Origin of the sequence: Thermosynechococcus sp. JY1331 (genome assembly GCF_031583475.1) — a bacterium.
In the GTDB taxonomy this organism is placed as follows: Bacteria; Cyanobacteriota; Cyanobacteriia; order Thermosynechococcales; family Thermosynechococcaceae; genus Thermosynechococcus.
Map to the genome: position 1 here is coordinate 1,036,429 of NZ_CP134180.1, position 115,343 is coordinate 1,151,771.

Annotated in this window: 103 protein-coding genes, 4 tRNA genes and 1 pseudogene (2 of these 108 only partly in view); 48 read left to right on the top strand and 60 right to left on the bottom strand. The window is 53.7% G+C overall.

The features are described from left to right. Nucleotides 1–1,278, top strand: the 3' portion of a protein-coding gene (locus RHJ31_RS04930) for an NCS2 family permease (protein ID WP_302677574.1). It extends 27 nt beyond the left edge of the window; the window shows 1,278 of its 1,305 coding nt (coding positions 28–1,305); its start codon lies off the left edge, out of view; it ends in the stop codon at nucleotides 1,276–1,278. Nucleotides 1,279–1,327: 49 nt separating this feature from the next. Further along, nucleotides 1,328–1,840: an adenine phosphoribosyltransferase gene (locus tag RHJ31_RS04935; RefSeq protein WP_149819388.1), complete on the top strand. Its 513-nt coding sequence runs from the start codon at nucleotides 1,328–1,330 to the stop codon at nucleotides 1,838–1,840. 18 nt (nucleotides 1,841–1,858) lie between these two features. Here the strand turns inward: RHJ31_RS04935 and RHJ31_RS04940 are convergent, their stop codons facing one another. Then, nucleotides 1,859–3,556, bottom strand: coding sequence for a phospholipase D-like domain-containing protein (locus RHJ31_RS04940; RefSeq protein WP_302677575.1), 1,698 nt, complete (start codon nucleotides 3,554–3,556; stop codon nucleotides 1,859–1,861). Between the two features lie 122 nt (nucleotides 3,557–3,678). Between RHJ31_RS04940 and RHJ31_RS04945 the strand changes: the two genes are divergently transcribed. The 7 genes from RHJ31_RS04945 to RHJ31_RS04975 all read left to right on the top strand — a co-directional run bounded on the left by RHJ31_RS04945 (nucleotide 3,679) and on the right by RHJ31_RS04975 (nucleotide 11,149). Further along, on the top strand, nucleotides 3,679–4,908 hold the full coding sequence (locus RHJ31_RS04945) for an acetate/propionate family kinase (protein ID WP_149819384.1): 1,230 nt from the start codon (nucleotides 3,679–3,681) through the stop codon (nucleotides 4,906–4,908). Between the two features lie 169 nt (nucleotides 4,909–5,077). Continuing rightward, a complete protein-coding gene (locus RHJ31_RS04950) occupies nucleotides 5,078–5,509 on the top strand; it encodes a hypothetical protein (protein ID WP_286649438.1) in 432 nt (143 codons plus the stop codon). 29 nt (nucleotides 5,510–5,538) lie between these two features. Continuing rightward, complete coding sequence (locus RHJ31_RS04955) at nucleotides 5,539–6,120, top strand: L,D-transpeptidase (protein ID WP_302677576.1); 582 nt, start codon at nucleotides 5,539–5,541, stop codon at nucleotides 6,118–6,120. 263 nt (nucleotides 6,121–6,383) lie between these two features. Further along, nucleotides 6,384–7,463, top strand: a complete 1,080-nt coding sequence (gene pilM, locus RHJ31_RS04960) for a type IV pilus assembly protein PilM (RefSeq protein WP_315862964.1) — start codon at nucleotides 6,384–6,386, stop codon at nucleotides 7,461–7,463. Between the two features lie 11 nt (nucleotides 7,464–7,474). Next, entirely contained in the window at nucleotides 7,475–8,176 is a 702-nt protein-coding gene (locus RHJ31_RS04965) for a PilN domain-containing protein (RefSeq protein ID WP_302677577.1), read from the top strand. Beyond that, complete coding sequence (locus tag RHJ31_RS04970) at nucleotides 8,173–8,892, top strand: pilus assembly protein PilO (protein ID WP_302677578.1); 720 nt, start codon at nucleotides 8,173–8,175, stop codon at nucleotides 8,890–8,892. Before RHJ31_RS04965 ends, RHJ31_RS04970 begins: the two co-directional genes overlap by 4 nt. A 94-nt stretch (nucleotides 8,893–8,986) precedes the next feature. Beyond that, nucleotides 8,987–11,149, top strand: coding sequence for an AMIN domain-containing protein (locus RHJ31_RS04975; RefSeq protein ID WP_302677579.1), 2,163 nt, complete (start codon nucleotides 8,987–8,989; stop codon nucleotides 11,147–11,149). A 65-nt stretch (nucleotides 11,150–11,214) separates the two neighbouring features. Here RHJ31_RS04975 and RHJ31_RS04980 read toward each other — a convergent pair whose 3' ends face one another. The 4 genes from RHJ31_RS04980 to RHJ31_RS04995 form a co-directional block, all read right to left on the bottom strand. Next, the gene (locus tag RHJ31_RS04980; protein WP_149819371.1) at nucleotides 11,215–12,597 is read right to left on the bottom strand and encodes a ferredoxin:protochlorophyllide reductase (ATP-dependent) subunit N; all 1,383 of its coding nucleotides are present in this window, start codon (nucleotides 12,595–12,597) and stop codon (nucleotides 11,215–11,217) included. 33 nt (nucleotides 12,598–12,630) lie between these two features. After that, on the bottom strand, nucleotides 12,631–13,011 hold the full coding sequence (locus RHJ31_RS04985) for a DUF5331 domain-containing protein (RefSeq protein ID WP_149819369.1): 381 nt from the start codon (nucleotides 13,009–13,011) through the stop codon (nucleotides 12,631–12,633). Nucleotides 13,012–13,055: 44 nt separating this feature from the next. Then, nucleotides 13,056–13,901, bottom strand: a complete 846-nt coding sequence (gene bchL / locus RHJ31_RS04990) for a ferredoxin:protochlorophyllide reductase (ATP-dependent) iron-sulfur ATP-binding protein (RefSeq protein ID WP_149819367.1) — start codon at nucleotides 13,899–13,901, stop codon at nucleotides 13,056–13,058. A 66-nt stretch (nucleotides 13,902–13,967) separates the two neighbouring features. After that, on the bottom strand, nucleotides 13,968–14,225 hold the full coding sequence (locus RHJ31_RS04995) for a hypothetical protein (protein WP_149819365.1): 258 nt from the start codon (nucleotides 14,223–14,225) through the stop codon (nucleotides 13,968–13,970). A 294-nt stretch (nucleotides 14,226–14,519) separates the two neighbouring features. On the opposite strand from RHJ31_RS04995, the gene RHJ31_RS05000 reads away from it, so the two are divergent. Continuing rightward, complete coding sequence (locus RHJ31_RS05000) at nucleotides 14,520–15,152, top strand: CPP1-like family protein (protein WP_149819363.1); 633 nt, start codon at nucleotides 14,520–14,522, stop codon at nucleotides 15,150–15,152. Here the strand turns inward: RHJ31_RS05000 and dnaN are convergent. The 5 genes from dnaN to obgE form a co-directional block, all read right to left on the bottom strand. Then, nucleotides 15,149–16,258 (bottom strand): DNA polymerase III subunit beta, encoded by a 1,110-nt coding sequence (gene dnaN, locus RHJ31_RS05005; protein WP_302677581.1) that lies wholly within the window; start codon nucleotides 16,256–16,258, stop codon nucleotides 15,149–15,151. The genes RHJ31_RS05000 and dnaN overlap by 4 nt on opposite strands. Nucleotides 16,259–16,354: 96 nt before the next feature. Next, complete coding sequence (gene murJ, locus RHJ31_RS05010) at nucleotides 16,355–17,923, bottom strand: murein biosynthesis integral membrane protein MurJ (RefSeq protein WP_302677582.1); 1,569 nt, start codon at nucleotides 17,921–17,923, stop codon at nucleotides 16,355–16,357. Between the two features lie 66 nt (nucleotides 17,924–17,989). After that, nucleotides 17,990–19,261 carry a sensor histidine kinase gene (locus RHJ31_RS05015; protein ID WP_399375698.1) on the bottom strand — a complete coding sequence of 424 codons (1,272 nt, stop codon included), beginning with the start codon at nucleotides 19,259–19,261 and terminating at the stop codon, nucleotides 17,990–17,992. Nucleotides 19,262–19,263: 2 nt separating this feature from the next. Continuing rightward, nucleotides 19,264–21,792, bottom strand: coding sequence for a CHAT domain-containing protein (locus tag RHJ31_RS05020; protein ID WP_302677584.1), 2,529 nt, complete (start codon nucleotides 21,790–21,792; stop codon nucleotides 19,264–19,266). Nucleotides 21,793–21,830: 38 nt separating this feature from the next. Then, on the bottom strand, nucleotides 21,831–22,841 hold the full coding sequence (obgE, locus tag RHJ31_RS05025) for a GTPase ObgE (RefSeq protein ID WP_302677585.1): 1,011 nt from the start codon (nucleotides 22,839–22,841) through the stop codon (nucleotides 21,831–21,833). Nucleotides 22,842–23,032: 191 nt separating this feature from the next. Here obgE and RHJ31_RS05030 point away from each other — a divergent pair, with 191 nt between their 5' ends. Genes RHJ31_RS05030 through RHJ31_RS05040 form a run of 3 tightly spaced genes read left to right on the top strand, consistent with a single transcriptional unit; the run spans nucleotide 23,033 to nucleotide 25,940 of the window. Next, nucleotides 23,033–24,400 carry an LCP family protein gene (locus tag RHJ31_RS05030; RefSeq protein ID WP_302677586.1) on the top strand — a complete coding sequence of 456 codons (1,368 nt, stop codon included), beginning with the start codon at nucleotides 23,033–23,035 and terminating at the stop codon, nucleotides 24,398–24,400. Between the two features lie 47 nt (nucleotides 24,401–24,447). After that, complete coding sequence (locus RHJ31_RS05035; protein ID WP_399375699.1) at nucleotides 24,448–25,293, top strand: ROK family protein; 846 nt, start codon at nucleotides 24,448–24,450, stop codon at nucleotides 25,291–25,293. A gap of 44 nt (nucleotides 25,294–25,337) precedes the next feature. Beyond that, nucleotides 25,338–25,940, top strand: a complete 603-nt coding sequence (locus RHJ31_RS05040) for a Uma2 family endonuclease (RefSeq protein WP_302677589.1) — start codon at nucleotides 25,338–25,340, stop codon at nucleotides 25,938–25,940. Here the strand turns inward: RHJ31_RS05040 and RHJ31_RS05045 are convergent. Together RHJ31_RS05045 and RHJ31_RS05050 are read right to left on the bottom strand one after the other, a co-directional pair. Beyond that, nucleotides 25,937–27,100, bottom strand: coding sequence for a pyridoxal phosphate-dependent aminotransferase (locus RHJ31_RS05045; protein ID WP_302677590.1), 1,164 nt, complete (start codon nucleotides 27,098–27,100; stop codon nucleotides 25,937–25,939). The two genes, RHJ31_RS05040 and RHJ31_RS05045, sit on opposite strands and share 4 nt — an antisense overlap. A gap of 96 nt (nucleotides 27,101–27,196) precedes the next feature. After that, a tRNA-Glu gene (locus RHJ31_RS05050) sits at nucleotides 27,197–27,269 on the bottom strand. Between the two features lie 100 nt (nucleotides 27,270–27,369). Here RHJ31_RS05050 and RHJ31_RS05055 point away from each other — a divergent pair. After that, nucleotides 27,370–28,218, top strand: coding sequence for a glycosyltransferase family A protein (locus tag RHJ31_RS05055; protein WP_302677592.1), 849 nt, complete (start codon nucleotides 27,370–27,372; stop codon nucleotides 28,216–28,218). On the opposite strand, the gene RHJ31_RS05060 is transcribed toward RHJ31_RS05055, so the two are convergent. Continuing rightward, nucleotides 28,215–30,209 carry an elongation factor G gene (locus RHJ31_RS05060; protein WP_302677593.1) on the bottom strand — a complete coding sequence of 665 codons (1,995 nt, stop codon included), beginning with the start codon at nucleotides 30,207–30,209 and terminating at the stop codon, nucleotides 28,215–28,217. The genes RHJ31_RS05055 and RHJ31_RS05060 overlap by 4 nt on opposite strands. A gap of 181 nt (nucleotides 30,210–30,390) precedes the next feature. On the opposite strand from RHJ31_RS05060, the gene RHJ31_RS05065 reads away from it, so the two are divergent. After that, complete coding sequence (locus tag RHJ31_RS05065) at nucleotides 30,391–31,443, top strand: tetratricopeptide repeat protein (RefSeq protein WP_302677594.1); 1,053 nt, start codon at nucleotides 30,391–30,393, stop codon at nucleotides 31,441–31,443. 3 nt (nucleotides 31,444–31,446) lie between these two features. Here RHJ31_RS05065 and hmpF read toward each other — a convergent pair whose 3' ends face one another. The 7 genes from hmpF to RHJ31_RS05100 form a co-directional block, all read right to left on the bottom strand. Further along, nucleotides 31,447–33,132 (bottom strand): pilus motility taxis protein HmpF, encoded by a 1,686-nt coding sequence (gene hmpF, locus RHJ31_RS05070; RefSeq protein ID WP_302677596.1) that lies wholly within the window; start codon nucleotides 33,130–33,132, stop codon nucleotides 31,447–31,449. Between the two features lie 287 nt (nucleotides 33,133–33,419). After that, nucleotides 33,420–34,616: a homocysteine biosynthesis protein gene (locus tag RHJ31_RS05075; protein WP_302677597.1), complete on the bottom strand. Its 1,197-nt coding sequence runs from the start codon at nucleotides 34,614–34,616 to the stop codon at nucleotides 33,420–33,422. Between the two features lie 5 nt (nucleotides 34,617–34,621). Continuing rightward, complete coding sequence (locus tag RHJ31_RS05080; RefSeq protein WP_302677598.1) at nucleotides 34,622–35,422, bottom strand: hypothetical protein; 801 nt, start codon at nucleotides 35,420–35,422, stop codon at nucleotides 34,622–34,624. Nucleotides 35,423–35,440: 18 nt separating this feature from the next. Then, nucleotides 35,441–36,184 (bottom strand): response regulator transcription factor RpaB, encoded by a 744-nt coding sequence (rpaB, locus tag RHJ31_RS05085; protein WP_149821735.1) that lies wholly within the window; start codon nucleotides 36,182–36,184, stop codon nucleotides 35,441–35,443. Nucleotides 36,185–36,434: 250 nt separating this feature from the next. Next, a complete protein-coding gene (locus RHJ31_RS05090) occupies nucleotides 36,435–39,854 on the bottom strand; it encodes a phycobilisome rod-core linker polypeptide (RefSeq protein WP_302677599.1) in 3,420 nt (1,139 codons plus the stop codon). A gap of 221 nt (nucleotides 39,855–40,075) precedes the next feature. Further along, on the bottom strand, nucleotides 40,076–41,065 hold the full coding sequence (gene thiL / locus RHJ31_RS05095; protein WP_315862965.1) for a thiamine-phosphate kinase: 990 nt from the start codon (nucleotides 41,063–41,065) through the stop codon (nucleotides 40,076–40,078). Further along, nucleotides 41,065–41,574, bottom strand: coding sequence for a TIGR02652 family protein (locus RHJ31_RS05100; protein ID WP_149819327.1), 510 nt, complete (start codon nucleotides 41,572–41,574; stop codon nucleotides 41,065–41,067). Before RHJ31_RS05100 ends, thiL begins: the two co-directional genes overlap by 1 nt. Before the next feature lie 176 nt (nucleotides 41,575–41,750). On the opposite strand from RHJ31_RS05100, the gene thiO reads away from it, so the two are divergent. Further along, on the top strand, nucleotides 41,751–42,857 hold the full coding sequence (gene thiO / locus RHJ31_RS05105; protein ID WP_302677600.1) for a glycine oxidase ThiO: 1,107 nt from the start codon (nucleotides 41,751–41,753) through the stop codon (nucleotides 42,855–42,857). On the opposite strand, the gene rpe is transcribed toward thiO, so the two are convergent. After that, nucleotides 42,854–43,549: a ribulose-phosphate 3-epimerase gene (gene rpe / locus RHJ31_RS05110; protein ID WP_302677601.1), complete on the bottom strand. Its 696-nt coding sequence runs from the start codon at nucleotides 43,547–43,549 to the stop codon at nucleotides 42,854–42,856. The two genes, thiO and rpe, sit on opposite strands and share 4 nt — an antisense overlap. 198 nt (nucleotides 43,550–43,747) lie before the next feature. Here rpe and RHJ31_RS05115 point away from each other — a divergent pair, with 198 nt between their 5' ends. Continuing rightward, the gene (locus RHJ31_RS05115) at nucleotides 43,748–44,437 is read left to right on the top strand and encodes a hypothetical protein (RefSeq protein ID WP_302677602.1); all 690 of its coding nucleotides are present in this window, start codon (nucleotides 43,748–43,750) and stop codon (nucleotides 44,435–44,437) included. Nucleotides 44,438–44,439: 2 nt separating this feature from the next. Here the strand turns inward: RHJ31_RS05115 and RHJ31_RS05120 are convergent, their stop codons facing one another. From RHJ31_RS05120 to RHJ31_RS05140, 5 genes are all read right to left on the bottom strand, one after another. Beyond that, on the bottom strand, nucleotides 44,440–45,072 hold the full coding sequence (locus RHJ31_RS05120; RefSeq protein WP_302677603.1) for a tRNA-(ms[2]io[6]A)-hydroxylase: 633 nt from the start codon (nucleotides 45,070–45,072) through the stop codon (nucleotides 44,440–44,442). Beyond that, nucleotides 45,029–45,520, bottom strand: a complete 492-nt coding sequence (locus tag RHJ31_RS05125; protein WP_302677604.1) for a universal stress protein — start codon at nucleotides 45,518–45,520, stop codon at nucleotides 45,029–45,031. The genes RHJ31_RS05120 and RHJ31_RS05125 overlap by 44 nt, the downstream gene beginning before the upstream one ends. A gap of 196 nt (nucleotides 45,521–45,716) precedes the next feature. Beyond that, on the bottom strand, nucleotides 45,717–46,394 hold the full coding sequence (gene ubiE, locus RHJ31_RS05130) for a bifunctional demethylmenaquinone methyltransferase/2-methoxy-6-polyprenyl-1,4-benzoquinol methylase UbiE (RefSeq protein WP_302677605.1): 678 nt from the start codon (nucleotides 46,392–46,394) through the stop codon (nucleotides 45,717–45,719). 9 nt (nucleotides 46,395–46,403) lie between these two features. Next, on the bottom strand, nucleotides 46,404–48,686 hold the full coding sequence (locus RHJ31_RS05135; protein WP_302677606.1) for a cache domain-containing protein: 2,283 nt from the start codon (nucleotides 48,684–48,686) through the stop codon (nucleotides 46,404–46,406). An 88-nt stretch (nucleotides 48,687–48,774) separates the two neighbouring features. Further along, nucleotides 48,775–53,472 (bottom strand): translocation/assembly module TamB domain-containing protein, encoded by a 4,698-nt coding sequence (locus RHJ31_RS05140; RefSeq protein ID WP_302677607.1) that lies wholly within the window; start codon nucleotides 53,470–53,472, stop codon nucleotides 48,775–48,777. 163 nt (nucleotides 53,473–53,635) lie between these two features. Between RHJ31_RS05140 and RHJ31_RS05145 the strand changes: the two genes are divergently transcribed. Beyond that, nucleotides 53,636–54,355 carry an SDR family oxidoreductase gene (locus RHJ31_RS05145; RefSeq protein WP_302677608.1) on the top strand — a complete coding sequence of 240 codons (720 nt, stop codon included), beginning with the start codon at nucleotides 53,636–53,638 and terminating at the stop codon, nucleotides 54,353–54,355. On the opposite strand, the gene clpX is transcribed toward RHJ31_RS05145, so the two are convergent. From clpX to tig, 3 genes are all read right to left on the bottom strand, one after another. After that, the gene (clpX, locus tag RHJ31_RS05150) at nucleotides 54,352–55,674 is read right to left on the bottom strand and encodes an ATP-dependent protease ATP-binding subunit ClpX (RefSeq protein ID WP_302677609.1); all 1,323 of its coding nucleotides are present in this window, start codon (nucleotides 55,672–55,674) and stop codon (nucleotides 54,352–54,354) included. The two genes, RHJ31_RS05145 and clpX, sit on opposite strands and share 4 nt — an antisense overlap. Before the next feature lie 32 nt (nucleotides 55,675–55,706). Then, entirely contained in the window at nucleotides 55,707–56,396 is a 690-nt protein-coding gene (gene clpP, locus RHJ31_RS05155; protein ID WP_149819305.1) for an ATP-dependent Clp endopeptidase proteolytic subunit ClpP, read from the bottom strand. A gap of 84 nt (nucleotides 56,397–56,480) precedes the next feature. Then, nucleotides 56,481–57,935, bottom strand: coding sequence for a trigger factor (gene tig / locus RHJ31_RS05160; RefSeq protein WP_302677793.1), 1,455 nt, complete (start codon nucleotides 57,933–57,935; stop codon nucleotides 56,481–56,483). A 264-nt stretch (nucleotides 57,936–58,199) separates the two neighbouring features. Between tig and RHJ31_RS05165 the strand changes: the two genes are divergently transcribed. Both RHJ31_RS05165 and gltX read left to right on the top strand, forming a co-directional pair. Further along, on the top strand, nucleotides 58,200–60,299 hold the full coding sequence (locus RHJ31_RS05165; RefSeq protein WP_206200144.1) for a TIGR00300 family protein: 2,100 nt from the start codon (nucleotides 58,200–58,202) through the stop codon (nucleotides 60,297–60,299). Nucleotides 60,300–60,357: 58 nt separating this feature from the next. Beyond that, nucleotides 60,358–61,815, top strand: coding sequence for a glutamate--tRNA ligase (gene gltX / locus RHJ31_RS05170; protein WP_206200143.1), 1,458 nt, complete (start codon nucleotides 60,358–60,360; stop codon nucleotides 61,813–61,815). Here gltX and RHJ31_RS05175 read toward each other — a convergent pair. The 6 genes and pseudogenes from RHJ31_RS05175 to ileS all read right to left on the bottom strand — a co-directional run bounded on the left by RHJ31_RS05175 (nucleotide 61,805) and on the right by ileS (nucleotide 66,875). Next, nucleotides 61,805–62,176, bottom strand: coding sequence for a pentapeptide repeat-containing protein (locus tag RHJ31_RS05175; protein ID WP_225901570.1), 372 nt, complete (start codon nucleotides 62,174–62,176; stop codon nucleotides 61,805–61,807). The genes gltX and RHJ31_RS05175 overlap by 11 nt on opposite strands. Continuing rightward, entirely contained in the window at nucleotides 62,176–62,409 is a 234-nt protein-coding gene (locus RHJ31_RS13225; protein WP_206201691.1) for an IS630 transposase-related protein, read from the bottom strand. The genes RHJ31_RS05175 and RHJ31_RS13225 overlap by 1 nt, the downstream gene beginning before the upstream one ends. A 31-nt stretch (nucleotides 62,410–62,440) precedes the next feature. After that, nucleotides 62,441–62,590: pseudogene (locus RHJ31_RS13230) on the bottom strand (hypothetical protein); the annotation flags it as partial. Between the two features lie 106 nt (nucleotides 62,591–62,696). After that, the gene (locus tag RHJ31_RS05180; RefSeq protein WP_302677610.1) at nucleotides 62,697–63,200 is read right to left on the bottom strand and encodes a hypothetical protein; all 504 of its coding nucleotides are present in this window, start codon (nucleotides 63,198–63,200) and stop codon (nucleotides 62,697–62,699) included. Continuing rightward, nucleotides 63,197–63,997, bottom strand: coding sequence for a site-specific DNA-methyltransferase (locus RHJ31_RS05185; RefSeq protein WP_206200141.1), 801 nt, complete (start codon nucleotides 63,995–63,997; stop codon nucleotides 63,197–63,199). Before RHJ31_RS05185 ends, RHJ31_RS05180 begins: the two co-directional genes overlap by 4 nt. Nucleotides 63,998–64,013: 16 nt before the next feature. Next, entirely contained in the window at nucleotides 64,014–66,875 is a 2,862-nt protein-coding gene (ileS, locus tag RHJ31_RS05190) for an isoleucine--tRNA ligase (protein WP_302677612.1), read from the bottom strand. 90 nt (nucleotides 66,876–66,965) lie between these two features. Here ileS and ruvX point away from each other — a divergent pair, with 90 nt between their 5' ends. Then, the gene (gene ruvX, locus RHJ31_RS05195) at nucleotides 66,966–67,421 is read left to right on the top strand and encodes a Holliday junction resolvase RuvX (RefSeq protein ID WP_149819291.1); all 456 of its coding nucleotides are present in this window, start codon (nucleotides 66,966–66,968) and stop codon (nucleotides 67,419–67,421) included. Nucleotides 67,422–67,462: 41 nt separating this feature from the next. On the opposite strand, the gene RHJ31_RS05200 is transcribed toward ruvX, so the two are convergent. Further along, a complete protein-coding gene (locus tag RHJ31_RS05200) occupies nucleotides 67,463–68,209 on the bottom strand; it encodes a hypothetical protein (protein WP_206200139.1) in 747 nt (248 codons plus the stop codon). A 140-nt stretch (nucleotides 68,210–68,349) separates the two neighbouring features. Between RHJ31_RS05200 and RHJ31_RS05205 the strand changes: the two genes are divergently transcribed. Beyond that, nucleotides 68,350–69,516 carry an aminotransferase class V-fold PLP-dependent enzyme gene (locus RHJ31_RS05205; protein ID WP_302677613.1) on the top strand — a complete coding sequence of 389 codons (1,167 nt, stop codon included), beginning with the start codon at nucleotides 68,350–68,352 and terminating at the stop codon, nucleotides 69,514–69,516. 36 nt (nucleotides 69,517–69,552) lie between these two features. Here the strand turns inward: RHJ31_RS05205 and RHJ31_RS05210 are convergent, their stop codons facing one another. From RHJ31_RS05210 to RHJ31_RS05235, 6 genes are all read right to left on the bottom strand, one after another. Continuing rightward, entirely contained in the window at nucleotides 69,553–70,173 is a 621-nt protein-coding gene (locus RHJ31_RS05210) for a hypothetical protein (RefSeq protein WP_302677614.1), read from the bottom strand. 148 nt (nucleotides 70,174–70,321) lie between these two features. Beyond that, nucleotides 70,322–70,963, bottom strand: a complete 642-nt coding sequence (gene purN, locus RHJ31_RS05215; protein ID WP_310821574.1) for a phosphoribosylglycinamide formyltransferase — start codon at nucleotides 70,961–70,963, stop codon at nucleotides 70,322–70,324. Then, a complete protein-coding gene (locus RHJ31_RS05220) occupies nucleotides 70,953–72,188 on the bottom strand; it encodes a S41 family peptidase (RefSeq protein WP_225901568.1) in 1,236 nt (411 codons plus the stop codon). The genes purN and RHJ31_RS05220 overlap by 11 nt, the downstream gene beginning before the upstream one ends. A gap of 94 nt (nucleotides 72,189–72,282) precedes the next feature. Beyond that, nucleotides 72,283–74,067, bottom strand: a complete 1,785-nt coding sequence (locus tag RHJ31_RS05225) for an iron uptake porin (protein ID WP_302677616.1) — start codon at nucleotides 74,065–74,067, stop codon at nucleotides 72,283–72,285. Nucleotides 74,068–74,342: 275 nt separating this feature from the next. Next, entirely contained in the window at nucleotides 74,343–76,025 is a 1,683-nt protein-coding gene (locus RHJ31_RS05230) for a DUF3685 domain-containing protein (protein ID WP_206200134.1), read from the bottom strand. A gap of 91 nt (nucleotides 76,026–76,116) precedes the next feature. Continuing rightward, entirely contained in the window at nucleotides 76,117–76,704 is a 588-nt protein-coding gene (locus tag RHJ31_RS05235) for a Uma2 family endonuclease (protein ID WP_206200133.1), read from the bottom strand. Between the two features lie 243 nt (nucleotides 76,705–76,947). Here RHJ31_RS05235 and RHJ31_RS13235 point away from each other — a divergent pair, with 243 nt between their 5' ends. The 8 genes from RHJ31_RS13235 (at nucleotide 76,948) to RHJ31_RS05270 (ending at nucleotide 82,018) form a co-directional block, all read left to right on the top strand. Then, nucleotides 76,948–77,019 carry a PQQ-binding-like beta-propeller repeat protein gene (locus RHJ31_RS13235; protein ID WP_206201689.1) on the top strand — a complete coding sequence of 24 codons (72 nt, stop codon included), beginning with the start codon at nucleotides 76,948–76,950 and terminating at the stop codon, nucleotides 77,017–77,019. Between the two features lie 34 nt (nucleotides 77,020–77,053). After that, nucleotides 77,054–78,055 carry a hypothetical protein gene (locus RHJ31_RS05240; protein WP_206200132.1) on the top strand — a complete coding sequence of 334 codons (1,002 nt, stop codon included), beginning with the start codon at nucleotides 77,054–77,056 and terminating at the stop codon, nucleotides 78,053–78,055. 93 nt (nucleotides 78,056–78,148) lie between these two features. Next, nucleotides 78,149–79,300 carry an NAD-dependent epimerase/dehydratase family protein gene (locus tag RHJ31_RS05245; RefSeq protein WP_181494710.1) on the top strand — a complete coding sequence of 384 codons (1,152 nt, stop codon included), beginning with the start codon at nucleotides 78,149–78,151 and terminating at the stop codon, nucleotides 79,298–79,300. 13 nt (nucleotides 79,301–79,313) lie between these two features. Next, nucleotides 79,314–80,150 (top strand): sulfurtransferase, encoded by an 837-nt coding sequence (locus RHJ31_RS05250; RefSeq protein WP_302677617.1) that lies wholly within the window; start codon nucleotides 79,314–79,316, stop codon nucleotides 80,148–80,150. Between the two features lie 30 nt (nucleotides 80,151–80,180). Then, complete coding sequence (locus RHJ31_RS05255) at nucleotides 80,181–80,777, top strand: DUF3611 family protein (protein WP_206200130.1); 597 nt, start codon at nucleotides 80,181–80,183, stop codon at nucleotides 80,775–80,777. A gap of 24 nt (nucleotides 80,778–80,801) precedes the next feature. Continuing rightward, nucleotides 80,802–81,506, top strand: coding sequence for an orotidine-5'-phosphate decarboxylase (gene pyrF / locus RHJ31_RS05260; protein ID WP_225901567.1), 705 nt, complete (start codon nucleotides 80,802–80,804; stop codon nucleotides 81,504–81,506). A gap of 53 nt (nucleotides 81,507–81,559) precedes the next feature. After that, nucleotides 81,560–81,631, top strand: a tRNA-Val gene (locus RHJ31_RS05265). Between the two features lie 54 nt (nucleotides 81,632–81,685). Beyond that, the gene (locus RHJ31_RS05270; protein ID WP_206200129.1) at nucleotides 81,686–82,018 is read left to right on the top strand and encodes a hypothetical protein; all 333 of its coding nucleotides are present in this window, start codon (nucleotides 81,686–81,688) and stop codon (nucleotides 82,016–82,018) included. Here RHJ31_RS05270 and glmU read toward each other — a convergent pair. Next, the gene (gene glmU, locus RHJ31_RS05275) at nucleotides 82,015–83,364 is read right to left on the bottom strand and encodes a bifunctional UDP-N-acetylglucosamine diphosphorylase/glucosamine-1-phosphate N-acetyltransferase GlmU (protein WP_302677618.1); all 1,350 of its coding nucleotides are present in this window, start codon (nucleotides 83,362–83,364) and stop codon (nucleotides 82,015–82,017) included. The genes RHJ31_RS05270 and glmU overlap by 4 nt on opposite strands. Nucleotides 83,365–83,554: 190 nt before the next feature. Here glmU and RHJ31_RS05280 point away from each other — a divergent pair, with 190 nt between their 5' ends. The 3 genes from RHJ31_RS05280 to RHJ31_RS05290 are packed head-to-tail and all read left to right on the top strand — an operon-like array spanning nucleotide 83,555 to nucleotide 86,181. After that, nucleotides 83,555–84,283 carry an HpsJ family protein gene (locus RHJ31_RS05280; RefSeq protein ID WP_206200127.1) on the top strand — a complete coding sequence of 243 codons (729 nt, stop codon included), beginning with the start codon at nucleotides 83,555–83,557 and terminating at the stop codon, nucleotides 84,281–84,283. 37 nt (nucleotides 84,284–84,320) lie between these two features. Then, nucleotides 84,321–85,490 carry a SpoIID/LytB domain-containing protein gene (locus tag RHJ31_RS05285; protein ID WP_302677619.1) on the top strand — a complete coding sequence of 390 codons (1,170 nt, stop codon included), beginning with the start codon at nucleotides 84,321–84,323 and terminating at the stop codon, nucleotides 85,488–85,490. Between the two features lie 52 nt (nucleotides 85,491–85,542). After that, complete coding sequence (locus RHJ31_RS05290; RefSeq protein WP_206200125.1) at nucleotides 85,543–86,181, top strand: histidine phosphatase family protein; 639 nt, start codon at nucleotides 85,543–85,545, stop codon at nucleotides 86,179–86,181. A gap of 1 nt (nucleotide 86,182) precedes the next feature. Here the strand turns inward: RHJ31_RS05290 and frr are convergent, their stop codons facing one another. From frr to RHJ31_RS05305, 3 genes are all read right to left on the bottom strand, one after another. Further along, the gene (gene frr / locus RHJ31_RS05295) at nucleotides 86,183–86,731 is read right to left on the bottom strand and encodes a ribosome recycling factor (protein WP_149819259.1); all 549 of its coding nucleotides are present in this window, start codon (nucleotides 86,729–86,731) and stop codon (nucleotides 86,183–86,185) included. Then, the gene (gene pyrH, locus RHJ31_RS05300) at nucleotides 86,718–87,446 is read right to left on the bottom strand and encodes a UMP kinase (RefSeq protein ID WP_206200124.1); all 729 of its coding nucleotides are present in this window, start codon (nucleotides 87,444–87,446) and stop codon (nucleotides 86,718–86,720) included. The genes frr and pyrH overlap by 14 nt, the downstream gene beginning before the upstream one ends. A gap of 52 nt (nucleotides 87,447–87,498) precedes the next feature. Further along, nucleotides 87,499–87,572, bottom strand: a tRNA-Arg gene (locus tag RHJ31_RS05305). 65 nt (nucleotides 87,573–87,637) lie between these two features. On the opposite strand from RHJ31_RS05305, the gene nblR reads away from it, so the two are divergent. The 3 genes from nblR to chrA all read left to right on the top strand — a co-directional run bounded on the left by nblR (nucleotide 87,638) and on the right by chrA (nucleotide 90,488). Continuing rightward, the gene (nblR, locus tag RHJ31_RS05310) at nucleotides 87,638–88,327 is read left to right on the top strand and encodes a response regulator transcription factor NblR (protein WP_302677620.1); all 690 of its coding nucleotides are present in this window, start codon (nucleotides 87,638–87,640) and stop codon (nucleotides 88,325–88,327) included. Beyond that, nucleotides 88,308–88,820 carry a DUF192 domain-containing protein gene (locus tag RHJ31_RS05315; RefSeq protein ID WP_206200123.1) on the top strand — a complete coding sequence of 171 codons (513 nt, stop codon included), beginning with the start codon at nucleotides 88,308–88,310 and terminating at the stop codon, nucleotides 88,818–88,820. Before nblR ends, RHJ31_RS05315 begins: the two co-directional genes overlap by 20 nt. A gap of 435 nt (nucleotides 88,821–89,255) precedes the next feature. Further along, nucleotides 89,256–90,488 carry a chromate efflux transporter gene (gene chrA / locus RHJ31_RS05320; RefSeq protein ID WP_206200122.1) on the top strand — a complete coding sequence of 411 codons (1,233 nt, stop codon included), beginning with the start codon at nucleotides 89,256–89,258 and terminating at the stop codon, nucleotides 90,486–90,488. On the opposite strand, the gene RHJ31_RS05325 is transcribed toward chrA, so the two are convergent. The 8 genes from RHJ31_RS05325 to menB form a co-directional block, all read right to left on the bottom strand. Then, entirely contained in the window at nucleotides 90,485–91,300 is an 816-nt protein-coding gene (locus RHJ31_RS05325) for a ParB N-terminal domain-containing protein (RefSeq protein ID WP_302677621.1), read from the bottom strand. The genes chrA and RHJ31_RS05325 overlap by 4 nt on opposite strands. 16 nt (nucleotides 91,301–91,316) lie before the next feature. Further along, complete coding sequence (locus tag RHJ31_RS05330; RefSeq protein WP_206200120.1) at nucleotides 91,317–92,189, bottom strand: ParA family protein; 873 nt, start codon at nucleotides 92,187–92,189, stop codon at nucleotides 91,317–91,319. Continuing rightward, nucleotides 92,186–94,885 (bottom strand): ATP-dependent chaperone ClpB, encoded by a 2,700-nt coding sequence (gene clpB, locus RHJ31_RS05335; protein WP_302677622.1) that lies wholly within the window; start codon nucleotides 94,883–94,885, stop codon nucleotides 92,186–92,188. The genes RHJ31_RS05330 and clpB overlap by 4 nt, the downstream gene beginning before the upstream one ends. A 95-nt stretch (nucleotides 94,886–94,980) precedes the next feature. Further along, nucleotides 94,981–95,742, bottom strand: a complete 762-nt coding sequence (locus RHJ31_RS05340) for a hypothetical protein (protein WP_302677623.1) — start codon at nucleotides 95,740–95,742, stop codon at nucleotides 94,981–94,983. 9 nt (nucleotides 95,743–95,751) lie between these two features. Then, the gene (locus tag RHJ31_RS05345; protein ID WP_302677624.1) at nucleotides 95,752–96,276 is read right to left on the bottom strand and encodes an SRPBCC family protein; all 525 of its coding nucleotides are present in this window, start codon (nucleotides 96,274–96,276) and stop codon (nucleotides 95,752–95,754) included. A 4-nt stretch (nucleotides 96,277–96,280) separates the two neighbouring features. Continuing rightward, entirely contained in the window at nucleotides 96,281–97,600 is a 1,320-nt protein-coding gene (locus RHJ31_RS05350; RefSeq protein WP_302677625.1) for a TrkA family potassium uptake protein, read from the bottom strand. A gap of 164 nt (nucleotides 97,601–97,764) precedes the next feature. Further along, complete coding sequence (locus RHJ31_RS05355) at nucleotides 97,765–98,013, bottom strand: Ycf34 family protein (protein WP_149819240.1); 249 nt, start codon at nucleotides 98,011–98,013, stop codon at nucleotides 97,765–97,767. A 42-nt stretch (nucleotides 98,014–98,055) separates the two neighbouring features. Continuing rightward, a complete protein-coding gene (gene menB, locus RHJ31_RS05360; protein WP_302677626.1) occupies nucleotides 98,056–98,892 on the bottom strand; it encodes a 1,4-dihydroxy-2-naphthoyl-CoA synthase in 837 nt (278 codons plus the stop codon). 155 nt (nucleotides 98,893–99,047) lie between these two features. Here menB and RHJ31_RS05365 point away from each other — a divergent pair, with 155 nt between their 5' ends. From RHJ31_RS05365 to rpmB, 7 genes are all read left to right on the top strand, one after another. After that, nucleotides 99,048–99,293: a hypothetical protein gene (locus RHJ31_RS05365; RefSeq protein ID WP_302677627.1), complete on the top strand. Its 246-nt coding sequence runs from the start codon at nucleotides 99,048–99,050 to the stop codon at nucleotides 99,291–99,293. Then, on the top strand, nucleotides 99,272–100,195 hold the full coding sequence (locus tag RHJ31_RS05370; protein ID WP_206200114.1) for a hypothetical protein: 924 nt from the start codon (nucleotides 99,272–99,274) through the stop codon (nucleotides 100,193–100,195). The genes RHJ31_RS05365 and RHJ31_RS05370 overlap by 22 nt, the downstream gene beginning before the upstream one ends. A gap of 362 nt (nucleotides 100,196–100,557) precedes the next feature. Further along, nucleotides 100,558–102,879 (top strand): DNA helicase PcrA, encoded by a 2,322-nt coding sequence (gene pcrA / locus RHJ31_RS05375; protein ID WP_302677628.1) that lies wholly within the window; start codon nucleotides 100,558–100,560, stop codon nucleotides 102,877–102,879. Between the two features lie 116 nt (nucleotides 102,880–102,995). Continuing rightward, nucleotides 102,996–103,442, top strand: coding sequence for a hypothetical protein (locus tag RHJ31_RS05380; RefSeq protein WP_302677629.1), 447 nt, complete (start codon nucleotides 102,996–102,998; stop codon nucleotides 103,440–103,442). A gap of 62 nt (nucleotides 103,443–103,504) precedes the next feature. Further along, nucleotides 103,505–103,588, top strand: a tRNA-Leu gene (locus RHJ31_RS05385). A gap of 59 nt (nucleotides 103,589–103,647) precedes the next feature. Beyond that, a complete protein-coding gene (locus tag RHJ31_RS05390; RefSeq protein ID WP_149819234.1) occupies nucleotides 103,648–104,286 on the top strand; it encodes an LON peptidase substrate-binding domain-containing protein in 639 nt (212 codons plus the stop codon). 80 nt (nucleotides 104,287–104,366) lie between these two features. Then, nucleotides 104,367–104,603, top strand: a complete 237-nt coding sequence (gene rpmB, locus RHJ31_RS05395) for a 50S ribosomal protein L28 (RefSeq protein WP_149819231.1) — start codon at nucleotides 104,367–104,369, stop codon at nucleotides 104,601–104,603. Between the two features lie 14 nt (nucleotides 104,604–104,617). Here the strand turns inward: rpmB and RHJ31_RS05400 are convergent, their stop codons facing one another. Together RHJ31_RS05400 and psb27 are read right to left on the bottom strand one after the other, a co-directional pair. Continuing rightward, on the bottom strand, nucleotides 104,618–105,328 hold the full coding sequence (locus RHJ31_RS05400) for a M15 family metallopeptidase (RefSeq protein WP_302677631.1): 711 nt from the start codon (nucleotides 105,326–105,328) through the stop codon (nucleotides 104,618–104,620). Nucleotides 105,329–105,333: 5 nt separating this feature from the next. Continuing rightward, nucleotides 105,334–105,738: a photosystem II protein Psb27 gene (gene psb27 / locus RHJ31_RS05405; protein WP_206200110.1), complete on the bottom strand. Its 405-nt coding sequence runs from the start codon at nucleotides 105,736–105,738 to the stop codon at nucleotides 105,334–105,336. A 171-nt stretch (nucleotides 105,739–105,909) separates the two neighbouring features. Between psb27 and RHJ31_RS05410 the strand changes: the two genes are divergently transcribed. After that, a complete protein-coding gene (locus tag RHJ31_RS05410) occupies nucleotides 105,910–106,452 on the top strand; it encodes an NADAR family protein (RefSeq protein WP_302677632.1) in 543 nt (180 codons plus the stop codon). Here RHJ31_RS05410 and mutL read toward each other — a convergent pair. From mutL to RHJ31_RS05425, 3 genes are read right to left on the bottom strand one after another with little or no spacing between them, the layout of a single operon-like run. Then, on the bottom strand, nucleotides 106,394–108,019 hold the full coding sequence (gene mutL, locus RHJ31_RS05415; RefSeq protein WP_302677633.1) for a DNA mismatch repair endonuclease MutL: 1,626 nt from the start codon (nucleotides 108,017–108,019) through the stop codon (nucleotides 106,394–106,396). The two genes, RHJ31_RS05410 and mutL, sit on opposite strands and share 59 nt — an antisense overlap. Next, nucleotides 108,016–109,233 carry a bifunctional phosphopantothenoylcysteine decarboxylase/phosphopantothenate--cysteine ligase CoaBC gene (coaBC, locus tag RHJ31_RS05420; protein ID WP_302677635.1) on the bottom strand — a complete coding sequence of 406 codons (1,218 nt, stop codon included), beginning with the start codon at nucleotides 109,231–109,233 and terminating at the stop codon, nucleotides 108,016–108,018. The genes mutL and coaBC overlap by 4 nt, the downstream gene beginning before the upstream one ends. Then, nucleotides 109,220–109,435, bottom strand: a complete 216-nt coding sequence (locus RHJ31_RS05425; RefSeq protein ID WP_302677636.1) for a DUF2555 domain-containing protein — start codon at nucleotides 109,433–109,435, stop codon at nucleotides 109,220–109,222. Before RHJ31_RS05425 ends, coaBC begins: the two co-directional genes overlap by 14 nt. Before the next feature lie 390 nt (nucleotides 109,436–109,825). Here RHJ31_RS05425 and RHJ31_RS05430 point away from each other — a divergent pair, with 390 nt between their 5' ends. After that, complete coding sequence (locus tag RHJ31_RS05430; protein WP_302677637.1) at nucleotides 109,826–112,975, top strand: bifunctional diguanylate cyclase/phosphodiesterase; 3,150 nt, start codon at nucleotides 109,826–109,828, stop codon at nucleotides 112,973–112,975. Nucleotides 112,976–113,056: 81 nt separating this feature from the next. Further along, a complete protein-coding gene (locus RHJ31_RS05435; RefSeq protein ID WP_302677638.1) occupies nucleotides 113,057–113,431 on the top strand; it encodes a hypothetical protein in 375 nt (124 codons plus the stop codon). Here the strand turns inward: RHJ31_RS05435 and RHJ31_RS05440 are convergent. After that, nucleotides 113,428–113,904: a Dps family protein gene (locus tag RHJ31_RS05440; protein ID WP_206200104.1), complete on the bottom strand. Its 477-nt coding sequence runs from the start codon at nucleotides 113,902–113,904 to the stop codon at nucleotides 113,428–113,430. The two genes, RHJ31_RS05435 and RHJ31_RS05440, sit on opposite strands and share 4 nt — an antisense overlap. 195 nt (nucleotides 113,905–114,099) lie before the next feature. Here RHJ31_RS05440 and RHJ31_RS05445 point away from each other — a divergent pair, with 195 nt between their 5' ends. Continuing rightward, a complete protein-coding gene (locus RHJ31_RS05445) occupies nucleotides 114,100–115,059 on the top strand; it encodes an FHA domain-containing protein (RefSeq protein ID WP_302677639.1) in 960 nt (319 codons plus the stop codon). Nucleotides 115,060–115,127: 68 nt separating this feature from the next. Beyond that, nucleotides 115,128–115,343 carry the start of an endonuclease MutS2 gene (locus RHJ31_RS05450; protein WP_302677640.1) on the top strand. It continues 2,175 nt past the right edge of the window, so only the first 216 of its 2,391 coding nucleotides appear in the window; its start codon is at nucleotides 115,128–115,130; the stop codon falls past the right edge of the window.

A 115,343-nucleotide genomic window follows, 5' to 3' on the forward strand; every position in this document is an offset into this window, starting at 1 on the left:
ACCGAGGCACTGGCGGCACTGACAACATTTCTAACGATGGCCTACATCTTGCCCGTCAATGCACAAATTCTTTCCAATGCCATTTTTCGCGAGCAACCACAGGATTTGCAGGGGGAGTTGGTGATTGCAACCGCCGTGTCTGCGGCAGTGGGTAGCATGCTGATGGGGACTTGGGCAAATTACCCGATTGCGTTGGCCCCCGGCATGGGCATCAATGCCTTTTTTGCTTTTGCGGTGGTGGGGCAAATGGGGCTGCCTTGGCCATTGGCGTTGAGTGCTGTCCTCCTAGAGGGCATTGTTTTTGTGCTGCTCACCTTGACGGGGGTGCGATCGCTGATTGTAAATATGATTCCCATGTCCTTGAAGGTGGCGATCGCTGCCGGGGTGGGGCTATTTATCGCCTACATTGGCCTTAGCAATGCGGGAATTATCATTGCTGATGCCGCCACGAAAACAAAACTCACCACCTTTGACACATGGCCACCCATCCTCGCTGCCCTTGGGATTCTTTTGACGGCGTTTCTCTGTGCTAAGGGGGTGCGGGGCGCGATTTTTTGGGGAGTGATGATGACTGCCTTGGCTGCATGGCTAGTGGGAGCTACCCCTTGGCCGACAGGTTTGATCCAATGGCCGCAATGGCCGTCCCATCTCTTTGGTCAAGCCTTAGTGGGTTTTGGACAATTACAACCGCAGCAGTTGGGGTCTTTTCTCTTGGTCACCTTGGTACTGCTTTTTACCGATATGTTTGACACCGTGGGCACGCTCTCTGCGGTGGGGGTACAGGCGGGGTTTCTCAATCAGCAGGGACATTTCCCCCGCGCTTTGGGAGCCTTTATGGCGGATGCAGTGGGGACAATTGTTGGCGCCCTCTTTGGCACTTCCACCGTGACCACCTATATTGAATCGGCAGCAGGCATTGCCGTGGGGGGACGGACGGGGCTAACGGCGCTGATGGTGGGGGGCTTGTTTTTGCTCTCACTGCTGTTTTTGCCGATTACGACCGCCATTCCCAGTTTTGCGACGGCACCGGCCTTGGTGCTGGTCGGTGTCTTTATGGCGCGATCGCTCCCAGACATTCCTTGGTCTGATCTCACGGAAGCGATTCCTGCTTTTTTAGTGGTGTTGGTGATGCCCTTGAGCTACTCCATCAGTGAGGGGCTAGCGGTGGGATTTATTAGCTATCCAATCGTGAAATGGGCGGCAGGCAAAGGGAGAGAAGTGCATCCTGCTCTCTGGGGATTGGCGGTTATCTTTATTGCCCACTACTTTTGGCGTTAGACAGGATCTAAGATAGGATGCTTCTGAACTGATTGGAACCTAACTACCTATGGATCTCAAATCCCTGATTCGCGATGTCCCAGACTTCCCTAAGCCGGGCATTTTGTTTCGGGATTTAACAACGCTGCTGCAAAATCAGGCGGGGCTGCGCTACGTCATTGACCAATTGGTGGAAAAACACGCCAACGATGGCATTGACTATGTGGCTGGCATCGAGTCACGGGGATTTATTTTTGGCGCTCCCTTGGCCTATCGCTTGGGAGCCGGCTTTATCCCTTTGCGCAAACCGGGTAAACTCTGCGCGCCGGTCTATGCTGTGGAGTATGAGCTAGAGTATGGGCGCGATCGCCTCGAGATGCACCAAGATGCCATTGAACCAGGGCGGCGGGTGTTAATTGTCGATGACTTGATTGCCACAGGGGGCACAGCAGCAGCGGCGGCGGGTCTGATCCAAAAAGCACAAGCTGAACTCCATGGCTTTGCCTTTATTGTTGAGCTGACGGACTTGGGAGGACGGCACAAACTTCCCAATGTGCCAATTACCACCCTTGTAACCTATTAGGTGTGGCTTGCGAGGACATTACCACGTCACGCGATCGCGCAAGCGTTCGAGGAGCTTCGGCCCGACACCGGGGACGGCATCTAGATCGGCCAAGGATTGAAAGGGCTTTTGCTCGCGGGCACGGATAATTTCAGCCGCTAGTTTTGGGCCGACGCCCGGTAGGGTTTGCAGTTCCTCTGCGGTGGCCGTGTTCAAGTTCACCCGTGTAGTCGGTGTGCTGGCACGATTTCCTGAAGAGGGGGCAGGTCGGGTGGCAATCTTACCGCCACAGGCGGTCAACTGCTGCTGAATGCGATCGCGAATATGCTGCGGCAGACCCAAACGACTATTGCTATAGAGCCGCTCAAACTCCCGTTCGTAGTGAGCTGCAACCGTAGGATGCTCGATGACCAGCAAGAATTCATCATTGCCGCGGTTGGCCGCCTCGGACCAGTTGTGGGAACCAACAATGACGGTGCGATCGTCGACCACGCCATACTTGTGGTGCAGCTTATCGCCCTCTGGTAGGAGGGGGGTGCCCACCGTTTGAATGGGGTTTTGCCACGGGCGGTTGCCGGCTTCGTAGTAACAGTTGCCTTGACGGGCTTGGGCAGTATTGGCCATCGCCACCCCCATCATATCGAGGGCTTCGCTAAAGTCACGGTAGATAAATCCTGAGTCAATGAGGGCGCGAATGCTAACCCCTTGGTTATGGCGTTCCTCTAAAACGTAGGATAGTTCTTGATCTGAAAAGACAAAAAGCGCCATGTCAATTTTTTGGCGTGCCCAACGTAGTGTTTGGCCAATCAAGCCATTGGTGGAGACAGACCAAGGTTGCGATCGCGGGGTTGGCGAAAAGCGCACCGTAACCATGGCATCGCCCACCGCTACTGGTTGAGGGGGACGCACTGGCTTTTTGACCCCAAAGCGACTGTTGGGCTGACCACCGGGACCATCCCCCCACATGATGTTGAATTCCTCAGTAAATAGGCGTGCCACGGCGGGACTATCAATCACCAAGAGGGAGTTGGCATTGCCACGGGTATCGGGTCGTCCCAAGTCGCCGTGGACATCACTGAGGGTAAAGTTCGCCGTAGTCGCAATCACTTGGCGATTGTCAATCACAATAAACTTGTGGTGCATGAGCATACTGCCTTTGGAGCCATCGGCAGTGTCATCAATCCAAGGAATCTTCGCTTCGTTGAGAATCGTCTGCACATCGCGATCGCTGAGTTCGGCAGCACTGAGTTGGCCATCGCCGTTGGTATCCACCAGCGCTTTCCAGTCGTTATAGCGCTCCCGCATTCTTGGATCCATGGCACTCACCTGCCCAGCACTGTATGTTGCCCAAGGCGCAGTGTAGGTATTTTCCATCACCACTCGTACCCGCACCCCCGCCTGCTGCCGTGCTACTAGGGCCTTGGCCAGATTGGGTAAGCGAAACTCCTGCACCGCCACATCAATCGTCTTTTGTGCCTTGGCAATCTGCTCAATCATGATTGCCTCAAGGTCTTCCCCTTCACGGGTATAGGGGCGATAGGGTTCTTGATAACTGTGGGCTTGGGAGTGATTCATGTGTACCGCGATTTGTGGATGTTGAGGCAGCGGGTCTAGGGCAGGGCGGAGAATCGGGTGCGATCGCAATTGAGTGAGCACCACAGCCGCAATCAACAGCCCCAATAGAAACAACAGCAGATACACACCGTGTCGCCGCCATTTAAGCTTTTGCCAAAACACGCTGACTTCCCCAATGCCTGTCCCAATTCTAGGGCTATCTTTTTCGCCTCAAGGTGTTCTGCGCTGCATCGGTTGCCACGGGCGCTTGGCTAGGATAGAGGCGATGCTTTTGCGGGCCTGCCATGATCACGGTGCTGGTGTTAAATGCTGGCTCTAGTAGCCTCAAAGCCTGTTTGTATCAGTTAGCACCTGAAATGGCGGCAACGGCTGCCACACCCCCCGCTCCCCTTTGGCAAGGCCTGCTCGATTGGGGACAAGACCCAACGGTGGCGCGGCTCAAGGTCACAACTGCCGACCAGCGCTACGAAGCCAGCCTAACCCACCCAGAGGGGGGAATTGCAGGCCTACGGGACTGGCTCAAAACGCTCCTAGACACCCTCACCAATGGCTCGACAACGCTCCTAGAAAGCCTTGCAGAGATTACGATCATTGGTCATCGCGTGGTTCATGGGGGTAGCCGTTACCAAGCAGCGGTGCGCGTGGATGCGCAGGTGAAAGCAGCAATTACCGAATTTAGTGAATATGCGCCGCTCCATAATCCAGCCAACTTGCTGGGAATGGAATTAATGGCCGACATTTGTCCCCAAACACCCCAAGTGGCCGTGTTTGATACCGCGTTCCATGCCCAACTGCCAGCAGTGGCGCGCACCTACCCTATTCCCTATGAATTGACCACCGCTGGTATTCAACGCTACGGCTTCCATGGCATTAGCCATCAATACGTGAGTGAACGGGCGGCCACCTTATTACAGCGTCCCTTAGCAGCGCTACGCCTAATTACCTGCCACCTTGGCAATGGCTGTTCCCTCACTGCGGTTAAGGGGGGAGTCTCGGTGGAGACCACGATGGGCTTTACACCCACGGCGGGAGTGATGATGGGGACGCGCTGTGGCGACATTGATCCGGGAATTTTGCTCTATCTGTTGCGGCGGGGCAAGACAGTTGAAGACCTCGATCGCTTGGTGAATCGGCAATCGGGCCTGTTGGGAATCTCTGGGGTGAGTAACGATTTGCGCCAGATCTTGGCAGCGATTGATCAGGGGAATGCCCAAGCGCAGTTGGCCTATGACTGTTTTATCTACTCCCTGCAACGGGGCATTGCCAGTCTCTTGCCCAGTCTTGGTGGTCTCGATGCGTTGGTATTCACAGCAGGAATTGGTGAAAATGCCGCCGGTGTGCGCCGCGATGTCTGCCGAGGACTGGGTTGGTTGGGAATTGAGTTAGATAGCGCAGCTAACGAAGAGAGCAAAGGCGATCGCGACATTGCGCTGCCGACTGCTCCCGTACGGGTTCTCGTGGTTCAGACCCAAGAGGATTGGGCGATCGCCCGCGCCTGCATACAGCTTCTGTAAACTGAATTTGCTGAAGAAAACATAAGAAAACATCAAGATTTATGCCCTAGCCTTGACGCCCCAAGGGCAGCGTACGTAGAATGCGGGTAATTATTCACTCCTCAGTATTCAGTTTTCAGTATTCAATCTTTAAATCGTCCAGAGACAAAAAAACATCAGGAGTTGAACTGTGTTGAATCTGCGTCGTACCGCTCTTGTTGCCTTGGCCGCAATGGCAACCTGTACCACTGTTTTACTTTCTCCTGCTGAAGCCAAACAGGTGAAGGCTGTGCGGGGCGTTGTCACCAACATTGATGGGGATAATGTCACCCTGCGGCAACCTTGGGGTGAAGAGATTGTGGTGGTGTTTGATCGCAAGCACCGTCAGCGCCCCTTCCGCAAGGAAATTGTTGAAGGTCTGGATGTGGCAGTGATTTTGGATCCAAAGGCCAGTGTGCCCACCGCCAAAATCATCTGTGCCGCCATCGTGCCTGCCCCTGAGTATGTCGCGGTAACCCCCATTCAAGTGCCTCAAGTGGGTGGCTCAGCACCGGCTCCGCGTCCGGCTGCCATTCCCCCCGCAGCACCACCGCCGGCACCGCCAACACAAATTCTGTTCTAAACATCCTGAGAGAGATCGGAGTTGTTCTCATGCTGGGCTGGGTCAGAGGAAAAACCTTAAGTTTAGCACTGGGGGCGATCGCCACCCTGCCTATGGCTGCTGTGGGTGCTGAAGAATTGAAGGTGAGCCGTGCCTCTGAGTCAGAGCCGTACTTACCGACCACCTTAGCGCCCTTGGCACTTCCCCCCCTTGGTGAAGCAACTCCGTTTCTACCCGCTTTAGAACGCAAAATTGTCCTGCGCTTGCGGCAGCGCCGCGTCTTTCTCTATGAAGGTGATCAAGTATTAGCCAGCTATCCCGTGGCTGTGGGCAAGCCGGGCTGGGAAACGCCCCAAGGTAATTTCAGAGTGCTGCACAAAGTCGTCAATCCCCAATGGCGTAATCCCTTTACGGGGGTTTTGGTTCCGCCGGGGGGTCGCAACCCTTTGGGCGATCGCCTGATTGTCTTTGCCCCCATGGGAAATAACAACTATGCTGGCTTCCACGGCACAACGAATGAATCTTTGATTGGCCAAGCCGTTTCCCATGGCTGTGTGCGGATGCGCAACGATGATATTCGCGCCCTCTTTGAAAAAATTGAGGTGGGCACACGGGTGATTGTTCAGCCCTAGTTGATCTTAATTAAGAAAAACTGATACCATCATTGAGCGATCGCTGGTGACTTTCCCCAAGAGCGATCGCTCAAGTTTTGCATAAAGCCACTTTGCAAACCATACCAATGCATTGGAAAGAGCCGATGCACATTGGTTATGATCGCCTTAGCAACACAGGTGTTTCCATAACCCTGTCAGGTTAGGGTCTGGCCTCGTTCTGAAATTCACTCTTCACGCCATCTCGCTAATGCAAACTTGACCGTTCACTGGTGGGTGATATTGTGCTGGGAAATCTATTTGCAAAACCAAAGCAGGGCTTGGGGATTGAACTCACCGCAGAGCGGGTCAATATCGTACAGCTTCAGCGGCAAAAGCAGGGTCTGAAAATGACCGCTATGGCCTCAGTGCCCTTGAGTGAAGGCGCCATTGAAGAAGGCCGCATCATTGACACCACCGCCGTCGCCGATGCCATCCGTCAAGGGATTGAGGATAAGCGCATCAAACAAAAAGAGGTGATCAGTGCTATTCCCATGAATGAAGCCGTGATTCGCCTGATTCGCCTGCCTGCGGAATTACCCGACTACGAATTGCGGGAAGTGGTTCTCATGCAGGAAGCCCCACTGTACCTTCCCTTTCCCCGTGAAGAGGCCGATGTTGACTATCAAAAACTGGGAACCTCCCTTGATGAAGATGGCATTGAGCGGGTAGAAATTTTGCTCGTGGGCACGCCCCGCGAAGTGACCGATGCCTACATCAATGCCTTTACCCAAGCCGGTTTACAACTCACCGCCCTTGAAGTGACCAATTTTGCCCTCATGCGTACCCTGCGGGATTCACTACAGCAGTTTGTGGGCGAAGCAGCAGCGATTATTGATATAGGCGACGAGGGCACAGAAATTAGCATCGTCAAAGATGGCATTCCCCAGTTCAACCGCAAAGTGCCCATTGGCAAAGAACGGATGCAAGAAGCCATTAGCCGCGCCATGAACTTGCCGCCTTCGATGGGCGTTGACCTGATTGAGAATCTGACCGTTCCCCTAGAGCCGATGGATGTGACCGGAGCACTCAACCCCAGTGGTGCCGCTATTTTGCGAGTGCTCTCCGATCTAGCAGACGAAATCCGCCGCTCTATTGACTTTTACCTCAACCAAGGGGAAAGTCTAGAGGTCTCGCAGTTGCTGCTTGCCGGTCCCGGTGCCAGTATTGGTCAAGTGGATGAGTTTTTTAGTCAGCGGCTCAACTATGCCACCACTTTGGTTGACCCCATTAGTTTGCTGGGACTGCAAACCCTAGAAGAGATTCCCCTCGAAAAACGCCCTGCCCTCGGCACGGTGATTGGTCTTGGTCTGCGTGGCGCTTAGGAGCATCCCCGATGTACTCAATTGAGATTAACCTCCTTAAAGAACGTCCCGAAGTGGGGGGCATGGCTGCTACCACAGCCGCAGCGGCAGGAATGAGTAATGTGCCGATTATTCTTGGCTCTGTAGCGGCGCTCTTTTTTGTAGGGCTTGCACTCCTCGGCTCGGTGGGTGCCAACCTCTGGCTGCAACAACTGACGAGTAAGCAAAAAAGCATTCAGAATCGCCTTGCAGCGATTTCTCCAAACCTGCAACGCATGGATGAAATTAAAAAAGAGCAGGAGCACGTTACCGCGGAAACCAAAGCCCTAGCCTCGGTGTTTAATCAGGTCAAACCTTGGTCGGCGGTGATGCGCAATATGGCAACTCAAACGCCAGCAGGGGTACAAATTCGGCGGATTACCCAAGGCGGACAAACAGGCCAAGAGCTAACGATTGAAGGCACAGCCGTATCCTTTGATGCAGTCAGTGACTTTCTTTTGCTCTTGCAAAATCGCTCTCCCTTCTTTGATGGCAAGGCCACTCAGTTGGTGAAGGCGGAACGGGCAAATCAACAGGGTGAGGAAGAGACAACCGCAAGGGTTTCCTTCAATATCAAGACGGCGATCGCCAGCGTGCCGGCATCGGAACTCCTTGAAGAACTCGCGGCCAATGGCGTTGAAGGACTGGTGGCGCGCATTCAATTTCTCAAAGAAAAAGGAGTGGTACAGGAATGACCCTAACTGGCGATTTTGGCGGCCCCCCGATTGAGGAACCCGCACCCAATTATCCGACGGTCTTTGGCATTACCCTGACACCCGTCGTCAGTGGTGTCCTTATTGCCTTGGTAGGTTTGGGAGCAGCGGTTTACTTGGGGAGTCTTCTCATTGCCCCCAAACTGGAGGAAGCGGCCAAGTTACAGGAGGAAATTGCCCAACAGGAAAATGACCTCTCCCAGCGGGAAGTGATCCTGAAGCAACTCAATGATGTAGTCGCGGGGTTAGAGCGCGCCAAGCAGCAAAATCGTGACGTGCGATCGCTCTTTGCCACTCAGGAAGCCCTAGACACCCTCCTCCTTGACCTTAACCGCCTGATCTTGACCAGCGGTGCCCAACTGACCACATTTGAACCCGATAGTGCAGCTTCAGGAATTGTCCAAGATGGCTCCCTTGGCCCCGAATTAAATGCCAAACTAAAACAACAGGTAACCAACGTTACGATTCGAGGGCCATTTCCCAGTATTTTGCAGATCATGCAAAAAATTGACCAGCAGCAGAACTTTCTCGTGATTAACAACCTAACGATGGAACTCGTTGCTGATAAGCCCGGCGAAGTGATTACCACGTTTAAGCTTATGGCCTATGTGCCCCTAACCCCTGAGGAAATTGCCGCTTTGGCCCCCCCACCCCAAGGAGGTGAGCAGCAAGGACAACCGCAGCAACAACAGCAATAGCGCATGGAAAGCCAAAAAGCAGCGTAGAGTGTCTTGGGATTGAGTTGCATTCTCTTTTCATACGTTTGGTGGCATTTGTGAGGAGTCAAGCATCGTGAGTCAGCTTTTACATCGTCTCGGCTTAGGGGTGGCCACAACCGCCCTTGTTGCTGCCAGTCAAACCCCCACTTGGGCCACAGCAACGGAAATTACGGGAGTTCGTCTAGTAACAGCGCCCAACGGCATTCAACTCCTCTTCAACGTGCAGGGGAATCTACGGCCAGCAGTTTTCACCGTCAATCGCGGCAATGCCTCCATTGCTGATATTCCCAATAGCCAACTGCGCCTACCCCAAGGGGGAGCCTTCCGCCAAGACAACCCCGCCCCCGGTATCTCCTCCGTCGAGGTGGTACAACTGGACGCCAAAACCATCCGCGTCACCGTGAATGGCATTAGTGCTGCTCCCATTGGTGAAGTCATCCGCGAAGGACGCGATGGCCTGCAAATTAACTTCATTACGGCTCAAAGCCCCGCGGGCCCTCAGGTTGCCCCCAGTGGTCAACCCATGGCCATGCCCCCCGGCCCTAGTGCGGTGCCGCCTTTTCTGCCGCGCCCAGTGCCACCCCCTGTTGGCGATATGCTGATTAGCCCAGTCAATGCTGACCCCGACGCGATTCAACTGGGCACCAATGAACGGATTCCCCGCCTACTGCTGCGGGAGGCTCCAGTGCGGGAGGTTCTTTCCCTACTGGCTCGTGCCGCCAATATGAACGTTGTCTTTCCGGAAGGCAATGGCGAAGCAGGCGGCGTCACCATCTCCCTCGATATCGAGAATGAATCCGTTCAAGACGTATTCAACTATGTGCTGCGGGTTACCAATCTCAAAGCCAATCGCCAAGGCCGCACTATCTTTATCGGTCAATCTTTACCCCCTGATGCCCAAAACCGCATTGTCCGCACTATTCGCCTCAATCAAATGCGCGTTTTTGGTGCTGGCTCAACCACACGGGAAATCAGCTCTCTGGCTCAAACGGGGGGCACCATTGGCTCTGGCGGTACCACAAGTGGACAAGCTCAGACAACGGCTCAAACTGCTCTCAACCGTACAACCAGTACCCGTGAGGGTGACCTGCAACTAGGGGCAGTGCAGCTTTTGGAAATGTATGGTGCAAACTTGCCAGATACTGGCCCATCTCAGGCGCCAACCGGCTGTGAGCAGCTGCAACTACCAGCAGCAGCTGGCGGTGTGGTTGATCAAATTTGTCGAAGCTCACTCCTGCGGGGACTAGAGGTGGTGGGTGACCCCCGCACCAACACAGTCACCCTCATCGGCTCCCCCCGCAAGGTAGAAATTGCCACCCAACTGATTCAGCAATTTGACATCCGTAAGCGGCAGGTAATGGTCAATGTCAAGTTTATTGATGTGAACCTGTTGCGAGGGCGGAGAGCAAATGCAGACTTAATTACTAACTTTGGCAGCAGCCTTTGGGGAGCTATCTTCAACGCTGATGGACTCACTGTTATCCGTGGCACCACACCTAACGTGGGTGGTTTGACCCCTGCCCCCCTCACTGGCGCACCAGTCAGTACACCCGTGGGGAATCTACTGAGCGACTTTTTTGCGCAGCTTCAACTTTCTATTGAAACTGGCAATGCCACAATTCTGACCAACCCCACCCTTGTCATTCAGGAGGGGAGTGCTGCGCAAGTCAATTTGACCCAAGAAATTTTCTCTGGCATTGAATCCACTGCTGATCAACAAGCCACTGGCGGCGGCGGGGCGATCGCGACTCAACAGATTCGCCCAATCCTGCGGCCTGTGGGGGTGATTTTTAATGTCACCGTAGAGCAAATTGACGATAATGGTTTTATAACGCTGCAATTGTCTCCAGAGGTGAGTGCTCCCAGCGGTACCTATGCTGTGGTTTTCCCAGGAGCGCCGGCGGGTTCCACGGGGACACTGATCTCACAGCGGCGGATGGAGTCGGGGCGGATTCGCTTGCGGGATGGCCAAACCTTGATGCTGGCGGGCATTATCCAAGATCAAGATCGCTCGTTGGTGAGTAAGATTCCAATCCTAGGAGACATTCCCTTGTTGGGGCGGTTGTTCCGCCGCGAGAGCAACCAGCGTCAACGCAATGAACTGGTGGTGATGGTGACGCCGAAGATTGTTGATGATACCCAAAATGCCGGCTTTGGCTATCAGTACACGCCAACACCCGGGAGTATGCCGCCAAATATTCAAAATCAGATTCTCCAACCTCCACGGCAACGCTAACACTTCTAAGTAGGGATTACCCCCTCCGAGTCTGTTCAGAGGGGGTTCATTTTTTTAGTTGGCCTTTAGTTGGCAACCAGTTTTTGCCAACCTAACCCTGCAAGGGCTTGATTGCGCCGCAGCGGACGGGTAACGAGTTCTAGAATGTCACGGGCATTGCCAAAGCCGTGAATTTGGGCAAAGGTGAATTCCACAGACCACTTGGTGCTGATGCCACGGGCTTCGAGGGGATTGGCATGAGCCATACCCGTAATCACAAGGTCGGGCTGGAGCGCCTTAATCCGCTGAAGTTGATTGTAGTTATCGGGTTTTTCAACAATGGTGGGGAGGGGATGCCCCATCTCGCCACAAGTCTTCGTCAAGAGTTCTAGCTCAGCTGCTTGGTAACGTTTATCCATGTAGGGGATGCCAATTTCTAGTACCCGCATACCACAGCGAATCAAAAACCGCGCTAGGGAGATCTCTAGGAGATTATCCCCCATGAAAAAGACCGATTTGCCTCGCACCAATTCAAGGTAGTCGCTCAGTTTTTCCCAAGTTTCGGCTTCGCGCTCCGCTAGGCCTTGGGGCTGAATCCCAAAAGTGGTACAAATCTGTTCGATCCACGCGCGGCTACCATCAGGGCCAATGGGAAAGGGAGCCGTAATGAGTTGACATTTGCGGCGGCGAATCAAGGTAGTGGCGGTACGACTGAGGAAGGGATTCACACCAGCAACGTAGTAGCCCTCATCAATCACTGGCAATTCGGTATAGCGTTTGGCAGGCAGCCATCCTGACACCTTGATGCCCTGTTTTTTTAATTCCAAGGTGAGTTGGGTCACCACGGGATCGGGCAGGGAGCCAAAGAGAATAAGGGGTGGGTGGTCGTGGTACTGGTGGGATTCAGCTTGGAGATCCTCTTTTTTCTTGCCAAAGTTGAGAAGGCGCTGGATGGGGTTGCGTTCCTCTGGATCGCTCACCGCTGTGGGCGTGGGACAACGGGCGGCCATGGCTGCTAGCACCGTATCTTCCCCTTGGGTAAAGGCATAGTCCAGACCATTGGCACGAGCCACAACAATGGGAATGCCAATTTCGGCTTCTAGTTTGGGCGCCAGTCCCTCCAAGTCCATTTTGATAATTTCCGTGGTGCAGGTGCCAATCCAGACAATGACACTGGGGTTGCGATCGCGCTTGATTTGGAGGCAGAGGCGCTTTAGCTCTTCATAATCATTGAGTTGCGCCGAAATATCTCCCTCTTCGAGCTCCGCCATGGCATAGCGGGGTTCGGCAAAAATCATCACCCCCATCGCATTCTGCAAAAAGTAGCCACAGGTCTTGGTGCCAATGACCAAAAAGAAACTGTCTTCAATTTTTTGGTACAGCCAAGCCACACAGCTGATGGGACAAAAGGTGTGGTAATTGCCCGTTTCACACTCAAAGTTGAGGGCATTGGGAGCAGTCGCAGTCATAGGGAGAGCCTCCAAATTTAGAAACGATTGGAACTAGGTTTGATGACTTTGAGCAGCCTCCTCACCGTGTTCTTCAGCCCGATTACTGACAAAGGGCTTAGGGGGTAGTAAGCGAGGTTCTGGGGGCAGTTGAGGAGGGTTATCGCCGTTGGCCCGTTCTTCGTCGGGGTTGAAGTTCAAGCCCAAGGCAGAAATAATGCGATCGGGATCGTTGCTGAGTTCGACAATGACGGGTAGAGCATCCAGTAAGCGCGGTTCCAAAGCCGTCAGCACCCCCAAAATAAAACTTGAGGAGGGGCGCCGTTGACCGCGATAGGTACTCCAAATCGCCAAGCGGACAATCCAATGGTGGTTTTCTTGGTAGTAGGCCAGCCACTTACTGCGTGCGCTTTGCCGTAATTGCTCAGGGTTCATACTCACTCCAGCGAAGGGGTTCCGTGGAGTATTCTAGGAGAGTTTTAGACCGCTGCAAGTGACCGTTCTGACCCCTGTGGGTTTAAGTAGAAGTCGGAGAGCAGGGCAAAAAGGTCGCGATCGGGGGCATCCTTGGGCACCACCCCCTCAGGCCGCGCCAAAATTTGATCGGCAATGTTCAAGTAGTAGTCACAGACATAGTTGAGACTGGGATCGCTTTCGGCCATCTCAAAGAGGGTTTTGCCCTTGACCCGTGACACGCGAATATCCTCAATCAGCGGCAGCACTTCAAGGATGGGCATGGGCACGGCTTCCACATATTTTTCAATGAGATCCCGCTTACTGGTGCGATTGCCAATGAGACCCGCAAGGCGCAGGGGGTGCGTGCGCGCTTTTTCACGGACGGAGGCGGCAATGCGATTCGCCGCAAAGAGGGCATCAAAACCATTATCGGTGACAATCAGGCAATAATCGGCATAGTTAAGGGGGGCCGCAAAGCCACCACAGACCACATCCCCCAGAACGTCAAAGAGAATGACATCGTATTCATCAAAGGCATTCAGTTCCTTGAGGAGCTTGACCGTTTCACCGACCACATAGCCGCCACAGCCTGCCCCAGCCGGGGGGCCACCCGCTTCGACACAATCCACACCGCCATAGCCTTTGTAGATCACATCCTCTGGCCAGACATCCTCGTAGTGGTAGTCCTTGGCTTGGAGCGTGTCAATGATGGTGGGAATCAGAAAGCCTGTCAGGGTAAATGTGCTGTCGTGTTTGGGGTCACAGCCAATTTGCAGGACTTTCTTGCCCCGCCGCGCCAGCGCCACTGAGATGTTGCAACTGGTGGTGGATTTGCCAATTCCGCCTTTACCGTACACTGCGAGTTTCACGTTGACTTTGCCTCCTAAGTAATGGAGCGACACGATGACCTAACTGCTATTCTCGGCCAGCGATCGCTAGAAGTCGCAGCGGTCAAGAAAATTATTTTTGTGTAATAAAAATTCAGCTGATTTGAGGATGGGCAAACGCTTTTTCGAGTTTGGGAAGTCTCTCAGGAAACTAGCGGTTCTTTGAGAAGTTATCTTTAATTTTTTTGCTGTTAGTTTTTTAGTTAAATTAAACAAAAATACAAAAATTCCCGCCGCCAAGTCATCCCCTGACCAATTGCCCTCAAGGCTAAAATTTACCTGCCCAGCGATCGCGCCAAAAAACATCTGAAAAAAGAAACGTTTCTCCTAGGGGGCGATCGCCCGCATCGTTGTAAAGAATTATTAAAAATCTCGAAAGTAAATGATTTGTTACAATTTAGACGGTTGCATCCCTTTGAGCGCTACTTTCTCTCGTTTTCCCTAGGAAGTAGTTAGAATTTGAGGGAAGGCGATTGTGCTACAGCGTTTTTCTCTGCCATCTCTCTGGACGAGCAAAATTAGCTCCTTGGAAAGGTGCAGCATCGTTAAGCTGTAGGGTAGCCTTCAGTCCGCTGTTGATACTGCCCGTAAGAATGGCCAATGAACAAAGATCAATTTGCCATGAGTGACAACCCCTACGAAAAGCTGCAAGTGCCGGAAGACGCTTCTTTCGAGCAGATTAAAGAAGCACGGGATGCGCTATTAGCGGCTCATCCGGGGGATGAACGGCAGCGTACCGAAATTGAAGCAGCCTACGATGCCATTTTGATGGATCGGCTGCGGCAACGCCAAGAGGGCAAAATCAAAGTGCCTGAGCGCATTCGCTATGCTGAGCAACTCAATGAACCGGCGCCAGCTAAGCCCAATCGCATTGCGAATCATCCCGCCCTTCAGTGGTGGCAGCAACAGTTGGACACCCCCAACCTGCGGGGCATCGCGATTACCTCAACGGTCTATGCCGTTCTGATGGCGATCGGGCTGTCTCAGGCCAATCCCGATACCTTGGCATTGGTGCTGTCACTGGGGGTTGGCTTTAACCTCGTGTGGCTGCAACGCAAAGAACAACGCCTTGGCCGTGCCTTTTTGATCACCCTCCTTGCCTTGATATTGGGCGCAGTGATCGCCGTGGGCATTTACCAGCTTGGTCTGCCGGGGGTCTTCCTCAATGTGGATCAACTGGTGGGCATTGGCGTTTTCGTCACCTTTTGGCTCACCAGCAATTTCCTGCGCTAACTGCGAATTTGAATCGGCATCACCAAGTATTTCATCTGGGCTTCCCCAAGGGGGAGGAGGATCGCAGGCTGGGTTTCGCCGTTGAGTTGCAGTTGCACCTCTGAACTATTCATCACCTTCAGTCCTTCGAGAAGATATTTGACATTGAAGGCCACCTCTATCGACTCCCCAGAAATCTGAGCCGGCACATTCTCTTCACCACTTCCCAATTGCGGCGCCTCAGCCGAGAGTTTGAGTTCTTGGGCTTCAGCATCAATGTTGATTTTGACGACGTTATTCTTTTGAGCCGCAAGAATTGCCACCCGTTCTAGGGCATCTGCTAGGGTCGATCGCTCCACCGTGACTTGGCGCGCAAAGGTTTTGGGAATGAGTTGGCGGTAATTGGGATACTGCCCCTCCAACAGACGGCTGGTAATGCGAGCATCGTTGCCAATATCAAACACCACTTGAGTCGGGTCACAGCGCAGTGCTACATCCCCGTCTTGTTTCGCCATCAGCCGCTCTAGATCCTTGAGGGATTTTGCGGGAATTGTAATCGGCGAGAGGGCTTCCGGCACAGGCTGTTCAGTCAGCGTAACGGCGAGGCGGTGGCCATCGGTCGCTGCAAACTCAAGGCGATCGACCTCAAAGGTCACATGCAACCCGGTGAGAATTTGCTTGGTTTCATCAGTGCTCGCCGCAAACAAACTCCCCTGAAGTCCCCGCCGCAATGCCTCTGCGGTCAAAGTTACAGGTGTCACATCCTCTAACGTGGGCAGAGCAGGAAATTCCTCGGCACTCATCCCCTGAATCTCAAAGAAACCGCTGCCATAGTCGAGGATCACCCGCGTATCTTCCGCCGTAATCTCAATATCACGATTGGGCATCCGCGACACCATCTCACTAAAGAGCTTGGCAGAAACAGTAATTGCCCCCGGCACCTTGACCTCTGCATCCAGCCAGATTTGCATCCCCAAACTGAGATCAAAGACGGAGAGTCCGAGGCGGTCACCTTCAGCTTGCAGGAGAATATTCGCCAAAATCGGGTGCGACGGATTGCTCGGCGCAACGCGACTCAGGGGGGCAAGCTTACTACTGAGAACTGATTGTGAACAAACAACTTTCATGGTGTACTCCACGGCAGAGGCAGATGGGATGAGAGGCAACGGAGAGGGGAAAAAACGCGGCTCGTTATTGGCCGATCTACTAGCATACTATGCAATCTATGACTGGTATCGCTTGGGCAAAAACCGCCGTACTTTGCTCAGGAAAAACTCTAGCTCCGGTAGATTTAGGGGCGAGATAGCCGCTGCAAAAACAATCAGGCTGACACTGCCGGCGATCGCCAACTGCAACAGTTGCACCCCCAAGCCTTCCCGCCCCCAGAACAATTCCAGTCCTTTGAGGGCACCCCAACCTGCCCCACCACTGAGAACACTGGCTAGGGCAATTCCCACCAACGGCACAATTAGCTCCCCCCAAGGTAGCCCCCCCAAACGACGGTGCAAAATCCAAGTCAGGGCAATAAACGATACGGTATTCACCCCAACCGTGGCCATTGCCAACCCAACAGCGCCAAAGGCTTGGGTAAAGAAAAAGCAAAACAGGGCATTAAATCCCAATCCCCAGAGGGTGATGTAGAGGGGTGTGCGGCCATCCTCTAGGGCATAAAAGACCCGCACAATGACATCGCGGGCAAGGTAGAAAAACATACCAATGGCATAAACCAATAGTAGCGCCGCCACAAGTTGGGAGGCCTGAAAATCAAAGGCACGCCGCTCATAGACCACCCGCACTGCCGGCAATGCCAAAGCTGCCATCATGCCACCGAGGGGCATCATACTCAAGGCAGTGAGTACCAAACTCTGGCGAATGCGTTCCTTGAGATCCGGCCAATGTTCTGGTTGTGCCAACTTTGAAAAAATGGGCATATAGGGCACAAGGATCACATTGGAGAGAATCCCTAAGGGCGTTAGAAAGAGCAGTTGGGAGTAACTCAAGGCCGACGCAGCCCCCGCAGGCAACTGGGAGGCAAAGAAGAGACTGATATAGACGCTGATCAAGAGCATTCCCGAGGATAGGGTAGCAGGCCCCATGAGTTGAATTAACTCCCGCACCTCAGGACGATTGAGATCAAAACGTAATCGCAATGTACCCATGCCGGCTTGCCATTGGGCAGGAATTTGTACAAGCCATTGCAGTACCCCTCCCGCTAGGGTTCCCCAAGCGAGCACTGCTGGGCCAAATTGATCGGCAAAGAACCAAATGCCAATAATCACTGCCAAACTAGACAGCAAGGGACTAATCGAGGGCAACCAGTACTGATCGGCAGCATTGAGGGTACCAAAGCCAATGCCAATCAAACCCGAGAGCACGGCCAAGGGTGCCATAATCCGAAACTGCTCTGCGGCTAAGGCTTGAATCTCTGGACTGGCACCGGGGGCAATGAGTTGAATTAAGGGGTCAGCCAGCACCATCAAAATGGCGGTCAGCACCAGTAATAGGGCACCCACAACGGTGGTAATGGTTTCCACGAGGGGCGCGGCTTTTTCGGGCGGTTGCTTGAGAACCACACTGATGATCGAACTGTGGAACGGGCCATTGATCCCCCCCAAGAGCACAAAGAGAAACCCCGGAATCACATAGGCATAACTGTAGGCATCCACTGCGGCGCCAACACCAAATTCGGCGGCGATCGCCTGCTGGCGAACCAGTCCCGCGACTTTACTCAACAGCGTTGCAACGGCAACAATGGTGGCAACATGGGCAAGCGAACGTGATTTCTTTTCCACAGTGGTGGCAATCCTAATAAAACTGGCTGATTTGGGGATAACTCTGGCGATGATCGTACCAGCGATCTAGATCTCTTTTATTTCCGCTGGCAGCAGAATCGTAAAGCAGGTGCCTTGACCGACTTCGCTAGTTACCTGAATCTGACCGCGGTGGGCTTTGACAATGGATTGGGCGATCGCCAGCCCTAAACCCGTCCCTTCGGACTTTGTGCCCTGAAGGCGATAAAAGCGATCAAACAGGCGGGGCAGTTCACTGGCGGGAATCCCCGGTCCATTATCGGCAATCACGACACGGTAGAATTTGCCCTGCTGATCCAACCTCACTTGAATCTGACCACCGGCAGGGGTATATTGCACGGCATTACTGAGGATATTCGTTAACAAGCGACTCAGGTGATCGGGGTTGCCCCACAGGCGATAGGCCTCTGTCTCTGAGGTCTGGGGATCCGCAAGCTCCAACGCCAGTTGGAGGTGTTTTTGCTCAATCAAGGGCGTTTGCTCCTCAATCACCCCCAAAAGCAGGGCATCAAGGTGACAGGGCTGGGCCTGCAGGGGAATCATGCCGCTATCTTGACGAGTTAGAAAGAGCAAATCATCCACTAAGCGACTGAGGCGGCGACTAAGGCGTTCAATGACTAGGAGTTGTTGGCGTTGGGTTTCCAGATCCGCAGTGGCTAAGGCAACCTGGACATTGGTTTGAATGAGGGCTACGGGGTTGCGCAATTCATGGGAAGCATCAGCGGTAAATTGCTTCAAATAAGCATAGGACTGCTGCAGGGGGGCGATCGCCAGCCGTGACAAAAACCAGCCACTAATACTCACCAGTGTCAGCGTGATGGTCATACCGACCAAGAGATCCCAGAGTAGGGCTTGACTCGGTTGGGTCACCTCGAACCAAGGATGGCTGACCCGCAAATAGCCCAGTAGGCGATCGCCCACCACTAAGGCCACCGTCATCTGCCGTAGCCAGCGATCCTCCCCCACCTGCACCGTTTCTGCTGTCCGATTCAGATGCAAGGGCAGATCAAGGGGTTCTGAAAACGTGCTCCAAACCAACTGCTGATCCGGAGTAAACCCCTCTAGGTCAATGTGATCCTCCTCCAGTGCCGCAAGGGGGCTACTGCCTAAACTGGTTTGCCAATCAATGGCTTCCGCCGTGCCCGTGTCAATAATCAGGGAACGACTCACCACCTCAACAACGTGGCTGAGGGTGTCATCAATGCGCTCGATCAGGGTTCCCCGCACATAGACAAAGAACCCCGTGGCAAAGATGAGGAGCAGGAGTGCCGTTACCCCCACATACCACAGGGCAAGACGGTATTGAATGGCACGAACCATCGTCATCGGGGCAATGCTAAGGGAGACCAATCACCACTGGAAACAAACGCCGCCCAATAGTAGGGGGATTCATCCTTGAGTCGCTGAAGCTGGACTTGCCGCAGGGCTTCTGTGCGCCCCATGCCTCGGCGCAGATTTTGGTAAAAGGCCACCATTATATCGCGGGTTACTTGATCATCCACTTTCCATAGGGTACTCACCTGCGATCGCGCCCCCGCCAATGTAAACGCTCGTCGCAATCCATAGACCCCCTCCCCATTCACCACATCTCCTCGCCCCGTATCACAGGCGGATAACACCACTAATTCTGTGCCGCTGAGGTTCATGCCGGTCACTTCCAAAGCAGTAAGGACACCATCATCCACATCTGAACCGCTCTGGCGCTGGTTAAACCCTGCCAAGGCCAAACCCGAACGCAAAAGGGGGTTTTCCAGAATATCCCTGTTTCCTGATGGGGCTAGAAAGAAGCCATGGGTAGCCAAGTGGAGAATTTTTGGGGACTTCGCCGCCTTAAGCGCTGCTTCGGTGGCCGCCCCTTGAACCAATAGCCGTGCTTGGGGTAGGAGTGCCCTGAGGGCTTGGGCTTCTTGGGCTGTCCCCGGCAAAGGAGCAAAGGCCAACCCCCGCAAGTCAAGGGAGCGCACCGCCGGGGAAGCAGCGGCATTGCCAAAGGAATGATCAAAACTGGGGTCAGCAACAATCAAAGGCACAGCGGTAGATTCTGATTGGGATTGCAAACGCAACAGTTCTCGTCCTGAGGTGAGCAAGGTAATGAGATAGGATTCCACCAAGTAGCGCCCTTGGGCATCCACAAGTGCCTGAAAGGGAATAGTATTCAACTCCCCATCCGGGGCAATGAGCAAATGAGTCGCATTGCCAATCCACGGACGAATCGGCGTCATCACCCGCTCGGCAAGAACTTGAGCTGCCCGTTGAACTTCACCCTTGGGTAAGCGAGGGTCAGCCAAACGTAAGCGAGTCTGGCGTACTTGGGTATCAATTTCAGCAGCGGTGCCAAGATCTCTCCCTAGGGGCTGACCCGTGGCACGCAATACATAGACGCCATAGCGCAGCTCACCAAAGCTCTGTTTGCCCAAGTCGTAGGGGCGATAGCGAATAAACTCAATCAAAGCAGCATTAGCCGGAATCGCTCGTTGAACCGCAGCGATGGTTACGGGTTGAGTGAGTTCGCGAAAGCTAGCACTGCGCAGACTCAGTTCGGCTTCCAGTTGATTGGCCTGGGCTTGAAGCTGCTGCACTTGGGAGAAAGCTGCTGGCTTTGCTGAAGCAAAAACGAGTTTAGCGATGGTTGTGCGCAATGTGGTGAGTTGCTGGAGCTTCGCTTGATCTGGCGCCGCTAGTTGCCGTCGCAGTCGTGCTTGGTTCTGGCTGAGAAAATCCAGTAATCGCCCTTTGCGGCGCAAGAGTGTTGTCAGAGCCAAGGCGGTGGCCTCAGGATCTTGGGGCAGGTTCTGCAGGTGCAGCGTGAGAATGGCATCGGTACTGTTTTGAAAGGTTCCTAGATAGTTGCGCTTGTAGTCCTCTGAACCAACGATTAGATTCTGACTGAGGTTCTTTTCCTCAATTTCCTGTACGTTTTGCAGTAGGGCAAGGGTTTGGGTAAGATTTCCCTGTTGCCAATAGACTGCAGCAAGGTTTCCTAGCGCAGCAGCGGTATGGGGATGGCTTTCCCCAAGGCGGGATTGGGCGATCGCCAGCGCCCGTTGATAGAGAGGCAGTGCCGCTGCGTAGTTGCGCTGATCAAAATAGAGCGTGGCTAAATTATTCAGGCTGGCAGCAATATCGGGGTGACCTGCGGGCAACGTTTGTTCGCGAATCTGAAGGGCACGTTGATACAAGGGCAAGGCGTCAGCATAATTCTTTTGTTCCCGATACAGGGCTGCGAGGTTGTTCAGCGTTGTTGCCACGTAGGGACTCTTCTCCCCAAGGGTTTGCTCAAAGATTCTGAGGGCGCGTTGATACAAGGGCAGGGCGGCTGCCCTCTTTTTTTGCTCAGTGTAGAGGAGACCGATGTTATTGAGAATGACCGCCACTTCGGGATGATTGAACCCTAGGGTCTTTTCGGCGATCGCCAATGCTCGCTGAAACACTGGCAACGCAGCATCATAGTTCCCTTGGGCACGGTAAAGATTGGCCAAGTTATTGAGTGTTGCAGACACCTCTGGTTGATCTGACCCGCCAGCACGCTCGTAGATAGTCAATGCCCGCTGATAGAGGGGGAGTGCTGCTGCATAATTTCCCTGCTCAACATGGAGCTTTGCCAATTCGTTGAGACTGGCTGCCAAAAGGGGATGGTTGCTGCCCAGTGTATTTTCTACTAAGGTCACAAAGCGCTCTGCTAGGGGAATAGCAGCCTGCATATTACCTTGTTCCCGCAGTTGATCAATTTGATTGGCGAGTTCCTGAAATTGCTGGGGGGATGGCTGGGCTAGAGTTGGCGAACACAGACCAAGAATCAGACTACTTCCAAGGGCGATCGCGCCCCGGACAAGGCATCTTCTGGTGTTCATTTTTTTCCTCGGTGGTTCCTCAACAGCACCCGTCACAATCAAGAATACTGATGGGAAACGCTCACCCCCAGTTCCTGCCAAATGGCATTTAAGAGAGGCTCTAACCCCTGACGCGCCACCGCAGAGATGGCAAAAACCCGTTGACCGGTATAGGCAGTAAGGGTGTCTTGAACTGCAGCAATTTGGGAAGGTTCTAGGGCATCAATTTTGTTGAGGGCAATAATTTGCGGGCGATCGCCCAAGCCGTGCCCATAAGCCACTAGTTCATCGCGAATGGTTTGGTAAGCAGCCACCACATCCTCAGCCGTGGCATCAATCAAGTGCAGCAGCAGACGTGTGCGCTCAATATGGCGGAGAAACTCATGCCCCAACCCCAGACCCGCATGGGCACCGGCAATGAGACCGGGAATATCAGCAAACACGGTGCCATCACCATTGGGTTGGCGCACCACACCTAAATTGGGCACCAAGGTTGTAAAGGGATAATCAGCGATTTTCGGTCGCGCTGCTGATAACACAGAAATCAGCGTGGACTTACCCGCATTGGGCAGACCAATAATGCCCACTTCCGCTAGTAGTTTGAGTTCCAGCCGGAGATGCCGTTCTTCCCCCTCTAGCCCCGGTAGGGCATAGTCTGGTGCCCGTTGATGATTACTCAGGAAGTGCTTATTCCCTAAACCCCCTTTGCCCCCCTTGGCCACCAGCAGCGTTTGACCGGGGGTGGTGAGGTCGCCCAGTAATTCCTCCGTTTCCGCATCCCAAACCATTGTGCCGCAGGGCACTTCAATCACTAAATCCGCACCACAGGCACCCGTACGGTTATTCGGCCCGCCCCGTTGGCCATTGTCCGCCTTGAACACATGGGCATAGCGAAAGTCCAGCAGTGTTTGCAAATTGGAGACTGCCTTGAGAATCACCGAGCCGCCATTACCCCCATTGCCCCCCGATGGCCCCCCCGCAGGCACGTATTTTTCACGGCGAAAGGCAATAATGCCGTCGCCCCCCTTTCCAGCTTTGACATGAATTTCGGCAAGGTCAATAAATTGCATTTTGGCCGCAATCGGTTGCGTATAGGTTGGGTATCTGAGTATTGTATCCTGCCAACTGGTTGACAGTTCTTTTCACAGGGATGACACCGGCTCCAAAGGGTGAGACTTCGTATCGAAGACGCTTCATGTACGTCATAGGAGAAAAGGGCTATATGGTAGGCTTAAGGGAATTTTAGTGTGTCGAGGCAATAGTGTTTATTCGATGGCAACACCGACGACGACCCGCTCCGCCTGAAGAAGGGGTTTTATTTTGGCGACTGGTGTTGTGGCTAGGGGTTGCCTTAATCTCCGGCAGCTTGGGGGCACTCTGGGGGCTATTGAGTCAGAGTACACCGCTTATGCAGCGATCGCTCAGCAGTCGAGAGTGGCAGGTGTTTCAACGGGGCGATCGCTGGACAGGGGCAAGGCTCCATCAACCCTTGAATTTACTGCTCATTGGCTCCAAGGTTTTAACCTCCGACTTAGATGAACCGCCTGACCCCAACCTTACCTACCATGCCCTAGTGAATTCCGTTGAAGGGCTATCGGACTCACTGCTACTCGTGCGCTTTGATCCAGTGCAGCAACGGTTAGTGGTGTTGTCAATTCCTCGCGATACGCTGACCTTTATCCCCGGCCGAGGCGACGCCAAAATTAACGAAGCCAATGCCCTCGGCGGGCCTGCACTGGCGGCGGAAACGGTAAGTGATCTGTTGGGGGATGTGCCCATCGATCGCTATTTGCGCATTAACGTTCAAGGCATTGAGAAACTCATTGATGCCCTTGGGGGGGTGACAGTGGATGTACCCACAGCCATGCGCTATCGGGATGACAGTCAGCGCCTCTACATTGATTTGCAGCCCGGACGACAACACCTGAATGGCAACCAAGCCCTACAATTTCTGCGCTTTCGCTACGATGCCCTTGGCGATATTGGCCGCGTGCAGCGACAACAGATGTTTTTGCGGGCATTGATGGAGCAAACGGCTCGCCCGGAAACCCTTGCCCGTACCCCCCAGCTTCTCAGTATTATTCGCGAAAACTTGGATACCAACTTAATGGTTGAGGAACTGATGAGCTTGGGGCAATTCCTCACTAGCTTGCCGCGATCGCGGATGGAGTTTCTGATGCTGCCGGGGAACTTTAATGGCAGCACCGATGAAGTGGAAGTGAGCTATTGGTTGCCCAATTACCAACGGATTGCTTGGCTGACGGATCACTATTTCCGCGACACCCCTACTGCTGATCCGCGCGAGACAGGTCTGACCACCCCTGCCCAGGTGCGCATTGCGATTCAAAATACCACCCTGCCAGAATCATTGGTCATGCGTCTGAGTGAGCAACTGCAAACCGCGGGTTACCCTGATCCTTTGGTGGCAGAGCCATTACCCCAACCGATGCCGATTACGCGCATCATTGCTCAGCAGGGGGACTTGGCGGCAGCGCGTCGGGTGCAGTTATTGCTGGGATTTGGTGAAGTACGGGTGGAGAGTACGGGTGTGCTAGCATCGGATGTGACGATTCAACTGGGCGACGATGCCCGCGATCGCCTGCAATTGAGACCTGCCAAATCCCTGTGAGCGAACCCTACGTCATTGGTGTTGATCTCGGTGGCACTGCCATCAAAATGGGGCGCTTTAGTCCCAAGGGGGATTGCCTCAATACCCTAACGTTGCCGACCCCTCAGCCTCCCTTTCCAGAGCGGGTGATTAGAGCGATTGTGCAGGGGATTAAAGAACTGGATGGTGAGGATCGGGCGTTGGCGATCGGGATGGGGATACCGGGGCCTGTGGATGCCACTGGTCGTATTGCCCGCCGTGCGATTAACCTTGACTGGTACGAAGTGCCCATTAGCGACAGCCTCGAACAGTTGACGGGCAAGCCCACCGTAATTGGTAACGATGCCAACTGTGCCGGCCTCGGAGAAGCATGGCTAGGGGCAGGGAGTCAGTTTAAGGATCTAATTTTGCTGACCTTGGGGACGGGGGTTGGCGGTGCAATCATCCTCAATGGCAATCTCTTTGTCGGTCGGGATGGCGCTGCTGGCGAGTTGGGGCTGATTACCCTCGACTACAACGGGCCTCCCTGCAACAGTGGCAATCGCGGTTCCCTAGAACAACATGTTTCTGCCCAAGCCCTGCGGCGACGCTGGGGCTGTGAACCCCATGAGATGGCAGAGCGGGCCAACAATGGTGACCCTGAGGCGATCGCCCTCTGGCAAAGCTATGGCCGTGAATTAGCCGCTGGCATTGCGAGCCTTGTGTATGTCCTCACCCCCGAAGCAGTGATTATTGGTGGGGGGATTAGTGCCGCCAGTGACCTCTTTTTTCCCTCGATGATTGCTGAATTGGAAGAGCGGGTGCTGCCCACCTCCCGCAATCACCTCCACTGTTTGCGAGCCACCCTTGGCAATCACGCGGGCATCGTCGGTGCAGCCAAACTAGCGTGGAAATACGTCAAAGACCATCTCTAAGTCGCCTTCGCTAGGATCAAGTTATTCGGCTTGAACCAACTGTTATGACTTCTACGACACCCGTGGACAGCTCGCCGCTGCTGCTCAATGTCCGCAATGCAACGGTGCAGGTGACCCCAGAGCAGTTTGATCAGCTCTGCCGCGATAATCCTGATCTGCGCCTAGAATTGACCCAGGCTGGAGAATTGATTGTCATGCCGCCAACGGGGGGGCAAACAGGTGCCCAAAATTTTGAGCTGATTGTGGAAGTGGGGCTTTGGAACCGGCAAACGCAACTGGGGCGTGCCTTTGATTCCTCAACGGGCTATGACTTTACAGCTTTGGGGGGCGGCAAACTCTCCCCAGATGTCTCTTGGATTGCTAGCCACCGCCTAGAGGGCGTTGATCTGACGGGCTTTATCCCCATCGTGCCAGATTTCGTTGCTGAGTTGCGATCGCCCTCGGATGCGATTGACCGCTTACGTACCAAAATGCAGGAGTATCGGCGACTGGGGGTGCGCTTGGGGCTGCTGATCAATTCCCAAGATCGCCAAGTAGAACTCTACCGCCCCCAAGAGGACGTGGTTGTTTTGGACGCCCCCGAGGTCGTTGATTGCAGCGAGGTGATGCCGGGGTTTCTCCTACCGATGGCGCGGTTGTGGATTTAGAGGCGCTCGACAAATTTTGCCAGTCGCGTCAGGCCTTTTTCAATGGTGGCCAAATCTGTGGCGTAGGAGAGGCGAATGTGATCATCCATGCCAAAGGCTTTACCGGGAATCGTGGCCACTCTTTCTTCCTCCAGCAGGCGATCGCAAAACTCTACGGAACTTAAACCCGTTTCGCTAATATCCACAAAGAGATAAAAGGCGCCTTGGGGTTTGAGACAGCGCAGGCGAGGAGTCTCAGAAATGCGTTCATACATACAGGCACGGCGATCGCGGAAGGCGGCCACCATTTCGGCCACACAGGCTTGACTTCCCTCTAGAGCCGCAAGGGCACCGTATTGGGCAAAGGTACAGACATTTGAGGTGCTGTGGCTCTGAATTTTTGTGGCGACTTTAATGACATCGGTTGCCCCTGCCAGATAGCCCACACGCCAACCGGTCATCGCATAGGCCTTGGCAAAGCCACTACAGACAATGGTTCGCTCAAAGGCTGCCTCACTGACAGCACCGATGCTCAGGTGTTCAGCCCCATCGTAGAGAATCTTCTCGTAAATCTCATCGGAGATCACCCACAGTTGATGCCGCACAATGACTGCCGCTAGTTCGCGAATTTCCTCGGGGGTATAGACCATGCCCGTGGGGTTGCTGGGGGAGTTGAGGACAAAGAGCCGTGTTTTGGGGGTAATGGCATCCTCTAGCTGGGCAGGGGTAATCCGATAGCCGGTTTCCGCAGTGGTTGTCACAATCACCGGCGTGCCACTGGCCAAGTGCACCATTTCTGGATAGCTCACCCAGTAGGGGGCAGGAATAATCACCTCATCGCCGGGATTGATTAGGGCTAGCATCAGGTTAAAGAGGGCTTGCTTGCCGCCATTGGTCACTAGGATATTTTCGGCGCGATAGGGCAGGTGGTTGTCGTTGTTGAGCTTGGTGGCGATCGCCTGCCGCAAGGCCGGTTCCCCTGCCGCCGGACCATAGCGGGTTTTGCCTTGATCGAGCGCTGTTTTTGCCGCCTCACGAATATGGGCAGGGGTGTCAAAGTCGGGCTCGCCCGCACTAAAGCTACAGATATCTTCTCCCGCTGCGCGCATTGCCTTGGCTTTGGCATCAATCGCCAGCGTTACCGACGGCGTGACCCGCATCACCCGCGTTGCCCAGTCCATCCTTTGTCTCCTGCACTACTTTCCGTATTGTGGCACTTTGGCAGGGGAGCGGCGAATCAAATATCGACCGTTCACGTTGAGGTTGCCAATGGAGGATACCCCCAGGGGAATTCGAATCCCCGTCGCCTCCGTGAAAGGGAGGTGTCCTAGGCCTCTAGACGATGGGGGCAAGACTCAGCATTAGTTAATGTAGCGAATGCCCTGAGCGTTTGTCAACCCCTCGGGAAATTTTTGCATCGCAGCCGCTCCTAGGGAGAAAATGAGGGCGAGTGACTGAGGGACTTGCTGTGGAACTTGCTGGCCTACGTTCCTTCTCGATTGTGATGCCCGCCTACAATGTGGTGACCCAGCGGGGAGAAACGGTCTTTCGGGAAACCCTTGAGAGCATTGCCGCCAGTTGCCGCTACCTCCAACAGCACTTCCCCTACGCCACTGCGGGGGAATTCATCCTGATTAGCGATGGTTCAACGGATCACACCTGTGATGTGGCGACGGCAGGATGGCCGAATGCCGTGCCCCTACAATTGGTGGGCTTACCGACGAATATTGGGATTGCGGCAGCGCGGAACATGGGGGTGCGCTTGGCCAAAGGGGAGGTGATTTTTTTCTGTGATGCCGATGATCTCTACCGCCCTGAGCATCTGTTTTTAGCCCTATCGGTGTTGAATCAGCCTTTACCCGCACCCTATGCCCCAGCGTATTTTGGGGCGGTACGCACGGGGGTCTATTGTCGCGATCGCCTGCATCCCTACTGGCACAAAAGCCTCGAGCAAACGCTGGTGCTCAATCTCGCCGTGCGCCGCGAAGTCCATGAGTTTATTGGCGGCTTTCCCGAAGAGGAGGTGTTTCGCCAATTTCGCTATGGGGCTGAGGATGTGGCCTATGCCCATTGGCTGCACCAGTTTTGCCACACTGCCCGCCTCCAGCAGCAGACGGTTGAGTACCGCCGCTTTCCCAATAGTTTCTTTGACCGTCAACTCAAGAAATTCCAAGCGGCTCCCGGCACCGTGGCTGATGATCTGGATGCGAGCGATCGCCAGCAGGAGGCGCAGATTCAGCAGATTATGGCCACACGACTCCAGGAATTGCAGGCCAAGGCGGCTCAACTGGTAGCCTAGGCTTTTTTGTGGCGCTGGACAATCGTCGCGGCCAGTTTCTCCGGTACTTCTTGAAGATGGTCAAATTGCCAATGGAAGCCACCTGTGCCCATCGTTAGCGATCGCAACTCCACCACAAAGTCATGCATTTCTGCTTGGGGTAAATAAGCCTCAATCTGTTCCCAGCCGGGCCAACCCTCCTTATTGCTGTAGCCCAAAACCTGACCGCGCCGCCCCGTCAACGCCTGCATCACCTTAGCCGTAAAAGCTTGGGGCATCCACACTTGGACTGCCATGATGGGTTCTAGGAGTTGCGGTTCACACTGGGGAATTCCCGCTTGCATGGCGAGGCGAGCCGCTTGGCGAAAGGCCTGCTCAGAGCTATCCACGGAGTGATAGGAGCCATTGGTGAGGGTCACCGCCACATCCACGATCGGAAATCCCAACGGTCCTTGGTTGAGAAATTCCCGCACCCCTTGCTCGACACCGGGGATATATTGCTTGGGCACAACGCCGCCGACAATGGTTTCACTAAATTGAAAGCCGCTGCCGCGTTCTAGGGGAGCAATATCGAGGTAGACATCGCCAAACTGGCCGTGGCCACCGGTTTGATGTTTATAGCGGCCATGACTGTTTTTCGTGCTGCGGCGAATGGTTTCCTTGTAGGGGACTTGGGGGAGATGGGTTTGCATCGGTAGGTTATATTTGCGGCGCAGGCGATCAAGGGCAATCTGCAAGTGAATGTCACCCTGTCCCCAGAGAATAATTTCATGGGTATCGCCATGCTGTTCCCAGCGCAGCGCCGGATCTTCCTCAAGGAGTTTTTGCAGCGCGCTGGTGAGCTTCACCTCATCACTGCGTTTACTGGGGGTAATGGCCAAGGCATAGACGGGTTCTAGTTGGGGGGCACAGGGCAAAGGCACCGCCTGACCATTGATACTGAGGGTCTCACCCGTACGAATGCCCTCTAGCCGCGCCAAGAGAACGATGTCCCCCGCTGTGGCTTGTCCCAAGGATTCCAGTTGTGTACCTTGGGCACGGTAGATACCCCCCACGCGCACCCCATTCAAGCTCATACCATCGGTCAAGGTACCCTGCCAGACCCGAACGAGGGAGAGCTTGCCGCCTCCTTGGGGTAGATAGAAGGTCTTCAGCACTTGGGCGAGGGGTTCCTCACCATTGATCTGGCGATGGGCAGCAGTTTCTGTGGCATCGGGTGCTTCGCGATCAAGGGCTGCCAATAGGGGGCGCACACCGTAGTCTGTTTGCGCACTGCCAAAAAAGACGGGCACAATTAAATCGGCTCCCAACTCCCAGCGCAGATCCGCCATGATTTCACTTTCTGGCGGCGCAATATCCTCAAGGAGTTCTTCCAAAAGGTGGTCATCATAGTTGGCTAGAGCCTCCAGTAGCTCCGCCCGCGCCGCCTGTTCAACGGCTTGTAATTCCGAAGGAAAGGAAACTAAATCCGCCGCTGCCCCCGCATGATAGTGATAGGCCTGCTCCGTCACCAAGTCAATGTAGCCCAAGAGATCATCCCCCTGCCAAATGGGGTACTGGTGGGGTACCAAGGGGCGACTGGAAACTTGGCGATAGGCCGCGAGGATCTCCATGTAGGGGTCATGGGCGCGCTCCATCTTGTTGACAAAAAGAATATGGGGAATCTGGCAGTCATCGAGGAATTTGAACAGGGGGGTTAGGGTAAAGGCGCGATCGCTCAGGGGTTCACAGACAACGATCGCCATATCCACCCCCACGAGGGCATTGAGGGTTTCTTGCAGCAATTCCACCGAGCCGGGACAGTCGAGAAGCGTCAGCTCCAAGTCTCCATACTGGGTATGAACGACATTCAGTTCTACCCCCATTTGGCGATCGCGAGCCTCAGGGCTGGTATCTAGAAGACTACTGGCCTTACTGCTCGTGGCGTGGGTAAGGCGCAAAATGCTTTCTGCAAGGGTTGTTTTGCCACTGTTGTAGCTGCCCACAAGGGCAATGTTGCATCGTCTCGCCATCGCACACCTACCTTTTGATTTGCCATTCGGGTCAAAATTGTCCAGAATAGAGCCTTAGTTTGCCTTAACTAGATCTCTTAACCCTTGGCGATCGCCCTTGGCGGAATTTGCAGTATCTCTTAAGAGAGCTGTAAACAACCGTTAAGTTGAGGTTAATGTTTGCGAGGAGGACTCACTCACGATGCGCTTCAATTCCCTTTTGTGGGCTAGTATTGCCAGTCTTGGCCTTTGGATGGCATCGCCAGTACACGCCAATAGCCAAGTCAGCACGCTGATGCAAGAAGGGCGACGGCTAGTGGAAGCAGGAAACTATGCCCAAGCCTTGGCCATTTATCAGCAACTGCTCCAGAGCGAGAGCCGTAATCCCCGCGTGCATTCTGCCATTGGCTACATCTATGCCCAGCAGGGACAATTTGCCGAAGCCGCCCGTGCCTACCAACGCGCTATTGAGCTGGATCAACAAAACGCTGATTTTTACTATGCCCTCGGCTACAGTCTGGGGATGATGGGGGAAAACCACGGGGCTGCTGCCGCCTACCGCCAAGCCATTCGCCTGAATAACCGTAATGCCCAATCCTACGAAGGACTGGCGGTGATTCTCGCCCGCATGGGGGATCCCCAAGGCGCTATACAGGCCTACCGCTCCGCCCTCAGTCTTGACCCCCGCAATTGGGCGGCTCAAAAGGGATTAGGCGTTTTGCTGCTCCAACAACGCAATATTCCTGAAGCCCTCAGTAGTCTGCAACAGGCGGCAAGCCTTGCCCCCGGCAATGCCTCGATTCAACTCAACTTGGGGATGGCACTTCTGGCCGCCGGCGATCCTAGCAATGGCTGGCAAGCGATTGATCGCGCCGCTAACTTGGGTCAGCGGGATGCGGATCTGCTACAACAGGTGGCTGAACTGGCCGTTGCGGCGAATCAACCCGAGCGAGCCATTCAAACCTATCGCCGCCTAATCACTTTGCAACCCGAACGGCTAGCCACCTACTTTAGCTTTGGCGAGTTGTTAATGCAGCAGAACAACCCCCTTGAAGCGGCGGCAATTTATCGTCAAGCTACGCAGATCAACCCTAGAGATCCCGAGGGATTTTATCGCTTGGGCAAAGCCTTGGCAGCGCAAGGGCGGCGGCAGGAGGCTCGCAGTGCCTATCAAGTGGCTTTGAAACTGTACCGTGAGCAAAATAACCGCGCAGGAGAAACCAAAGTCCGAGACGCGATGCGGCAGCGCAATTAGCGACTAAGCCCCCTGCCCTAGATTCATGACGACCTGCTGCAATTCAGAAATGAGAGCACTGGGACGGCCATTGAGGATATTTTGGTTTAGTCCCTCTAGGCCTTGGCGCAGGTGATTGAGGCGATCTTGAACGGGCTGTAAAATCTCCCGCAGTAGATTCGCTTGGCCGCGCTTGGCAGCGAGTAACCGTTGCTCTTCAATCAGTGCCTGTTCTTCTTGACTGAGTTGATCTTTTTGCTGCTGTTGCAGTTTGCGGCGCTCTTCAAGGTCATGGCGCAGACTTTCGAGATCAGTATAGGCCTGCTGCAATTCTTCCGCGAGTTGATTGACAGCCACACTGTACTCTTGAAACTGGCGCTCCAGTTCACTGAGGATGGGAATGAGGCTAATGCCCTGTTGGGAGGCGGGATCTTTGCGCGCCTCTAGCACTTGTTTGTGGATTTTGTAGATCGCTTCTTTTTCACGGATATTTTGCCGCTGTCCTTCAAGCGCCTGATTGAGCAGATTACAGCGCTGGCGTTCGTCCTCCAGTTCTCCTGCCAGTTGCAGGCGATCGAAATCACTGGCTTCTTTGACTTTTTGCTCCAGTTCTGCTAAGGACTCCAGAGCCATTTTTAGCTCTTCTTCTTGATCGTTGACAAAGGCAGAGGCACGTTTGAGGTCATTACCGCGGTTGGCGACTTCTTTTTCGAGTTCCTCCATGGGCATTTTCATCAGGGCATTCACATCCACGGCCTCTGTGAGATCACTGACCATGGCTTGGCGCATTTGCTGGATCATTTCCTCCTGTTGGGCAAGGAGGTGACGTTCTTTTTCAAGCACGGACTGTTTGTAACGGCAGAGTTCCTCCTGCAGGGCGATCGCCCGACTGTCTTGCCAAAATTGTTCTTGGGCGGTGCGCCACGTCTCCTCCTTTGCATGGAAGGCTTGCAGTTGTTCCTCTAGGGCAGCTTGCCGTTGACTCAGCTCCTGCTCCAGTTGCTCCAGTTGCTGCCAGTATTGACTCAGCAAGGCCTGCTGCTGGTCTAAAATTTGAAAACATTCCGCGATTTGAGGACGCCCACCACTGTTGAGGGTCTCTGCCAACTGCCGCAAAATCGAGTCCACTTGGCGAATTTGCTCTGGGGATAGGCCAACGCTGTGGCTTGATTTAAGTTGTTCCCAGCGCTGCTGCTCTTGGTGCACTTGGTGGCGTAAATTTTCAAGGGCTTGGCGCTCTGCTTGAATCCGCTGTTCCTCGGCGGTCAATTCTTCTCGCAATTTGTTGAGTTGTGCTAGCTGCTCTTCAGCGCCGGCCAGTTGCGCCTCTAGTTCTTGGAGTTCTTCTCTGCGCTGCTCAAATTCCTGTTCCCGTTGGTTCAGAGCTTCTGCTTGATAGGAGAGGGATTGCTTCCAGCCCTCAATTTCTTCCTCTTGACTTTGGAAGCGCTCACGCATCCGTGTGAAGCCGTGCAAGATACCGGTGAGACGGCGCGTTGCTTCATCCACGTTTTGAATCTGGCGGTTGGCGGCCATTTCAACAAAGACCAACACACCATTGCCGTAGTCACGACTGTTGTCAAAGGGAATGGTTTCTTCGTTTTGGGGGACAGGGTGCCAGTAGCCCGACTGCTCACGCATCAACAACTTCAACTCGGATTTCGTCCCCATGAAACCCGTTTTTTTAATCACCTCGGCAAGATACTGCACAGCCCTTGACCTCTACCCTAACGCTGAGACTGACACACAACTAGAACATACAACAACCGTAATAATACGCATGACGAAATTAAGTGAGTGAAGGATGCAACTTTTCGTCTGTCCGCGATCGCTGGAATCCAGAACCCTATATTTTTATTAAACACCCATCGGCAAGTGTTCAGCAGTGGCCTGAATCACTCGGTCGGGGACTGGAGAATTGCCAAGGCCAAGGTGGTTGAACTATTGGTCATTATAGCGAAAGGAGGGTTGCTACCCGCCAAAAGTCATTAATGTCATTAATCATCGCTGGCAGCGGGCATCCAAGGTTGCTGTGGCAAAAAGACGCGATCGCGCGGCAGGGGGGCAACGGGTTCTGTGAGGGTAAAACGACCACTGTGGATCCAGTCTTTGAGGACTTCGGCAATGCGCTGACTAAAGTAAAGACTCGTTAGGGGAGCAGTGCGCACAGTTTTGCCTTCAATTTTGATTTTGCCTGACTTGAGTTGAGCATAGTTGACCATGCCAAAGGTGGGACGCACGCGGCGGGGAATTGAAAAGTCAATAATTGGCGCCACCACTTCCTCATCGCGAATGGCACAGCGGGCAATAACGTCTTGATCTAAGACGGGCAGGGGCACGCCCACTCCCAACATCAGGGAGGCACCGTAATGTTTGAAATAGCAACCGCGCACCCAAAAGGGATCCATTTGCTTGGCATCACCAATCAGGGCAAGGGTGGCTGCTGGACCAATGGGGGTGTCGTTGGCCAACCGTTTTTGCAAGGGGAAGTGTTGAGTGCCTTCCCACGCCACATAACCAATGCCACCGCCGAGAAAAATGCGCGTGCCAATCCCCACCAGTCGCAAGTAGGGATCATTCAATAGAGGTGAAAGGGCACCGCCACAGGCATAGACAGCATTCCCCAGTTGCGGTTGCAGCGGACCAAGGTAGGTATAGAGCGGGCGATCGCCCCCATTGACACCGACAATAAAATTTTGATAAAGATTGCGGGGGTTATAGAGATAGAACTGATTGATCGTCTCTTTGCTAATCACCGTTTCTAAACTGGCGCGGGGATAACAATCCGTGACATAGCCCACTGCCCGTAGGGGAATGGCTTTACCCGCAATCAAATCGGCAATGACATGGCCCCCCCCGCGCTCCCGCAGACTGTCGGCTTCGCCCGCTTCGGAATTGGGATCCAGCGATTGGGCTGCCCCCAAGTACAGATCGACGGCGCCAAAACCACTGTAGGCAGGAATGCCATCGAGCCAACACTGCCGCAGTTTAATCGGTGGATCCGTCGGCCCCAAGTTAATCATCGCCCCAGACGATTCCATGGGTTCAAACGTGCCCGTCGTGATCACATCCACTTGGCGCGTTGCTTCCGCAATGCTCAAGCTTTCAAGGCGGGCTTTGAGTTCCGCCAATGTCCAAACGGTGGCTTTGCCTGCTGTAATCTTTTCATTGATTTCGGCAATCGTGCGTTCCACAGGCGTTACCGCAGATCTTCAGGATGGCGGATTTGCCAAGTGCCGTCAGGCAGCCGTGAGACCTTACCTCCTAGACGTTCAATATTCTCGATGGCCGTTTGTCGCGAGCGATCGCTGACCGCATTCACCAGTGCCCAAATCCAAGCATTGATCTGTGCCATCCGACTATCGGGATCCCGCCGTAGGGTTTGTGCCAACGAGCGATAATACTCTGCTGCGGCGCGGACTTGTGGATCTGGATTCATTTCTGCCCAAGCCGCCGCGCGATCGTAGGACTCTGCTGCCGCTCGCCCCTTGCCCAAAAAGAGCAATTCATCCATCGCCCGAAATACCCATGCCAAGTAAGCTGTCGGTTGATAGGCAGGATCCATCGCTGCCAGACCCCGATCCATCAAGGCCACAGAGGTTTGCGGCTGTCCTGCATACACCGTAATTGCCGTTGAAAGATAGGGATAGGTTGGGGCAAAGCGGGGGTCTTTAGCGATAATCACCGCAAAGAAAGCAGGTGCATCGTCGTAACCCGTGACTTGGCGGGCAGCGGAATCACCAAAAAACTGCAAAAATTGCAAAAACGCCCAATCGGCAACTAAATTGTCAAAACCAAAGGAAGGGAGATTTGCCAAAAGCCGCATCTGTGTAATGGTCTGGGCATTCTGGCGCTCATATTCAGCATCAGTGAATTGTTCTCCCGTTTGAGCCTGTAACTGACGCAGGGCATCCTGCTGCATAAAGGCAATAATGCTCAAGGCCACAACCGTCAGACCTAGACCCACAGCTTCTGACCAGTGCCAGCGTTTTTGAAGCATGGCCCACCCTCAAGCCAGTTAAGAATTTTTGTTGCTTGCTTCTCCCGGTTCAGTAATCCGCTGAAAGAGATAGCCTGTTCCCCGTGCTGTCAAAATTAATTCTGGATTACTGGGGTCTTCCTCTAGCTTAGCCCGCAAGCGGGAAATGTGGACATCCACCACCCGCGTATCCACATGGCGTTCTGGCGTGTAGCCCCACACCTGCTCGAGAATTTCTCCCCGTGAGAAGGGTTCCCCCGAGCGTCCCACCAGCAATTCCAAGAGCATAAATTCCATACCCGTGAGGCGAATGCGCTCATCCCCCTTATAGACTTGGCGCTTGTTGGTATCAATGCGAATATTGCCCACCTGAATCACCCCAGAGCTAGGGATACCAGAGGTGCTAGTTTTCTCAATGCGTCGCAGCACCGAGCGAATGCGGGCTTCCAACTCCTTGGGGGAAAAGGGCTTGACCACATAATCATCGGCGCCCAGTTCCAGCCCTGTAATGCGATCGGCGACATCGCCAAGGGCAGTGAGCATAATGATGGGGACATCGGATTCTTTGCGCAGTTCTTGACAGACGCCATAGCCATCGAGTTTGGGCATCATCACGTCAAGCACTACTAAATCTGGCTGCTCCTGCCGAAATGTGGTCAGGGCTTCCTCGCCATCGGCAGCAGTGACGACGGTATAGCCAATCATTGACAGCCGAGTTTCTAAAATGCGGCGAATACTCGCTTCATCATCAACAACGAGTATCTTTTCTTTGTGGCTCTCCAAAGTAACGGACACTCCTACTCAATGAGAACAGTAATGGATAAGAAATTAAAATGTGAATTTTTTGTACTCTATCATTTTTTTACTGGCTATAGAAAGACTCCCAGCCCTCACTAGGACAGGATTTTGCCGATTTTTCAGAATTGAGAATCTTTAAGATATTTTAATGTGGTCTTGTCGAGAAAAAAAGCGGACACCCCTGCAAGAGCATCCGCTAGTGTATTGATTCACCAGTGGTTAGTGGCAGCGTTCCCTAGTCGCGGTGGCTTGGCTGAATCCCCACCAACGAGGGCGAGAGGCTTGACCAAGACTGCTTCACCAAGTCGGCCTCGGCCTTGACACTGCCAATGTAGTTGCCCGCTGGCAGCGTGGGGAAGCGTTTGTAGGGCACAACATCTTCGCCAAAGTAGCGGCTGTACTCAGGGCTATTCACCATCGTTTCGACAGCGGCCTTGAGGCCTTGATCCGCCAAGATTTTGTTGTATTGGCGAATTTCCACTTGGGTTGCCGGGGCGCGACCGAGGAGGTGACGGAAGAGGAATTCAATCACCTTCGTGTTGGGATAGGGGGTGTAGAAGCGGTTGCGATAGATCTCCGAGCTGGCCAAGGTACGCACAAACTCGCGAACCGTAATTTCACCGTTGCGCAGGCGGCTCTCGAGATCAGGGCGCCGGAACTGGCTGGGCACTTGGCCACTGAAGACATCCATCACTTGGCAGTAGATGGCATTGATCACCAGTTCCACTTCAGCACTAGGGGCACCCACGGTCATGCGGAAAATGCGAGCAGGACGGCGACGGGTGGTACCGACCCCCACTTCCACCGATTGACCATCGCCATTGCGGAAGGAGCGTCCCAATTCGATAAAGCGGGGTTTGCTGGGATCCGCTTGACGCGCTTCGGCCTCTTGTTCGGCGATCGCCCGACTGAGGAGCGGCAGCTTCGTGTTATCGAGGCGAGGTTTCACGGGTGCGAAGCTGGGCACGACAATCGCATCACTTTGCTTCGTGAGTTGATTGTGCAATTTCTCAGTGTTGGGGAAGTTGGCCGCCGGCAGGGTGGGGAAGCGACGATAGGGCACCGTATCCTCACCAAAGGCTTCAGCGTATTCAGCACTACTGACGAGGGCTTGGACAAAGGCCTTTAAGCCTTGGGTGGCCAGAATTTGGTTGTAGCGGCGAATTTCCGCTTGATCAAGGGGCGCTCGACCTAAGAAGTGCTTGGTGCCCAGTTCGATCACCTTGGTGTTGGGGTAGGGGGTGTAGAACTCCTTCTGATAGAGTTCCGAGCAACCCAAGCCCTCGATAAACTCCTTGAGGGTAATCTCGCCGTTGCTGAGCTTCGATTCAAGGGCAGTAAATTCATCGCGGACAATGTAGGGCGCCACATCCCGCTCAAAGACCTGACGATAGGCCGCCTGAATCACTAGTTGCAGGTTTTGCTTGTCATTGAGATCTGTGAGCTTAAAGACCTTGGTTTGGTCGCGGCGCTTGCTCACCCCTTGATTGGCACGGAACTGAATTGCTGGCTCGGTTCGCAGTTCGGTCACCGCCCCCAGTTCGACAAAGCGAGGTGTTTCTTCTTTTTCAGGGGGTACGCCAGTTTCACCAATCGTGCCAGTGCGGAGCGATCGCAGAGCCAGACCTTGGGGCGTAATGTAGCGCTCGTAGGGAACCGTATCTTCGCCAAAGGCTTCGCTGTACTCTTGGCTGTCAATGATCGCATCCACTAAGCCATAGAGACCTTTCTTCGAGGCAATGTCGAAGTAGGTATTCATCTCTTGGCGACCATAGGTGGGACGACCCAAGAGGCGACGGTGAATATATTCAATCGCCTTCGTGACGTACAGCGGTGTCCAGTAGAGGCTGCGGAAGAGGTTTGACTTGGCCAAAATCCGCACAAATTCACGCACAGAGATTTCACCATTTTCCAGTTTGATCTCGGCCACTTTTTGGCGCTGCCCTTCGTAGACATCGCGGCCAAAGACTTGCAGATAAGCGGCACGAATCACCCGCTGGGTCGAACTTTCAGCAAATTTGACACTGTCGCCGCCCGTGGCGATCGAGCGTTTGCCAATGCGGGCATTGATGCTGGGAAGCTGATCCAGTTTGAAGACTTTTGGCCCTAGGCTGCCGGGGGCGACCCCACGCGCTGCGGGATTGCTCACCTGATTGTTGATCCCTGGCCCGCGCGTAATGAGAATGCGGCGGGTGTCTTTGTTGAAGGGTTGGGGGCGAGCATTGGGATTTTTCTTCTCTTTCGGGAAGATGGCGCCAAACTGAATTTCCAAGGGATCGTTGCCCGCACCGTAGGGGTGTTGATCCGGCAGCGGCTGATCCTGAGCGGCAAAGGTGGTGATGAATTGCGGGACTTTACGGAAGGGAGCACTGTACTTGAAGAGATCCTGTTGGGCACCCCAGTTGCGGCACTCTTGAGCCTCTTGACCCAGACCCCGCAGATAGGGCACCGTCTCTTCACCAAAGTAGTCGCTGTATTCCTTGGAATCCACAAGGGCATCCACTAAGGCTGGAAGACCCCCTTTGGAAATAATGGCAAAGTAGGTTTGCACTTCCTCACGGCTCGAAGGCCCACGACCCAAAATATGGCGGAAGGCCAGTTCGAGGGCACGGCTGTTGATATAGGGTTCGTAGAAGTTTTTGCGATAGAGGGGCGATTTGGCCAGTTGGCGGATGAACTCCTTCATCGAGATGGAGCCATTTTTCACCTTGGATTCTAGGTCAGAGATGCCCAAGCCGTAGGCACGGGAGATGTCGCGTTCAAAGATTTGCCGATAGGCGGCTTTGACCACTTCGTTTTTCTCGGCAGCGGATAGCCCCGGCTTCATCACAAATTTGGGACGGCGTTCGGCGGCATTGAAGTAAATCTGGGGTAGTTGCAGACCTTGAAGATCCGTGGAGTTGCGCTGCCGCACTTTATCGGAGGGGGCAGGGGCAATAAATTCGTTGATCAGAACTTCAAAGTAGGTTTCCACAATGCCCTTGGCTTCGGCGTCTTTTTCAAAGTAGCTAAGAGCCGCCCGCCGCATTTCCTGTAGGGCAGCAATGGTGGCATCAGTGGAGCAAGCAGCCTCAATAATTTCCCGCAAGCCGCGCGTATTCACCGCCAGAATGTTGGGATCGCCAGCCACAATGGCATAGGTGGTATAGCGCAGGAACCAATCCAAGTCGCGCAGGGATTTTTCCATGCGGGCAGGGCCATAGCGGGCAATGTTGATCGGCTTGAAGCCCACGGGTGCACCACCACCAGAGGCACTAAAGACGGAGCGCAAGCCCTCTAGGAATCCACCACGGGTGTCCACATAGGTTGCGGTTCCCAACTTCATGGCTTCTTTCATGTCAATGGCTTCGCCCCTTGCCCCAGTGGTGAATTGGGGGGCTTCTGCAGTTTGGGGACGGGAGAGGAAGGCCATGGGGGAACCACCGACAAAGATGCGGTTGGCAGCACGGGAAACAATGATGTCGGCGTTGCGGGTGAGGGTGGTGGCAATTTCAAGGCGTTTTGCCCCAGAGCGCAGATAAACAGCGAGTTCATCCAGTTCACCCCGATTCAGGAAGCGATCCTGCTGTTCGGCTTGGATGATCGTTGAAACGGGGACTGTTTGATAAAGTTGCGGGCGGGCAACCGAGCTTCCACCACTTGCTTTGACAACCATGGTTACTAAGAGGCTCCCTTTACTTTTAGTTAACGCGCTAACTTAGATTAGAACGATTCGGGGGTAGCTCGGTATTTTTTTAAGAAATGTATAAATTTATGGGGATTTATCGGCGATCGCCCCTAAGCTTTATGAATTTTTGTAATATTCCTTGACGGCGGTGCCCGACCTCAACACCCATGCCTGCTTCAGGCAACTAATTCGCCCACTCAACCGATCGCCTAAAAGTGCTGAAAAAGTTGATCGGGCTGCAGGGGCAATAATTCACCATTGAGCTTGAGTTGCACTCTCTTTTCAGGAATCATTTCCCCAACAATGGCGGCCTGCTCACCCGCTGCCCTACAAAGTTCTTGAGCCAAGTCTGGGGCAAGGCACAACACCAGTTCAAAATCTTCACCGCCATAGAGTGCCCAGTTCAAGGCCTGCGGGCGATCGCTATAGCCCACCATCGGAATTTGCTCTGCCCAAAGAATCGCACCCACCCCACTGGCTTGACAGAGTTGCAAGACGGCAGCCACTAGACCATCACTACTATCCATGCCAGCCAGACGCGGCGGGGGCACCTGTTGGCGCAGCCATTGCACAATATCCAATCGAGGTTGGGGGCGTTGATGGGCTTGGATCCACGCTTGCCGTAGTTCTGCGGACACAGTACTGGCCCACTGCGGATACAAAAGGCACTCGAGACCAGCGCGGGAGGCACCATGAACCCCCGTCACGACAATGACATCCCCCACCCGGGCGCGATCGCGATAAATAATCCGTTCTGGCGGCGCACTGCCCAAGACGGTGATGCTGAGACTGAGAACGCTAGAGCGACAGGTATCACCACCGATAATACTAGTGCCGTAGGCTTGAGCACAGGCAGCCATCCCTTGGTAAATGCCCTCAATCGTTGCCACAGGACAGTTGCGCGGTGCCGCGAGACCCACCGTTAACCCCAAGGGCAATGCCCCCATGGCTGCAAGGTCGGATAAATTGGCGGCCAGCGATCGCCAGCCCACATCCACTGGCGTCATGGTCACAGGGGTATCGCCCATGCCTAAACTAAAGTGCACCCCCTCCACTAGGACATCGGTACTGACAATCAGTTGCTCCCCAAGGGGTAGCGACAAAACCGCGGCATCATCGCCAATCAATTCCCTGTGGCAATAGGGGCGCAGGCGGGCAATCAATTCCAGTTCGCCACAGTCGGCGAGGGTGAGCATCACTAGTCAAACATCCGAAAATAGGGGGGGCGAATGGGGGCGCCGGGTTCTTTTTCGAGATCAAAGTTAATCACATCCCAGCGCTCCTCTTGGCTAGCGGGGGGGCTAAACTCAACGGGCAAACCAAACAGGCGCAGCATTTGGGGATCTGTGGGGCCTCGCCAAGGGGTGCTGCGTTCGAGGTAGGCACAAAAGAGATCCCGATAGCGTTCGGCAATAATGACTTTGGTGGCGCGGTAGCCTTGGGTGTAGAGGCGATCGAGGGCATCGTGAATTTCAAAGCGAATCCCGTCGGGGTGGGTGTGCTGGCGATACCATTCGCCGTCCCAGAGGCGCCAAATGCGGCCGGATTGTAGGTGCATTAATTCCCCCGTTTTGGCATCAGCTTCAAAAGGACCGTGGCGCGGGCACAGATACGTATCGGTGAGGGTCAGGGCGGGAATGACTTGCCGACAGTGGGGACAACGAATTTCAGGACCAAAGATCGGGTAGTGAGAGCCGGATGAGATCATGGACAGTTACCACACAGCGGCAGCAAATCCACCGCGATCGCCCTTATTATAACGAGTTAACTTCAGGAGCGGAAAACAAGGCGCCGTTCCCCCTCAAGTGGGTGGTTTGGGCTACCCTTAAGGGGTGGCAGATGCCAAGATAAAGAAATGTGTAAATTGGGATTGAAGCGTCAAGAATGATCCTTGGGGATGAACAGCGGGACATTTTGATTATTGGTGGCGGCACCATGGGGCTGGCGATCGCCATCGAATTGGCATTGCGGGGGGCACGACCCACCGTTCTCAGCCGCCAGTTTCGGGAAGCAGCGCTCCATGCCGCAGCGGGAATGTTAGCCCCCCAAGCAGAAGGCTTGCCCGCAGGCGCCATGTGGAATTTGTGTACGGCGAGCCGCAATCTCTATCCCAGTTGGATTGATAAGCTTGAGCAACTGACGGGCATGGATGCGGGCTACTGGCTCTGTGGTATTTTGGCACCCGTGACCGATGAGCGGCAGCGCGATCGCGCCCACCCTATGGAACCCGACAGCCGCTGGCTCGATGCATCTGAACTTGGGAACTATCAACCGGGCTTTGCGGAGAGTGTGCTAGGGGCTTGGTGGTTTCCCCAAGATGGGCAGGTGAATACGCGCAACTTGGCTAAGGTCTTGGTGAGTGCCGCTCGCATTCTAGGAATCGAAGTGATTGAGGGCATTAGTGTCCAGCGGTTTCAGCAAACCCCCCAAGGGGAAATTACAGCCTTGGAGAGCGATCGCGGGCGTTGGTCTGCGGGGATTTACATTCTGGCCACAGGCGCATGGGCACAAAGCCTACTTCCCCTACCCGTCACCCCCCGCAAGGGGCAAATGTTAGCCCTAAAACCGCCGGGGCAACCCCTACTGAACCATGTGATCTTTGGCGATCAACTCTATCTCGTGCCGCGTCGCTCTGGCAAAGTGGTGGTGGGTGCCACCAGTGAGGATGTGGGTTTCCAAGAGGGAACTACGGTTGCTGGCCTGCAAGCACTGCTGAATCGTGCCACCGCCGTTATTCCAGAGTTGGCCAGTTACGAGGTGATTGATACGTGGTGGGGCTATCGTCCAGCCACCCCCGATGATTTACCGATTTTGGGGGAAGGGCCAGCGGCGAATCTTTACTTGGCCACGGGGCATTACCGTAATGGCATTTTACTTGCCCCGATTACAGCGAAGCTGATGGCCAACTTGATTTTGCATCGGACGGGCGATCGCCACCTGAAAGCCTTTTCGTGGCAGCGATTTCAAACTCCGTCGGCAACCAGTGCCTAGGCCGTCACCAACTCAGGACTAGGACGTTTGCTATGGCGGATGCCCGCGATCGCTGCTGCGTAATCCGGTGCCTTGAAGACCGCTGAACCAGCCACAATGGCATTGGCACCGGCTTCGAGAACTTGCCACGTATTTTCCGCCTTGAGACCGCCATCCACTTCGATCCATGGGTCTAAACCGCGCTCTTCGCACAGCTGCCGTAGCCGCCGAATTTTTGGCAAAACCGCTGGAATAAATTTCTGGCCGCCAAAGCCAGGGTTGACACTCATAATCAGCACGAGATCACAGACATCAAGGACGTACTCAATGAGTTCAAGAGGGCTAGAGGGGTTGAGCACTACCCCCGCCTGTTTACCCAGTTCCCGAATTTGACAGAGGGTGCGATGCAGGTGAGGCGAGGCGTTGTGTTCCGCATGGACAGAGATAATATCCGCCCCCGCTTTGGCAAAATCCGCCACGTATTTTTCTGGCTCAACGATCATTAAGTGCACATCGAGGGGCTTTTGGGTCAAGGGGCGAATTGCCTCAACAACCAATGGCCCAATCGTGATATTGGGAACAAAACGACCATCCATGACGTCGACATGGATCCAGTCGGCTCCCGCCCGATCCACCGCTTGGATTTCTTCACCCAAACGACTGAAGTCCGCAGAGAGAATGGAGGGAGCAATCACGACGGGCTTAGCACTCATGACCGATTCATTCCGTAAATAACGTTACAATTGTTTTTCAGTGTACCGAGCGATCGCCCCCACAGCAACTCTCCACCACCCAGACCACTTTGGCAAGTGCCTATGCATAGCCACTGCAGACCAACGGTACATTTTATAGTAGGCAACAATAGAGTTCGTCTGCACCACCAATATCATCAGCCAAAGGTGAGACACCAAATGTTGAAACAGCGCGCCACGATCATCACCATTGCCATTGGGTTGCTGGCCTCAGGCATGAGCGGCTGTGGCTTTATCGTCACTGAAGTTGAAATAGACCCTACCAATCAACCCAATCAAGCGGTGGCGCCACCGGCAGCAGCTGCCCCAGACCTTGAACCCGAACCCCCCAGTGTCACCGCATCTGCGGTTGCGGCATTAATTCCTCCTACCAACCCTAAAACCTATGTTGAGGGACTGACAAATGTCGGTCGTGCGAATCCCTTCGCCCCGCTGCTTCCCCCCAACAGGAACGAAGCTCCCAAGGGTGAAACGCCAAACGGTGCGCCCGCCGCTACGGGTAATGCGGGTAACGGTTCTCCTCAAACAGCTGCTAATGGAACAGGTACTCCCGCTGCCGCCATTCCACCCACCCCATCACCCCTACCGCCCCCAGTGGACGCCCAAGCGGTGAAGGTTTTTGGTGTGGCTGCCGTAAATGGTCGCCTACAGGCAATTATTCGCTCGCCCAAAGAGAATGTCACCCGTACGGTGCAGGTGGGGGATACGATCGCTGGCAATGTGCTTGTGCGCGCCATTGATGCCTATGACACCACACCCGCAGTTATTTTGGAGCAATTTGGTCAAACGGTGCGCCTTACGGTCGGTCAGCCCACCACTGCGCAAGAGGCAACGCCACCCACTATCTAAGGCTAACTGTGCATACGAGGCAAGGGGTAGGGCGTGCTGAGAATCTCACTCTCAAGGACAGCCAACTGCTGCAATCGCTCTGCTAGCACCTCTTGACCAAAGGACTCATAGGCCAAGTACCAATAGGTGCCATAGTGGCGTGCCTCAGAGGTCACAAGGCTGGCAAAAAATTCTGCTAACTCCCGATCTGGGCAATGCTGAGCCAACAGTTGCAACCGCTCATGGCTGCGAGCTTCAATCAACGCGCAAACCAATAGGGTATCGAGAAAGCGATCGGGTTCCTGCGGGCGGACAGCGGCATTCAAGCGAGAGGCGTAGGGGGGTGCACTGAGGGGGGCAAGGGCAATGTGGCGGCGTTCCAGTTGCTGATTGACTTGACGGAAGTGATCGAGTTCCTCTTGGGCAATATCGGTGAGGGCATCCACTAAGGGCTTGTGGGAAGGATAGCGAAACATGAGATTGATAGCTACGCCAGCCGCTTTGCGCTCACAGTGGGAGTGATCGAGCAAAATCGTATCCAAGTGAGCGATCGCCTGCACCACCCAATCGGGGCGGGTAGGTTGCACAAGAAACTTAATGCGAATGGGCGCTTCAATCACGGCGGCGCTGGACGGTGAGCACAGAACAGGGGGCATTGTGGAGCACATAATTGCTGACACTGCCAAGGAAGAACTCGCTCAAGCCCTTGAGACCCCGCCGCCCCAGCACAATCAAATCACTTTCCCAATCTTTGGCCAGATCACAAATGGCCCGACCCGCATCCCCTAAGGCTTGGGTAAATTCTGTGGGTACGCCCTTTTCGGTGGCAATTTGGGTGAGATTGCGCAGCATATCCAAACCTTTTTGCTCAAAGTTTTCCCACTGCTCGGCATAGGTACGCATCACTTCCTCATGGAGTCCCACATAAACCCCGGAAGCGAAGGGGGTGGTAAAGATGGGGTCAGGATAGGATTCATTGGTGGGTGAAAGGACATGAATGAGCATCATGCGGGCTTGGTAGTGCTGTGCCAAATCCAGCGCCGTTTGAAAGACCTGTTCTCCCAGTTCACCGTCGTCAACGGCAACGAGAATTTTTTTGTACATAACACCCTGCCCTCCAATTTGCCTACCGCCTTTTTCACAGTCATGGAGTCCTGCTCAAGACTGCCCAAACCCATTCCTATTCCTAAAAGCGAATCTCACTCCTGACTCCTCAACTGTTCATCAAAAAATAGAAAAAGGCTCTATCTCTAGCTTAGAGGATTCCCACGGGGCTAAAACCTACATTTTGTAACGTAGATTACTTTTGCGCAACAGTAATCGCCATTAGCCCGCCCAAGAGGGGGTAGTGTTTCACGTGCTGAAAACCCACGTTTTGAATTAGATCACAGAGGGTGGCTGGGCTGGGGAAAGCCTGAATACTCGGCCACAAATAGTCATACTCTGCGGCCAAGCCATACTGACGGGCGGTGGGCACCACCCACTGTTGCAAGTACCATTGCTGAAATTGCTGGAGTGCGGGGGTTTGGGGATGGCTAAAGTCAAGAATGGCGACTCGCCCAGCGGGAATCAGCAGCCGAAATATTTCCCTGAGAGCTTGGCGAATATCCACGACATTGCGCAGCCCATAGCCCATGGTGATTCCTTGAAAGGTTTGATCTGCAAAGGGCACAGCCAAAGCATCCCCCTGAAGCCATTCAATTTGGGGGTAATGGCAACTGCGTTGACGGGCGATCGCCAAGGGTGCCGCCGCAAAGTCTAACCCCACCACCCGCCCCTGCTGCCCCACCCGCCGCGCCAGCATACGAGTCAAATCGCCCGTGCCACAGCAGAGATCTAAAGCCGTTGCCCCTGCAGGCAGTTCGAGCCAGTCCACGGCCATCTGTTTCCAGACATGGTGAAGGCCAAAGCTGAGTTGATCATTGAGGCGATCGTAGAGGGGGGCAATGCGCTCAAACAGGGCTTGGATATCGGTCATGGTTTAGCCTTAGCGCTGGCGACGCTGACGCAAATAGTTCGCCTCACGGCGTAATTGCTGAAAGTACTCCGTTTCGGTAATTTCTGCCACCTGCTGCCGCCGTTTTTCGTGATCAATTTCCACCCTTAGCTCTTCGATTTGCTGCTGCATCGCTTGTTCACGCTGTTTGCGCTCAGTAATGTCCTGCACCAATCCTTCATAGTAGAGAATCTTGCCCTCGGCATCCCAGACCGCCCGCATATCCAATTCGACCCAGATGATCTGGCGATCGCGCCGATAGGCCTTGAATTCAAAATGTCCCGTTGTTCCTCCAGTCGCAAAATGATTCAGAATCTCATCACGGGTGCTGGCTTCCACATAGATTTGGTCGCGAATACTGGTGACGCTCTGCACCATTTCTTCAGAAGAGTCAAAGCCAAAAATTCTGGCCATGGCGGCATTGACCCGAATAAACCGATTTTCTGTTGACGCCTGAAAAATCCCCTCAAGGGCATTCTCAAAAATACTGCGGTAGTTTTCCTCAGCAATGCGCAGTGCTTCCTCGGCGCGAATGCGATCGCTAATATCAATACCGACGGCAACCGTATGGGTACCCTGCATGTATTTTTGCAAAGCCACGAGGTAAAATGCGGTTTGACTATTGCGCTTAACGGAGATCACCCGTGAGGCAAATTGATCGCGAGAATCCACAAACTCCTGCATAAAGGCTGCCAACTCTCTATCCTCACGCAAAAAGCCCAAGGGACGACCAATAAACGCCTCTGGTGGCAAATTCAAGGTTTCTGCCAACTTGCGATTCACCCCCTTATAGATGCCCTCGGCATTAATCCACGAGATCGTACCCGGTACCGCATTGAGTACCGCCTCAAACTGTTCATTGGCCTCAAGCAGTTCATCACGAATCTGCTCAAGAGAGCGGTTTTTCTGGGCTAACTCCTCAAAAGAGATCCGCAACTGGCGCATCATGGCATTAAAGGCATTGGCCAGTTCTCCCACCTCATCAAGGGAGTGCACCTGCACCAGTGTCGTCAAATCCCCTGCCTGCACGCGGCGGGTCGAAGTCGCCAAGGATTGAATGGGTTTGACAATGGCATTGGCCGTGAGATAGGCCCAAACACTGGCCAACAACAGGGCACCAAGGGTAATGGCAAAGGCCACCAACCGTTTCTGGGTGGTCATGGTATGAATCCACGCTTGGGACTTCCCCACAAAGGCGATACCAATGGGCGGTGGATGCGGCAAATCGAGCTGCTGGCGAAAGTCCTGCAATGGACTGTAGATCGTTACATAGGGAGAACCCAAAATGTCAGTTATGCCCAAAAACGTTTTGCCCTGATTGAGCACTTGAGTGGCCACTTCGCGAGCGACGCGGGTACCAAGGGCGCGAGTCTGACCATCGGTGTAAGGTACATTGGTGGCAATCCGCAAATCTTGGGCAAAAATTGTTGCCACCGTCTCTACCGTGGACCATTCTGTGGTGGCATCCACAAGATCCGGCATATTGTTGAGTAAAATGCCCGTCAGAATTAGCCCCTGAAATTGGTTGTTTTCATAGAGAGGCTTTGCGGCAAAGGCCAGTAAGCCAATATTGCCGTCCGCAATGGGGTAGGTACCCACAGGGGCTGGCCGTTGCTTAGCGGGTAGAGTTGCAATGGGTTGAGGACGCAATGTGATCTTGGCCTGCTGGGCTAAGCCCAGTTCTTGTAACTGCTCACGACTGAGGAGCACCAGACCGCTAATCATCTGCTGGCGATCGCGAGCCACTTGAAACATCGGTAAGTGAGCAATACTGCTGGCTTGATGTGAGCTGAGACGATAGTAGGAATGGGTTTCGGGGGTCAAGTCGAGGAGTGCCTCTCCCGTTTTAGCCAAGACCATTGTTTGCTGGGCGAGTACCTGACCACTAGCATCGCTCACCAGCATCAGATTCATGGGACGCTCAGTGGGATCCACCTCCTCAAGCAGATCGCGGATAGTGGAGGGATTCATCATACGGGTGAGGGGTTGACCCACGTGCTGCACATACATCCCATTGGCAATCAAGAGGGCTTGAATGCGAGACTCATAGGCCAAGTTATCAATTTCCCACTGCAAATCCTGCAAACTAGAGCGCAGTTGCTGCTCAAGTTGACGATCGAAGTTATGATTACTGACCTGAATCAGGGCTTCGGTAATAATCACGGCTGGAAAGAGCGCCACAAGAGCCAAAGCCAAGGTAAATTTCCAACGCAGACTTAACCGCTGCCATGCGGTCGAGAATCGTTGAGATAAGGCTCTAGCGGAATTTTTCATCAAGATTGATACCGAGGCTACTGCAACTGCCGCAATTGCTACTTTCCAAGCTTGAGCGTTGCTGGCAGTACATTGATCTTAGACGACCTTAAAAACGGTAACGGAATTCAATAAAGCCTGTGCCCTGACCACTGGTGCTCACCTGTCCGCCAAGGCGAATCTGCTCTGTCACCTGAAACCCAAGGTTAAACCGCGTCGGATCACTGGGAGCGGTGAGCAACTGCAAGAGGGAAACCGAGGTAAAACTGTTCACTTGAAAACCCAGTTCAGCCCCTAGGGCAAGGGTTGGGGCTTGGCTTTGGGCCTGGCGATCGGGGGGCACGACGGCTGGAAACATCCGAAAGGAAGTGCGGTTACCCGTGGCCTGATCAATCAATGCCTGTAGGTTGTTGAAAAGAGCTGATCCGGCAAGACTGGCCACCGCCGCTTCTCCCCCCACTTGGTTGAGATCCGCAATTGAACCACCGCCCATCAAGGCAAGGAGTTCGGTCGTGCTGCGGGCAGGGGTACTGGATAGCTCAAGCACCGCAGGCAAATTGGTTTGCAATTGACTGGCACGACCATTGATGCGGGCAGTGATCCGAATGGTGTTCAATGTTCCCAGACTGGTGGCTGTGAGGGAACCCGCATCGGAGAGTCGCGTCACGGTGCCGGGGGTATAAACTTCAGTGGCAGTGGCAGCAAGGGTGAGGTTGAGTTCGGGATCTAAGCCATTGGCGGGAGTAAAGAGCACATAGTTATCCGCTCGCCGCTGGAGCAAAAAGAGGGTGGTGAACAGATTCAGTTGCCCGCCTGTGAGGCGAATTTTGCCGTCAGGCTGGAGACTATTGAGACCCCCATTGAGGGTTAAACTGCCAGTGGCCGTTAGGTTGAGAACGGGCGATCGCGTCACCCGCAAGGCATCTGAGATATTAATTACCAAGTTATCAAAAGCTAGGGGTTCAAAGGGACTGTCAGCAGGAGTGGCTAACCCATTGCCATTGACCAAACCATTGATGGCGCCTAAATCCAAACGGCCTTGGCTGAGTTGGACACTGCCCCCCAAATCAGGACTCAGGAGCGTATCCGTAATCACGAGGGTGCCATCTACGGTGCCGCGATAGATATTGCCGGCATTCACTTGCAAGCGTCGCAAGGACGCGGTGAGGGGTGTGGCAGTATCGGGATCATCTGAGGCTAAGGGAGTCTGAATTGGTAACACCCCTGCCATGGTAATTTGCCCTTGGCTAAAGAGACCTTGAATGCCATCCACCCGCAGGCGATCGCGATCGAAGCGCACCCGCGCACTGAGATTAGTCACCGGTTCCTCAAAGGCAGGAGTTTTAATCACCGCATCATCCACACTCAGGACGCCATTCACCATCGGCTCCGCCCACGTTCCCCGCAGTTGGGCTTGGAAAACTCCCCTTCCTTGTTGCCATTGCACCTGATCGGTAAAGAGGTTGATCAACGACAATCCCTCATCCTTGACACTCACATCTAGGGCTAACTGTGGATCCACCACGGGTCGCGGGTCAAGGGGATAGATCAAGGGAACCGAACCTGTCACCATGAGCGGTTCTGGCGTATCCAAGCGGGCGATCGCCTGAAGGGCAAGACGATTTTGGGCGTAGCGGAATGTGGCATTCGCTGCCTCCAAGGGACGTTGATTCAACCGACCCTCCGCAAGGGTCGCCTCACCGGCGAGAATGGGCTGCTGCCATGAGCCAGTCAACACCGCTTGGGCATTCACCTTACCGTCCACATCCACCCCCGGCGGCAAAAGACTTGCCACAAGACTCACAGGGAATTGCTCTAGCCGCAGTTGGGCATTTTGCTGGTTACCGCCAAGAATGCCATTGACGTTTAATTGCCCACCATTCACAAGCAGATTGAGGGTTGTCAGCACCAGTTGATTTTGGGCAAAGCGACCGCGACTCAGAAACTGATCAACTGCGTAATTTCCCCACTGCCAATTGGCGCCCTTAAGATCAAAGCTGGCCACCAGACCCGACTGCGGGGTTTGACTCAGATTGATTTGGCCATTAAAAGTCCCCTGAAGTTGCTCCAAGGGGGGCAGCAGCTCCGGCCGCCGCACCAAAGCCGCTTGGGCTTGTAGCATCTCAATTTCGGCAAGGCGGCGAATTTGTGTGAGCAGTGAGACTTGCAGACCTTCCCCTGCGGTGGGTGTGCCCAAATCTGCGGCAGTCCCCCGAGCGGTGGGTTGGCCAATCCCGAGGACGATGGCGAGTCCCGTTAAATCCGCTAAATTGCCTTGGGCAATCGTCAACTGCGCTCCCAATTGTTGAGGCTGGAGATCGGCAGTGAATTGATAGCGATTTTCCCCTTTTGTAAAAAGGCCAGATTGAATCGTCAGGCGATCGCGACTCAGACGGAATTGCGCTTGCAGGCGATCGCCCCGCCATGCCCCTAACCCCGGTCGCTCTACGGTAAAACTACCCTGCCCCCTCGTCCAATTTTGCAACTGGAGATTGCCTGAGGCCACTCCTGCGAGAATGGCTTTTTCGGGGAGTTCCGGGAGCCGTAACCGCAGGGATTCCACAGGAAACTGCTGCAGACGCAGATCAAAGCTCTCCCCTTGGCGCTGGCCGATCAGTTGCGCCTGTTGCCGTTGAACCAGCAGTGAGCGGGGTAAGCCATCAGCATCCAAACGAAATGCCAAGCGATCGCCCCCCCCCTGTACATTGAGGGCTGCCCCCTGTTGTTGGCTCAAGGTAACCGTGCCCGTGAGTTGAGGGGCAAAGCGCAAATCATTCACCGCCAATCCTTGGGTGAGCAGTGCCCCCTGAAACTGGAGCCTATCGAGGCGGCCTGTGAGTTGGCCTTGAAAGGACGTGGTACCGGCAAGGGTGAGGGGAACGGGGAAATTCGGTTCCAAGAAAGTGCTTAAGGTACTCAGGGGGAGATTTCTGGCTTGGATGCCCAATTGAATGTCAGTGGGTTGTAAGGCCGCTAAATCAACACCAATAGTGCCCTGGGCGCGGATCGCACCGAGGGTGGCTTCTTGCACTTGCAATTGCTGACCATCCCAGTTCAAAACTGCAATCAGCGGATCACCCGTGGGGGTTTGATCCACTTGCAGATTGGCACTAGCTCGAATCGCTGGTAGCGTTAGTTGATCCACCCGTCCTTGGGCGATCGCCTGGCCACTGAGACGACCTTGTAACTCTTGATTCAACTGCCGTAGGGGAATATTCTCAGCCTGAGCCTGCAACTGCCACTGACCGGCGGCGGCTTGCACTTGGCCCCGCAGACGCCCCCCTAAAAACTGCATTTGAAACTCCGGAACGAGCAGTTGAGTTTGCGTCAGACGGGCGGTGCCCCGCAGTGGATACTGAGCCGTCGGTAGTTGAAAGGCGGCATTGGCCTGCCAAGCCTCTGGGGTACGCAGATTGCCAGCAAAGTCCAGTTGTGCAAACCCCTCCCCTAGGGACACGGGCGGAGCCACATCGTAGCGGCGGGCGATCGCCTGCAGATTCACCTGCTGCACTTGTGCTTGGCCACGAAACTCGCCCGTGGGTTCTACCCCAACCGTTGCCTGTACCTCACCGCCATCCACCAACTGGGCGCGAACCTCCATCAGCCTAACCCCTTGCTCAAGGGACGCCATAAACGGCAGCCGTACCTGTTGCAGTTGCAGTTGATCCACTTGGAGCGGCGTTTGGCTGCGCAGTTCACCCCTGACTTGGGGATTCTCCAGATCCCCCTGCACGCGAAGGGTGGGAACTTCCACTTGACCCCGCAGGGGAACCGGTGGCGTAATCTGCAAGGCCGTTAAGGTAGGGGCGAGATCAAACCTCGGCACTTGCGCTTCAATGTTCCAGCCGCTTCGGAGACCGACGGTGCCTTGAGCCTGCCAGCGGACATTGGCGATCGCCCCGCGCAAATAGTGCAGCTTTGCCTGATTGCCCTGCAATTGCACATGGGCTTGTAATCCCTTGATGTCTTGGGGCACAAAGGCCGTGCGTAAAGTACCATCCCGCAACCAAATTTGACCCGTGACTTCGGGGGTTTCTGGTAAAGGCAGACGAACCCGTAATTGGCCCTCCAATTGGCCGCCTTGGACACGAATGGTCTCTGGCAGAATCTCATTCCCGAGCCCAAGGGGAATCTTACTGAAGCGCAAATCCAGTTGTCCTGATTCTTGGGGTTGGTTCCAGTCCCCCTGCAATCGCCATTGGCCACCCCCGGCCAGTTGTCCTTCCGCTTGACCTTCGAGGGCAAAATTCTGGCGATCGGGCGTCAGAGTCAATCCGCCATGAATTTGGTGCAGCAGGTAGGCAGGACGCCGAAAGGGTTGAACCAGCACAGAGCCATCCCGCACCTTCACCCTGATTTGATTCAGTTGAAAAAAGCTCGGCTCCTCCTCTGGCAGCTGAACTTCTGTGCGCCACCACCGCCCTTGGGCATCCTGAACCACTGTGAGTTGGGGTTGGTGGAGAGTCACGTCGAGATCTAATTTTTGACCTGTCAGAAGCTGCCATGGATTAAAGGCGACTTCAATGCCATTGATTAGCGCGTTGTCCAACTCGGGAGTGCCATCTTCTGGCGTGTAGCTGGGAACCGCTGAGGAGCCAAAACGAACAACATTCAGCCCGACGTGCTCAACGCCGCCAATTTCCACTGGCCGATTGAGACGCTGTTGTAGTTGTTGGGCAATTTCAGGAGCCAATTCATAGTGCACAAACCACCACGCCCGCGTTCCACCGAGCACCACCAAGGCAATCATTCTCCATCCCCACTGACGAGACCAAAGGGTAAAGGGGGGTTGTGGTTGCTGCGTCATTCATCCCAACTCCGTCACACCTAGGCAAGACGCTTAACAGCTCAATCCTAATACGCAGAACAAAGGCTCGTCTTTCTAAATTTGATCGCCTAAGCGATGGGTAGGTTCTGGGCAATTCAAGAAACGCTAGGATAAAAGGATGAACGTAAAGAAATGTAACAAAATGAGTGTCTTAGCAGATCGTGTGGTGTTAGTGGTGGGTGCCACAGGTGGCATTGGTCAAGCCGTTGTTGAGCAACTCCAAGAAACGGGTGCCAAGTTGGTCTTAGCGGCTCGCTCGAGCGATCGCCTGCAAGCTTTGGCAGAGCAGCTTCCCTCCTCAGTCACCGCACAAATTCAGCCCTGTGACATCACCCAGCCGGCGCAAGTGAGCAAATTAATGCAAGCCATCCGCAGTGAGCAGGGACGACTCGATGTATTGATCAACGCGGCGGGGGCTGGCCTCCTCAAGCCCTATCAAAAAATTACTGCGGCTGAACTGGATCAGATGTTGGATCTCAACCTTAAGGGTTGCTTTTACACCAGCCAACAGGCTGCCGAACTCATGAAAGAGCAACAACAGGGACACATCTGCACCGTTGTCGGTATCCTCGGTAAACATTCAATGGCGATGGGGTCAGCCTACTGTGCTGCGAAATTTGGAGTCGTGGGCTTCAGCAAGTGTATGGCCGAAGAACTCAAGCGCTATGGTATTCGCTTTAGTCTATTCTACTTTGGCGGTGTGGATACGCCCTTTTGGGATGCCGTCAGCCTCAAAATCGATCGCCAGAAACTGCTGCGACCGGCCACCGTTGCCCGTCTGATTCGCGCTACCCTAGAAACGGATCTCCATGCGGTTCCCCTTGAGTTGAGCTTGATGCCCGATAGCCACGTCTTCTTCTAAGCAGAAAGCGTAGGCAGCGAAGAAGGATGCAGGAGTAGTTCAGCCGTGGAGCGTTTTTCCACCATTTCGGGCGTGATGGTACATTCGCGCAGGTCTTTGCGGGAAGGCAGTTCGTACATCACGTCCAGCATAATCTCTTCAACAATGGCGCGCAGGGCACGGGCACCGGTTTTACGACGGTAGGCCTCTTGGGCGATCGCCTCTACCGCCGCCGGTTCAAAGCGCAACTCCACACTGTCCATGCGCATGAGTTTTTGGTACTGCTTCAGGAGCGCGTTTTGAGGTTGGGTAAGAATTTCTGCCAAGGCGGCCACATCCAACGGCTCTAGCACGGCCACCACGGGAATACGGCCAATGAACTCTGGAATCATGCCGTACTTCACCAGATCGTGGGGTTCCAGTTGCTTGAGAATATCCGCAGAGCGTTTTTCCTTGGGAAGGGGTTCGCCATCGCGGACAAAGCCCATTGCCTTCTTGCCCACCCGCTGCTCAATGGTTTTCTCTAAACCAACAAAGGCGCCCCCACAGATAAAGAGGATATTCGTCGTGTCAATTTGAATGCAGTCTTGGTAGGGATGCTTGCGCCCCCCCTGCGGCGGCACATTGGCGATCGTCCCCTCTAGCATCTTCAGCAGCGCCTGCTGTACCCCTTCCCCGGACACATCACGGGTAATTGAGGGATTTTCACTTTTGCGGGCAATCTTATCAATCTCGTCAATATAGATAATCCCCCGTTGTGCTTCCTCCACATCCATATTGGCGGTTTGCAGCAAGCGCAGCAGGATATTTTCCACATCTTCCCCCACATAGCCGGCTTCCGTGAGGGTAGTGGCATCGGCAACGGCAAAGGGAACATCGAGGAGCTTCGCCAATGTCTGAGCTAAGAGGGTCTTGCCAGAACCCGTCGGGCCAATCAGGAGAATATTGGACTTTTGCAGTTCGACATTGTCATCGCCCCGCTGATCACCATCCAAAAGACTCAGGCGCTTGTAGTGGTTATAGACCGCAACTGAGAGGATTTTCTTAGCTTCATGCTGGCCGACCACGTGCTTATCAAGAAATTCCTTGATTTGCCGAGGCTTGGGCACTTGGCTGAGGGGCCGACTGCGGGGTGTGCTGCGGGGCGATCGCGACGGTGTAGCCTCTCGACGGGGAGCCGCCGCATTGGGAACGGTGGCCAATTCCTCATCGAGGATTTCATTACACAGTTCTACGCATTCATCACAGATATAGACCCCAGGGCCGGCGATGAGTTTACGCACCTGTTCCTGTGACTTACCACAAAAGGAGCACTTGAGGTGGGTATCATATTTGGCCATAGGGAACCTCTAGGGTTGCACGTAGGGTGTACTTAGTGGCTAGGGAGGGTCTGCCGCGTCACCACCTGATCAATCAGACCGTAGGCCTTGGCCTCTTCAGCGGACATAAAGAAATCCCGCTCCGTATCAGCTTCAATGCGCTCGATGGGTTGCCCCGTGTGCTGTGACAAGAGTTCATTGAGCTTGCGCTTGTGGTAAAGAATTTCCCGCGCTTGGATTTCAATATCCACTGCCTGACCCTGGGCACCTCCGAGGGGCTGGTGAATCATGATCCGCGCATGGGGCAGCGCCATCCGTTTGCCGGGGGTACCGCCAGACAGTAAGAAGGCACCCATACTCGCCGCCAAGCCAAAGCAGAGGGTACACACATCGGGGCGAATGTGCTTCATGGTGTCGTAGATGGCCATGCCGGCTGTAACCGAGCCACCCGGTGAGTTGATGTACAGGTAAATGTCTTTTTCCGGATCCTCGGCATCAAGGAATAGAAGCTGTGCCACGATGGAGTCAGCAACCGCATCATCAATGCCGCGGCGATCGCCCGCACCCCCCCCTAGGAAGATGATCCGCTCCCGCAGGAGTCGCGAGTAGATATCAAAGGCTCGTTCACCCCGCCCCGACTGCTCAACCACCATCGGCACAATATTGGCATGGGTAGGCGGCAGGTTGAGCGCTGGAGAGCGCAGAATGGCACTGAGGGGATGGTCGTAACGCGATTGCAGCATAGTTGCCTAGAATGACGGTTCGTTTGTAATTAATTGTAACTAGCGGTTTGTCCCCGTAGGGATCATCACTTTCATTATGCCGAACTATTCTTGGGCTGGGGCAGAACTTGCTTTTTTCCCAGAGCGTTTTTGCGGCTTAGATGGCTTTTCAGCAACGGCCTCCGTCTGGGTATCTTTGGGCGCTTCAGCAGTCGCTGTGGGCTGCTCAGTGGCTGTGTCGGACTGCACTGGCTGAAATGTATTTTGCTCTAGGAGCCAGTTGAGGGCTTCCTCCTGCTGCACTTCATCGTGGGCAAATTCGCGGAGTCGTTCTAGATCCTTGGCTGTTTGGTTGCCCAACACCTCTTTGTAGCGGTTCAGCCGTTCCTCCACTGCGTCGGGACTAGGTTCAATGCCCTCTTGACGAGCGATCGCCCTCAACAATAAACGGGAGTGTACCTCCTTCGCTGCCCCCGGCTCTGCCTCTTGACGCATTTTTTCGTAGAGTTCCTCGGTCATGATCTTGTTGAGATCAACGCCTTGGGACTGAATTTGCATCAGCGTCGTCCGCACCTTCACATCTGCCTCTTTGCGGATCAGGGTTTTTGGCAATTCAACTGGATTTTGGGCAATGAGGGTATCAATGAGGGCAGCTTCTTTCGCTTTCTTGTCTTGATTTTCAGCTCGCTCCTGATGGTTTTGTTCTAGATAGGCCCGCAATTCTGCCATCGTACTGAATTCACTGTGCTCAGCGGCAAAGGCATCGTCTAGGGGGGGCAGTTCCGGTGCTTTAATCCCTAAAAGTTCAATCTCAGCAGTCAATTGTTTGGGGATGTCTGCTTTCCCTTCCTTGACTTCCTCGGCAACAGACACCGTCACCGTTTTGGCTTCACCGACACTCATGCCGACAACAGCAGCAGGAATTTCTTTAATCAAAAAGGGTTGCTCTTCATCGAGGGACAGGGGCAGTTCATCTGCTGAGAGTTCCTTCACCACCTCGCCATTTTCATCTTTGGTCACCAGTTTTAGGGTGACATCATCGCCCCACTGAGCGGGTCGGTCTTCGACAGGAATGAGGGTGGCGTGCTCCCGTTGGTGCCGCTGCAAGAGCTTCTCGACAGTTTCGGGATTGTAGGTGACGGGATTGTACTCAATGGTTAGCCCTTTATAGGCTGTGACTGTCACTTCTGGTTCAACATCAAACGTGACGCTGAAGGAAAAGTTTTCGCCGGGCTGAAATTGCTTCAGTATTTCTGGAATGTCCCCTTGAAGTTCAAGATTACCCAAGTAGGGGATATTGTTCTTTTCGACAGCGGCTTTGACAGTGTCCTCAATCAGTTTTTCCATGGCCACATAGCGCAGCCGCTCTTTGCCAATTTGCTGCAATACCAGCTGCCGGGGGGCTTTGCCCTTGCGAAATCCGCGTAGCTGTGTATGGCGAAGGAGATCATTGACCACTTGGTTATACACCTGTTGAGAGTGTGCCCCCGAAACCTCAATCGTGGCGAGGAGTTGGCTATTGGCACGGGGTTCAGTCGCCATGGAAATGATGTCAGTCACGTCAGTCAAGGTCATTCCCCTTCGCAAATGGTGTCAGTTGGCTGTGCGCGATCGCACAAATCATAATTTTAGCGCAGATTTCCCCTGCTATTTGCAAATGGAGTTGCGCTTAAAGACACAGGGCAATGGGTGTAATGTCAAGGTTTGATGACAAAACTAATCGTCAGGATCCCCACTGCCTATAGAATAAAAGTTTGTCATGGGTGCCGTGTAGCCCACACCTAGACCGTTTTCACAAATTGCAACGATTTCTAAACAACCCCTATGAGTTCAACCCTGCGATTCCTCATGTGCCCTCCCACCCATTATGAGGTGGACTATGTAATCAATCCTTGGATGGAAGGAAATATCCACAAGTCCTCCCGCGATCGGGCACAGGAGCAGTGGCAAAAACTCTACGAAATTATCCATGCTCGGGCCACGGTTGACCTGATTGAGCCGCAGCCGGGCTGGCCGGATATGGTGTTTACGGCGAATGCGGGCTTGGTGCTCGGCGATCGCGTGGTGCTCAGTCGCTTTTATCATCCAGAACGTCAAGGGGAAGAACCCTATTTCAAAGCGTGGTTTGAATCTCAGGGGTATCAAGTTTTTGAGCTACCGAAGCAACTGCCCTTTGAGGGAGCCGGAGATGCCCTCTTGGATCGTGAGGGTCGCTGGCTGTGGGCAGGGTATGGCTTCCGTTCAGAATTGGATTCCCATGCCTATTTGGCGAAGTGGCTGGATATTGAAGTCCTCTCCCTGCGGCTCATGGATGAGCGTTTCTACCACCTTGACACATGTTTTTGTCCGCTCACGGATGGCTACTTACTTTACTATCCTCCCGCCTTTGATGCCTACTCCAACCGCCTGATTGAACTGCGGGTACCAGCGGATAAACGAATTGCCGTTAAAGAGGCTGATGCAGTCAACTTTGCTTGCAATGCCGTCAATATCGATCGCACGGTGATTCTCAACTGTGCCAGCCAAGAATTGAAGTCTGCCCTTGCCCAAGTGGGCTTTGAGGTGGTGGAAACGCCCCTGACAGAATTTCTCAAAGCGGGGGGTGCAGCTAAATGCTTGACCTTGCGGGTGACCGAACCCGTGCGCCAAGAACTCCATGCCACGGCGACAATTCCCAGTCGGGTCATTCATCTGGAGGGACACCTCCTCGACTCTGGCCTTGTGAACCGTGTCCTAGACACAATTGTGGAAAGTGGCGGCAGTTTCCAAGTCCTGCAATTTAATCTTGGCGAACAACGGCAAAGTCCCTCCCAAGCGGATATTCGGGTCATGGCGCCCGATGCCGAGGTCATGGATGCGATCATGGCGCAGTTGATCACCCTCGGTGCGATTTTACCGCCCTCAGAGGTGTGTGATGCGACCCTCGAAACCGTCACCCAAGCGGGGGTTGCCCCGGATGACTTCTATGTAACCACGATTTATCCCACAGAGGTACGAGTTGCCGGCGAGTGGGTTCGGGTTCAAAACCAACGCATGGATGGGGCGATTGTGGTGCGCTCAACCCCGGAAGGCACGGTGGCGGAGTGTCGCATTCTGCGGGATTTAGAGGTGGGCGATCGCGTGGTCGTGGGCGTCGAAGGCATCCGCACGATTCGGAAAACGGAAAGCCAGCGCAGCACCCAAGAGTTCACCTTCATGGGATCAGGGGTCTCCAGTGAACGCCGCGTCGAACTGGTGGTGGAACAAATTGCTTGGGAACTGCGGCGCATCCGCGATCAGGGGGGCAAAGTGATTGTGGTGGCCGGCCCAGTGGTTATCCACACCGGCGGTGGTGAGCATTTAGCCAAGCTGATCCGTGAAGGCTATGTCCAAGGACTCCTCGGCGGTAACGCGATCGCGGTGCACGATATGGAGCAAGCCATCATGGGCACCTCCTTGGGGGTGGATATGCAGCGGGGCGTTCCTGTGCGGGGCGGTCACCGTCACCACCTGAAAGTGATCAATACCATTCGTCGCTGTGGCAGCATTGCCAACGCCGTGGCTCAGGGCATCCTCACCAGTGGCGTGATGTATGAGTGTGTGAAGAATAATGTGCCCTTTGTCCTAGCGGGGTCAATCCGTGATGATGGCCCACTGCCCGATACCCTCATGGATTTAATTGAGGCGCAGCGAGAGTATGCCCGCCTGATTCAGGGCGCAAACATGATTTTGATGCTCTCGTCAATGCTGCACTCCATTGGTGTCGGCAATATGACCCCCGCCGGGGTGAAGCTCGTCTGTGTGGATATTAACCCAGCGGTCGTCACTAAACTAGCGGATCGGGGTTCTGTGGAATCCGTGGGCGTGGTCACCGATGTGGGACTGTTCCTCAGCCTGATGGTGCAGCAGTTGGAGCGGCTGAATCGTCCCTATACCCTTGCCTAGAAGCTTTTCAGCCAATGGGGTAGGATCGAAAGGGCAATTTTTGTATTCGAGGTCAGCAGTGACAGTTCGTGTTCGTTTAGCACCGAGTCCGACAGGAAATCTGCACATTGGGACTGCCCGTACCGCTGTGTTCAACTGGCTTTACGCCCGCCATCGGGGAGGGAAATTCATTCTGCGGATTGAGGATACCGATCGCGAGCGGTCTCGACCTGAATATACCGAGAATATCCTTGAGGGCTTGCAATGGCTGGGGCTGACGTGGGATGAAGGCCCCTATTTCCAGAGCGATCGCCTTGATCTGTACCGCCAAGCGATTCAAACCCTCTTGGACAAGGGACTTGCCTACTACTGCTACTGCACCCCCGAAGAACTCGATGCCCTGCGAGCCGCACAAAAAGCCAAGGGACAAGCCCCGCGCTACGACAACCGTCACCGCCATTTGACCCCAGAGGAGCAAGCCGCCTTTGATGCCGCAGGACGCACCCCCGTCATTCGCTTCAAAATTGAGGACGATCGCCAGATTGAATGGCAAGATTTAGTGCGCGGTCGAGTGAGTTGGCAGGGGGCTGATCTGGGGGGCGATATGGTGATTGCGCGAGCTGCCCCCCGCGGCGAAATTGGCTACCCCCTCTACAACTTGGTGGTGGTCGTCGATGACATTGCCATGGGCATTACCGATGTCATTCGCGGTGAAGACCACATTGGCAACACACCCAAACAAATTTTGCTCTATGAAGCCCTTGGCGCCACTCCCCCCAACTTTGCCCATACTCCCTTGATTCTCAACTCAGCGGGGCAAAAACTCTCGAAACGAGATGGGGTGACCTCCATTTCTGACTTCCGAGCCATGGGGTATTTAGCCCCCGCCTTGGCCAACTACATGACACTCTTGGGTTGGTCGCCCCCTGAAGGGATAGGGGAACTCTTTACCCTTGATCTGGCGGCGAAGCACTTTAGTTTTGAACGAATTAACAAGGCAGGTGCCCGCTTTGATTGGGATAAGCTCAATTGGCTCAATCGTCAGTACATTCAGCAACTAGAGCCAGCAGAACTTTTGGCAGAACTGATTCCCTTATGGCAGGGGGCAGGCTATGCCTTTGATGAGGGGGGCGATCGCCCTTGGTTGCTTGACCTTGCCCAACTCCTTCAACCGGGTCTCAACACCCTCAAGGAGGCCATTGATCAAGGGGCAGTTTTCTTTGTACCCACCATCACCCTTGATGCTGAAGCAATGGCTCAACTGAGTCAACCCCAGAGTGCGACGATTTTGGCGTACCTACTAGCACACTTGCCGACAGAGCCAAAGCTGACGGTGGAGATGGGACAACACCTGATTCAACAGGCCAGCAAAGCCGCAGGGGTGAAAAAGGGAGCAACGATGCGATCGCTGCGCGCTGCCCTCACGGGTGCTGTCCACGGTCCTGATTTAATGGCGACGTGGCAAATTCTCCACCAACGGGGCTGGGATCAACCGCGACTTGCGGCAGCATTGAAACAGGCACAGGTTACTTCCTAGGGGCTGGGGGGCGATCGAAGATCGTTTGGCTTAAATTAGCCCCACTCAAATTTGCGCGATCGAGATCTGCCCCCTTCAGGTTTGCAGCCGTCAAATTCACATCAATCATGTTTGCCCCCTTCATGACCGCATTCTCCAAATTGGCACCGCTAAGGTTGGCATTGACAAGGTTGCTAAGGGTGAGGCGTGTTCCCACCAGTTGTGCCCCTGCCAAATTGGCATTGACCAAAATCGCTAGATAGAGACTGGCACGGTTCAAGTTTGCCCTTTCCAAATTGGCGCCAAAGAGATTCGCACCCGCCACATAAGCGCCCTCCAAATTGGCACCTGCTAAATTCGCCTTAAACAAATTGGCATCCATTAGGTTCGCGCCCCGCAGATCACAGTTTGGACGCCAAATCGCTGGGCACGGTCGATTAAACGGTCATCGGGATGGGCAGCAACATCGGCTGCTAAGGCCGCCCAATCCAGCTTCCAAGGACGACGGAGGACAACTGTGGGGGCTAAGTCCTCTCGCTTCAGCCAGCGATGGATGGTGGCGCGACTGACCTGAAAGATTTGAGTCGCTTCACTGATTTTGCCACCTTGCTGGATGTAGGAGACAACCCGCTCTCGTCAGTCCAAGCTATAGCTCATATTCTTGAGTAACATTCATGACGCTTTGAGTATAGCCTATCCCTCTTGAAAATATCTCATCTCCTTTCGAAATGGCTATAGCATCGAGGTAGAGGTTATAGTTCAGGCGATCGCTCCCACTGCTCATTTGTCGCGGTGTAAAACTATTGCTGCCCCCTTGGCTTAGTTGAACCGTTACGGGGCGGTCAGTTGACCAAGAGAACCTACAAGGTGCAAGTCATTGACTCCTTTGCAGGTAAATTCGATTAATCATGGGAGCTACTGATTTGATAGACAACACGACCATGCTCCCTAGCCCAGTTTTCCGAGAAGCTGATATGGGAAATGGCATTCCGACTTTGATCAAGCTGACGATTTGCTTCGGTAAGTACATCACTAGGTTCTAGCTCGTAAATCACTTTGCAGTTGATTTGGTTTTGCTTCTCAAAAACGGCTAAGTAAATTTTTGTGTTGCGGGTAATTCGTGTAAGTGATTGGGCACGCTTTTCAGGAGGTTCCTTAAACATTCGGTCAAGCTGACCGCTTCCACCTTCTATACAAGATAAATATTCATACTTTTCACTTGGGTCGCTCATGGCATGAGCATCGGCATCACGCTTAGAATCAACTAGTTCGTGACCTAGCAGGTCAGCAATAATCATTTCCTTAACTAACCCCGGCTGCAGTAGGTTGCGAATACCAATTGTTTGAGCAAGTTGAGAGGCTTGACGGATCAGATCAACAATTTGACGATAAACTTGCTGTTTCACCAATCAAAAAGCCTCCCCGCGATTTCATACTCTGCCTCACGTAATCTCTCGTTTGCTGCTTGGACAAACTTTTGATCTTGCTCAATAGCAATGAAATGCCTTCCCAAGCGTTTACAAACTACAGGGGCTGTACCGACACCGGCAAATGGATCAAGCACTAAGTCACCCTTATTAGAGCTTGCCTTGACTAAGCGTTCAATCAGCTGCTCTGGCTTTTGAATGGTATTGAGTGCTTCGCGAGCTACTAGTTCTTTTGATTTATACGTGAGCTGTTTAATATCTCCCCAGACATCTCCTGGGTTTTTACCTTCTTCATTGAATTTAGTTTTGCCATACTTACCATTAATCACTGATGGTACCCGCTCACAACGACGACGGTGCTCTAGCTCTACTAGCTGTGGTACCCGAATAGCATCTAAGTTAAAGGTTTTGGGACGCTGGCCTTTAATAAAGTAACAAATAAGATCATAGTTATTTGTGTAGTTGATCCGTCCTTGGGCTAGGCGACTGGGCTGATACCAGACAATTTTTGCCTGTAAGTTAAGAAATGGACGGTAGTCAATAAAGTCAATACAATCAGGTTTACCAAAAAGGTAGAGTGCTCCTCCCTCTTTCAATTTTTCAGCAAAGATAGTGATGAGTTTGAGGTTAAACTCTTGGATGTTAGAGATGCGATCCCATGGATTGGTGGTTACACCGTAGGGGCCGTCGCAAATAATGAGATCAATGCTCGCACTTTCAATCTGGGGCAAGAGGGTAAAAGCATCAGCTTGGTAGATACGATCAATCTCTAGCATGCTTTCGCTCAATGATCTAAAACATCCCTTCTAGGGCGGCTTGACAGCGATCGCACAACTGGGGATGCAAGGCCGATTGTCCCACACTTTCAGCATAATTCCAGCAGCGGACGCATTTCTCACCCTTGGCATGATCGACGCCAATCCACAGCCCTTCCTCTTCTAGGACATAGGGCACGTCAACGGCATGGGGTTGTGCCATGATCGCCACTTGGGAAACCAAAAAGAGATAGCGCAATTCATCCACCCCATTGCCACTGAGGGCATCACTGGGATTCATCTCCGTAAGGCGATCGCGCCACTGTGGATCGGCAACATAGAGCCACACTTTGGCTTCCAAAGAGGAGCCAATGAGCTTTTCGGCACGGGCCTGTTCGAGCACCTTATTCACCTCTAGGCGTAGTTGCCGCAGGCGTTGCCACTCACTGGCTAGCTCCGGATCCTGCCACTGGGCAGGAAGCTGTACCCAGCCGCTTTGAAAAACCGAAAGATAGGGGGTTTTGAAGGGCAAATGCTGCCAAATATCTTCGGCTAAATGGGGAAGCACTGGGGCAATAGCACGGGCGAGGTTTTGAACGGCAACGGCCAGAACCGTTTGACAACTGCGCCGGCGATCGCTCGCGGCAGCACTGATGTACAACCGATCCTTGGCAATATCGAGATAAAAGTTCGACAGATCAACAACACAAAGATTTTGAATCGTTTGGAAAAAGCGATAGAACTGAAAGCTATCAAAGGCCGCCGTTACTTCGCTGAAGACTTCATGCAGCCGATGTAGCATATAGCGATCCAAGGCGGGCAGTTGGGCATAGGGAATGGCATCTTGATCGGGGTCAAAGTCGTGAAGATTCCCCAAAAGAAAGCGAGCCGTATTGCGAATCTTGCGATAGACATCCGCCAACTGCTTGAGGATATTTTTACCAATGGGGACATCATTGGCATAGTCCACGGAGGACACCCACAGGCGCAATACATCGGCACCATAGGCAGGGTCTTGCTTTTGGTTTTTGCCCCCCTCAATCACTTCGCGGGGATCCGTGACATTGCCGAGGGACTTGCTCATTTTCCGTCCCTGCTCATCGAGGACAAAGCCGTGGGTGAGGACTGCTTTGTAGGGGGCTTGGCCTTTAACGGCAACCCGTGTTAACAATGAGGATTGAAACCAGCCGCGGTGTTGGTCAGAGCCTTCGAGGTAGAGATCCGCCTGTTGATCGCCGAGAACCGCCGCCCAAGAAGAGCCAGAATCAAACCAGACATCCATCGTATCGGTGCCCTTTTCGTAGCGATCGGCTTGATCTCGTAGGGATTCAGGCAGCAATTCCGCAACGGAGAGTTCCCACCAAGCATCAGACCCGCGATCGCGAATAATGGCTTGCACATGGGCAATGGTTTCTGCCGTCAGCAGGGGTTCCCCCGTGGCTTTGTCATAAAAGACGGGAATGGGCACGCCCCAACTGCGCTGCCGCGAAATACACCAATCGGAACGCTCCGCCACCATTGCCGTAATGCGGTTTTCCCCTTGGACAGGAATCCACTTCACCTCGGCGATCGCCCTGAGGGCGGCATCGCGAAAGCCTTCAACGGAAGCAAACCACTGCTCTGTGGCGCGGAAGATGGTTGGTTTTTTCGTGCGCCAGTCGTAGGGGTACTTGTGGACATAGGGTTCTTCCTTGAGGAGGGCGCCACACGCTTGCAGTGCCGCAATCACCGCCTCATTCCCTTCCTTGAGGACATTGAGACCGGCAAATTGTCCCGCTTCTGCTGTAAAGCAGCCATTTTCATCCACGGGCGACAGGATTGGCAAGCCATAGCGCTGACCCACCGCATAGTCCTCTAAGCCATGGCCAGGGGCCGTGTGAACCAGACCCGTCCCCGATTCAGTCGTGACATAATCGCCGCCAATGACAATTTTGCTCTCGCGCTCAAAGAGGGGATGGCAATAGCGCCCATTTTCCAAGTCAGCGCCTTTGGCGGTGGCCACCACCTTGAGCGTACAAGCAAGGGTTTGGCTAAGGCGCTCCACCAGATCCTTGGCCACAATCAAATATTTGTAGCGGGCACTGGGTTTGACTTCAACAAGGGCATAGGTGAGATCCGGATTGACACTCACCGCCAAGTTGGCCGGAATGGTCCAAGGGGTTGTCGTCCAAATGGCAACGCCTAATTGGCCGAGGGCTTTGTACCACGATTTGGCTAGCCCTTGGGGCAGTTCGATCACTTCAAAGGCGGCATAGAGACTGCGGGAGGTGTGGCCTTCGGGATATTCCAGCTCGGCTTCGGCGAGGGCGGTTTTAGAACTAGGACTCCAGTGGACGGGCTTGAGACCGCGATAGATGTAGCCCCGCAGCACCATTTCGCCAAAGACACCGATTTGGGCGGCCTCGTAGTCAGGGGTGAGGGTCAAATAGGGGTGCTCCCAGTCGCCCCAAACCCCATAGCGTTGAAAACTCTGCTTTTGCTCGGCCACGGTTTTGAGGGCAAAGGCCTTGGCCTGTTGGCGGAGGGTCAGGGGGGTTAGCTGCGCACGCTGTTCGGGTTTCAGGTTTTGCAGTACCTTGAGTTCAATGGGCAGGCCGTGGCAATCCCAACCGGGGCGGTAGTGAACCTTGCGTCCCCGCAGCAGTTGATACTTATTGATGATGTCCTTGAGAATTTTGTTGAGGGCATGGCCAATGTGGAGAGCGCCATTGGCGTAGGGGGGGCCATCGTGGAGAATAAAGACCTCACCCGGATTGGTTTGCTGCAGCGTTTCATAAATTTGATGCTGTGCCCAAAAGGCCTGTAATTGGGGTTCCCGTGTGGCTGCATTTGCCCGCATTTCAAAGGTGGTTTGGGGCAGGTTGACGGTGTCTTTGTAGTCGGGGGTCGCGTCAGTCATGGGTGGGTACAGCGGGGTATGATCGTTGGAGGGCAAGAAAAAATCGGGAATGGATTCAATTGTAGGAGAACTGTTCTTATTCACTCAAGGATGATTTCCGTTCTAGGTTTGGATCTGGGGCGCAAGCGCATTGGTGTGGCAGGGTGCGATCGCTTGGGGCAGTTGGCCACGGGCATTACAACCATCCAGCGGCGGAATTTTGCCAGTGATGTGGCGCAGCTTCGCCAGATTTGCCAAGAGCGAGGGGTAGAGAAGTTAATTGTGGGCTTGCCCTACACCCTCGATGGTCAACTGGGTTCCCAAGCCCGGCAAGTGCAACATCTAGCGGAAAAAATTGGCGCGGCCTTGAACTTGCCCGTGGAATATATGGATGAGCGACTCACCTCATTTCAGGCGGAAGAGATTCTCAAACAGCGGCGGCGATCGCCCCGTCACCACAAGGACTTAGTGGATCAAATTGCTGCTGCCCTCATTTTGCAACAATGGCTCGATGCCCGTTCTCAAGCCGCAAAAGCAACACTGGCACCCGCTGATCCGCAGCTATAACGGAGGCTCAAAAGTTGTCTGCTCAAATTCTTGGGCACGGGCTACCATGTGCGGGGCTGAAACTGCGCATCATTGAGAATCGCCACCCCATCTCCCGACTGCGCCAACACAAACAAGCCCTGCCGATAGGCATAGCGAGCCACCTCAGGGGGCACGATCATCCCTGCCACCGCTCCCAAGAGCTGGGTGTCTCGATACTGGTGTGCCAAACGACGAAATTTCGCGATCCGCTCTAAATGCTCATCCACATCCCCTTGGCTCAGTTTGGTTTTCACCTCGACGAGAACCGCTTGATTGGTATTGACGACTAGCAGATCAATTTCTAAACTCTCATTGCCATCTTGGAGAATGACATCGCTGTAAAGCTGAGAGACGGCAATGCCGCGACTCTGAAATAGGCGCAGCACGGCGGGGCGCACCTGCCATTCCACAAATTCCCCAAGGCGATTGCCCAGTTTCCCCAGTTGCTGATTGAGTTGGCGCGCTTCTTCCCGCAACAAGCGTTCCGTTTCTTGAAATCGCCGATCCGTCTCTTGAAATCGCCGATCTGTCTCTTGAAATCGCCGATCTGTCTCTTGAAATCGCCGATCCGTCTCCTGAAATCGCCGATCCGTTTCTTGGAAGCGGCGCTCTGTTTCTTGAAAGCGGCGCTCTGTTTCTTGAAAGCGGCGCTCTGTTTCTTGGAAGCGGCGCTCTGTTTCTTGGAAATGGCGTTCGGTTTCCTTTTGAGCTTCTAACAGCTCCCCTAGTAATCGCCAAACGTCATCAGGAGTGTATGCCTTTGTCATGACTTAATTGACAGGATTAATTTACCGAGCCGTGCTTGCAAGTGCCGCCCCTTGAGTGGGGGAATGAAAAGGGGACTTGCTACAGCTTTATCTTAAATCCTTTGCGGTAGCATCTATCTATCGCTCTGCAATCACTATCGATGAACCTAGAGACACTGCGCGCCTACCACGACACCTACCCCGCCCTACTGAATAAGATCTACCTCAACTATGGGGGACAAGGGCCGCTGCACCAAGACACATGGCAGGCCATCATCCAGAGCGATCGCCACATTCAAGAGGAAGGCCCCTTTGCCAATCGCGTCTTTCCGTGGCTGAGCCAACAACTGCAAACCCTGCGGCAAGAACTGGCACAGCTTTTGGGGACGAGCGCCGAGACCATTGCCCTCACAGATTCTGTAACCACTGGCTGCAATATCGTTCTCTGGGGGATCAACTGGCAAGCGGGCGATCGCCTGCTGATTTCTAACTGTGAGCATCCGGGGGTAGTGGCGATTACCGAACAATTGGCGCGGCGGTTGGGGGTGGTGGTGGATCGGGTGGCCTTTTGGCCTTGGTGTGACGATGAGGTGGCCGCCATTGAAGCCCAACTCCATCCCCGCACACGCTTGGTCGTCCTCAGTCATTTGCTGTGGAATACCGGGAAACTTTTGCCGTTGGAGAAAATTGTTGACCTTTGCCACCGTCGCGGCATCCAAGTCTTGGCGGATGGTGCCCAAAGTGTGGGTATGGTACCCCTCAATTTACCCGCCTTGGGGGTGGATTACTATGCCTTTACGGGGCACAAGTGGTGCTGTGGCCCTGCGGGGCTGGGAGGGCTGTACATTCGACGCGATCGCCTAGCCACATTGGAACCCACCTTTATTGGCTGGCGCGGCATTCACCAAACCCGTGATGCCCAACCGGCAGGCTGGAAGGAGGATGCCAGTCGCTTTGAAGTGGCCACAACCGCCTTTTCCTTGGTACCGGGGTTAACCACTGCCCTGCGGGTGCATGATCAATGGGGGACTGCCCAAGCGCGATATGAGCGCATTTGTGAGCTGAGTCATTATCTTTGGCAACAGTTACAGGGCATGGTGGGTTTGACCTGCTTGAGTCTCGTGCCGCCGCCGTCGGGCTTGGTGGCCTTTCAGTTAGCTAATGGTCAGCATCGCCAATTGGTGCAAGACCTTGAGGCAGAGAATATCTTGGTGCGGGAATTGCTCTATCCTGCCTCGGTGCGAGCCTGTGTGCATTACTTTACGCTGCCGCAGGAGTGCGATCGCTTTGTTGCTGCCCTCAAACACTGGCTCCAGAATCATCCTTAGGACGCTTGAGAATTGAATTAGAGCGATTAGAGTCACCTACCATGTACGGGGCTGAGACTGCGCATCGTTGAGAATCGCCACCCCATCTCCTGATTGCGCCAACACAAACAAACCTTGCCGATAGGCATAGCGAGCTACTTCAGGGGGTACGATCATTCCTGCTACGGCGCCCAAGAGCTTGGTGTCCCGATACTGGTGTGCCAAACGACGAAATTTCGCGATCCGCTCTAAGTGCTCATCCACATCCCCTTGGCTCAGTTTCGTTTTCACCTCGACGAGGACGGCTTCATCAGTATTGACGACTAGCAGATCAATTTCTAAACTCTCGTTGCCATCTTGGAGAATGACATCGCTGTAAAGTTGAGAGACGGCAATGCCCCAACTCTGAAATAAGCGCAGCACGGCGGGGCGCACCTGCCATTCCACAAATTCCCCAAGGCGATTGCCCAGTTTCCCCAGTTGCTGGTTGAGTTGGCGCGCTTCTTCGCGCAGCAAGCGTTCCGTTTCTTGGAACCGTCGGTCAGTCTCTTGAAATCGCCGATCCGTTTCTTGGAAGCGGCGCTCTGTTTCTTGAAAGCGGCGTTCGGTTTCCTTCTGAGCCTCTAATAGCTCCCCCAATAACCGCCAAACATCTTCAGGGGTGTATGCCTGCGTCATGACTGGATTAACAATTGCTCACGGATACATCCCCAATCCTAATCCGAATCAATGCTCCCCACTGAGAAAAGGATGCTGACGCAATTCCCAAGCCAATCAGAAAAGCGGGTGGACCCTCGCCCTGAGAGATCCTTCTATTGGCCAAGGATCAGCAGGAAGCTTGTGATTGCCGCGCGGCAATGTCGGCGATCGCCTGCTTGAGAATGCGGTGTTCCTGGACTTGAATGCGGGCGTGGAGGGTGGCGGGTGTATCATCGGGGAGAACGGGCACTGCTGCTTGGACTAAAATTGGGCCACTATCCACTTCCTCTTCCACCAGATGGACGGTACACCCAGTAATTTTCACACCTGCTGCCAAGGCCTGCTCAACAGCATGCAATCCCCGAAAACTGGGGAGCAAACTGGGGTGCAGGTTAATTACCCGCTGGGGGTAGGCATTGAGGAGGACAGGCGTCACAATCCGCATCCAGCCCGCCATCACTACCCACTCGACCCCATAGGCTTTGAGGGTTTCGACAATGGCCGCATCCAGACTTTCACGGCTGGGGTAGTGGCGATGGTTGAGGAGGACACTGGGAATCTGCCACTGTTTGGCTCGCTCTGCCACAAAGGCATCGGGATTGTTGTAGATCAGAACTTGAATCTGGGCAGCCAATTCGCCTTGGGCGATCGCTTCGGCGAGAGCAGCAAAGTTGGAGCCATTGCCAGAAGCTAAAACGCCTAACCGCAGGGGATGGGGCGCGGGCGCGATCGCTGGAGCAGAAGGGACAACAAGAGCCTCACTGGACATGACGGGCATTACTGATTTTAGTGCTCAATAATTCTAAGGCCTTGGCCACCATTGGATCCGTGGGTCGTGCCACCAAGTTGGGATTGAGCCGCAATTCCAGATCACTACTGGGATCGACCGTCACCAGTACATCGGGGGTGATCCCCCCTGCGGCAATATCGCGACCCTTTGGCGTCAGATAACGAGCTACCGTTACCACGAGGGCAGAGCCATCCCCCAGTTCATGAACCGCTTGAACCCGCACCTTGCCAAAAGTTGGTGTCCCCACCACGGTTGCGCGCCCCTGATCCTGCAAAGCACCGGCTAAAATTTCACTGGCACTGGCAGAGGCCTGATTTACCAAGACCACGAGGGGCAACTGACTCAAGGCGCGTTGGCGGGCACGAATCGTCTCTTCTCGCTGGTTTTGCTGAATGCGCACAATCACCCCAGAATCGAGCCATTGGCGGCTAATTTCAATGCCGGCTTCTAGGAGTCCCCCCGGATTGTGGCGCAAATCCAGAATGAAGCCTTGAACTTTCTCCCGTTGCAGGATTTGGATCGCCGCTTGCATCTCTTGTTGGGAGCGGCTATTAAAACCACTGAGGCGGATGTAGCCCACCCGAGGATGATTCAGAACCTGAAAATTCACTGTACGCGGAATTTCACCGGCGCGGGTGAGTTCGACACTAAAGGGTTGGGGTTTACCCTCACGGCGCACCAGTAGGCGCAACTGACTCCCCGCTGGCCCTCGCAACGCCAGATTGGCTCGCTCCAAGGTCAGGCGATCGCTCCCCCGACCGTTAATGGCCAGAATTTCATCTCCCACTTTCAAATTCGCCTTGGCAGCCACTGACCCCGCTTGGATTGCCTGAATGCGAAAGAGTTCCCCCGACTCCACGAGGGTGAGACCCACATCCACCTGCTGGCCTTGGGTTTGCAGGAGCAGTTGACGGTACGCTTGGGGCGGCAGAAAGCGGGTATAGGGATCATTGAGGCGGACAAGGGCTTGCTGAATCACCCGATAGGCGGCCTCGCGATCGCCATAGGGTTGGGAGAGCAACTCCTGACGAATGGCCTGCCAATCCAGACGATTGAAACTGCGATCCAGATAGCTTCTGTAGATAATTTGCCACGCCTCATCCACCAAAGCCTTGGGAGCATCCTTGAGCGTACTGGTGCCCCCCAGTGCTGACGGCATTCCCAATAGTGCAACACCGACGCCGAGAATTGCCCAGTATTTCACCCCACAAATCCATTGACAACGCCTCGCCCCTATTCTATCGTCCCCACATAAAAAAATCCCCCTCACAGGGAGGGGGAAACAGGTCAGTGCGGATTTAGAAGCTAAAGGTTGTCCGCACAGCGCCAACAACAATGGGGTCGTTGTTTGAGTTACTGTTGGGGTTGAAGATGGCAATCACCCCAGGGGTAATCGAGATATTGCGACTCACCGCAAAGCGGTAGAAGCCCTCTAGGTGATAGGAGTTAAAGCGCGTGTAACTTCCATCGCCAAGAGCAGAAGGGACGTTTGTGATGCTAATAAGCTGCGGGGGCTGGCCAAAAACAAGACCTAGCAGATCTCCCTTCCGCCAGAGGTCAGGGGAAGCAAAGGTAATGGCCCAGTTGACAATTTCAGCCTCACGGCGGCCACCTGTTAGAGCAGCGCCTCGAACACCATAAACATTGGCATACCCTGCCCAGCCCGCAACATTCAACTGCTTGATCGGGCGATAGGTAAACTGAAAGCCCACCGCATCCGCTGCTTGGTTAGGCACGTTGCTACTACCTGCATCCGTCAAAGGGTCTGCCGCTGAGCGGAAACCAGAGCTACCTGTTCCCAGAAAGGGATCAAGGCCATAGGAGTGGGTGTAGGTCACCCCTAAGGCGAGGTTTTTAATGGGGCGCACATCCACCTGAGCCAAAGCAGCATAGGCACCATCAAAGAAGCCATTGAGGCCAGTGTTCGTGCCTGGATTAGGGTCGTTGGCAAAGGGTGCAAGGTAGCCCACATTGAGAGTGACGCCGGTGCCCCGTTCTTTATTTTGGATGAGGTCGTACTTAAAGGTCACACCCGCAGCATTGGCAGCACTTCCTGCACGGTAGATGGGATGGTAACGCCCAAAGCGAGAGAGGGCACCCGTATCACTGGATTGGAGGAAGGGGTTGAAATTGTTGACATTGTCGTTGAACTCACCCCCCACAAAATCTAGGATCATTTGACCGCGACGGGTCACTGGAAAGCTGTAGAAGGCTTTTTGCAGTTCAAATTGGTTATTATTATTGCCATCATAGCCAAGGCGCCCCATATTGGTGCCCATCAATCCGGCATAACTAGTAATATTAGCTGCTTGCAAGCGCAACCGTAGGCGATCCTTGCCATAGAAGCTGGTATCGAGGTTGAGACGAACGCGGGAATTGGCAACGGGGTTGGTATCCTGTACTGGTTGTGGGCCAGGAGCGCCAGGACGTAGTGCCTGCTTGTTCGTCAATATATCGGAGACGTTGAAGATAACCGTAGCGTTGAGCTTAGTGAGGGTGGCAAATTGAGTGGCTTCGAGGTTGGCAACGCGGCCTTCAAGGTTGGTGACGCGGCCTTTGATCACGGCGAGTTCATTGGCAAATTCCTGCATCAGGCGGCGCAGGGTTTCAAGGTCTTCCTTGGTGGCAAAGCGATCGCTAATTACATCGAGGCAGGCATTCAAAGCGGCTGCCATTTCATAACGAGTAGCTGCCCGATTCCCACGGAAGGTGCCATCGGGATAACCGGCAATACAGCCGTATTTCTCGACAAGAGAGGCCAAGGCTTGATAGGCCCAATCGGTGGGGCGCACATCCGAGAGTTGGCTAACGGAGGTCACTTGACCCATGCTCGATGTCGTGGCGGCACGCCCCGCTTCTAGTTCGGCCACTGAGGGCACAGAGAGGTTGCTGCGGCGATTTTGGGCAACAAGTGTCGTGCTGGTGGGCAGTGTGGTTAGGGATTCAGTACCAGCAGTAGGGGTTTGAAACTGAGTGCTACTGAAGTTGGTCAAAGAGGTATCAGCGGCTGTCGCTGCACCTGCCAGCACACCCAACAATAAAGCAGGCGAGGCCAAAACCAACCCCGGAAAAATGCGGGACATAACGTCTTACTCCTTCACTCCTCAATGAACTTGTCCTAAAGAACGAGTCCCTAAGACAGAATTCTCCTTCAATTATTGATCCTACTGAGATGCTCGCTAAAGTTATTCATCTGCCAGCAAGCTGAGCTATCAGGCTTTCTTACAGAGGCTTTAGCACATCTCATAGAAACTATCCCCAAGGGGCAGAGATAGTTACTTACCAGCCAGATTTTAACACCGTGTTCGTTGGCTTAAGGTTATCTCAAGGTTAGGAGCCGTTTAAGAATTAGGCCAGCTCAAGGTTTGGATGAGGTTTTTTGAGCTTCAGAGCGACTCCAGCCACTGCTAACGGATTGACCAATTCCCTGCAAAATGCCGCGGCCAATCAGCCCCAAACCACGACCAATCACCTGCGTCAGCAGATACACCACTCCCTTGCCGACCCAAGCCACCACTGCCCGTACTGGGGGGGCTAAAGCATCACGCGCCTCCAGCGCCAAGGTCAGAGCGTAGGGAATCCCCTCGAGTTGCATCAGTTCCTGTTGACGGGGGACGGTCAGCGCTAGTTCCTGAATTCCTCGCTCCGTGAGCCGCAGTAAGACCAAACGACTTTCAAAGATATCTTGGGGTTCCTTGACCCAGCGCCGCCAGCGGTAATGCCAAGAGAGGGCATTGCGAAAGCGTTCCATTTCCCGCGTTGAGGTGTATTGCGGCTGAAAAAATGTCTGTTGAATCACTGCACTATAGCAACACCGATTCAGCAGCGGATAGACAATGCCATTGGCGACAGTGAGCAACCAGTGATCGAGGAGGGCATCGAGGATCTCCAAGGCGGCAGCGGTGCCGTAGCGATAGGTCTGCTGATGGAGGGTGAGGGGCTGTTGCACCAGTAAATGAGCCAGCATCTCCGCCACAAAGGGGATTGGCTTCAGATAGACGCTGGCCACAGTTTCTCTTTCTGTGAGCAATTGCTCAATCAGGTCGGTGTCACTGCCGAGGGCAAAACGATAGGGACGAAAAAACTCCCGCAGGCTCTGTTCCCACAGGTCTTGCAGTAGGGAGCTACCCCGCTGGTGCAGAAATTCAATACTGGGTGGTGTTGCTTGTAAAGTGCGCACGAGGAGATCCCACTGCCGCAGGATGGTATAGAGCAGTTCCCGCCGCTGTTGTAGGGTGAGCACCTCTAACTCCAAAGGCCGCGACGTTAGGTTCAAGAGATCCGACTGCATCCGTTGTAAGCAGCGATCCACCAATTGGGAAATGATCTCAATCTGCGGACGCACGGGGGACACCACTGGCGCAGGAGGGGCTTGAGTTGGCTGTGGCAAGAAACGGGAGACTAACCAGCGGGCGGCACGAATTTCCCGATGGCGACCTTCACACACCAGCCGTTCGAGGGCAGAGAGGCGCGATCGCCCCAAGTACTGATCCAAAGCCTGTAACCACGCTTCCATTTCCCCCAATCCCTGCTGCAGAACCTGATACCGCCAACGATCCCACGGATTGGGAAAGAGCACACTCAAGGGGGGTTTTGGGGGCGTGACGGTGTGAACGATTTCCCCTTGGGCAATGGCCAGAATTGCCGCCAAGAGATCACTCAGCGCCGTATTGCGATGGTAAATGCCTTCGACACCCGCCTGTTGGGCAAGGGAAACTAACTCAAGGGCAGCGGGTCGGACAGTGAGAATTATCCGCAGGGCAGGATAGTGCTGCTTCAACCACTGCCACAGCCAAGGGGTAGTGGCATCATTCACTGTGAGTTGGGCATCACAGAGAACAATCCAAGGCGTGCGTTCTTGATCGAGGGGCGTGTTTTCCAGATAGGTGATCAGACCATGGCCATCGTGAAAGACCAGCGGCTCAATCCCCAACTGCTGCTGAATTCCTGTCCAAAGGCCAAGGCGCACCACATCCTCTCCCTCGACAATGATGAGACCAAAGTTGGGGGAGGCATCAGCAGTGATAGGGGACATCGACATTTGCGCAAGACTTAGTTGGGGTTGGGACTATTCAGATATTGACTGACAAGCCGCGCCATGACAATTTGCCATGACAATTAAGGAATTCTTTTTAGGACTCACCTAACTCAACGTCTGCATAGAGACCACTGAGTTTTAAGGAAGTCTGTAACGAGGGCAGTAGTAGTTCCTGCGTAATATCTTGCCAAATCGTGAGCAGCCATTGATATTCAGCCTGCCGCAAATATTGTTCAACACAGGGGCGATCTTGGCTAATCAGGAGATATTCTTGCAGGGTTGGAATCTGGCGATAGTCGAAAAATTTTGTCCCGCGATCGCGATCCGCTGTCGAAGGCGATAAAACCTCAGCAATGAAAATCGGCTGCATCACCACATCGTTGCGTCCCGCCACTAGGGGCACCGGCTTCGGCGTCACCATGACATCAGGATAGTAGTACGACTGCGTTTCCGGAATCCAGAGGCGTTGATCTGTGACAAAGACGCGGTAGGGCTGTCCCTTGAGTGCCAAACTCAACAGAACAGTTAAGGAACGAACCAACTCATTATGATTAACGCTGCCTCCGGGCATAGTGTAAAGTTCTCCTTGGCGATACTCATGGCGCTCCGTTGCCACCACTTCTTGAGCTAAGTAAGCTTCCGGAGTGAGGTACGTGACCGCTGGCTCCAATACTGTGGTCATCAGAGTTCCCGTCAACGCGATAGTTCAATCCTAAGCAATTCAACGCCCCTTTCTAACATATGGGGTACACGGTGAAATGTTCTTCTACTAGGGTTTTGAGCGTGGTCAATTCTTGGGACAGGGTCTGTCAGTGAAACGTCGCCAAATCAACCGCTTACTCCTCTGGGGAAATGCAGGCTTGGTAGCCAGTTTGACCCTCCGCTAATGGCGTGAAGCCCAAACGCGGGTTCCCGATGACAGCGAATTTCACCTGTTGTTTGGGACGGCAAGGTCTATATTGCCGCACGGGATGGTTATCTCTACTGTTTGGGATAGGCTATACTGCTGAAGCTGTGGTTTTCGCTGACCAATGGAGCCAACGCCTGACTTTGTTTTGCCCATTCCGGCTGCGGATACTCCCCTCTCTGAGGAGGAATTTCTTCAACAGGTGCGCCAAGCGTGGCAGGTGTGTGAGCGCTTTGATCTACAAACAGAGATCTGGCGGGGGCAAATTCTACGGGCGGTGCGCGATCGCTATCGCCATCAAGGGGATGAGCGGGGTATTGGCTTTCAGCAGTGGCTCCAGGAACATGAAATTAGTAAGCGCCGTGCCGATGATTTGATTCAGTTGGCCGATCGCGCCGATGAATTGCTCAAGGAACGTCCCCTGCCCCCCGAAGCCATTTCTCGCTTTAGTAAACGCGCCTTTTTGGAAACCGCCGCAGCGGATCCTGAGGTGCAAGCCCTGATTACCCAAGCCGCCGCAGCGGGCGATCGCATTACCCACCGTGAAGTGCGCCAACTCCAAGCGGAATGGACGGCTCTGCACTCTGATCTGCTACCGCCAGTGGTGCGCCAAAAGGCCAGCGATCGCACCCTTGCCCCCCGCTACGTTGCCCCCTTAGTCAAAGAATTAGAAAAGCTCCCCCCCCAACAGCAGCAGGAACTCTCCCAAGAACTGGCCAGCGATCCCAGTGTGGAAACGGTTAAGGAAATCACGGCGACGGCTCGCCAACTCAGCCGCTATCTTGAGGCCGCTCCCCAAATTCAAGCCCTCAAGACCCACCCTGTGGATCTGGAACAAGTCCTGATCGAAGCCCAGCGCCTTGAGCAACTGCAAACCGTTGCCGATCTCCTGCAGCAGGCCGCCCAACTGGAAAGCACCATTGCTCGGCTTTATACCACGTGGCAGCGCCTCAGCCATTTGAGCGATCGCCTCTACCAAGAATCGGGTGCCAGCACACCGCAATTACAAGCCCTATTAGAAGCCTTGGATTTTCTTTCTGGCGATATTGTGCAAATTGACTTAGCGGGACAAACCATTAAATTACATATCTTTTCTGAGAGTGAAACTCGCGCCCCCGAATTCTAACCCAATGGATCACCGATGTCCCCATTACTGGTAACGTGGTATGGAAGCCATTCAATGGCTGGCGGAGTAATTATCGATTTCAGCACGGTTAGCATGAGAGTCCTCGTAATTGGCGGTGATGGTTATTGCGGCTGGGCGACAGCCCTCTACCTTTCAAATCGTGGCCATGATGTGGCGATTTTGGATAGCCTGATTCGGCGCCACTGGGATGCCGAACTCTGTGTCGAGACCCTCACACCGATCGCCCCCATTCAGCACCGTCTGCAACGCTGGCAGGATCTCACTGGCAAAAAGATTGGCCTTTATATTGGCGATATTTGTAACTATCACTTCCTTGAGCGCGCCATGCTGGAGTTTCAGCCCGAGGCGATCGTCCACTTTGGCGAACAGCGCTCCGCCCCCTACTCCATGATTGACCGAGAGCACGCCGTCTTTACCCAAGTCAATAATGTTGTCGGCACCCTCAACCTGCTGTACGCCATCCATACCCACAACCCTGACTGCCACCTTGTCAAACTAGGCACGATGGGTGAATACGGCACCCCCAACATTGATATTGAAGAGGGCTACATCACCATTGAGCACAATGGTCGCAAGGATACATTGCCCTATCCCAAGCAGCCCGGTAGCTTCTATCACCTCAGTAAAGTTCACGATAGCCACAACATTCACTTTGCCTGCCGCATTTGGGGCTTGCGCGCCACCGATTTGAACCAAGGGGTAGTCTATGGCGTGCTCACCGAAGAAACGGGCATGGATGAACTGTTGATCAACCGCCTTGACTACGACGGTATCTTTGGCACCGCCCTCAATCGCTTCTGTATTCAAGCTGCCATTGGTCATCCCCTGACGGTTTATGGCAAGGGCGGGCAAACTCGCGGTTTCTTGGATATTCGCGATACCGTGCGTTGTATCGAATTGGCCGTTAACAACCCCGCCGCACCGGGTGAATTCCGCGTCCTCAACCAGTTTACAGAACAGTTTAGTGTCGGTGACCTTGCCCACAAAGTCCAAGAAGCGGGTAAAGCCCTCGGCCTCAAGGTGGAAATCCAGCACCTCGAAAACCCCCGTGTTGAAAAAGAAGAGCACTACTTCAACGCCAAAAACACCAAATTGCTGGATTTGGGACTGCAACCCCACTACCTGTCGGATTCGCTCCTCGACTCCCTGCTGAACTTTGCCATCAAGTACAAAGACCGGGTGGATGTTAATCACATTCTGCCCAAAGTGAAATGGCGCGCCTAAACCCACGGCCGCTATGACCCCCTATGCCGTAACGGCGTCTTGGTTGGCTGAGCATTTGGCCGATCCCGCAGTGGTGATTGTGGATTGCCGCTTTGACCTCATGGACATCACCCGCGGGCAACGGGAGTATGCTCAGGGGCACATTCCAAGAGCCTACTATCTCGACCTAGAGCAGGATCTCTCCAGCCCTCGGCAAGAGCGTGGCGGGCGTCATCCTCTACCCGATCCAGAGAAGTTGGCAGCACGGCTCAATCAAATGGGGATTACCCCAGACACCTTGGTGGTGGCCTACGATGATTCGCGGTTTGCCTATGCCGCTCGCTGCTGGTGGCTCTTACGTTGGCTGGGACACGATCGCGCAGCAGTGCTTGATGGTGGCTATCGCGCCTATGTCGAAGCCGGGTATCCGACAACCCCTGAGGTTCCCTCGCCTCGACCGGGCAATTTCCAGCCCCATCCTCATTCGCAGTGGGTGGTGGATCGGACTGGCGTGATGGCTGCTCAAGCAGATCCCCAAACGGTAATTGTCGATGCCCGCGAACCCCGTCGCTATCGCGGTGAAATTGAACCCATTGATCCGATCGCGGGTCATATTCCCGGAGCAGTGAATTATCCGTGGCAGGCCATCTCCGATGCACAGGGGCACCTGAAATCTGTGGCGGAACTGCAAGCCCACTGGCAGCCTTTGGCTGAGGCTGAGCAAATTATTGTCTATTGCGGATCGGGGGTAACCGCCTGTGTGGATATTTTGGGGCTGGCGATCGCTGGCCTGCATCAAACCAAGCTCTATGCGGGCAGTTGGAGCGATTGGTGTTCCTACTTGGCGGCACCTCATGACCGTTCGCTATGATCAAGCCTAAGCCCTCTTCCTCACCCGACCATGGAACGTCTTCCCAGTAATGCCCCCCCACCATCCCATCGAAGTACGACCCAACCTCTCCACCGTCTTGGCCGTGAACTGCAACGCTTTGGCTGGATTGGCTTTTGGACACAGGTCGTCCTTGGCTTTGTCTCGCTGTTGATTATTATCATTGTTATCTTTAGTCGCCAATTCAATATCAATCGTCCGCAAAATGGCATGAATAGTCCCACACTGGGCTTAGTGCTGGCGATTATTGGTCTAGTGTTTTTGGGCGTGAGTATTTACTGCTGCTATCGCTATCCGCAACTGGGACGACGCTTGGATCGCCCAGAAAAACGCCCGACCAAGGAGCACGTGATCCGCAGTTTGAATATTGGTCTCTGGGTAAATATTGCGGGCATGATTTTTACGGTGGCTGCCGCAGAGTGGAATGTGGGCATGTTGTTGCTCAAGGTGCTGTCGATTCCCCAAGGGGCGGCGGTCTATGCCACCAGTGTGCTGATTGAACCGTTGGAGATTTTTGTGATTCAGGCGAAGGTGAATACGATTGCCGCTCAGTTGACGGGTATTATTGTGGCGCTGTGGTTGTTGCGCTGTGTGCGCCGTCCCCTGTGAATCGTCTGAGGAGATCCAAGAGACTTGTTTAATTCTCAAGAGGCTGTTGCCAGCAAAATTATTGTGGCCTTGGATGTGCCCAATTTGGAGGTGGCGATCGCCACTATTCATACACTGCCCCAAGTGCAATTTTGGAAGGTGGGGCTAGAACTCTTTTGTGCCAGCGGGCCGATTATTCTCGATGTCCTCAAGGATCAGGGGAAGCGTATCTTTCTCGATTTGAAGCTCCACGATATTCCCAATACGGTGGCCGCCGCAGCCCGGGCGATCGCCCCCTATGGCGTGGACTTTGTGACTATCCATGCGGCAACGGGATTAGCGGGTCTGAAAAGCGCGCAGGCGGCTCTAGGGGGAAGCGCCACCCAACTTATTGGGGTGACCTTGCTCACCAGCATTGACGCAAACACCCTGCAGCAAGAACTCCAGATTCCCCTTGATCCGGCCACCTATGTTGAACGCATGGCTGATCTGGCCCATCAAGCGGGACTGGCGGGCATTGTCTGCTCTCCTCAGGAGGCGGCACGGGTAAAACAACGCTGCGGAGAGGAGTTCTTGAGAATTTGTCCGGGGATTCGCCCCCTTGGTACTGCCACAGGGGATCAAGCGCGATCGCTGACGCCCAATGCCGCCTTTGCTGCTGGTGCCTCTTACCTTGTGATTGGCCGTCCGATTTTACAAGCAGCGGATCCCGCCGCAACCTTTGATGAAATTTGCCGCAGCCTTGTTTAAGGCAATTTACAAAAACCTGCAATCCAAGATATGATTAAGAATTGTCTGAACTAGGGCGATTAGCACAGTGGTAGCGCACTTCCTTCACACGGAAGGGGTCACTGGTTCGAATCCAGTATCGCCCATTGCTTAGTTCAAGTTATAAGATGAACATAATCAGACGAGTTTAGGACTCTGCCATGAGTACCCCGATTCCGCCGATTCAGCTTCCCCCTTGTGGTGACTGCACTGCGGATGCGGCATGGTTGGAGGCAGCTCTTCTCGATTGGCTCAACACCGAGTATTTGCCAGAAGCTGTGAATCGAGCGATCGCCCAGCGAGCCGCCCAAGTGTACCGCCGTCAGCGGCTGGAAGGGGAGCATGATCTTGGCGGCATTCTCTTGGCTCTGGTCACGGAGTTGCAAGAGTTTGATTTTTCCCAAAGCTTCTATAGCGAGTTTGCGGTTGCTAATGCGGTGAGTGATCTGCTCCTGCGGCGGCTGGGCATTGAACCCTGCTGTGGGGCGGGCTAGGCTTTGGGGTGCCAGTTGGGCTTGACCACTTGACGACAGCGGGCAATGACAAGGGCATTAGCCGGTACATCTTCTGTCACCGTTGAACCCGCCGCCACCGTAACATTTTCGCCGAGGGTTACCGGAGCCACTAAAACACTGTTAGCCCCGGTCTTGGTGCCGCTACCGATATGGGTGGGGTGCTTGCGCACGCCGTCGTAGTTGGCGGTAATGGTTCCTGCCCCGATATTGACGCGATCGCCCAAGGTGGCATCGCCTAGGTAGGACAGATGAGAGGCCTTGGTGTCACTGCCCAACTGCGCTTTTTTTAGCTCGACAAAGTTACCAATGCGGCAGTGATCGGCAACCAGGCTTTGCTGGCGGATGTGGGCAAAAGGCCCCACTTGGGTATCATGGCCAATCTCACTGTCGCTAATCACGGCATAGCGAGCCGTTACCCGTTCGCCAATCACACTGTTTTCAATCAAAGTGCCGGGGCCAATGATGCTACCACTGCCAATACGGGTTTGGCCGCGCAGGTGAGTTTGGGGTTCAATCACCACATCGGGAGCCAGCTCCACGGTGTCCTCAATGGTAATGCTGGCCGGATCAATCAGGGTCACCCCCGCCTGCATCCAAGCAGTTTTGATGCGATTTTGCAGCACTTGATAGGCTGCCGCCAACTGCACGCGATCGTTAACGCCCAAAATTTCCTCATAGTCTTCCACGTCTACCGCCATCACAGGACTGAGGGCATTGACGGCATCGGTGAGGTAGTATTCCTGCTGATCATTGTTGGATTGGAGATGGGGCAACACAGCAGCCAGTTGGGGCCAGTGGAAACAATACACCCCAGCATTGATGCGGCGGTTTTGCTTTTGGGCTGTGGTGCAGTCACGGTCTTCAATAATTTGCTTCAAGATATTCTGACTGTCACAAATCACACGGCCATAGCCCTGGGGGTTGGGAATTTGTGCCGTTAAAATCGTGGCCGCATTGTTGTGTTTCTGGTGGACTGCGAGCAACTTCGCCAGCGTCTCCCCACGCAAGAGGGGCACATCGCCATTGAGTACCAAAAGATGGCCTTCATAGTCCTTGAGGTACGGCAAAAGCTGCTGTACCGCATGACCCGTTCCCAGTTGTTCGCGCTGCTCGACAAACTCCACATGGGGTTGATCCGCTAAGGCAGCCCGCACTGTGTCGCCTCCATAACCAATGATCACAAACTGCCGTTGCGGTTGCAGAGATTGAACTTGGTGCAAAACCCAGCCCACCAGCGATCGCCCACCTAGGGGATGGAGAACTTTTGGCAGCGAGGATTTCATCCGTGTGCCTCGTCCTGCCGCTAAGACTGCCACAATGACCATGGATTTGTTGTGCCTCAATGCGCAAAGGGATGGCGAACTAGCAATATCGGCGCCATGCACAATTGGAGTATACCAAGGTTGAGGTAGCCAAAGATAGCAGCGCCACAGGCGAGTCCATGCGTCCAAGATGAATCAACGACCCCAAAATCCAGTAAGGTTGATGCAGTAGTTGACGAGTCACTCACAGTCCATGACTGCTTCAAAATCAACCAAGCGACCTGTCCCCTTGGCGGCTCAGTTCCTAAAATTGGTGGGAATCATCCTGCTCCTCACCTTTTTGGTCGAGTGGAGCATTCTCTTTATTACTCCCCAGTTCAATAATAGCCAGTGGCAACTCACGGTCGTTAACCAATTCATTGAGCGCGGTGCCACCCCCTTGATTGGGTTTGTCTTTATCTACACTGGCTTTTGGATTCAAGCGGTTTCTGGCAGTACGACGCAGCCAGAGCCGGGGGAACCTGCCCTCAAGGATTGGCGATTTTGGGTCTTTGTCCTCTCGAGTTTGCTAGGATTGCTCTGCCTGCTGGGGATTCCCCTCTACCTATCGATTACGGGGCAAATTACGGAACAGGCGGTCAACCAAATCAATCAAGAGGCGGCACAGGCAGAAATTCGGGTTGAGCAGGAACAGCAGCAAATTAAACAACTGGCCAGTAGCGGTCAACTGGAGCAACTCCTGAAAAGCAATCAACTGCCCCCCGATCAACGAGCCCTTCTCGAGCAGTTACAAAAAGACCCCCAAGCCCTTGATAAACAAGCGGGTCAGGCACGGGAGCGCATCCGCAACCAACAACAGGAAGCGGTGAATCGGGCGCAACAGGAAGCCTTTGTGAATCGTCTCAGGGTAGGACTTCGTAGTTTTCTATTGGCAGTGGGCTTTATTACCATTGGTTGGAGTGGTCTGCGCGAGCACCGCTAGGGATCGTCACCATTGCCGCCTACTTGAGGAGTAGAATATGCTTTACTTCATTGTGCGTTGGCGTCTTCTGTCGCAGTCGCTGGGTCTCGGCTGCTTGATCAGCCTGCTGCTCCAACTGACGGCCGCAGCAGTGGAATTGCGGGTCGCGGTTTTAGATCGGGTACGCCAAGTAACAATCAGTAGCTCCACCCCAGCGCAATTACGGGATGAGGCGGGTCGGGTGCTGACAGTGGCATCGCAGCAGAATATTACGGCGGTCCTCACGGGGGCGGGGGTACAAGCAGGGGGTGTGCGGGGGCGGCAAGTTTTCCTCGAACCTCGAGACCATGGCCTCGTGCGGGTGGGCGATCGCTGGTATCGCGGGCGGTTGCAATTGGTGAGTACCAGTGAGGGGATTATCGCCATCAACCTCGTGGATTTAGAGGAATATCTGCCCAGTGTCGTGGGTAAGGAAATGTATCCCTCTTGGCCGCTGGAAGCCCTCAAAGCTCAAGCGGTGGCCTCCCGTTCCTTTGTCCTCTTTCGGCGCGATCGCGAACGCCGTCGTCCCGGTAGTCTTTTTGATGTCGGTGCCACCGTCACCCATCAGGTGTATCCGGGGGTCAGTTCAGAAACCGCCAGTACCCTAGCTGCCGTTGCCGCCACACGCGGTCAAGTGCTCACCTACAATGGCCAAATCATTGAAGCCGTCTTCCATGCCTCCTCAGGGGGTCACACCGAAAATTCAGAGCACATTTGGCAAAATGCCGTTCCCTACCTGCGCGGTACCCCTGACTTTGACCAAATCTCCCCCAACTTTCAGTGGACGGTGCGTTTCACGGCGGCACAACTGCAACAACGCCTCCCCGGTATTGGTACCATCGTTGGCTTTCGCCCCTTGCAATTGACTCCCCAAGGGCGAGTCATGGCAGTGCAAGTGGTGGGCACAGCAGGTAGCCGCACCATTTCAGGTAGTGAACTACGGCGGGTGTTGGGATTGCGCAGTACCCTACTGACGATTACGCCAGAGTATGGCAACGTGGCCAGTCAAAGGGGGCAAAGTGTGCCAGTGGCCTTTACAATTACTGGCCGGGGTCACGGTCATGGCTTGGGCATGAGTCAATGGGGGGCTTACGGTATGGCATTACAGGGCTACACCTACGACCAAATTTTGGGGCATTATTACCAAGGCGTTACATTGAGTGTATTGGACACGACTCAGCGTTGACGAGCTTTGTGCCCCTCGACTATGCTGCCCCTAGCGGTATGGGGTGAAGGTTGTGGTCTTAACACTCTATTTCTTGCGCCACGGGCAAACTAGCTTTAGTCGCGCCAATGCCTACTGTGGAGAACTGGATCCACCCTTAACGGATGCCGGTCTAGCGATGGCTGAGGCCTTTGCCGAACACTATGCTCAGTTGCCTTGGCAAGCCGTCTTTGTCAGTCCAACGTTGCGCACTCGAACCACGGCACAGTTTTTGTGCGATCGCGTGGGTCTTCAAATGCAGGTTCGCGATGGTCTGCGGGAAATTTACTATGGTCAGTGGGAAGGCCTCTCCCCGGAAGAGGTGAATGCCAAGTTCCACGATGATTATGTGCGCTGGCTGGCGGATCCGGGCTGGAATGCGCCCACAGGGGGTGAGCGGGGGATTGACATCTACTACCGCAGTAATGCCGTTCTCTTAGAAATTGAGCGGGAGTATCCCGACGGCAATGTTCTGCTGGTTTCCCACAAGGCCACCATTCGGATTATGCTCTGTGGTCTTCTGGGTATTGATGTGGGACGATTTCGCGATCGCATTGCTGCCCCAGTAGCCAGTGTCAGTATTGTCGAATATACCTCCCGTGGGCCATTGCTCCTTGCCCTTGCGGAGCGATCGCACCTGAGTCCCGAACTGCGGCACTTGCCGGGCACCTAGCCTATACGGTCATAATGTCCTTTTCTTTCTCGGCGAGCAAGGCATCAATTTTACCGATGTATTTATCGGTGAGCTTTTGCACTTTCTCTTGCAAGTCTTTCACTTCATCTTCAGTGAGTTCGCCGGCTTTGCCCTCTTTTTTGATGTGATCAATGGCATCACGACGGATGTTGCGAATGGCAACTTTGCCCCCTTCGGCAATTTTGGCGGCAGTTTTCACCAGTTCTTTGCGTCGCTCTGTGGTCAAGGGCGGAATATTGAGGCGGACGCTGGAGCCATCGTTGTTGGGCGTCAATCCTAAGTCAGAGAGTTGAATGGCTTTTTCAATGCTGGCCAATGTGGAGCGATCGTAGGGCTGAATCAAAATCGTGGTTGCATCGGGGGTAGAGATGTTGGCCAAGGAGCGCAGGGGGGTTTCCGTGCCGTAGTAATCCACCATCACCCGGTCTAATAACGCCGCGTTGGCGCGACCCGTGCGGATACTATTAAAGTCATGCTGGGTTGCTTCAACCGATTTTTGCATCCGCTCTTCGACATCAGCTAATTTCACAGGAGCCTCCAACCATCGTACCAATGGGTTCCCCAGTCAAGGCGCGGTAGATATTACCGGCCGTTTCTAAACTAAACACAATGATGGGGATATCATTATCTTTACACAGGGCGATCGCTGTACTGTCCATCACCGCCAAGTTATGGGTGAGGGCATGGGTGTAGGTGAGACTGCGGTAGCGACGCGCATTCGGATTTTTGTGAGGATCGGCATCATAGACGCCATCGACTTTAGTGGCTTTGAAGATCACTTCGGCATCAATTTCGGCAGCTCGCAGGGCGGCTGTTGTGTCGGTGGTAAAAAAGGGATTCCCTGACCCGGCTCCAAAGATGACCACCCGTCCCTTTTCCAGATGGCGAATGGCGCGGCGGCGAATGTAGGGTTCAGCCACCTCCTGCATAGCAATGGCAGTTTGTACCCGCGTAGGGACATTCATCTGTTCGAGGGCATCCTGCAGGGTCAGGGCATTCATGACAGTGGCAATCATACCAATGTAGTCTGCGGTCGCCCGATCCATGCCAGCCGCTGCCCCTTTCATACCACGAAAGATATTGCCACCCCCCACCACAATGGCAGTTTGAACTCCCGCTTGCACCACCTGAGCAATTTCGCTGGCAAATGCCTGCACCACTTTTGGATCGATGCCGTAGTTCAGGTTGCCCATGAGGGCTTCACCGCTCAATTTGAGCAATACGCGGCGATATTTAGGACTCATTGCGAGGATTCTTGCACTCCAATACGCTCCCCATCAACGATAGCAGGTTAGACGCGCCCGGTTGGACTCGAACCAACGACCAATCGCTTAGAAGGCGAGTGCTCTATTCCGCTGAGCTACGGGCGCATTTTTGAACATTTTCCCACAAGGCATAAGCTGAAAGTAAGATCTTCATAGTAGGGATGATTGAGATGGAGCTAAATTCTCCCCCTTCACGTTTACTTTTGGTCTGTGCTGACAACCCCTTGTCACAGCGCATGGGGCAAGACCTCCAAGCCGCAGGCTATGACCCCGTGATTGCAACAACGGAAAAGGAATGTCACTTGGCCTGCGCAGAATGGGAGCCTGCCCTGATCATCATGGATCGCTATTTGGGGCGGCTCAACAGTATGGAGTTGTGCCAGCGGTTGCGCCAGCAGGGGATTAGTTTGCCAATTCTACTGATGCTGGAGAGCGATCGCCTAGAGGATCGGGTGGCGGTGCTGGAGTCGGGTGCCGATGATTACCTACTGCTGCCCTATAGTCCCAAGCCCTTTTTGCAAATGATTCAGCTTTATCTGAAGCCGCCAGTCACCCAAAGTGAGGTGTTGCGATTTGATAATTTGACCCTTGATCTCTTGACGCGGCGGGCAGAGCGCAATGGACGCACGATCGATCTAACGATGAAGGAGTATGAACTACTGAAGTTTCTCATGGAGCATCCCCGCGAAGTCCTTACCCGTGAGCAAATTTTAGAAAATGTCTGGGGCTATGACTTTTTGGGAGAATCCAACGTCATTGAAGTGTATATTCGCTATCTGCGGTTGAAGATTGAACCCGATGGCGAAAAACGATTGATTCACACAGTGCGAGGAGTGGGCTATGTTCTCCGTGAAGCCTAAGTTACGCTGGCTGGTTCTGGGATTGGTCACGTTGGGGTTACTGCTGGGCTGTCAAAGTCTGAGCCAAGGGGATCTGGCCGCACCCCCGCAAGTGGTTCGCGGCATTCCGCAATATCTACCCATTACGGCCAAGGCGCGCATTCACGATACATGGATTCAGTTGGAAGTGGCACGCACGCCGGCACAGCAGCAGTTGGGCTTGATGTTTCGTTCGGAGTTACCCCCCGATCGCGGGATGCTGTTTCCCATCTCTCCGCCTCAAGTGGCTAGCTTCTGGATGAAAAACTGTCTCATTTCCTTGGACTTGATTTTTCTTAGGGAGGGTAAAGTAGTGGCGATCGCCCCCGCAGCGCCCCCCTGCAAAACCCTGCCCTGCCCCACCTACGAATCTGGGGTTCCAGTCGATGCCGTTTTAGAACTGGCAGGTGGCCGCGCCGCTGAATTGGGACTTAAGGTCAATGATTCTGTAAAGATACAGTACTTGGCGCCTTGACTGATGGAGAGGGTTCCTTAACTCTTAAAGATTGTTGTTATTCCAAAGCAATTTGATTAAACTCCGTGCTGTAGCTTTGGTAATAAACTCCCTTAGTTTCCTAGCCTCGTCTACAGCCCTTGTATCTCCTTTACTTTCACTACTTTTTTCTTCAATTAGAGTAACAATTAGACCCACGATGCCAATAGCGGTCATGGTTTTTAGGTAGGTTGGTGATTTAGAGAGCTTGTCGAGCATAGTCTAAATTTTTGCAAGAAGTTTTATGACTAATATAATTTAGCCAAAATCATAAGTTAAGTACTAAGACTCTGTCAAGGTTTGTTTCACATTTTTTTACTTTATCCACAATTGACTTCATCCCCTCTTGTTTATTATTTAACTATATGGCAATATAACAAAATATAATTAGCTACAGCCATCGCGACGGAGCAAGCCATGCTGGAGTCCGAGATCGAAGAGTCATCGTCCCCTCTGCCTCTGAATCTCTGGGAAATGACCGCTGTATTTCTGAAACTGGGCAGTATTGGCTTTGGCGGTGGAATTGCCATGATCGCCCTCATGGAAAATGAGTTTGTTAAGCGACGGCGGCTCTTGGCCATTGATGAATTTCTGCACGGGGTTGCCCTCAGCCAAATCCTAGGATCGTTCCCGGTCAATACGGCGCTCTTTATTGGCTATCGTCTCCATGGCTTTTGGGGTGGTCTGTTGGGTAGTCTGACCTTTCTGCTGCCGTCTGTGGTGGCGGTGATTTTACTATCTTGGCTCTATTTTGGGTTTCATACGATTCCCTCGTTGCAAGGTGCCCTAGCGGGGCTAACGCCAGTGGTCATTGGCATTATCTTGGCAGCAGTCTGGTCAATGGGGCAAAAGTCTGTGCGCTCGACGGTAACGATCGCGATCGCCATTGCGGCCTGTCTCGGCAGTTTGACCCACATCAATCCCTTGCTCATCCTTGGCAGTGGCGGCATCATTGGTCTCATTCTCCAACTCAGCCCACCGACAAAAACCACAAAACTCCAAACTTCCCAAAAATCCGCCCTCGTTGGCTTACCCCTAGCGATCCAGACCCTACCCCACCAAGCTGCCCAAATGGCCACTGCCTCTTCTCAACCCGTTCAGTGGCTGACCCTAGTGCTTACCTTCCTCAAAGTGGGTATTGTTTTCTTTGGTGGTGGCTTTGTCCTGATCCCCGTGTTGAAACAACTGTTGATCGATCAGTTACATTGGCTGACGCAGCAGGAATTTATTGATGGTGTGGCTATTAGTCAATTGACCCCAGGGCCGATCGCTGTCATTGCCACTTTTGCGGGATTCCGTGTTGCTGGTATTGGTGGTGCTTTTTTGGCAACCGTGGCCTTATTTTTGCCATCCCTATTATTGATGTTTGCTCTTGCCCACTACTATCAAGTGGTGAAGCATCTCCAACGGGTGAAGCAATTTTTGGCAGGGGTCAATCCTGCGGTGGTGGGTATGGTGTTGTCAGCAGCCATTAACCTTGCGCCTGCCATTGTCCACCTCGATCAGCCCGTCAGTCTCATTCTCAATAGCGTGCTCTTGGTCTTTTCCCTTGTGGCGATTACGCGCCTCAAATGGCACCCAGCGATCGCCCTTGCTGTGGGAGCAACAGTTGGATTATGCAGTGGCCAATGGTTAACTGGCACGGCCTAGTGAAGAAAACTCAAACTTGCTGGTACGGGGCACTTTTCGAGTTTTGTAAGGGTCTGGGGCCTCAGGTTCAAAATTTCTTTAAGGTGAATGAGAGACTGAAAGGGAGATTGAGTACGAAACTCAATAATCTCTTTGATATATTTTCGACGGCTTGTTTCACCTACTCCTGCATTTATAAGCCACTGTTCGATTTCGGCTCTGGAGCCTTGATTAAGCAAGCGTATTTTTAACTGAGGTTGGTTGCCATCTACCGAGGAGCCTGATAGTGTTGTTGTTGGTGTGGGGGGTGACACCTGTGGCAGTGGTAAGTTATCTAGTTTGGCATTGATGTTTACTAGGGCTGCCTCCATTTCTTTTAGGGACTGAAAAATAGCTTGATTTTGCTCTAGAAGCTGCTGAAGGAGTGTCTTGGTAAGATTTCCGTTGGAGTTGCTCGCTGGTGAGTCAAAAGCTAAAGGCTCTGTAGTTTGTTCTTGGTTTTGTGCTTCTGTTACTTCAGAAATTGTGGAGTTAGACTGAATTTGACTGAGAATTGCAGTTTCTATTTCTAGCGTATCATTTTCTTCAATAATCAGGGCATTGATTTCTTTAAGATTGGCTTTTTGGGCAGCATAATACTGCTGATGACCTGACAAGAGTTTGAAGCGATGACAGGCTAAGCGATCGCCCAAACGCCGTACCACTAGCGGTGGAAAACAGATACCTGCTTTGAGAATTGAACTAGCCAGTTCCTCTATCCTTCCCTGATCTGCGGGCACAAGGTCAGGGCTCAGTTCAATCGCTGTCAATTGAATACGTTTGCTATTGACCATTACATTTTAGGGCTGACTAGGACTGAGTGATCCAATTGAGTTCATCTACCAAATCATTGAATTCACGGGCAGAATTTGAATTGGGCTTAAAGCGAAAAATAGATTGGGGGGCTGGTATTTCACTATCGCCACTGGCAGTCACGCGATTGAGGCTATTGGATAAGTCAACAGATTCGGTGATAATTGTCTCTAGAATTTTCAGAGGATACTTATTCGTAATTGCTTCTTGAACAGCAATAAACTTACTTGAATTCCTAGTTTGGCCATGAATTTTTGAGGGCAAAATTCCCACAATATCTAAGGGTTTTTTACCCAACTTGACCCGCAAGTCTGCAAATCGTCGATTAATATCTTTCACAAACGATATGACGTACTTTAGGCCTTGATTGGCAAAGGGCTTAAAATCTGAGGGAATAATGAGATAATCTGAGGCAATCAGGGCAATTTCGGCGTAGAGATCCCAAGCTGGCGGTGCATCTATGATGACAATATCGTAGGCATCCTTGAGTGCTTCTAACTTCATAAGCAGTTGTAGATGAATGGCATCAATCTCCTTCAGGAGATCACGGGTTTCAATGCTCACTAAATCAATATGGGCAGGGACAACATCAATCTCTGGGTGATTAAAAGACTGGGATTTCCTAACCACTTTTTCAATGGGATACTCATCGGCATATCTGAGCACATGGAAGATATGAGCATCCCGCAGTGTATCCTCCTCTTCAAACAGAAAACTCATTAAGCCAGTGGCAAAGGTCGTATTGGCTTGAGAGTCCATGTCAATAACCAAAACCCGCTTTTCCCGACAACGAAAGGCAGCTGCCAAGTTGACAGCAACAGTAGTTTTCCCCACACCACCCTTGTTGTGATAAATGGTAATAACTTTCACGCTTCTTTCCTGTCGAGTGGATTACTGAAGGCTGAGGAGGCGGTGACGGTGTCGCGATCGCCTGCACCTGCGAGGTTGGCAGGGCTAAAGGTCAACTCACCATTGACCAAATCTACCAAAATCGTATCGCCGGGTGCAAAGACCTCTTCAAGGATCTTCACGGCGAGGGGGTTCTCCAATTCCCGTTGAATGGCGCGTTTCAGAGGACGTGCCCCATAGACTGGATCAAAGCCCACCGCCACCAAATGATCTAGCGCTGCCGGGGTGAGGCGCAGGCGAATTTTTTGATCCGCAAGGAGTTTCTCCACCCGTCGCAGTTGAATTTGAGCAATCTGTGCCAGTTCAGCCCGCCCTAGGCCATGGAAGAGGATCAAGTCATCAATGCGGTTGAGAAATTCGGGGCGAAAATACTTTTGCGCACTTTGGAGTACCCGTTGGCGCATTTCCTCATAGCGACTGTCATCCCCGGCCAAATCTAAAATATGCTCGCTGCCCAAGTTGCTGGTCATAATGATCACGGTATTGCGGAAGTCCACCGTTCGCCCTTGGGAATCAGTGACGCGGCCATCATCGAGCACCTGCAAGAGCACATTAAAGACTTCTGGATGGGCTTTTTCCACCTCGTCAAACAGAACCACGGCATAGGGACGACGGCGAATCGCTTCCGTCAGTTGACCGCCACTGTCAAAGCCGACATACCCCGGTGGTGCGCCAATCATGCGGGAGACAGCGTGTTTTTCCATGTACTCCGACATATCAATGCGCACAAGGGCATTTTCATCATCAAAGAGGGCTTCGGCAAGAGCACGGGCCAGTTCTGTTTTGCCCACCCCCGTGGGACCCATAAAGAGAAAGGAACCAATGGGACGGGCAGGGTCTTTCATGCCGGCTCGCGCTCGGCGAATCGCTGCGGCCACGGCGGCCACGGCATCGGTTTGACCAATCACCCGCTGATGGAGGACTTGTTCCAGTTGCAGGAGTTTTTGCCGTTCTGAGGCCATTAATTTTTGCAGCGGAATTCCCGTCCACTTGGCAACAATTTCAGCAATGTCGGCTTCGGTGACTTGATCGCGCAAAAAGGTGCCACCTTCGGCCTGAAGTTCCAAAAGTTGTGCTTCGGTGCTTTCCAATTCCCGTTGCAGCGTCTCGAGGCGACCATATTTAAGTTGAGCAGCTTTGTTGAGGTTGTAGTCCCGCTCCGCTTGCTCGATTTGCAGCTTTACCTGATCTTCCTCTTCTTTGAGGCTGTTGATGCGCTCTAGGAGGTCTTTTTCGGCTTGCCAGCGGGCTTGCATGGCCTGTTGTCGCGGTTGCAGTTGGGCAATTTCCTCTTCGATGCGCTGCAGGCGATCGCGGGTGGCTTGCAGTGGCACTTGGCTCAGGGGCAGACTTTCTTCCTGCTTGAGGGAGAGTTTTTCCATCTCCAGTTGCCGCAGGCGCCGCTCAAGGGCTTCGAGTTCAGCGGGCTTGGTGGTGATTTCCATTTTCAGTTTGGCCGCCGCTTCATCCACGAGATCAATGGCCTTGTCGGGCAAAAAGCGATCGCTAATATAGCGATCCGAAAGCATCGCCGCTGCCACCAATGCCGAGTCAGTAATTTTGACGTTGTGGTGAATTTCGTAGCGATCCTTGAGACCCCGCAAAATTGAGATCGTATCCTCAACACTGGGCTGGCCAATATACACCTGCTGGAAGCGACGCTCGAGGGCAGCATCCTTCTCAATATGCTTGCGGTACTCGTCTAGGGTGGTGGCACCAATACAGCGCAGTTCGCCCCGCGCCAACATCGGCTTCAGGAGGTTGCTGGCATCCATCGAGGCGTTTTGATTGGCACCCGCACCAACCACGGTGTGCAATTCATCAATAAAGAGAACAATTTGACCGTCGGAATGGGTCACTTCATGGAGAACCGCCTTGAGGCGATCTTCAAAGTCACCGCGAAACTTGGCACCCGCCACCAGACTCCCCAGATCAAGGGAAATCAACCGCCGATTTTTTAGCGATTCTGGTACATCCCCATTGATAATCCGCTGGGCAAGACCTTCGGCAATCGCCGTTTTCCCAACTCCAGGTTCGCCGATGAGCACGGGATTATTCTTAGTGCGGCGCGAGAGCACTTGAATGACGCGGCGGATTTCCTCATCGCGGCCAATGACCGGATCTAGTTTACCTTGGCGGGCTGCTTCGGTGAGATCGCGACCGTACTTTTCAAGGGCAGCGTATTTATTTTCGGGGTTTTGGTCTAAGACTTTTTGGGCGCCGCGAATGGCTTTGACGGTGGCCGCCAACTGCTCGCGATCGCAATTCAAAGCGCGGAACAGACGTTGACCAATACGGCGATCGCCCACAAATGCGAGGACAAGATGCTCAATCGAAATAAACTGATCCTCTTGCTCTTGGCGCAGACGATTGGCTTCATCAAGGAGAGCATCCAAGCTGCGGCCACAGTAGAGTTCGCTTCCCGTTGGCACGCGGGGTTGCTGTTTGGCAAAGTCCATCAGCCGCTTGAGAACCCATTCAGTGTCAATATCAGCCCGTTCAAAGATCAGTTGCCCCAGTCCTTCTTCGCGCAGGAGGGCAATCATCAAGTGCTCTGTTTCCAGATATTGGCTGCGATATTCCCGTGCCACATCTTGGGACTTAACAATGGCTTCCCATGCTTTATCAGTAAACTTTGTTGGATCCGTTGGTTGCATAGTGATAATTGAGGGCAAAACCCCACCGACCGTGAATGCATTATGCCATCATCTTCAGTGTAATCAACAGGCCAGCGCCACACCCGCAGGACGACTTATAGAGGTGGCAGATAGAGAAACCGCCGCAGGAGATTAGCGAGTTTTTTCTTGCTGTCATAGCCGCTACTGTAGTACTGCCGCAGGGGAACTGTCTCGCCAGAAGTGAGGTGCACCACGACGCGATAGAAGCGATCGCCATCGGCATCCACGGAGCTTTCAATCGCAATGTCCCTGATCGCGCGCAAGTGCAATTCCTTCTGAGTGCGGCGGAAAAAATTTGCATGGAGAATCGTCAAGGTGCCACTGCCCCGATCCAAATCCAGTGTTAAGACGGATGCGAAAGAAATGAAACTCATCCCTACCAGAAAGAACACCCCCGCAATGATCCCAATCAGCCAGCGATCGTCCACACGCGCTGAAAGTTCGGTTTGATTGGGATTGGCTAAGAACTGATTAATTTGCTGCACCATGGCGGCGCGATCGCCCGGCTCCGAGGAGGCAACGCCTAATATGGTTGAGTTGCCCGCTACTTCAAGAACAACGCGGTACATGCGATCGCCTTCGCTGTCAATGTAGTCCTCCAACTTTGCCTGTCGTAGTAGAGGAAGCGGAATTTTCACCCGCTCTTGGCTCACGAAGGAGGTTGTGGTGGCAATACATTCATAGGGTAGGGTTTGGCGTTGGCAGTGAATTTCTGCAACAGGAAAGAAGCTGAGCATCAACGTAGGTACAAGAGCAAACACCCCACCCATAAACCAACTCAGCAAAGGGCGTTCCCGCAAGCGCAAGCGATAGTCCGTTTGCTCCAAGATTTTCATCGCTGATTGTTATCCTTGAGCACGCAAAAATCCTGCGACACTGGCTGCCAACTGCTGAAAATTGGGTTCGATGCGTTGGCCGAGATACTCCTCCACAGCGCGAGCAATCATGCCAGCTAGGAAGGAGGGTACCCCCGGAATGCGTTTTGGATCAATGCGTAGATGACCTCGGCTAGTGATAATTGTTGAGTCACCCACAGCAATGAATTGATTTTCCCCTTGGCAGTCAATGGCCTCGGTAAAGGCATGGGGTGCAATGCGCCAGCGGGTGAGATAGTGGCGATCGTCCCAATGGGTGTAGTCCGTCCACGAGAGCATTGCCTCACTCAGCAGTGCCCGAGCCGCTGCCGGAATTTCGCCACCCCCATGCCAGACCAGAACCATCTCTAAGATCTCAGGCTGTTCCCTGCGCTCTTGCACCTCAATTTTACGCACATTGGGCATCCAGTTGACTAACTCAGGCAGGCGATCGCGATAGGTGCGATAGACGTGCTCGCGGGGAAAGGGCAGCTCTACTTGGGAGGCAATTTCCATCACCCTATCCCCACTGTGGATACTGCCGCGCAATCACAACCACATAGTCCCCCCCTTGCAGCTCATAGTCCATTGGTGGGTTAATCTCCGTCTGGCGACGCCCCTCAATGCGACGTTCCACAGCGACTAAGAGGGCATCGTACTGCTCCTTGAGGTGTCGTTGCGCATACCAAAAGGTTTTGCCTGCCAGCGTTGACGGCAAAGGCAGCCGATAAAATTGATTGCCCACCTGTACCGTTAGGAGTTCGGCAAAGACATCCATCGCCCCTTGATTGCGCACCGCATTGCCAATGAGATGACCCGCCATTTCATCAGCCACCACCACATCTTCCACCCCTGCCGCCTGAAGTTGCACATTATTATTGCGATCCAAAAGCTGGGCACAGGTGTAAATCGTTGGATTGAGTTTTTCCATGGTCAGTGCAGCGAGAACCGTTCGGGCATCGCGGTCTTGATCACTGCGGGGCTGGCTGGTATCCGCCAAGAGAATGGCACGGGAGGCGTGGTAAATCTGCACCTTCTCTAAAACGTCAATGCGGGTATAGTCTCCCGAATAAAAGTAGAGGCGATTTTGATCTACTCTCCGCAACTCACTCAAGGGCAACTGTTCAAGTTCAGCAACAATGACAATCGGTGCATGGCGGGTTTGGGGATCGGTTTGCAACTCCTGCAACACTAGAGGGGCACTGCGATTCCAGCCACAGAGAATAATGTGGTTGCGCAACTCATCCAAGTCAAAGTTCTTAATGCTCATGACTGATTGCAACCGCTGCACCATGAAGGCAGACACCACCCCTGTAAACACTGCAAACAAGGTCAGCCCCGACAAAACCACCACTAGGGTAATGATCCGCCCGGCATGGGTTTTGGGATAGGCACCAATGGGTTCGGCGGACACTAAGGAAAAGAAGCTGTACCACAGGGCATCCCCAAGGGTCTCGATGTCTGGGTTTGAGGTTCCTTCGATAATATAAAAAGCCAGTCCCCCAAAGAGCATGATCAACACAATGATTAACAGTGCTGAAATTTGGGCACCGTAGAGACCAGAAATCTGGGGAGAAATGTAGTGTAGGTTGCGATTGATCAAAATCGAGGCACGGGGCAGACGCAGCAGCGGCAGCAACCGAAACAGTGTCCACTGGGGCGGCATCGGTAAAATCGCGACTAGATCAAGCCAGTAGTGGCGGAAAAATCGTTGCTTTTTGCGGGCGATCGCAAGGCGTAGGCATAACTCAACAACAAAGCACAGCCGTAGGGGCAAATCCGCCAAGATCAGAAAAAAATTAGGGTGGCCGGGCTGTACCCAGAAAAGATCGACCACCACTAAAAGTACCCATATGAGGATCAAAACCAACAGGCTGATTTCTACCTGTGGTGCGTGCAGAAATAGATCAAGCTGTTGTCTTAGCCGGCTTTGTCCCATGAGTGCCGCTAGAAGAGAACATCAAATTGCCGCGATTTGCCGCGATCGCCGGCTAACCATCAGATTTAGGTGGGAATCAATTCTCCCGGACGCAGTTTTGCCCACCGTCCCTGTTCTTCGACGAAACTGGCACAACCAACCACATCCCACTCCAATAGAATCTCTTCCCCTTGGGTACGGATGTTGATATTGATCGTCGGCTCAATTGGGTCAAAGTCTGGCGTGAGGGTCAGATGGGGCTGTTGGTGCTGCTCCTCAACGGCATAGTATGTGGTACAGCGATCCACAAGGGCGCAGTTAACACAGATACACATGGAACTCTCCCAATGCCACATGCTCCTACTCTAGCGCATCCCTTAGGGGCGCCAAGGGAACTGCTGAAAGTTGGGGGGACGTTTTTCCAAAAAGGCGTTTTTGCCCTCGGCACTCTCTTCAGTGAGGTAGTACAGCAAGGTTGCATTGCCGGCTAATTCCTGTAGGCCGGCTTGACCATCACAATCGGCATTAAAGGCCGCCTTCAAGCAGCGAATGGCCAAGGGACTTTTGGTGAGAATCTCTTGCGCCCAGCGGATCCCCTCAGCCTCCAGCTCCTCAACGGGGACAACAGCATTGACTAGACCCATCGCTAAGGCTTCCTGAGCTGTATATTGTCGACAGAGAAACCAAATTTCACGGGCTTTTTTCTGGCCGACAATGCGGGCAAGATAACTGGCACCAAACCCCGCATCAAAACTACCCACCCGTGGCCCCGTTTGACCAAAAATGGCATTCTCAGCAGCAATGGTGAGGTCACAGACCAAGTGCAGCACATGGCCACCGCCAATGGCATAGCCGGCCACAAGGGCAATCACCACCTTTGGCAGGGAGCGAATTTGCCGTTGCAGATCCAGCACATTCAGCCGTGCTACCCCCTGATCATCCAGATAGCCTGCCTCAGCCCGAATACTCTGGTCACCACCCGCACAAAAGGCATACTTACCATCGGTGTGGGGGCCTGCCCCGGTGAGCAAGACAACGCCAATCGTGGGATCGTTGCGGGCATCCTCAAAGGCCTGACTCATTTCCACAATAGTTTGGGGACGAAAGGCATTGCGCTTGTGGGGACGGTTAATCGTAATTTTGGCAATGCCCGTCGTTTTGTGGTAGAGGATGTCAGTGTAGTGGTGAACCTGCTGCCAGTGGACGCTGTCCATAGAGTGTGATGGGTAAGATGGATTCTCATTGTAACCTGAGGGGTTCTCGGGTTTAGAGGGGAGCAAAATCGCAAAAAAAATTAACATCCACCACCTAGGGGAGGCTAGGAGAGCTATGTTAGGCTGTTGCTGACAATAGTTTGTGCTTCTTTGCTATGAGCGACCTCCTCAACACCTGCCCCAATTTGCAAGCGGATTGCGATCGCCTCCTTGAGCTGTTGAATGCGGAACCCAAGCTGCGCTCCTTTGATATTACGCCAGTTCAAACTTCCCTGCGCAAGGCGGTTTCGCCGACATTTGAAATTGTCTTTGCGGGGCCTTTTAGTGCTGGCAAATCAATGCTGATCAATGCACTATTGGAGCGCGAACTCCTCTACAGTTGGATCTTAGCCAAGAACTGAAAATCGCCGGGGATGAGTTTTATCGGCATATTGATCAGTTTCTCAATCGTATCAAGGGCGGCCAGTCTCCAGAGGCAGAGCAGGACTATAAACGGCTGAAAAACAACCTTGTCACTTCCCTCGAGCAACTCCTGCGCCAGTTCTCCGTGGCTACTATTTATCAACAGGCCCTTGATAGTCATCCCACCAACTCCGTTGTTCCCGTCATGGGGATTTTGGCGGAGGCCTTCTATTACTTGGCCAATGGTCTCAAGAAAACCCTCGTCGAGTCTTCCCAAGAGGTGATCAAAAATCTCTTTAAGCAGTTGAGGCGGGAGATTTACCAGCAGCCCTACTATCGCGAACTCTTTCGCCTACTGGGGAATGACAGCGGCATTGATCAAATGTTGGCCAAGCTGGAGGAGGAGGTACTGACTAGTATTACGACGGTGGCACGCATTGAGTGCGATCGCTATGTGCGGGAGCGCGAGGATTTCTATCATGATACCCAAGGGGTGATGAAACTGCGGGAGGTGCTGCGCAAAGCCTGCAATACCTTTGATGCTTCGAGTATGTTTGAGGCGGAAACGGAACTGCGGGAACTCCTGAAAATGGACTTTGTCCACAAGATCAAGAAAACCATTGAAGTGACCTATCGAGCCGCGATCGCCACCGCGATTACAGAGCCTCTCCTCACTGCCGCCAAGCAACATAGCCAAGAGATTCTCCAGCAACAGCAACAGGCACGGGAGCACCTCGGCAAAACCCTAGAAAAAGAAGCGGCTGAAAGCATTGAGCACAATGCCGCCAAACTGAAGGAACTAGAGGCCAAGATTGCCATGTACAACGAGGCGGTGACGGGCATTAACCGCTGCCTCGAACAACAGGGGCGCGATCGCCAGAAACTTCCCCTGATTCTTTGAGTATTGATGCAGGATTCGTCTTAACCTGCGTTGCCTACCCCCGCAGTGATTGTGTTATCTTGACTCATCAAGAAGAAGAGCTGGCGGGCCGTGCCCAGAGTAATTTTTTCCTACTGGAATAGTAGAATGGCAATTTCGAGTTTGAGATCAGCTTCAGTGATGTGCGCTGTTTGTAAAAACTCATCGGGAATTACTCAACTCATAATCCAAAATCCCCTTTAATATCAATTTTAATATCAATTTGTGTCAACCCATCGCCGTCTGATGCCGTGATGCCCGCAGTACTGGCGGATGGGGGTGCCAACCCGTTGGCTGGTCATAGCAGGTATCATAAAACTTTAGGCGAATGGGCGTAGCAGCAAATGAGTAGGGATTTTCTCGCAGGACTGAATCCATCACAACGGCAGGCGGTGGAGCACTATTGTGGTCCGATGTTGGTGGTGGCAGGCGCCGGTTCCGGGAAAACTCGCACGCTCACCTATCGCATTGCCCATTTGATTCGCCAGCATCAGGTGGCACCAGAAAATATCTTGGCGGTGACGTTTACAAATAAGGCCGCCCGCGAAATGAAGGAGCGGCTTGAAGCTCTCTTTGGTCAAGAGGTGGCTCAGCAACTCTACGGGCGGGACTGGCTGGATCTCTCTCCCCTCGAACAACAGCGGGTGCGATCGCGAGTCTATCAAACGTACACGAAGCCCCTTTGGATTGGCACGTTCCACAGCCTGTGTGCCCGACTCCTGCGCTTGGAAATAGAGGCCTATCAACATCCCCAAGGGTATCGCTGGACGCGGCATTTCACCATTTTTGATGAGTCAGATGTGCAAAGTCTGATTAAGGAAATTGCCACTGCGGAACTCAATCTCGATGAGCGCCAGCATGATCCGCGCGGTATCCGCTACAAAATTAGCCATGCCAAAAACCGAGGGCTAAGCCCCGATCAATTGGAGCAGGAACAGCGATCGCCCGCTGGCCGGGTGGCCGCAGAGGTTTATCGTCGCTATGAGGCAACCCTTGCCCAGAATAACGCCCTTGACTTTGATGATTTGATTTTGCGAACGGTGCAGCTGCTACAACAGCACCCTGAGCGCCTTGAGTATTGGCATCAGCAATTCCAACATATTTTGGTGGATGAGTACCAAGACACCAACCGCACCCAATACGATCTCATTCGGCTACTGGCCACCAATGGTACGCCACCGCAACAGTTTCAGAATTGGGGCGATCGCTCGATTTTTGTCGTCGGCGATGTGGATCAGTCCATTTACTCCTTTCGCTGCGCTGATTTCACTATCCTGATGAACTTCCAACAGGATTTTGGCGATCGCCTGCCCGATGACGATAGCCGCACAATGATCAAGCTAGAGGAAAACTATCGCTCCGTTGCCAACATTTTGCAGGCCGCCAATCATCTCATTGCGCACAACAACGAACGCATTGATAAAGTGCTGCGTCCCACCAAAGGAGAAGGCGCTCCCATTCACTGCGAGTGTTGCCACACTGAAACCGATGAAGCCTATTTTGTTGCCCGAACCATCAAAGCCTTGGGCAGTCAATCCCTCGAACCCCAATGGGGACGGTTTGCCATTCTCTACCGCACCAACGCCCAATCGCGCCCCTTTGAGGAGGCCTTAGTTCGCGCCAACATTCCCTACACTGTGGTTGGTGGTCTCAAATTCTATGAGCGCAAGGAAGTCAAGGATGTTCTCGCTTATTTGCGGCTGCTGCAAAACCCTCAAGACACCGTGAGTCTGCGGCGAATTATTAACGTGCCACGACGCGGCATTGGCAAAACCAGTTTGGATCGCCTCAGTGACGCCGCGCAAACCCTTGGCATTTCCCTGTGGGATTTAATTGCCGATACCGAATCCATGACGCCCTTAGCCGGGCGAGCCAGTCGTGCCGTGCAGCAGTTTGTGACCCTCATGACCCGCCTGCGATCGCTAGTGGACGATATTGAACTGCCTGAACTGGTGAAAACCGTGATTGAAGAGACAGGCTACCGCCGTGAACTTGAAAACGAAGGCACTGACGAAAGCCTAGAGCGACTGCAAAACCTAATGGAATTGGTTAACGCTGCCCAGCAATTTAGCGAAGAAAACGAGGGGGCAAGCCTCAGCGATTTTCTCAACAGTTCTGCCCTTGCCTCGGATTTGGATACCTTGCAGGAGGGAGAGGGCGGCGTTTCCCTGATGACCTTGCATGCCGCTAAGGGGCTAGAATTTCCCGTTGTCTTTTTGGTGGGCATGGAGCAGGGACTCTTTCCCAACTTCCGCAGTCTCAACGACCCCATGGCCCTTGAAGAAGAACGCCGCCTTTGCTATGTCGGCATCACCCGTGCCCAAGAACAACTCTTTCTCACCTTTGCCCAAAGCCGTCGCCGCTACGGTGGCAGTGAAGATACGATTCCTTCGCAATTTTTGACAGAGCTACCCCCAGAACTGCTGACAGGGAATGTTCAACGACGACCCAAAATGGCTGCTGTCACGAAGCTATCCCCCGCACGGTTGAGCAAGGCTGCTGCCTCTGGTTGGCGGGTGGGCGATCGCATTCTCCATCCTGTCTATGGCGAAGGGGAAATTACCCATGTCTTTGACACTGGCCCGAAGCTCTCCTTGGCGATTCGTTTCCCACGTCGCGGGCAAAAGGTGGTGGATCCCCGGCTGACACCCCTTGAGCGGCTATAAATCGAGCGAACCGATCCGAGCTGAACAATATGAAGTCTTATTGCAGGATGCAGCTGTTTGGGTGCCACTCACGCTTTTTGAGCGTCATGATAGGCATGAACCTATAGGAACTTCCCGTGAGCAACAGCATTATTGCAGCAACGCTGCTTGCCCTCAGCGCTGGGGCGCACACCTACGCGATCGCCCCCCAAGTGCCCGCAATGGTCGCTCAGCAAGCCCAACCCGCAGGCACCACCTTCTATGCTGATATGGGCGAGGGTCTATTTCGCATCAGTGGCCGCCCGAATCAAAAAGTAACGTTTATGAGCATTGCCATTGATCCACAAAAGGTGGCGGATATCAATATGCAACTGGCGGATGGCAACTATATTGGCTTTTCTGGCAACGTCATTCAGCAGGATGCCTACAATCTGCGGATTCGCTTGACTAGTTCTGGTATGGCCGATGCCAATGGCACCCTCAATCTCCGTTATGGCGGTCAGCAGTCCATTCTCAACTTGGCGGGCAATGGTCAATTGGATGGTCAGCCCTTTGTGCTCACCTTCCGAGGCAAGATGAAATAATGAGTTGACAGAACTCCACCAAACCCAAGATAATAAAAGATCGCTGACCAAATCTATCACGAGCGGAACTGGCGGAATTGGTAGACGCGCTAGATTCAGGTTCTAGTGTCCGCAAGGACTTCGGGGTTCAAGTCCCCGGTTCCGCATCCTAGGAAGCCTGCAAAGTACGGTACGATAGAAGCATTGGCTTCTGTGCGCTGTCATTATGGCTTTTTCGTCCATTGCCGTTCGCGAACTCCCCATTTTTCCCTTGCCGGATGTTGTGCTCTTTCCGGGGCGACCACTGCCACTCCACATTTTTGAATTTCGCTACCGCATCATGATGAATACGATTCTTGAGAGCGATCGCCGCTTTGGCATCGTGATGTGGGATCCACAAACGGGACGGCCAGCCACGGTGGGCTGTTGTGCGGAAGTGCGTCGCTACGAACGGCTTCCCGATGATCGCATGCTCATTGATTCCTTGGGTCAGCAGCGGTTTCGCATCTTGGACTACGTGCGCGAAAAACCCTACCGCGTTGGACTGGTGGAGTGGATTGAGGATGAACCCACCAGCATTGATCTGCGCCCCTTGGCCAAGGAAGTGCGGCAACTTCTTGAGGATGTGGTGCGCCTCTCAGCAAAACTGACGGAACAACCCATGGAGCTGCCCCCCGATGTGCCCACGGCTGCCCTTGAATTGTCCTATTGGATTGCCAGTAATTTTCGCGGTGTCGCTCAGGAGCAGCAACGTCTTCTAGAGCTACAATCCACCTACGATCGCCTGCTGCGGGAAGCAGAAATTTTAACCACCACCCGCAATCACTTAGCCGCACGGACTGTTCTTAAGGAGACCTTCAAATAGGCAGTGCCCTGCACCATTGAATATGCTAGGCTAGAAATCCTGATTATTTTGCACCATCTGCCTTGCTGGGGAGAAAACCAATGAGCCGTGTTTGTCAACTAACTGGAAAAAAAGCCAATAACGCCTATGCCATTTCCCACTCCCACCGGCGGACGAAAAAACTGCAAGAAGTGAATTTGCAATGGAAACGGGTATGGTGGCCAGAAGGCAACCGTTGGGTGCGGCTGCGCCTCTCTACCAAAGCCATTAAAACCCTTGAGCGCAAAGGCCTGAGTGCATTTGCCAAAGAAGCGGGGTTGAATCTCAACAAGCTCTAAGGCATTGCCCAGACTCAAAGATCCACGCGGCCATAGCGAGCGAGGATGTCCCGCTGGCCAGTCTGTTGCTGCGTTTGCCAAGCCCACAACTGATCCCCAAGGGAAAAGTGCCACCACTCATTGGGATGGCGCTGAAAACCGGCATAGCGCATTGCTTGGTAGAGAATTTTGCGGCGTTGGCTAAAGCAGGCGGCATTAGCCTGCTCAGGATGGCGATCGTAAAAATCGGGAAAGGAACGTTCAGAAACTTCATCAATGACACCCCCCATCTCCAAGGGATGGCCTGCGGGGTCAGCGAGGGTGAGATCAACAGCGGCACCAGTACTGTGGGGGGGTGGTTGCTGAGGGTCTGAACTGGGCACCGCCCAAAATTGATCAACCTGTTGCCAAATCTCGCGGGCGATCGCTGGCTCAAGTTGCTGCGCATCATACCCCCGTTCTTGACAGAGGGTAGCAAAGGTATGCGCCACCATGAACTGCTGTACCGCAATTGGCCGGTAGGCATCAAAAATCGCCAGTTGCCAGCCGTAAGGTTCTAGGAACGCTTGGGCGCGCTCAAGGGCAGCAATGACCCCCACCCGCAACCAAAAGGGAGAGGCTTTGCCATAGGGGGCACCTCGGCTTTGATAGGGATGGGGTTGCAGCCGCAGAAAGGTAGGTGGAATAGGCGCTAGGGGTTCCCCACACTCTGCAATAGGAATTTTAGTATAGGGCTTATCCCCCATTGGGACTAGGACTTGGCTTCGCGATCAAGGGCGAGTTCAACTTGCTTAAACTCTTGTTCGAGGCGGGCTTTCAGCTTCTCCGGGAGGGGACGATTGGGATAGGAACTGTAGTGACCCGCGAGGGAGTTAAGGGCAGTTTGCATCGTCATAAAGGAAGAGAGCGATCGCAGGGAGTCATCGCGACGATAGAGGGCAAAGAAGTCATTGAGTTTTTTGCGAGCCTCTGCTTGGGCGGCCTTCTTGTTGGGGTCATTATCCGGTAGGGCGATCGCTTCGCGCAGGCTACTGATCAGCGCAAGGGTATCTTCACGGAAATTTCCCGTTAGCCCAGTAGGCACATTGGCACAACTGGTCAGGAGCAGTGACACACTCAGGAAAAGTGCGCAAACCATCGCCCAAAAACGTTTCATAGCAAACCCCAAAACAAAATTAGGTCTTAAGATACCCATGAGGCTGATCTTAGCAAGAATTGGCTCCCCTAACCCGCTTCTGTCTCTGCGAAAAGGGCTGTATTTGGGGCATGATGATCTCAGTCCTCATCAATGCTTAGGTGATCAAGGGGTGTAGGAACGCGGTTGGCAATGACCATCTACTTTTATCGCGTCAAGGATGCCTACGGCAGTTTTTCCAATTTCTCTCCCCACGGGTTTACCCTCGAGGGCTATTACTGGCCAACAGCGGAGCACTACTACCAAGCCCATAAATTCTTTGGCACTGCCCATGAGGCCTTTGGTCATGCCATTCGCATCGCCCCAACTCCTGAAGCGGCTGCCCAACTCGGTCGCAGTGGTCGTTACCCCGTGCATCCTCAGTGGGATCAACTGAAACAGGCAGTGATGTGGCGTGCCCTTGTTGCGAAATTTACCACCCATCCCGACCTGCGGGAACTGCTCTTGGCCACTGGGGATGAAGAATTGGTGGAGGATTCGCCCGTAGATCGCTATTGGGGTTGTGGGGGCGATCGCCAAGGCTGTAACTATTTGGGACGGCTGCTGATGCACCTGCGACAGTGTCTGCGCCAAGGGGCAGATCTCCACAGTTTCACCCCTCTGCAAGATTGCCAATCTAAAGGCCATGACTTTTGCCCACCACCCAGTGACGACGGAAAAAACGGGCAAGGCTAGATTCTTGCAGTTGCAGACAGATGGGGCGACCATGGGGGCAGGTGTGGGGTTGACGGCAGCGGTACCACTGATCCACAAGGGTTTGCATTTCCGCAAGGGTGAGGGGCGTGCCGTTACGAATGGCACTGCGACAGGCAACGGCCACCTTAGCAGCGGTCAGATCCGCCACTTGGCTGAGTTCAATGAGAGCCGCCACGACATCTGGGCGATCGCGCAAGAGAGCAGGAACACGGCGCACTGCCCAAAGCTGTACCCCAAAGGGGGCGATCGCTAACCCCCAGTCTTGAAGGCGTTGCACTTGCGTTTCCGTGAGGGAGTCCACCAACACCGGCTGCTCTAGCTCCACGGTCTGCCAATCTGTTTCAATTTGCTCGTACAGCACGCGTTCATGGGCAATGTGCTGCTCAATCAACCAGATGCCTTCGGCGTGCTCAACAATAATGTACATGTTGTGCAATTGGCCAACCACTTTCAGGCTTGGCAAGGAAACTTGAGCTGAATTGGGCGATAACAGCGTCCGATAGCGGTTTGGTGGTTCAGCCGCCTTGAGCACCTGATAGCTGCTGGCATCACTCAGGGGGATTGAGGGGCAGGCAAGGAGTTGGCCAATGCGTTCTACCAAGAGGGCTTGCCATTGCTCTGGTTCCCGTAGATAGATCGTGCGCTTTTGGGGTTCTGCTGACCAATCAATCGCCGCCGGGGGCAAATGAAGATGGGCAATACACAGGGGAAAGCGCTGCCGAGGTAGGCCGCAACCAAAGGCCTCAAGAATCACCTGCTGCCACGAGGGATCACTGTGCAGTTCCACCCAACGGCCATTGACAGCCACCCCTAAGCCATCGGGGCGGGGACGATGGTGGCGATCCGGCGGCGCCAAGACTAGTTCAATTTGGGCATCGCTCATTTGGCGCAGATCTTGGGGATGGAGTTGTGGGATGAGTTGCAGCAGGCGATCGCCCAAAGACGCCACTGCCGGCCAGTGGTGCCAGCGCTTGCCATCCTTAAGGAGATGCCAAGCCACTTGGGGAAAACACAGGGCAATTTCCTGAAGGCGCCGCTGAACCTGTTTCGGATTTGCTCCCTGCTGACGTTGCGGCCAGTCCTGAAAAAGTTGCTCGACAATCACGCGAGTCCCCACGGCCATTCCCAGAGGACGCTGGCTGCGCACTTGACCCTGGGCATCATAACTCACTTGCCAACCGGTCTCCGCCTCGCGATGGCGACTGCAAATCGTTAACTGTGCCATTTGCGCCAAACTGCGGAGGGCTTGACCGCGAAATCCCAAGGTTGTGATGTCCGCCAATTCCCCGCTGGGGGGCAACTTGCTGCTGGTGTAGGGGAGAGCCACTTGGGTGAGATCTGCCCAGCGAATCCCTTCGCCATTGTCTGTGACCTCAAGATGCCATGCTGAAGGGCGCCAGTGGAGGTGAATGCGACTCGCCCCGGCATCAAGCGCATTTTCCACAAGCTCCTGTACCACTGTGGCGAGGGAGTCGAGGGTTTCAGCGGCAGCGATCGCCCGCTGCATTTGGAGCGGCAAGGGGACAACCGTGAGGCCATCACTCATGGCAGCCATTCTTGAGCAACGTCAAAAATTTGGTGGGCCAGAATTAACTTTGGTACCTTGGCAAGATCGCGCGATCGCCCCTGCCGATCCAGAACCACCGCTGCGTTTTCGCTACTGCCAAAGCCACCATCGGCTTGATCCACCGCATTGGCAACTATCAAATCCAAGCCCTTGCGTTCTAGCTTTTCGCGGGCGGGCGTTACAATATCCCCCGTTTGGGCAGCAAAACCAATCAGACGTTGGTGGGGTTGGCGCATCTGAGCCACCGCTTGCAAAATATCGGGCACCGGACTCAGGGGTAAGGCGGTAGGCAACTCCGATTTCGGGAGCTTTCCCGACCACTGTTGGGCCGGACGGACATCGCCAACGGCGGCAGCCATCACCAGCCAATCGGCCTCTGGCCACACCTCAAGGACAGCTTTGCACATTGCTTCGCTACTGATTGCTTCAATAGCGCGTACCTGGGCTGGGATCGGCTCGGCGATCGCCCCATGAATCAAGGTTACCGTCGCGCCGCGATGCATTGCTGCCCTTGCCAGAGCGATCCCCATTTTCCCCGTTGCCGGATTACCAATGAAGCGCACTGTATCCCAATACTCGCGGGTGCCACCGGCAGTAATCAGCAGATGTTTCCCCGCCAAGTCCCGTTTGCCGTGGGTATAAGCCAAGGAGTCCAAATAGGCAATGATTTCCTGCGTCTCCGCCATCCGCCCCACACCGACGCTGTCACAGGCCAAGCGGCCATAGGCCGGGGGTAAGCAATGATAACGGGGCTGTTGTTGCAGTTGTTGCCAATGGGCTTGTACCGTCGGTTGCTCCCACATGGTCGTGTTCATGGCCGGTGCCACCAAGATGGGTATTTGGGAGGCCAGCACCGTACTGGTCAGTAGGTTATCCGCCAAACCCAGCACCAGCTTTGCCAACGTATTGGCCGTGAGGGGAGCAATCAACATCAGCGTTGCCTTTTCTGCCAGTTCAATGTGTAGCGGTCGCGGCGCTTGGGGATGCCAAAAATCCGCATCTGTGAGTACCGATCGCCGGCACAGGGTCGAAAGGGTCAACGGCGTAATGAACTGCGAGGCAGTCTCTGAAAGGATGGCAGACACTTGCCACCCCGCCTTTACTTGCGTGGAGATCACATCACAGATTTTATAGGCAGCAATGCCACCTCCCACCCCCACTAATAAATGGGGAACTGCCCTAGGACTCGTCAAAGGCTTCTAAATCCAGAAGATACATATAAGGCTCTACCAGCTCTGGCCGCTGAAAGGCAATGGAGCGCAGCAGATGCCAGTCTTCAAGGGCGGCAAAGGGTGTATCGTAATCATCCTCCTCAAGCCGTCGTGCCAAGGCAGCCACCTCCTGGGGGGTGAGGTGATTGATATACTCCTGAGTGTAGTGGTGAGTTGTTTGCATACCCCCTCCTGCAGGACGCCTAAAGAGTAGTCCTACAACACTAGTTTACATACCCCTTGGCCTCAACCCCAAGATTGAGGAGCTAGACTGAAAAAGCTACTGCCCTGCGGGGTACGATGTCCCTAGCCGGTTTTACCCCTGCCTATGACCAATCCCCAATTCTTACGAGTGGTTGCTCTGTTGAGTCTAGGGGTAGCAACAGCTGTTTTTATAGAGTGGGTTCTCGCTGCCATCACTTCCCACTCGCCTCTCTTGGTCGGTATTGATGTTTTTGCTGCCATCGCCCTTGGGTTAACCGCATTGGCCATCACCCTCATGGGATCCAGGAGCAGAGATCGAGAATTAGCATGCCTCCCCCAGCTCTGTGGCCTAGTGCTTGTTCTCATGGGGATGGCAATTGCCGTAGCCGTTTTCAATGCTCAGGAAATCACTGCTCCGTGGCAAGCTCTATCTTTGCCGGCCTACACCAGTTTGCTACGGCCTGTGGCCTTTATAGGGCTAGGGGTGGCCCTGTGGGGGGTCATGGGGGAGTCAAGTTGGCAAGTGATTTTCGGCCAAGGTGGGGCAATCACAAGTGCCTGTCTGCTGTTCCTTGAGGTATTGGCCGGTCTGTACCAATTGCCGCTGTCTCTTAGTACCTCTATCCTTGGCCAAATCCTCGCCTGTGTTCTTCTTGGGCTGCTGAACCTCTGCCTTATCGAATGGCATCCCTCCCGAGGGGTGATGCGTTACTTCAGTTCACAAAAAATAGGTGGCCTACTTTTGCGGCGATTGTTGCCTTGGATCATCCTTGGTCCCCTCCTCATTGGTTGGGTAATTCAATGGGTGCACCACGATCGCCTATGGCTTTCGGAGCGCTTAGCCCAAGAGGTGCAGATCATCAGTATCATCGCTTTTTTGGTCACTCTTTTAGTTATTGAGGCTCAGCATCTGAACCAAGTAGAGCAGGAGCGGCAGTCATTTTGGCGCGCCTACACTGAAATGGACGAGGTGTTCCGCAACAGCCTGCTTTTGTCACCGCTGCCGATGGCGTTGGTGGCGGCGGATGGTCAACTGTGGTTGATGAATCGGGCATGGCAAGAGCAAACCGGCAGCAGCCCAGAGGAAACCCTCACATGGGAGGGGTGGTTGGCAATTGCCTTTCCTGAAGCAGCGCAACGCCAGTGGGCGGCCACAGAATTCCAACGCTGCCTTATAACGCAGGCACGGGTTGAGCATGGGGATGTGTGCATCCGCACTCGCGCCAAACAAGAGCGTATTTGGCAGATGGTTTCCCTGCCGCTGCAACTGCCCAACAGCAACCAACAGTTCATTTTACTGACGGCAGTGGATGTCACGCGACAACGGCAGCTAACCCAGCAACTTGCAGCCCAGCAAACGGAACTTGAGGCGCAGGTGATTGCCCGCACCCTCGATTTGCACAAAGTCAATGGGGAACTCCACGCCGCCCAAGAAAAGCTCAATCAACTGTTGGATCGCGCTGATGCCTTTGTCAGTGAAATACGGCTCTTTCCTGATGGCTCTTGGCGCTATGAGTATCTCTCCCAAGGGCACCTGCGCATTCTCGGCTACAGCCCCTTTGACTTTCAAGAAGACCCGAATCTTTGGCGATCGCGGGTTCCTTCCGAGGACTGGGAAGCCTACCATCGTCCCTTTCGCGAGAAATTACTCCAAGAAGGCTGTGCCCACACCGAATATCGCTTTCAACATCGCGACGGCCATGAGGTGTGGATTTCCCTCAATGCCACTGCTGAACCTCAAGGGGATGGCAGTTACCTGATCACCACGGTGGGGGTGGATGTCACCCAACGCAAAAAAGCCATGCTAGCCCTAGTGGAAAGTGAAACCCGTTTTCGCCAGATGGCCGATGCCTCACCTTTGATGATCTGGCTGGCAGATAGCAAAGGCACCATTGAGTTTGCCAACCAAACCATTTGCCGCGTCTTGGGCGCCTCCTTAGACCAAATCCTTGGCTGGAACTGGTTAGACCTTGTCCATCCTGAGGATCGGGAGCGCACCGAGCAGGCCATCCGTCTTGCCGTTGAGCAGCAGCAAAGCTATGAAATTGAGCACCGCCTGCGCAATGGCCAAGGTGTCTATCGCTGGGTACTCAAGCAAGCGGCACCCCGCTATGCCGAAGACGGCACTTGCATTGGCTACCTTGGTTCCTGCTTGGACATCACCAACATCAAGCTAGCGGAGGAGAAATTGCGGCAACTGGCTTGCCAGGATAGTTTAACGAATCTCCCCAATCGCACCTTCCTCACAGAAAAAATTGATCAACTGCTGGCTGCCTACCACCGCGGTGACATTCCGCCCTTTGCCGTTTTGTTTTTGGATTTGGATCGGTTTAAGGTCATCAATGATAGCTTGGGTCATGATGCCGGCGACGAGTTACTTCTAGAAATTGCCCATCGCCTTCGGTCGAGTATGCGCCAGCAGGAGATCGTTGGCCGATTGGGGGGAGACGAGTTTATTGCCATCCTCGAACAGATTGAGGGTCTCCAGCAGATTTATGAGTATGGCGATCGCCTGCGCCATTGCATTAGTGAACCCTATGTGCTCAAGGGCACTGAAGTAAGTGTCAGCGTCAGCATTGGCATCGCCATTGTTAATTCTCGTTACCGCACTGCCGGTGAACTGCTGCGGGATGCTGATATTGCCATGTATGCTGCCAAGGGGCAAGGGTGCAACGGTATGCAACTCTTTGAATCGGAGCACCACCAAGCGGTTTACACCCGCTTACAACGGGAACAGGAATTTCGCCGTGCCCTAGAGCAGGAGCAACTAGCGCTCTTCTACCAGCCCATTGTCAGCCTCAGTCAGGACAGCCTTGTTGGTTTTGAAGTATTAGTTCGTTGGCAGCATCCCGAAAACGGTTGGATCAGTCCGGCAGAATTTTTGCCCTTGGCTCTGGGGTTGGGTCTAGCCACAAAACTGGATCAATGGGTTCTGCAAAAGGCAATTTTCAACCTCTACCAATGGCAACAGACACTGGGTTCTCGGGCTGCCGACTTCACCCTCAGTGTCAATATTTCCAGTGCTTTCTTTAATTCTGGCCAAATGGTTCCTTTGCTCAAGCATCTGTTGCCGCTCTATGGGATTCGCGGCCAGCAAGTGATTCTGGAGATTACCGAGGAAGTGATCATGCCCGATTCAAGGTTTGCCCAAGAGCAATTGGAGGCGCTCCAAGCCCTTGATATTCGTTGTGGCATTGATGACTTTGGCACTGGCTATTCCTCCCTCAGCCGCCTTAGCCAACTGCCGTTGTATACCCTAAAGATTGACCAGTCCTTTGTCCGGGACATCGAAACCAATTTCCAAAATTTAGAAATTGTTCGTGCCATTATTAGCCTCGCCCGAGCCCTGCAACTAGAAGTGGTTGCCGAAGGCATTGAACATCTCTCCCAAAAGCAGTGCTTGCAGGCGTTGGGCTGTCAGCGGGGTCAGGGGTTTCTCTTTGGTAAACCCCTCTCTGAGGAGCAAGCGCACCAGTTACTACAAGCGAGGGTCACGCCTTGTCAAACGGAAAGCAAATAATTGTTGCATCAAGACCGCTATCTAGGGGTTAGCAAAGCCCCTTGGCTATCTTAGATAAAGACCGCTGAGTGGAGAAGCCTGATGACCCAGCCGCTGATTGCTAGCCTCATGCTGAGTCTTTCCCTTGGGGGAGCGATCGCCCCCTTTGCCATTGCCCAAGCAACTAATCCTGAGCCTGTCAACATTGTCGAGCTCGTTCGCGCCCGCAACTATGCCCGCCAAGCCGCAGAACGTGTCAATGGCGGATTAAGTCGCTATCGAGCCGATCAGTCCCTGCATGGGCCTGTCCGTGAAGCCCCCTATGTGCGCAATGCCGACGGCTCCTACACGTTTCGGATTTTGGGCCATCGAGTCAGCAATGGCGTGCCCGCATCCCTGCCCAGTATCGAAACTGTCGTTACTGTGGCTGCCGATGGGCGCACCACCATTGACTACAACGGCCCGATTCGCAACTAACTGACCAAGCCATCGCCTTTGGCTAAAAACTCCTTGAGAAACCAGCGATGTTTTTGGTGGGTTTGCACCAAGCGGGTGTAGAGGTCAGCCGTACCAATGTCGCCCGCCTCAGTGGCTACTTCTGCATCTTGGTGCATCTCGGTAATGATCAGCTCATGGTTAGCGATCGCCTCCTCAATCATTTGCTTGACCGTGAGTTGGCCGCTTGAGGGGGTTACCGTTGCCACTTTGAGATAGTCTGCGGGGTCTGCCACTGGCTGGCCATCAAGCATCAAGCTACGCTCAGCCAGTTCATCAATCATGGCAAAGACTTCTGTTCCCTGTTCTTCAAACAGCAGGTGCAACTCCCGAAACAAGGGGCCATAGGTTAGCCAGTGGTACTTTTTATAGTTCAGATACAGGACAACCGCATTGGCCTGTTCCCGTTTCAGGGTGGCTAGCACTTGCTCTTTTAGCGTGATTGTTGCAGTCATAGTGGTCTCCTTTGACAGTTATCGAACTGTCCTGTCTATTTATCATACTCATAACGAGTACGTTTTAGCAACCTAGAGGGTGCTACTGCCATTCTATTGACATCTAAGATGGAGGTAGTCCCTTGCTGCTCATCAACGCTAGGATAGGCAGCATAAAAATAAGTTTGATGATTTTAGTGTTTTTTAGCTGCTGCTATGGACGCCTCAGCCAATCGCCCCGATACCTACGTTCCACACCTACAAGCACCCAGCCGTTCTGGTGAACAGCAGTGGGGGTTCATGCGTCCCAGTGAGCTGATTCTAGCGGCACCAATACCCCGACTATTATTGCACTCCGTTTACATGCAACGTTCAATTGTGTTGGATCAGTTACCCGTTTGGCAAATTGGTCGAAGTAAAGATTGTGATATTGTCCTACCCGATCGCTGGTGTTCGCGGCATCACATTCGCATTGAGCGGCAGGCGGATCATCGCTATCGGCTGACTGACCTCAAGAGCATGAACGGGACATTTATCGGCAATAACCGTATCCACGCTCCCCATCTCCTCAGACACGGCGATCGCATTTCCATTGGTGAGTCAGAACTAGAGTACATTGACCTGCGGGATGCGCCGAGTCCCCACCCCTACACCAATCACTCCCATGGGAGTAATGGCCAAGTCACGGTCTTGATGACCCACTCTTCGCGTACCCAAGGGGAAATGTGGCGGGAATTATTGAACTCCCAAGGGATTTCGACGATTTGGGCAACATCCCACTTTGAGTTAGAAAAAATTATTGCCCATGTGGAGTCCCTCAACTGCAAAGTCAGCCTCTTGCTCCTCGATTTGGGAATGCCAAAAACCAATCCCTACGATTTTTGTCGCCAGTATCGCCAGCGCTATCCAGAAATGAATGTCATTCTCCTCAGTGGCCTGCGCACCCGTGTCCATGAATCGGAGTGCAAGTGGGCGGTCAACCAAGGCGCGATGGCACTCTTTGCGGGGTTGCCGCGCGAAAATCTGTTTGGAGATCTCACGAGCATTACCGAGCGATTGCAAACGATCGCCCAAGCCATGGAATGGACTTACTTCAATCCTGAAGCCCTCACCAGTACCCTGCTGAAACTGCAGGATGCCGTGGATGCGGAGATGTCGTCGGGGATGGTCCTCTAGAACCGCTGCACGGATTGGTGAGCAGTGCTACAGTCAGTGAAAGTAGTGTTTTCAGCAGATAGCGAACATTGGTTGTTCTCACGTCACAAGTTAGTGCACTAGACAAATCCCTAGGGCGGCTGGAGTGGCCGCGTCTCTGTCAGCAGTTGGCAACGTTTGCTGCTACCAAACGGGGGATGCGCCAGCTGCAGGGGGGAGAGATTCTAGGGGGCACCCAAGCAGCCAGTCAAGTGCTGTTGGCTCAAACCACTGAGGTGATTACCCTTGAAACGGTGCACCAAGTG

Bases quoted from the DNA above. Each gene is read 5' to 3' on its own strand.
- RHJ31_RS05020 (WP_302677584.1), bottom strand. From the start codon at position 21,792: ATGAACACCAGAAGATGCCTTGTCCGGGGCGCGATCGCCCTTGGAAGT.
- chrA (WP_206200122.1), top strand. From the start codon at position 89,256: ATGCTGGAGTCCGAGATCGAAGAGTCATCGTCCCCTCTGCCTCTGAAT.
- RHJ31_RS05270 (WP_206200129.1), top strand. From the start codon at position 81,686: ATGAGTACCCCGATTCCGCCGATTCAGCTTCCCCCTTGTGGTGACTGC.
- RHJ31_RS05045 (WP_302677590.1), bottom strand. From the start codon at position 27,100: ATGGACTGGGCAACGCGGGTGATGCGGGTCACGCCGTCGGTAACGCTG.
- RHJ31_RS05225 (WP_302677616.1), bottom strand. From the start codon at position 74,067: ATGTCCCGCATTTTTCCGGGGTTGGTTTTGGCCTCGCCTGCTTTATTG.
- pyrH (WP_206200124.1), bottom strand. From the start codon at position 87,446: ATGAGTCCTAAATATCGCCGCGTATTGCTCAAATTGAGCGGTGAAGCC.
- RHJ31_RS04980 (WP_149819371.1), bottom strand. From the start codon at position 12,597: ATGACTGCGACTGCTCCCAATGCCCTCAACTTTGAGTGTGAAACGGGC.
- RHJ31_RS05255 (WP_206200130.1), top strand. From the start codon at position 80,181: ATGGAACGTCTTCCCAGTAATGCCCCCCCACCATCCCATCGAAGTACG.
- ileS (WP_302677612.1), bottom strand. From the start codon at position 66,875: ATGACTGACGCGACCCCCGACTACAAAGACACCGTCAACCTGCCCCAA.
- psb27 (WP_206200110.1), bottom strand. From the start codon at position 105,738: ATGAAACGTTTTTGGGCGATGGTTTGCGCACTTTTCCTGAGTGTGTCA.
- RHJ31_RS05285 (WP_302677619.1), top strand. From the start codon at position 84,321: ATGCTTTACTTCATTGTGCGTTGGCGTCTTCTGTCGCAGTCGCTGGGT.
- RHJ31_RS05325 (WP_302677621.1), bottom strand. From the start codon at position 91,300: ATGGTCAATAGCAAACGTATTCAATTGACAGCGATTGAACTGAGCCCT.
- RHJ31_RS05100 (WP_149819327.1), bottom strand. From the start codon at position 41,574: ATGATCTCATCCGGCTCTCACTACCCGATCTTTGGTCCTGAAATTCGT.
- RHJ31_RS05135 (WP_302677606.1), bottom strand. From the start codon at position 48,686: ATGAAAAATTCCGCTAGAGCCTTATCTCAACGATTCTCGACCGCATGG.
- RHJ31_RS04955 (WP_302677576.1), top strand. From the start codon at position 5,539: ATGCTGGGCTGGGTCAGAGGAAAAACCTTAAGTTTAGCACTGGGGGCG.
- RHJ31_RS04935 (WP_149819388.1), top strand. From the start codon at position 1,328: ATGGATCTCAAATCCCTGATTCGCGATGTCCCAGACTTCCCTAAGCCG.
- RHJ31_RS05280 (WP_206200127.1), top strand. From the start codon at position 83,555: ATGACTGCTTCAAAATCAACCAAGCGACCTGTCCCCTTGGCGGCTCAG.
- dnaN (WP_302677581.1), bottom strand. From the start codon at position 16,258: ATGAAAGTTGTTTGTTCACAATCAGTTCTCAGTAGTAAGCTTGCCCCC.
- RHJ31_RS05315 (WP_206200123.1), top strand. From the start codon at position 88,308: ATGTTCTCCGTGAAGCCTAAGTTACGCTGGCTGGTTCTGGGATTGGTC.
- RHJ31_RS05200 (WP_206200139.1), bottom strand. From the start codon at position 68,209: ATGACAAAGGCATACACTCCTGATGACGTTTGGCGATTACTAGGGGAG.
- RHJ31_RS05430 (WP_302677637.1), top strand. From the start codon at position 109,826: ATGGCAATTGCCGTAGCCGTTTTCAATGCTCAGGAAATCACTGCTCCG.
- RHJ31_RS04970 (WP_302677578.1), top strand. From the start codon at position 8,173: ATGACCCTAACTGGCGATTTTGGCGGCCCCCCGATTGAGGAACCCGCA.
- RHJ31_RS04945 (WP_149819384.1), top strand. From the start codon at position 3,679: ATGATCACGGTGCTGGTGTTAAATGCTGGCTCTAGTAGCCTCAAAGCC.
- RHJ31_RS05210 (WP_302677614.1), bottom strand. From the start codon at position 70,173: ATGACGCAGGCATACACCCCTGAAGATGTTTGGCGGTTATTGGGGGAG.
- glmU (WP_302677618.1), bottom strand. From the start codon at position 83,364: ATGGTCATTGTGGCAGTCTTAGCGGCAGGACGAGGCACACGGATGAAA.
- RHJ31_RS05390 (WP_149819234.1), top strand. From the start codon at position 103,648: ATGGCTTTTTCGTCCATTGCCGTTCGCGAACTCCCCATTTTTCCCTTG.
- RHJ31_RS05040 (WP_302677589.1), top strand. From the start codon at position 25,338: ATGACTTCTACGACACCCGTGGACAGCTCGCCGCTGCTGCTCAATGTC.
- RHJ31_RS05435 (WP_302677638.1), top strand. From the start codon at position 113,057: ATGACCCAGCCGCTGATTGCTAGCCTCATGCTGAGTCTTTCCCTTGGG.
- RHJ31_RS05120 (WP_302677603.1), bottom strand. From the start codon at position 45,072: ATGCCCCCTGTTCTGTGCTCACCGTCCAGCGCCGCCGTGATTGAAGCG.
- RHJ31_RS05125 (WP_302677604.1), bottom strand. From the start codon at position 45,520: ATGTACAAAAAAATTCTCGTTGCCGTTGACGACGGTGAACTGGGAGAA.
- RHJ31_RS05065 (WP_302677594.1), top strand. From the start codon at position 30,391: ATGCGCTTCAATTCCCTTTTGTGGGCTAGTATTGCCAGTCTTGGCCTT.
- RHJ31_RS05205 (WP_302677613.1), top strand. From the start codon at position 68,350: ATGAACCTAGAGACACTGCGCGCCTACCACGACACCTACCCCGCCCTA.
- RHJ31_RS04995 (WP_149819365.1), bottom strand. From the start codon at position 14,225: ATGTTTTTTGGCGCGATCGCTGGGCAGGTAAATTTTAGCCTTGAGGGC.
- nblR (WP_302677620.1), top strand. From the start codon at position 87,638: ATGGAGCTAAATTCTCCCCCTTCACGTTTACTTTTGGTCTGTGCTGAC.
- RHJ31_RS05140 (WP_302677607.1), bottom strand. From the start codon at position 53,472: ATGACGCAGCAACCACAACCCCCCTTTACCCTTTGGTCTCGTCAGTGG.
- RHJ31_RS04965 (WP_302677577.1), top strand. From the start codon at position 7,475: ATGTACTCAATTGAGATTAACCTCCTTAAAGAACGTCCCGAAGTGGGG.
- RHJ31_RS05425 (WP_302677636.1), bottom strand. From the start codon at position 109,435: ATGCAAACAACTCACCACTACACTCAGGAGTATATCAATCACCTCACC.
- ruvX (WP_149819291.1), top strand. From the start codon at position 66,966: ATGATTTCCGTTCTAGGTTTGGATCTGGGGCGCAAGCGCATTGGTGTG.
- RHJ31_RS05235 (WP_206200133.1), bottom strand. From the start codon at position 76,704: ATGACCACAGTATTGGAGCCAGCGGTCACGTACCTCACTCCGGAAGCT.
- RHJ31_RS05400 (WP_302677631.1), bottom strand. From the start codon at position 105,328: ATGGGGGATAAGCCCTATACTAAAATTCCTATTGCAGAGTGTGGGGAA.
- RHJ31_RS05355 (WP_149819240.1), bottom strand. From the start codon at position 98,013: ATGTGTATCTGTGTTAACTGCGCCCTTGTGGATCGCTGTACCACATAC.
- RHJ31_RS05410 (WP_302677632.1), top strand. From the start codon at position 105,910: ATGACCATCTACTTTTATCGCGTCAAGGATGCCTACGGCAGTTTTTCC.
- RHJ31_RS05115 (WP_302677602.1), top strand. From the start codon at position 43,748: ATGTTGAAACAGCGCGCCACGATCATCACCATTGCCATTGGGTTGCTG.
- rpe (WP_302677601.1), bottom strand. From the start codon at position 43,549: ATGAGTGCTAAGCCCGTCGTGATTGCTCCCTCCATTCTCTCTGCGGAC.
- menB (WP_302677626.1), bottom strand. From the start codon at position 98,892: ATGGACAGCGTCCACTGGCAGCAGGTTCACCACTACACTGACATCCTC.
- clpX (WP_302677609.1), bottom strand. From the start codon at position 55,674: ATGGCCAAATATGATACCCACCTCAAGTGCTCCTTTTGTGGTAAGTCA.
- thiO (WP_302677600.1), top strand. From the start codon at position 41,751: ATGATCCTTGGGGATGAACAGCGGGACATTTTGATTATTGGTGGCGGC.
- mutL (WP_302677633.1), bottom strand. From the start codon at position 108,019: ATGAGTGATGGCCTCACGGTTGTCCCCTTGCCGCTCCAAATGCAGCGG.
- RHJ31_RS05145 (WP_302677608.1), top strand. From the start codon at position 53,636: ATGAGTGTCTTAGCAGATCGTGTGGTGTTAGTGGTGGGTGCCACAGGT.
- pcrA (WP_302677628.1), top strand. From the start codon at position 100,558: ATGAGTAGGGATTTTCTCGCAGGACTGAATCCATCACAACGGCAGGCG.
- RHJ31_RS05015 (WP_399375698.1), bottom strand. From the start codon at position 19,261: ATGGTTCGTGCCATTCAATACCGTCTTGCCCTGTGGTATGTGGGGGTA.
- clpB (WP_302677622.1), bottom strand. From the start codon at position 94,885: ATGCAACCAACGGATCCAACAAAGTTTACTGATAAAGCATGGGAAGCC.
- RHJ31_RS05090 (WP_302677599.1), bottom strand. From the start codon at position 39,854: ATGGTTGTCAAAGCAAGTGGTGGAAGCTCGGTTGCCCGCCCGCAACTT.
- RHJ31_RS05080 (WP_302677598.1), bottom strand. From the start codon at position 35,422: ATGCTTCAAAAACGCTGGCACTGGTCAGAAGCTGTGGGTCTAGGTCTG.
- RHJ31_RS05345 (WP_302677624.1), bottom strand. From the start codon at position 96,276: ATGGAAATTGCCTCCCAAGTAGAGCTGCCCTTTCCCCGCGAGCACGTC.
- clpP (WP_149819305.1), bottom strand. From the start codon at position 56,396: ATGCTGCAATCGCGTTACGACCATCCCCTCAGTGCCATTCTGCGCTCT.
- obgE (WP_302677585.1), bottom strand. From the start codon at position 22,841: ATGCAATTTATTGACCTTGCCGAAATTCATGTCAAAGCTGGAAAGGGG.
- RHJ31_RS05175 (WP_225901570.1), bottom strand. From the start codon at position 62,176: ATGGATGCCAATTTGTTTAAGGCGAATTTAGCAGGTGCCAATTTGGAG.
- RHJ31_RS05230 (WP_206200134.1), bottom strand. From the start codon at position 76,025: ATGTCGATGTCCCCTATCACTGCTGATGCCTCCCCCAACTTTGGTCTC.
- rpmB (WP_149819231.1), top strand. From the start codon at position 104,367: ATGAGCCGTGTTTGTCAACTAACTGGAAAAAAAGCCAATAACGCCTAT.
- RHJ31_RS05340 (WP_302677623.1), bottom strand. From the start codon at position 95,742: ATGAAAATCTTGGAGCAAACGGACTATCGCTTGCGCTTGCGGGAACGC.
- RHJ31_RS05185 (WP_206200141.1), bottom strand. From the start codon at position 63,997: ATGCTAGAGATTGATCGTATCTACCAAGCTGATGCTTTTACCCTCTTG.
- RHJ31_RS05245 (WP_181494710.1), top strand. From the start codon at position 78,149: ATGAGAGTCCTCGTAATTGGCGGTGATGGTTATTGCGGCTGGGCGACA.
- RHJ31_RS05250 (WP_302677617.1), top strand. From the start codon at position 79,314: ATGACCCCCTATGCCGTAACGGCGTCTTGGTTGGCTGAGCATTTGGCC.
- RHJ31_RS05060 (WP_302677593.1), bottom strand. From the start codon at position 30,209: ATGGCGAGACGATGCAACATTGCCCTTGTGGGCAGCTACAACAGTGGC.
- RHJ31_RS05240 (WP_206200132.1), top strand. From the start codon at position 77,054: ATGGAGCCAACGCCTGACTTTGTTTTGCCCATTCCGGCTGCGGATACT.
- RHJ31_RS05165 (WP_206200144.1), top strand. From the start codon at position 58,200: ATGAGTTCAACCCTGCGATTCCTCATGTGCCCTCCCACCCATTATGAG.
- RHJ31_RS05440 (WP_206200104.1), bottom strand. From the start codon at position 113,904: ATGACTGCAACAATCACGCTAAAAGAGCAAGTGCTAGCCACCCTGAAA.
- RHJ31_RS04985 (WP_149819369.1), bottom strand. From the start codon at position 13,011: ATGAACCCTGAGCAATTACGGCAAAGCGCACGCAGTAAGTGGCTGGCC.
- RHJ31_RS05445 (WP_302677639.1), top strand. From the start codon at position 114,100: ATGGACGCCTCAGCCAATCGCCCCGATACCTACGTTCCACACCTACAA.
- RHJ31_RS05365 (WP_302677627.1), top strand. From the start codon at position 99,048: ATGAGCGACCTCCTCAACACCTGCCCCAATTTGCAAGCGGATTGCGAT.
- RHJ31_RS05000 (WP_149819363.1), top strand. From the start codon at position 14,520: ATGAACAAAGATCAATTTGCCATGAGTGACAACCCCTACGAAAAGCTG.
- RHJ31_RS05035 (WP_399375699.1), top strand. From the start codon at position 24,448: ATGGGGCGCTTTAGTCCCAAGGGGGATTGCCTCAATACCCTAACGTTG.
- purN (WP_310821574.1), bottom strand. From the start codon at position 70,963: ATGTCCAGTGAGGCTCTTGTTGTCCCTTCTGCTCCAGCGATCGCGCCC.
- ubiE (WP_302677605.1), bottom strand. From the start codon at position 46,394: ATGACCGATATCCAAGCCCTGTTTGAGCGCATTGCCCCCCTCTACGAT.